Source organism: Facklamia sp. P12932 (assembly GCF_050409545.1).
GTDB lineage: Bacteria > Bacillota > Bacilli > Lactobacillales > Aerococcaceae > Facklamia.
In genome coordinates this window covers 1-115343 of sequence record NZ_JBNUPG010000004.1, presented here as the reverse complement: position 1 = coordinate 115343, position 115343 = coordinate 1, and the positions used below count along the sequence as shown (strand labels likewise).

The 115343-nt window shown below is 35.1% G+C and carries 122 protein-coding genes and 4 pseudogenes (1 of these 126 running past the window's edge); 36 read left to right on the top strand and 90 right to left on the bottom strand.

Annotated elements, in window-relative coordinates; all coding sequences use genetic code 11:
* From ACQV2P_RS03065 to ACQV2P_RS03025, 9 genes are all read right to left on the bottom strand, one after another.
* Positions 1-459 carry the 5' portion of a nucleoside hydrolase gene (locus ACQV2P_RS03065; RefSeq protein ID WP_428874879.1) on the bottom strand. The gene continues 444 nt to the left of window position 1, outside the view, so only the first 459 of its 903 coding nucleotides appear in the window; it begins with the start codon at positions 457-459; the stop codon falls past the left edge of the window.
* A gap of 6 nt (positions 460-465) precedes the next feature.
* Entirely contained in the window at positions 466-1161 is a 696-nt protein-coding gene (locus ACQV2P_RS03060; RefSeq protein ID WP_428881681.1) for a TVP38/TMEM64 family protein, read from the bottom strand.
* Positions 1130-1819, bottom strand: a complete 690-nt coding sequence (locus ACQV2P_RS03055; protein WP_428894619.1) for a TVP38/TMEM64 family protein — start codon at positions 1817-1819, stop codon at positions 1130-1132. The genes ACQV2P_RS03060 and ACQV2P_RS03055 overlap by 32 nt, the downstream gene beginning before the upstream one ends.
* A gap of 48 nt (positions 1820-1867) precedes the next feature.
* Complete coding sequence (locus ACQV2P_RS03050; protein ID WP_428891653.1) at positions 1868-2545, bottom strand: TlpA family protein disulfide reductase; 678 nt, start codon at positions 2543-2545, stop codon at positions 1868-1870.
* A gap of 10 nt (positions 2546-2555) precedes the next feature.
* Positions 2556-3209 (bottom strand): cytochrome c biogenesis CcdA family protein, encoded by a 654-nt coding sequence (locus ACQV2P_RS03045; protein WP_428874882.1) that lies wholly within the window; start codon positions 3207-3209, stop codon positions 2556-2558.
* A 127-nt stretch (positions 3210-3336) separates the two neighbouring features.
* On the bottom strand, positions 3337-4059 hold the full coding sequence (locus ACQV2P_RS03040) for a glycine/sarcosine/betaine reductase selenoprotein B family protein (protein ID WP_428872790.1): 723 nt from the start codon (positions 4057-4059) through the stop codon (positions 3337-3339).
* A gap of 12 nt (positions 4060-4071) precedes the next feature.
* Entirely contained in the window at positions 4072-4752 is a 681-nt protein-coding gene (locus ACQV2P_RS03035) for a TIGR04283 family arsenosugar biosynthesis glycosyltransferase (RefSeq protein ID WP_428872789.1), read from the bottom strand.
* Positions 4749-6266 (bottom strand): TIGR04282 family arsenosugar biosynthesis glycosyltransferase, encoded by a 1518-nt coding sequence (locus ACQV2P_RS03030; protein ID WP_428894618.1) that lies wholly within the window; start codon positions 6264-6266, stop codon positions 4749-4751. Before ACQV2P_RS03030 ends, ACQV2P_RS03035 begins: the two co-directional genes overlap by 4 nt.
* A complete protein-coding gene (locus ACQV2P_RS03025; RefSeq protein ID WP_428874884.1) occupies positions 6266-6724 on the bottom strand; it encodes a hypothetical protein in 459 nt (152 codons plus the stop codon). Before ACQV2P_RS03025 ends, ACQV2P_RS03030 begins: the two co-directional genes overlap by 1 nt.
* Before the next feature lie 168 nt (positions 6725-6892).
* On the opposite strand from ACQV2P_RS03025, the gene ACQV2P_RS03020 reads away from it, so the two are divergent.
* The gene (locus ACQV2P_RS03020; RefSeq protein ID WP_428894617.1) at positions 6893-7609 is read left to right on the top strand and encodes a rhodanese-like domain-containing protein; all 717 of its coding nucleotides are present in this window, start codon (positions 6893-6895) and stop codon (positions 7607-7609) included.
* Between the two features lie 54 nt (positions 7610-7663).
* Here the strand turns inward: ACQV2P_RS03020 and ACQV2P_RS03015 are convergent, their stop codons facing one another.
* The 5 genes from ACQV2P_RS03015 to ACQV2P_RS02995 all read right to left on the bottom strand — a co-directional run bounded on the left by ACQV2P_RS03015 (position 7664) and on the right by ACQV2P_RS02995 (position 12789).
* The gene (locus ACQV2P_RS03015) at positions 7664-8704 is read right to left on the bottom strand and encodes an ABC transporter ATP-binding protein (protein WP_428894616.1); all 1041 of its coding nucleotides are present in this window, start codon (positions 8702-8704) and stop codon (positions 7664-7666) included.
* Between the two features lie 10 nt (positions 8705-8714).
* Positions 8715-9509 (bottom strand): ABC transporter permease, encoded by a 795-nt coding sequence (locus ACQV2P_RS03010; protein WP_428874886.1) that lies wholly within the window; start codon positions 9507-9509, stop codon positions 8715-8717.
* Complete coding sequence (locus ACQV2P_RS03005) at positions 9499-10407, bottom strand: ABC transporter permease (protein WP_428894615.1); 909 nt, start codon at positions 10405-10407, stop codon at positions 9499-9501. Before ACQV2P_RS03005 ends, ACQV2P_RS03010 begins: the two co-directional genes overlap by 11 nt.
* Before the next feature lies 1 nt (position 10408).
* Complete coding sequence (locus tag ACQV2P_RS03000; protein WP_428894614.1) at positions 10409-11635, bottom strand: ABC transporter substrate-binding protein; 1227 nt, start codon at positions 11633-11635, stop codon at positions 10409-10411.
* Positions 11636-11709: 74 nt separating this feature from the next.
* The gene (locus tag ACQV2P_RS02995) at positions 11710-12789 is read right to left on the bottom strand and encodes a sulfurtransferase (protein WP_428892576.1); all 1080 of its coding nucleotides are present in this window, start codon (positions 12787-12789) and stop codon (positions 11710-11712) included.
* Between the two features lie 200 nt (positions 12790-12989).
* Here ACQV2P_RS02995 and ACQV2P_RS02990 point away from each other — a divergent pair, with 200 nt between their 5' ends.
* The 3 genes from ACQV2P_RS02990 to ACQV2P_RS02980 all read left to right on the top strand — a co-directional run bounded on the left by ACQV2P_RS02990 (position 12990) and on the right by ACQV2P_RS02980 (position 15861).
* Positions 12990-14138, top strand: coding sequence for an aminotransferase class V-fold PLP-dependent enzyme (locus tag ACQV2P_RS02990; protein ID WP_428875766.1), 1149 nt, complete (start codon positions 12990-12992; stop codon positions 14136-14138).
* A gap of 104 nt (positions 14139-14242) precedes the next feature.
* The gene (locus ACQV2P_RS02985) at positions 14243-15169 is read left to right on the top strand and encodes a selenium metabolism-associated LysR family transcriptional regulator (RefSeq protein WP_428872777.1); all 927 of its coding nucleotides are present in this window, start codon (positions 14243-14245) and stop codon (positions 15167-15169) included.
* Between the two features lie 89 nt (positions 15170-15258).
* Positions 15259-15861, top strand: a complete 603-nt coding sequence (locus ACQV2P_RS02980; RefSeq protein ID WP_428872776.1) for a TVP38/TMEM64 family protein — start codon at positions 15259-15261, stop codon at positions 15859-15861.
* A gap of 43 nt (positions 15862-15904) precedes the next feature.
* Here ACQV2P_RS02980 and ACQV2P_RS02975 read toward each other — a convergent pair whose 3' ends face one another.
* The 5 genes from ACQV2P_RS02975 to ntdP all read right to left on the bottom strand — a co-directional run bounded on the left by ACQV2P_RS02975 (position 15905) and on the right by ntdP (position 22066).
* Positions 15905-16273, bottom strand: coding sequence for a Spx/MgsR family RNA polymerase-binding regulatory protein (locus tag ACQV2P_RS02975; RefSeq protein WP_428874892.1), 369 nt, complete (start codon positions 16271-16273; stop codon positions 15905-15907).
* 122 nt (positions 16274-16395) lie between these two features.
* Positions 16396-17301 (bottom strand): YitT family protein, encoded by a 906-nt coding sequence (locus ACQV2P_RS02970; RefSeq protein WP_428872773.1) that lies wholly within the window; start codon positions 17299-17301, stop codon positions 16396-16398.
* Positions 17302-17434: 133 nt separating this feature from the next.
* On the bottom strand, positions 17435-19225 hold the full coding sequence (glmS, locus tag ACQV2P_RS02965) for a glutamine--fructose-6-phosphate transaminase (isomerizing) (RefSeq protein ID WP_428894613.1): 1791 nt from the start codon (positions 19223-19225) through the stop codon (positions 17435-17437).
* A gap of 300 nt (positions 19226-19525) precedes the next feature.
* The gene (pulA, locus tag ACQV2P_RS02960) at positions 19526-21412 is read right to left on the bottom strand and encodes a type I pullulanase (protein WP_428872769.1); all 1887 of its coding nucleotides are present in this window, start codon (positions 21410-21412) and stop codon (positions 19526-19528) included.
* Between the two features lie 108 nt (positions 21413-21520).
* The gene (gene ntdP, locus ACQV2P_RS02955) at positions 21521-22066 is read right to left on the bottom strand and encodes a nucleoside tri-diphosphate phosphatase (protein WP_090289229.1); all 546 of its coding nucleotides are present in this window, start codon (positions 22064-22066) and stop codon (positions 21521-21523) included.
* 204 nt (positions 22067-22270) lie between these two features.
* Here ntdP and ACQV2P_RS02950 point away from each other — a divergent pair, with 204 nt between their 5' ends.
* On the top strand, positions 22271-23410 hold the full coding sequence (locus tag ACQV2P_RS02950; RefSeq protein WP_428874894.1) for an LLM class flavin-dependent oxidoreductase: 1140 nt from the start codon (positions 22271-22273) through the stop codon (positions 23408-23410).
* A complete protein-coding gene (locus tag ACQV2P_RS02945; protein ID WP_428872767.1) occupies positions 23410-23976 on the top strand; it encodes an NADPH-dependent FMN reductase in 567 nt (188 codons plus the stop codon). The genes ACQV2P_RS02950 and ACQV2P_RS02945 overlap by 1 nt, the downstream gene beginning before the upstream one ends.
* Before the next feature lie 91 nt (positions 23977-24067).
* On the opposite strand, the gene mutY is transcribed toward ACQV2P_RS02945, so the two are convergent.
* Both mutY and ACQV2P_RS02935 read right to left on the bottom strand, forming a co-directional pair.
* Positions 24068-25267 (bottom strand): A/G-specific adenine glycosylase, encoded by a 1200-nt coding sequence (gene mutY / locus ACQV2P_RS02940; RefSeq protein WP_428894612.1) that lies wholly within the window; start codon positions 25265-25267, stop codon positions 24068-24070.
* Between the two features lie 4 nt (positions 25268-25271).
* Positions 25272-26222: a RecX family transcriptional regulator gene (locus tag ACQV2P_RS02935; RefSeq protein ID WP_428894611.1), complete on the bottom strand. Its 951-nt coding sequence runs from the start codon at positions 26220-26222 to the stop codon at positions 25272-25274.
* A gap of 113 nt (positions 26223-26335) precedes the next feature.
* Here ACQV2P_RS02935 and ACQV2P_RS02930 point away from each other — a divergent pair, with 113 nt between their 5' ends.
* From ACQV2P_RS02930 to sdaAA, 4 genes are all read left to right on the top strand, one after another.
* Positions 26336-27127, top strand: a complete 792-nt coding sequence (locus ACQV2P_RS02930) for a threonine/serine ThrE exporter family protein (RefSeq protein ID WP_428872764.1) — start codon at positions 26336-26338, stop codon at positions 27125-27127.
* Positions 27118-27573 (top strand): threonine/serine exporter family protein, encoded by a 456-nt coding sequence (locus tag ACQV2P_RS02925; RefSeq protein ID WP_428872763.1) that lies wholly within the window; start codon positions 27118-27120, stop codon positions 27571-27573. The genes ACQV2P_RS02930 and ACQV2P_RS02925 overlap by 10 nt, the downstream gene beginning before the upstream one ends.
* Positions 27574-27656: 83 nt before the next feature.
* Positions 27657-28613 (top strand): DUF697 domain-containing protein, encoded by a 957-nt coding sequence (locus ACQV2P_RS02920; RefSeq protein WP_428872762.1) that lies wholly within the window; start codon positions 27657-27659, stop codon positions 28611-28613.
* A gap of 113 nt (positions 28614-28726) precedes the next feature.
* Positions 28727-30343, top strand: coding sequence for an L-serine ammonia-lyase, iron-sulfur-dependent, subunit alpha (sdaAA, locus tag ACQV2P_RS02915; RefSeq protein ID WP_428885234.1), 1617 nt, complete (start codon positions 28727-28729; stop codon positions 30341-30343).
* Between the two features lie 48 nt (positions 30344-30391).
* Here sdaAA and ACQV2P_RS02910 read toward each other — a convergent pair whose 3' ends face one another.
* From ACQV2P_RS02910 to ACQV2P_RS02875, 8 genes are all read right to left on the bottom strand, one after another.
* Entirely contained in the window at positions 30392-30808 is a 417-nt protein-coding gene (locus ACQV2P_RS02910) for a hypothetical protein (RefSeq protein ID WP_428872761.1), read from the bottom strand.
* Positions 30809-30843: 35 nt separating this feature from the next.
* On the bottom strand, positions 30844-31365 hold the full coding sequence (locus ACQV2P_RS02905) for a hypothetical protein (protein ID WP_428872760.1): 522 nt from the start codon (positions 31363-31365) through the stop codon (positions 30844-30846).
* Positions 31349-32194, bottom strand: a complete 846-nt coding sequence (locus ACQV2P_RS02900; RefSeq protein ID WP_428891659.1) for an NAD(P)H-hydrate dehydratase — start codon at positions 32192-32194, stop codon at positions 31349-31351. The genes ACQV2P_RS02905 and ACQV2P_RS02900 overlap by 17 nt, the downstream gene beginning before the upstream one ends.
* Before the next feature lie 126 nt (positions 32195-32320).
* Positions 32321-33172 (bottom strand): DegV family protein, encoded by an 852-nt coding sequence (locus tag ACQV2P_RS02895; RefSeq protein ID WP_428872757.1) that lies wholly within the window; start codon positions 33170-33172, stop codon positions 32321-32323.
* The gene (locus tag ACQV2P_RS02890) at positions 33165-33698 is read right to left on the bottom strand and encodes a DUF1836 domain-containing protein (RefSeq protein ID WP_428885238.1); all 534 of its coding nucleotides are present in this window, start codon (positions 33696-33698) and stop codon (positions 33165-33167) included. Before ACQV2P_RS02890 ends, ACQV2P_RS02895 begins: the two co-directional genes overlap by 8 nt.
* A gap of 106 nt (positions 33699-33804) precedes the next feature.
* The gene (locus ACQV2P_RS02885) at positions 33805-34536 is read right to left on the bottom strand and encodes a YebC/PmpR family DNA-binding transcriptional regulator (RefSeq protein ID WP_428872755.1); all 732 of its coding nucleotides are present in this window, start codon (positions 34534-34536) and stop codon (positions 33805-33807) included.
* Between the two features lie 21 nt (positions 34537-34557).
* On the bottom strand, positions 34558-35385 hold the full coding sequence (locus tag ACQV2P_RS02880; protein WP_428872754.1) for an exodeoxyribonuclease III: 828 nt from the start codon (positions 35383-35385) through the stop codon (positions 34558-34560).
* A 65-nt stretch (positions 35386-35450) separates the two neighbouring features.
* On the bottom strand, positions 35451-35780 hold the full coding sequence (locus ACQV2P_RS02875) for a hypothetical protein (protein WP_428872753.1): 330 nt from the start codon (positions 35778-35780) through the stop codon (positions 35451-35453).
* Positions 35781-35971: 191 nt separating this feature from the next.
* Between ACQV2P_RS02875 and ACQV2P_RS02870 the strand changes: the two genes are divergently transcribed.
* Positions 35972-37438 carry an NCS2 family permease gene (locus ACQV2P_RS02870; RefSeq protein ID WP_428872752.1) on the top strand — a complete coding sequence of 489 codons (1467 nt, stop codon included), beginning with the start codon at positions 35972-35974 and terminating at the stop codon, positions 37436-37438.
* Positions 37439-37490: 52 nt separating this feature from the next.
* Here the strand turns inward: ACQV2P_RS02870 and ACQV2P_RS02865 are convergent, their stop codons facing one another.
* From ACQV2P_RS02865 to ACQV2P_RS02835, 7 genes are all read right to left on the bottom strand, one after another.
* A complete protein-coding gene (locus ACQV2P_RS02865; RefSeq protein WP_428894610.1) occupies positions 37491-39476 on the bottom strand; it encodes an FtsX-like permease family protein in 1986 nt (661 codons plus the stop codon).
* On the bottom strand, positions 39470-40228 hold the full coding sequence (locus ACQV2P_RS02860; protein ID WP_428872750.1) for an ABC transporter ATP-binding protein: 759 nt from the start codon (positions 40226-40228) through the stop codon (positions 39470-39472). Before ACQV2P_RS02860 ends, ACQV2P_RS02865 begins: the two co-directional genes overlap by 7 nt.
* 105 nt (positions 40229-40333) lie before the next feature.
* Positions 40334-41230: a sensor histidine kinase gene (locus tag ACQV2P_RS02855; protein WP_428872749.1), complete on the bottom strand. Its 897-nt coding sequence runs from the start codon at positions 41228-41230 to the stop codon at positions 40334-40336.
* Positions 41214-41915: a response regulator transcription factor gene (locus tag ACQV2P_RS02850; RefSeq protein ID WP_428872748.1), complete on the bottom strand. Its 702-nt coding sequence runs from the start codon at positions 41913-41915 to the stop codon at positions 41214-41216. Before ACQV2P_RS02850 ends, ACQV2P_RS02855 begins: the two co-directional genes overlap by 17 nt.
* Before the next feature lie 14 nt (positions 41916-41929).
* The gene (gene gloB / locus ACQV2P_RS02845; protein ID WP_428892569.1) at positions 41930-42634 is read right to left on the bottom strand and encodes a hydroxyacylglutathione hydrolase; all 705 of its coding nucleotides are present in this window, start codon (positions 42632-42634) and stop codon (positions 41930-41932) included.
* A 14-nt stretch (positions 42635-42648) separates the two neighbouring features.
* The gene (locus tag ACQV2P_RS02840; protein ID WP_428894609.1) at positions 42649-43146 is read right to left on the bottom strand and encodes a methylated-DNA--[protein]-cysteine S-methyltransferase; all 498 of its coding nucleotides are present in this window, start codon (positions 43144-43146) and stop codon (positions 42649-42651) included.
* Between the two features lie 109 nt (positions 43147-43255).
* Complete coding sequence (locus ACQV2P_RS02835) at positions 43256-43774, bottom strand: GNAT family N-acetyltransferase (protein WP_428872745.1); 519 nt, start codon at positions 43772-43774, stop codon at positions 43256-43258.
* A 92-nt stretch (positions 43775-43866) separates the two neighbouring features.
* Between ACQV2P_RS02835 and ACQV2P_RS02830 the strand changes: the two genes are divergently transcribed.
* Positions 43867-44349 carry a hypothetical protein gene (locus ACQV2P_RS02830; protein WP_428872744.1) on the top strand — a complete coding sequence of 161 codons (483 nt, stop codon included), beginning with the start codon at positions 43867-43869 and terminating at the stop codon, positions 44347-44349.
* Positions 44350-44391: 42 nt separating this feature from the next.
* On the opposite strand, the gene ACQV2P_RS02825 is transcribed toward ACQV2P_RS02830, so the two are convergent.
* The gene (locus ACQV2P_RS02825; RefSeq protein ID WP_428874900.1) at positions 44392-45291 is read right to left on the bottom strand and encodes a magnesium transporter CorA family protein; all 900 of its coding nucleotides are present in this window, start codon (positions 45289-45291) and stop codon (positions 44392-44394) included.
* 222 nt (positions 45292-45513) lie between these two features.
* Here ACQV2P_RS02825 and ACQV2P_RS02820 point away from each other — a divergent pair, with 222 nt between their 5' ends.
* Positions 45514-46821, top strand: coding sequence for a ClC family H(+)/Cl(-) exchange transporter (locus tag ACQV2P_RS02820; protein WP_428894608.1), 1308 nt, complete (start codon positions 45514-45516; stop codon positions 46819-46821).
* An 89-nt stretch (positions 46822-46910) separates the two neighbouring features.
* Here ACQV2P_RS02820 and ACQV2P_RS02815 read toward each other — a convergent pair whose 3' ends face one another.
* Positions 46911-47237: a hypothetical protein gene (locus tag ACQV2P_RS02815; RefSeq protein WP_428872741.1), complete on the bottom strand. Its 327-nt coding sequence runs from the start codon at positions 47235-47237 to the stop codon at positions 46911-46913.
* Positions 47238-47430: 193 nt separating this feature from the next.
* Between ACQV2P_RS02815 and ACQV2P_RS02810 the strand changes: the two genes are divergently transcribed.
* Positions 47431-47838 carry a helix-turn-helix domain-containing protein gene (locus ACQV2P_RS02810; protein WP_428891664.1) on the top strand — a complete coding sequence of 136 codons (408 nt, stop codon included), beginning with the start codon at positions 47431-47433 and terminating at the stop codon, positions 47836-47838.
* A 54-nt stretch (positions 47839-47892) separates the two neighbouring features.
* Here ACQV2P_RS02810 and ACQV2P_RS02805 read toward each other — a convergent pair whose 3' ends face one another.
* The 11 genes from ACQV2P_RS02805 to ACQV2P_RS02755 form a co-directional block, all read right to left on the bottom strand.
* Positions 47893-48516, bottom strand: coding sequence for an ABC-2 transporter permease (locus ACQV2P_RS02805; RefSeq protein WP_428872739.1), 624 nt, complete (start codon positions 48514-48516; stop codon positions 47893-47895).
* 1 nt (position 48517) lies between these two features.
* Positions 48518-49381 (bottom strand): ABC transporter ATP-binding protein, encoded by an 864-nt coding sequence (locus tag ACQV2P_RS02800; RefSeq protein ID WP_428872738.1) that lies wholly within the window; start codon positions 49379-49381, stop codon positions 48518-48520.
* Positions 49381-49758, bottom strand: a complete 378-nt coding sequence (locus ACQV2P_RS02795) for a GntR family transcriptional regulator (protein WP_428872737.1) — start codon at positions 49756-49758, stop codon at positions 49381-49383. Before ACQV2P_RS02795 ends, ACQV2P_RS02800 begins: the two co-directional genes overlap by 1 nt.
* A gap of 121 nt (positions 49759-49879) precedes the next feature.
* Positions 49880-50287 (bottom strand): GNAT family N-acetyltransferase, encoded by a 408-nt coding sequence (locus ACQV2P_RS02790; RefSeq protein ID WP_428872736.1) that lies wholly within the window; start codon positions 50285-50287, stop codon positions 49880-49882.
* A 38-nt stretch (positions 50288-50325) separates the two neighbouring features.
* On the bottom strand, positions 50326-50562 hold the full coding sequence (locus ACQV2P_RS02785) for a hypothetical protein (protein ID WP_428872734.1): 237 nt from the start codon (positions 50560-50562) through the stop codon (positions 50326-50328).
* Positions 50563-50943: 381 nt separating this feature from the next.
* Positions 50944-52071, bottom strand: coding sequence for a radical SAM family heme chaperone HemW (hemW, locus tag ACQV2P_RS02780; protein ID WP_428894607.1), 1128 nt, complete (start codon positions 52069-52071; stop codon positions 50944-50946).
* A 104-nt stretch (positions 52072-52175) separates the two neighbouring features.
* Positions 52176-52439 carry a barstar family protein gene (locus ACQV2P_RS02775; protein ID WP_428872727.1) on the bottom strand — a complete coding sequence of 88 codons (264 nt, stop codon included), beginning with the start codon at positions 52437-52439 and terminating at the stop codon, positions 52176-52178.
* Between the two features lie 13 nt (positions 52440-52452).
* The gene (locus tag ACQV2P_RS02770; RefSeq protein WP_428894606.1) at positions 52453-52995 is read right to left on the bottom strand and encodes a ribonuclease domain-containing protein; all 543 of its coding nucleotides are present in this window, start codon (positions 52993-52995) and stop codon (positions 52453-52455) included.
* 362 nt (positions 52996-53357) lie between these two features.
* Positions 53358-54290, bottom strand: coding sequence for a metal ABC transporter solute-binding protein, Zn/Mn family (locus ACQV2P_RS02765; protein WP_428874906.1), 933 nt, complete (start codon positions 54288-54290; stop codon positions 53358-53360).
* The gene (locus ACQV2P_RS02760; protein ID WP_428874907.1) at positions 54287-55126 is read right to left on the bottom strand and encodes an iron chelate uptake ABC transporter family permease subunit; all 840 of its coding nucleotides are present in this window, start codon (positions 55124-55126) and stop codon (positions 54287-54289) included. The genes ACQV2P_RS02765 and ACQV2P_RS02760 overlap by 4 nt, the downstream gene beginning before the upstream one ends.
* 1 nt (position 55127) lies before the next feature.
* Positions 55128-55859 carry a metal ABC transporter ATP-binding protein gene (locus tag ACQV2P_RS02755; RefSeq protein ID WP_428874908.1) on the bottom strand — a complete coding sequence of 244 codons (732 nt, stop codon included), beginning with the start codon at positions 55857-55859 and terminating at the stop codon, positions 55128-55130.
* 229 nt (positions 55860-56088) lie between these two features.
* Here ACQV2P_RS02755 and ACQV2P_RS02750 point away from each other — a divergent pair, with 229 nt between their 5' ends.
* Positions 56089-56742 (top strand): metal-dependent transcriptional regulator, encoded by a 654-nt coding sequence (locus tag ACQV2P_RS02750; RefSeq protein ID WP_428872723.1) that lies wholly within the window; start codon positions 56089-56091, stop codon positions 56740-56742.
* 102 nt (positions 56743-56844) lie between these two features.
* Here the strand turns inward: ACQV2P_RS02750 and ACQV2P_RS02745 are convergent, their stop codons facing one another.
* From ACQV2P_RS02745 to ACQV2P_RS02725, 5 genes and pseudogenes are all read right to left on the bottom strand, one after another.
* Positions 56845-57783, bottom strand: a complete 939-nt coding sequence (locus tag ACQV2P_RS02745) for a linear amide C-N hydrolase (protein ID WP_428872722.1) — start codon at positions 57781-57783, stop codon at positions 56845-56847.
* 1862 nt (positions 57784-59645) lie between these two features.
* A pseudogene (locus ACQV2P_RS02740) lies at positions 59646-59876 on the bottom strand (hypothetical protein); the annotation flags it as partial.
* A 302-nt stretch (positions 59877-60178) separates the two neighbouring features.
* Positions 60179-61045 (bottom strand): D-alanyl-D-alanine carboxypeptidase family protein, encoded by an 867-nt coding sequence (locus tag ACQV2P_RS02735; RefSeq protein ID WP_428892556.1) that lies wholly within the window; start codon positions 61043-61045, stop codon positions 60179-60181.
* Between the two features lie 468 nt (positions 61046-61513).
* Positions 61514-61846, bottom strand: a pseudogene (locus ACQV2P_RS02730) (FeoB small GTPase domain-containing protein).
* A 37-nt stretch (positions 61847-61883) separates the two neighbouring features.
* Positions 61884-62024, bottom strand: a pseudogene (locus tag ACQV2P_RS02725) (FeoA family protein); the annotation flags it as partial.
* Between the two features lie 335 nt (positions 62025-62359).
* On the opposite strand from ACQV2P_RS02725, the gene ACQV2P_RS02720 reads away from it, so the two are divergent.
* Genes ACQV2P_RS02720 through ACQV2P_RS02705 form a run of 4 tightly spaced genes read left to right on the top strand, consistent with a single transcriptional unit; the run spans position 62360 to position 65465 of the window.
* The gene (locus tag ACQV2P_RS02720) at positions 62360-63319 is read left to right on the top strand and encodes a VOC family protein (RefSeq protein ID WP_428872715.1); all 960 of its coding nucleotides are present in this window, start codon (positions 62360-62362) and stop codon (positions 63317-63319) included.
* 3 nt (positions 63320-63322) lie between these two features.
* A complete protein-coding gene (locus tag ACQV2P_RS02715; RefSeq protein ID WP_428872714.1) occupies positions 63323-64222 on the top strand; it encodes a VOC family protein in 900 nt (299 codons plus the stop codon).
* Positions 64223-64235: 13 nt separating this feature from the next.
* Positions 64236-64847 (top strand): flavin reductase family protein, encoded by a 612-nt coding sequence (locus ACQV2P_RS02710; RefSeq protein ID WP_428894605.1) that lies wholly within the window; start codon positions 64236-64238, stop codon positions 64845-64847.
* Positions 64848-64856: 9 nt separating this feature from the next.
* Positions 64857-65465, top strand: a complete 609-nt coding sequence (locus ACQV2P_RS02705; RefSeq protein ID WP_428872712.1) for an alpha/beta hydrolase — start codon at positions 64857-64859, stop codon at positions 65463-65465.
* Between the two features lie 26 nt (positions 65466-65491).
* Here ACQV2P_RS02705 and ACQV2P_RS02700 read toward each other — a convergent pair whose 3' ends face one another.
* Complete coding sequence (locus ACQV2P_RS02700) at positions 65492-66844, bottom strand: MATE family efflux transporter (protein WP_428872711.1); 1353 nt, start codon at positions 66842-66844, stop codon at positions 65492-65494.
* Between the two features lie 179 nt (positions 66845-67023).
* Positions 67024-67842, bottom strand: a complete 819-nt coding sequence (locus tag ACQV2P_RS02695) for a class I SAM-dependent methyltransferase (protein WP_428875789.1) — start codon at positions 67840-67842, stop codon at positions 67024-67026.
* Between the two features lie 242 nt (positions 67843-68084).
* Here ACQV2P_RS02695 and ACQV2P_RS02690 point away from each other — a divergent pair, with 242 nt between their 5' ends.
* The 3 genes from ACQV2P_RS02690 to ACQV2P_RS02680 all read left to right on the top strand — a co-directional run bounded on the left by ACQV2P_RS02690 (position 68085) and on the right by ACQV2P_RS02680 (position 70027).
* A complete protein-coding gene (locus tag ACQV2P_RS02690) occupies positions 68085-68492 on the top strand; it encodes a helix-turn-helix domain-containing protein (protein WP_428872707.1) in 408 nt (135 codons plus the stop codon).
* An 11-nt stretch (positions 68493-68503) separates the two neighbouring features.
* A complete protein-coding gene (locus ACQV2P_RS02685; RefSeq protein ID WP_428894604.1) occupies positions 68504-68845 on the top strand; it encodes a hypothetical protein in 342 nt (113 codons plus the stop codon).
* 105 nt (positions 68846-68950) lie between these two features.
* A complete protein-coding gene (locus ACQV2P_RS02680) occupies positions 68951-70027 on the top strand; it encodes a YeiH family protein (protein ID WP_428894603.1) in 1077 nt (358 codons plus the stop codon).
* A 61-nt stretch (positions 70028-70088) separates the two neighbouring features.
* Here ACQV2P_RS02680 and ACQV2P_RS02675 read toward each other — a convergent pair whose 3' ends face one another.
* From ACQV2P_RS02675 to ACQV2P_RS02635, 9 genes are all read right to left on the bottom strand, one after another.
* The gene (locus ACQV2P_RS02675) at positions 70089-70532 is read right to left on the bottom strand and encodes a hypothetical protein (protein WP_428875791.1); all 444 of its coding nucleotides are present in this window, start codon (positions 70530-70532) and stop codon (positions 70089-70091) included.
* 168 nt (positions 70533-70700) lie between these two features.
* Positions 70701-71237: a GNAT family N-acetyltransferase gene (locus ACQV2P_RS02670; RefSeq protein ID WP_428874914.1), complete on the bottom strand. Its 537-nt coding sequence runs from the start codon at positions 71235-71237 to the stop codon at positions 70701-70703.
* A 27-nt stretch (positions 71238-71264) separates the two neighbouring features.
* Positions 71265-72065, bottom strand: coding sequence for a TatD family hydrolase (locus tag ACQV2P_RS02665; protein WP_428881654.1), 801 nt, complete (start codon positions 72063-72065; stop codon positions 71265-71267).
* A 27-nt stretch (positions 72066-72092) separates the two neighbouring features.
* Positions 72093-72833 (bottom strand): tRNA threonylcarbamoyladenosine dehydratase, encoded by a 741-nt coding sequence (locus tag ACQV2P_RS02660; RefSeq protein WP_428872701.1) that lies wholly within the window; start codon positions 72831-72833, stop codon positions 72093-72095.
* Positions 72834-72952: 119 nt separating this feature from the next.
* Entirely contained in the window at positions 72953-73705 is a 753-nt protein-coding gene (locus ACQV2P_RS02655; RefSeq protein ID WP_428874917.1) for an amino acid ABC transporter ATP-binding protein, read from the bottom strand.
* On the bottom strand, positions 73698-75353 hold the full coding sequence (locus tag ACQV2P_RS02650; RefSeq protein WP_428874918.1) for an ABC transporter substrate-binding protein/permease: 1656 nt from the start codon (positions 75351-75353) through the stop codon (positions 73698-73700). The genes ACQV2P_RS02655 and ACQV2P_RS02650 overlap by 8 nt, the downstream gene beginning before the upstream one ends.
* A gap of 323 nt (positions 75354-75676) precedes the next feature.
* A complete protein-coding gene (locus ACQV2P_RS02645) occupies positions 75677-77014 on the bottom strand; it encodes an aminopeptidase C (protein WP_428894602.1) in 1338 nt (445 codons plus the stop codon).
* A 567-nt stretch (positions 77015-77581) separates the two neighbouring features.
* On the bottom strand, positions 77582-77860 hold the full coding sequence (locus tag ACQV2P_RS02640) for a hypothetical protein (protein ID WP_428885250.1): 279 nt from the start codon (positions 77858-77860) through the stop codon (positions 77582-77584).
* Between the two features lie 485 nt (positions 77861-78345).
* The gene (locus ACQV2P_RS02635; protein WP_428885251.1) at positions 78346-78996 is read right to left on the bottom strand and encodes an alpha/beta hydrolase; all 651 of its coding nucleotides are present in this window, start codon (positions 78994-78996) and stop codon (positions 78346-78348) included.
* A 457-nt stretch (positions 78997-79453) separates the two neighbouring features.
* Between ACQV2P_RS02635 and ACQV2P_RS02630 the strand changes: the two genes are divergently transcribed.
* The 4 genes from ACQV2P_RS02630 to ACQV2P_RS02615 all read left to right on the top strand — a co-directional run bounded on the left by ACQV2P_RS02630 (position 79454) and on the right by ACQV2P_RS02615 (position 83619).
* Positions 79454-81316, top strand: a complete 1863-nt coding sequence (locus ACQV2P_RS02630) for an alkaline phosphatase (RefSeq protein WP_428894601.1) — start codon at positions 79454-79456, stop codon at positions 81314-81316.
* A 67-nt stretch (positions 81317-81383) separates the two neighbouring features.
* Positions 81384-82088, top strand: coding sequence for a hypothetical protein (locus ACQV2P_RS02625; protein ID WP_428892544.1), 705 nt, complete (start codon positions 81384-81386; stop codon positions 82086-82088).
* A gap of 20 nt (positions 82089-82108) precedes the next feature.
* Positions 82109-83164, top strand: a complete 1056-nt coding sequence (locus ACQV2P_RS02620) for a hypothetical protein (RefSeq protein ID WP_428874068.1) — start codon at positions 82109-82111, stop codon at positions 83162-83164.
* 155 nt (positions 83165-83319) lie between these two features.
* On the top strand, positions 83320-83619 hold the full coding sequence (locus ACQV2P_RS02615) for an antibiotic biosynthesis monooxygenase family protein (protein ID WP_428874925.1): 300 nt from the start codon (positions 83320-83322) through the stop codon (positions 83617-83619).
* A gap of 87 nt (positions 83620-83706) precedes the next feature.
* Here the strand turns inward: ACQV2P_RS02615 and ACQV2P_RS02610 are convergent, their stop codons facing one another.
* From ACQV2P_RS02610 to ACQV2P_RS02585, 6 genes are all read right to left on the bottom strand, one after another.
* Positions 83707-84168 carry a peroxiredoxin family protein gene (locus tag ACQV2P_RS02610; RefSeq protein ID WP_428894600.1) on the bottom strand — a complete coding sequence of 154 codons (462 nt, stop codon included), beginning with the start codon at positions 84166-84168 and terminating at the stop codon, positions 83707-83709.
* A 288-nt stretch (positions 84169-84456) separates the two neighbouring features.
* Complete coding sequence (locus tag ACQV2P_RS02605) at positions 84457-85071, bottom strand: glutathione S-transferase family protein (RefSeq protein ID WP_428874066.1); 615 nt, start codon at positions 85069-85071, stop codon at positions 84457-84459.
* A 121-nt stretch (positions 85072-85192) separates the two neighbouring features.
* On the bottom strand, positions 85193-85930 hold the full coding sequence (locus tag ACQV2P_RS02600; RefSeq protein ID WP_428874065.1) for an SDR family NAD(P)-dependent oxidoreductase: 738 nt from the start codon (positions 85928-85930) through the stop codon (positions 85193-85195).
* A gap of 11 nt (positions 85931-85941) precedes the next feature.
* Positions 85942-86697, bottom strand: a complete 756-nt coding sequence (locus ACQV2P_RS02595; protein ID WP_428874064.1) for an SDR family NAD(P)-dependent oxidoreductase — start codon at positions 86695-86697, stop codon at positions 85942-85944.
* A gap of 145 nt (positions 86698-86842) precedes the next feature.
* Positions 86843-87073 (bottom strand): hypothetical protein, encoded by a 231-nt coding sequence (locus ACQV2P_RS02590; RefSeq protein ID WP_428874063.1) that lies wholly within the window; start codon positions 87071-87073, stop codon positions 86843-86845.
* 110 nt (positions 87074-87183) lie between these two features.
* Positions 87184-88731, bottom strand: a complete 1548-nt coding sequence (locus ACQV2P_RS02585; RefSeq protein ID WP_428894599.1) for a BCCT family transporter — start codon at positions 88729-88731, stop codon at positions 87184-87186.
* A 156-nt stretch (positions 88732-88887) separates the two neighbouring features.
* On the opposite strand from ACQV2P_RS02585, the gene ACQV2P_RS02580 reads away from it, so the two are divergent.
* Entirely contained in the window at positions 88888-89517 is a 630-nt protein-coding gene (locus tag ACQV2P_RS02580) for a phosphatase PAP2 family protein (RefSeq protein WP_428892540.1), read from the top strand.
* A gap of 88 nt (positions 89518-89605) precedes the next feature.
* On the opposite strand, the gene ACQV2P_RS02575 is transcribed toward ACQV2P_RS02580, so the two are convergent.
* The 6 genes and pseudogenes from ACQV2P_RS02575 to ACQV2P_RS02550 all read right to left on the bottom strand — a co-directional run bounded on the left by ACQV2P_RS02575 (position 89606) and on the right by ACQV2P_RS02550 (position 94848).
* Positions 89606-90385 (bottom strand): dimethylarginine dimethylaminohydrolase family protein, encoded by a 780-nt coding sequence (locus ACQV2P_RS02575; protein WP_428876349.1) that lies wholly within the window; start codon positions 90383-90385, stop codon positions 89606-89608.
* Positions 90386-90451: 66 nt separating this feature from the next.
* A complete protein-coding gene (locus tag ACQV2P_RS02570; RefSeq protein ID WP_428894598.1) occupies positions 90452-90997 on the bottom strand; it encodes a hypothetical protein in 546 nt (181 codons plus the stop codon).
* A gap of 586 nt (positions 90998-91583) precedes the next feature.
* The gene (locus ACQV2P_RS02565) at positions 91584-91727 is read right to left on the bottom strand and encodes a hypothetical protein (protein ID WP_428874058.1); all 144 of its coding nucleotides are present in this window, start codon (positions 91725-91727) and stop codon (positions 91584-91586) included.
* Between the two features lie 515 nt (positions 91728-92242).
* A pseudogene (locus tag ACQV2P_RS02560) lies at positions 92243-92425 on the bottom strand (YdbC family protein).
* A 481-nt stretch (positions 92426-92906) separates the two neighbouring features.
* The gene (locus ACQV2P_RS02555; RefSeq protein ID WP_428874930.1) at positions 92907-94256 is read right to left on the bottom strand and encodes an MATE family efflux transporter; all 1350 of its coding nucleotides are present in this window, start codon (positions 94254-94256) and stop codon (positions 92907-92909) included.
* Positions 94219-94848 (bottom strand): TetR/AcrR family transcriptional regulator, encoded by a 630-nt coding sequence (locus tag ACQV2P_RS02550; RefSeq protein ID WP_428874056.1) that lies wholly within the window; start codon positions 94846-94848, stop codon positions 94219-94221. Before ACQV2P_RS02550 ends, ACQV2P_RS02555 begins: the two co-directional genes overlap by 38 nt.
* Positions 94849-95314: 466 nt before the next feature.
* Between ACQV2P_RS02550 and ACQV2P_RS02545 the strand changes: the two genes are divergently transcribed.
* Genes ACQV2P_RS02545 through rbsB form a run of 6 tightly spaced genes read left to right on the top strand, consistent with a single transcriptional unit; the run spans position 95315 to position 100970 of the window.
* A complete protein-coding gene (locus ACQV2P_RS02545; RefSeq protein ID WP_428894597.1) occupies positions 95315-96295 on the top strand; it encodes a LacI family DNA-binding transcriptional regulator in 981 nt (326 codons plus the stop codon).
* The gene (gene rbsK / locus ACQV2P_RS02540; RefSeq protein WP_428874054.1) at positions 96295-97203 is read left to right on the top strand and encodes a ribokinase; all 909 of its coding nucleotides are present in this window, start codon (positions 96295-96297) and stop codon (positions 97201-97203) included. Before ACQV2P_RS02545 ends, rbsK begins: the two co-directional genes overlap by 1 nt.
* Positions 97178-97576, top strand: coding sequence for a D-ribose pyranase (rbsD, locus tag ACQV2P_RS02535; protein ID WP_428894596.1), 399 nt, complete (start codon positions 97178-97180; stop codon positions 97574-97576). Before rbsK ends, rbsD begins: the two co-directional genes overlap by 26 nt.
* Before the next feature lie 11 nt (positions 97577-97587).
* Positions 97588-99069 (top strand): sugar ABC transporter ATP-binding protein, encoded by a 1482-nt coding sequence (locus ACQV2P_RS02530; protein ID WP_428874933.1) that lies wholly within the window; start codon positions 97588-97590, stop codon positions 99067-99069.
* On the top strand, positions 99069-100022 hold the full coding sequence (locus tag ACQV2P_RS02525; protein WP_428874051.1) for an ABC transporter permease: 954 nt from the start codon (positions 99069-99071) through the stop codon (positions 100020-100022). Before ACQV2P_RS02530 ends, ACQV2P_RS02525 begins: the two co-directional genes overlap by 1 nt.
* A 21-nt stretch (positions 100023-100043) precedes the next feature.
* Positions 100044-100970, top strand: coding sequence for a ribose ABC transporter substrate-binding protein RbsB (rbsB, locus tag ACQV2P_RS02520; RefSeq protein ID WP_428885257.1), 927 nt, complete (start codon positions 100044-100046; stop codon positions 100968-100970).
* Between the two features lie 69 nt (positions 100971-101039).
* Here rbsB and ACQV2P_RS02515 read toward each other — a convergent pair whose 3' ends face one another.
* From ACQV2P_RS02515 to ACQV2P_RS02505, 3 genes are all read right to left on the bottom strand, one after another.
* Positions 101040-101585, bottom strand: coding sequence for a GNAT family N-acetyltransferase (locus tag ACQV2P_RS02515; RefSeq protein ID WP_428894595.1), 546 nt, complete (start codon positions 101583-101585; stop codon positions 101040-101042).
* A gap of 133 nt (positions 101586-101718) precedes the next feature.
* A complete protein-coding gene (locus ACQV2P_RS02510; protein ID WP_428894594.1) occupies positions 101719-103782 on the bottom strand; it encodes a heavy metal translocating P-type ATPase in 2064 nt (687 codons plus the stop codon).
* A complete protein-coding gene (locus tag ACQV2P_RS02505; RefSeq protein ID WP_428894593.1) occupies positions 103772-104068 on the bottom strand; it encodes a DUF6110 family protein in 297 nt (98 codons plus the stop codon). The genes ACQV2P_RS02510 and ACQV2P_RS02505 overlap by 11 nt, the downstream gene beginning before the upstream one ends.
* 704 nt (positions 104069-104772) lie before the next feature.
* On the opposite strand from ACQV2P_RS02505, the gene ACQV2P_RS02500 reads away from it, so the two are divergent.
* Entirely contained in the window at positions 104773-106167 is a 1395-nt protein-coding gene (locus tag ACQV2P_RS02500) for an alanine/glycine:cation symporter family protein (protein WP_428874938.1), read from the top strand.
* A gap of 324 nt (positions 106168-106491) precedes the next feature.
* Here the strand turns inward: ACQV2P_RS02500 and dhaM are convergent, their stop codons facing one another.
* From dhaM to ACQV2P_RS02480, 4 genes are read right to left on the bottom strand one after another with little or no spacing between them, the layout of a single operon-like run.
* Positions 106492-106866: a dihydroxyacetone kinase phosphoryl donor subunit DhaM gene (gene dhaM, locus ACQV2P_RS02495; protein ID WP_428874045.1), complete on the bottom strand. Its 375-nt coding sequence runs from the start codon at positions 106864-106866 to the stop codon at positions 106492-106494.
* Positions 106866-107444, bottom strand: coding sequence for a dihydroxyacetone kinase subunit DhaL (gene dhaL, locus ACQV2P_RS02490; protein WP_428874044.1), 579 nt, complete (start codon positions 107442-107444; stop codon positions 106866-106868). Before dhaL ends, dhaM begins: the two co-directional genes overlap by 1 nt.
* Before the next feature lie 35 nt (positions 107445-107479).
* Entirely contained in the window at positions 107480-108469 is a 990-nt protein-coding gene (gene dhaK / locus ACQV2P_RS02485; RefSeq protein ID WP_428874078.1) for a dihydroxyacetone kinase subunit DhaK, read from the bottom strand.
* A gap of 26 nt (positions 108470-108495) precedes the next feature.
* Positions 108496-109635, bottom strand: coding sequence for a glycerol dehydrogenase (locus ACQV2P_RS02480; protein ID WP_428894592.1), 1140 nt, complete (start codon positions 109633-109635; stop codon positions 108496-108498).
* A 177-nt stretch (positions 109636-109812) separates the two neighbouring features.
* Between ACQV2P_RS02480 and dhaS the strand changes: the two genes are divergently transcribed.
* Together dhaS and glpK are read left to right on the top strand one after the other, a co-directional pair.
* Positions 109813-110403, top strand: a complete 591-nt coding sequence (gene dhaS, locus ACQV2P_RS02475) for a dihydroxyacetone kinase transcriptional activator DhaS (RefSeq protein WP_428874041.1) — start codon at positions 109813-109815, stop codon at positions 110401-110403.
* The gene (gene glpK / locus ACQV2P_RS02470) at positions 110403-111914 is read left to right on the top strand and encodes a glycerol kinase GlpK (RefSeq protein WP_428874040.1); all 1512 of its coding nucleotides are present in this window, start codon (positions 110403-110405) and stop codon (positions 111912-111914) included. The genes dhaS and glpK overlap by 1 nt, the downstream gene beginning before the upstream one ends.
* A gap of 326 nt (positions 111915-112240) precedes the next feature.
* On the opposite strand, the gene ACQV2P_RS02465 is transcribed toward glpK, so the two are convergent.
* From ACQV2P_RS02465 to ACQV2P_RS02440, 6 genes are all read right to left on the bottom strand, one after another.
* Positions 112241-112435 carry a helix-turn-helix transcriptional regulator gene (locus ACQV2P_RS02465; protein WP_428874039.1) on the bottom strand — a complete coding sequence of 65 codons (195 nt, stop codon included), beginning with the start codon at positions 112433-112435 and terminating at the stop codon, positions 112241-112243.
* Between the two features lie 3 nt (positions 112436-112438).
* Positions 112439-112750, bottom strand: coding sequence for a hypothetical protein (locus ACQV2P_RS02460; protein ID WP_428874038.1), 312 nt, complete (start codon positions 112748-112750; stop codon positions 112439-112441).
* 162 nt (positions 112751-112912) lie between these two features.
* The gene (locus tag ACQV2P_RS02455) at positions 112913-113122 is read right to left on the bottom strand and encodes a cysteine peptidase family C39 domain-containing protein (RefSeq protein WP_428894591.1); all 210 of its coding nucleotides are present in this window, start codon (positions 113120-113122) and stop codon (positions 112913-112915) included.
* A gap of 512 nt (positions 113123-113634) precedes the next feature.
* Positions 113635-113829 (bottom strand): hypothetical protein, encoded by a 195-nt coding sequence (locus ACQV2P_RS02450; RefSeq protein WP_428894590.1) that lies wholly within the window; start codon positions 113827-113829, stop codon positions 113635-113637.
* A gap of 258 nt (positions 113830-114087) precedes the next feature.
* Complete coding sequence (locus ACQV2P_RS02445; protein ID WP_428894589.1) at positions 114088-114258, bottom strand: class IIb bacteriocin, lactobin A/cerein 7B family; 171 nt, start codon at positions 114256-114258, stop codon at positions 114088-114090.
* Positions 114259-114602: 344 nt separating this feature from the next.
* Positions 114603-115112 (bottom strand): single-stranded DNA-binding protein, encoded by a 510-nt coding sequence (locus tag ACQV2P_RS02440; RefSeq protein ID WP_428894588.1) that lies wholly within the window; start codon positions 115110-115112, stop codon positions 114603-114605.
* Between the last annotated feature and the right edge of the window lie 231 nt (positions 115113-115343).

The following is a 115343-nucleotide window of genomic DNA, read 5'->3' as shown; positions in this document are numbered from 1 at the left end:
AGCCTGCGGATCAATGGAAAAGTTCATTTCTCGCATTTCTTGCTTGTCAAAGATCAACGGCTGAGTAATCCCACCCATTAAGACAAGTTGTTTAACTTTTTTGAAGAAATTACTGTCTCTTAGATAGGCCCCTTGCAAGTTGGTCATTGAACCGACTGCAATAATGATTAACTCATCTTTATATTTATTAGCCAAATCTACCAATAGCTGGCTTGCTGGTGTTAAATAATCAGCTGTTTCACTTGCACCTTTTGCATAAGGAATTGAATGAAGGCCAAGTTTGCTTATTAATTGACGGGTCGATTGGTCTACTTGCTCAATGGTCGAATTCCCAAATGTCGAAGTGATACCCACTATAGCGACTTCTGGACTCCCTAATAAATACATCAGCGCCAAACCATCATCAATGTCGCGATTGGGTGTGAAAAAAGTATTATCAAAATCAATTAAAACTTTCATTATCCCTTATTCCTCCTCATCTACTTCAAGCTTTTGGGCTACTTCTGGATTTTTCTTCTTAATAAATTTCCCTAAAAAGGCTGTGCCGAATACTAGTAAAGCCACTAATATTATTGATAGTGAAAAAGAGGCATCACTAGGTTCTAAAGCCTTATCGCCAACATTTACAAAAATAAATGTCCCCGGCAAAATGCATATGAGAGAAATCCAAAGATAGTCCCAGAATGAGATATCCGTTAAGCCAAAAGCATAGTTTTCAACATTATAGGGAATTACAGGCATAATTCGAGCCAATGCAAGAACTAACTTTAAATGTTGGTTATCGGTGGTCAATATCCCTTTGGAACTAGGATATCTTTTAAATAAAAATTTTTGTGCCGGTTGCCTAAATAAATAGCGCGAAATTAAAAACATGAAAGTTAGATTCAAAGCCGCACCTATAAAAGTCAAGATGGAGCCTAACCATAATCCAAATCCCATACCTCCAGCAAAAGCTAGGAAAGGAACAGGAAAAAACCCCATCGGTAAGAAAACCCAAAGTAATACATAAATCCATTTTGCAGAAGACCCTGATTGTAAGATTATTTCTCGTACACGCTCGGTTGAAAAATTTAAGGTCAGCCAGATAGTTAAAGCTACTAAAGCAATCACTAAGCAAACCTTAAACCATTTACTTAGCTGCTTTTTTTGCATGGCGTTCATTATAAATCGATTTAACAATATAAATGACAATTGTTACAGCAAATAGTGACATTAATCCAATAAATAATTGTTTACCGCCACCACCGAAGTTTTGTCCAATATAAGAATAAACAAGAGTAGCCGGTAATTGACCGATTCCGGTTGCTAAAAAGAATGGCCAGAATTTCATAGAAGTTAAACCAGCTGCATAAGAGACTAGGTCAAAACTAACAAATGGTAATAAACGGCAAACTACAATGGTGTACTTTCCATATTTTTCAAAAAACACATCTAAAGATTTTAAGGCTGTTTTACTGGTAATCTTGGCAACTGCGTCGCGTCCCAAAATTTTAGCAATGTAAAAGCATAAGGTCGCTCCAGCCATTGAAGATGTCCAAGACAATACCGCTCCCCAAAACCATCCAAAAATGGCAGCATTAGATAGAGTGATTAAGAAAGCAGGAATGGGTGAAAGAATCGATTGCAAAATCATCAAGAAAAAGGAAACACCAGCAGCAACATTTCCGTAAGAACGAATATAAACAATTGTCTCTTCTAAATTAACTGCTTTCATGGCTGAAATAGACTCGTTAATAAATGACTGCACCGAGGGAATAAAGAGATAAGATAAAAGTGATAATACAAGTACAACAATCACTGCCAATTTGTTTTTTTTCATAAGAACCTCCTAAATATTAAACTCCACCACCATCAAAATTTTACATTTTTATAACAATTCCTCGATTTGCTCTAGTAATTGCTTTTCATTGATTAGGCCAATATGATGGTATACTACCTCTCCTTCTTCATTTATAAAAATAGTAGCGGGCAAAAAGGTAGCTTGTAGGGACATCATGGTTGAAAAGTTAACATCATAGAATACAGGAAGAGTCAAATTAAGGTCTTCTAAATATTCAATCACTGCTTCTTTAGTTTCGCCAGGTTGCGAATTAGTGGCATTGATCATATAAAAATCAATATCCTCTTGGTAATCTTCCCAAGCCGTTTGAAAATAAGGCATTTCTTTTTTGCATGGTGGACACCAAGTTGCCCAAACATTAACAACCATAGGTCGACCAAAATTTTCAGATAAAGTCATTGATTTATCTACTTGATCTTTAATCCTTACACTATCTACATTAAGATGACCATATCGATCTTGTTTTTCTTCATTTGTGCTATTAAGCTGACTACTTTCTTCCCTTGAAGTTTGAAGAGATACTTCTTTTCCTTCAATAGCCCCTTCGCTTGTTTTGTTAAATGTTAAATCGATCTCATTGACAGTTTCCTGAATTGTTTCTTTTTTATCGATAGATAAACTTTGATCTTGAACTTTGTTATAAATAAAGCCCCCCAGACCTATAATAGCGATTAAAAGCAAACCATACGTTAATAACTTTTTCATTGTATTCCTCCTAGACTAGTTGTAGTAAAAGCGTTTCTAAGATGCCTGATATTGTTAATAAACCGAAAAGGATTAAAAACCAGCCTGAAGATAGATTGACTAAGTGATAATGTTCCTTGATAAATGTAAGGACTTTTTTACTTTCATCTACCAATAATGCAGACAGAATGAAAGGAATACCTAAACCTAAACAATAGCTAATTATAAGCAAAAATGAAGTCCAGCTAGTAGCGACACTGGCTATATAAGTTAATGCAGAAGCCAAAAATGTTCCAACACATGGCGACCAAGAAATGGCAAAGACTAGACCAAATAAATAAGGATTGGCCACATAGGAACCTCGCGAATGAGGCCTTAACTTAGTCATTAGCTTTTGACCATTAAGATAATCGACACCCATAATAATCATAATGCTTCCTGCGATAAAGTTAACGACTTGTCGGTGCATCATAAAAAAGGATCCTACAGTGGACACAAAAAGACTTAATAAGATAAATATCGTAGAAAATCCTAACATAAATAAAATTGCTTTAATGAGGGTTTGTTTAGTAGAGCTCTCCCCTTCACTGCCTGCAAAGAATGCAATATAAAGTGGAAGCATTGGCAGTAAGCAAGGAGAGACAAAAGTCATTAATCCCTCGATAAATAATAATAGATAGTCCATATTTTTAAGCTCCTTTCTCACAAAGATTATCATGCCATTGGAGTCATTCAACTAAAAGTAATCACGCTAGTATAAATAAATTAATTATTTGAAAGTAAGCCGCTATTCGCATTATGTGATTGAATAATTAAGCTTTTTTAAAAGGTCTTATCTCCTCTGCCCCACCTGATACAGCAAAATCTAAGAATTGATCCATAACTTGCCAATGCTTAATAGAATCATTCGCCTCTCCAAAAGTTAAACCTAAAGGAAAATCAATGGTAAACATTCTAGGTGGTCTCGATTTGGCTGCCACTTTAGGTAAGTGCATAATTGAAGCGGTACGGATCCCTTGCTTTTCTACTTCTCTTTGGATTAGCCCAACGGACTGATGGCAAATATATCAGCCAGGAGAAAGGAGTACCAAATCTACTTGATCTTCAACTAACTGACGGGCAATCGCAGGTGCTGTTTCATCAATTAGTAAATTTACTTTTGGTATATAACCCATTAGGCCATAATGGCGCGGTGCAACAGAGCCGATTTTGCCCTTTGTTGCCATCTCTTGAAGCATCTGTATGGGAAAGACACAGTTTAAATCTTCATCTGCCGGTCCATGATCATAATGATCATGAGTAATCATAATATTTTCCACCCGACTATCCCCAGGAATCATTCGGAAAGTATGATCTCCCTTAATATTAAAAGGGGCATCGCTTTTCAAATGGGTTCCTGCTGTTGTGATAAATGCTACCCTACACTCTGAAAGAGGCTTAGTTAATTCAACATTAGAGGGGGCTTCATCGATGGTAACCACCATTCTTTTGGCTATGGCTGCAATGATATTTTCTTTAATACTTCTCTTTTTCATTCGAATCCCCTTCTACGAATAATAGACTTGAGTGATTGCTTTCATTGAGTAACCCTTACGAAATAGATACTGGCAATATTGCATCTTAAGAAGTGTTCTAAAGACACCTTTTTCTTTAAAACGACGGTCCGAGGTATAAATGAACTGATCTGCTACAACTAATTCTTCACCCTTAGCCTTGTTTCGTAAAAATAAATCATAGTCTTCCATTAAAGATAAAGCATGAAAACCTCCTAGTTCCCAATAGTAATCTTTTGTCATAAAAATCCCTTGATCACCGAAAGCTATCTGTCGATGTTTAAGTCGCCAATTTGATCCATAAGCAATCGCTCTTAGCCATAAATTATCTGTTTGAAAGTCTAATGGAAAAGCTCCAATCTTTCCTTTCAGCAGACTACTCAGGATGACCTTTTTAGGAGAACGTTTAAAGTAGCTATCTGCATGTAAGAATAAAAGATAGTCTCCTTTGGCCTTTTTAGCCCCTACAGCTAATTGACTACCACGACCCTTTGGACCATTCAGGACTTTATATTGATTTTCGCTAATAAACTCTTGAGTTCCATCTTCACTACCACCATCTACAAACAGAATTTCAATTTCTTCGTCCTTTAAATGCTGTAGATGCTTTAAAGTTTGAGGTAATATTTTTCTTTCGTTATAAACTGGAATAATCACACTGATCAAATAATTCATAAGGTAATATCCTCCAACTTTTCAATATAAGCTTTAATTTCTTGTAAGAAAACAGGGCTAATAAAGCGGGAGATGGTTTCAAAAGAGTGGTCATTTGACTTAACTTTTTGTGCTTCTAAATATTGAACATAAGCCATCGAACACCAAGTGACTCCTCTTAAACAAGTAAAATGAAGATATTGTTTAAGCTTATCTTTATTAATTTTCACCTGGGAGGACTTATCATACTCTTTAATGAAAGCGGAGATTTGCTCATATGAAAGTAAGTGGTCTGTTTTCCATAATGTGGTTGTGGGAGCTATAAAATGAGCGATATCTTGTTCCCTCTCACCAACCAAAGGCTTCTCCCAGTCAATTAAATAGGAATCACCTTTAGAATTAATCAAAAAATTGTGTGAATTAAGTTCTGTATTAATAACACAAGGATTGCTTAATTTATTATTGAACGAATATTTTTTCAGACCTGCCATCAATGCATCGATTAGATCAATAACCTCAAGATCTCTGCCCTTCCATTTTTGATAATGACTATACATGTCAACAAATTCCTGATACATCAGTTGGAAGGGATTATTAGCCTTAATAAGATGAGGAATGGTCTGGCTATCTACACTATGGATTCTAGCCAAAATATTAGCAGCTTTGGATAAGTCCTTTTGATAGTCTAAGGGATGACCGGGGAGGTATTCTTCAATTAAATAACCCTTACCTAACAACTTAGTATGAGGCTGGCATTGATATACCTTCGGCACAACCCCTGAAGAAGCCAAACCCTTCAGTGCCAAGTATTCATATTCAATTTGATTGTCTAAATTCATTTGCGAACCTAAAGCAATCCTAAAAATCTTTCTGCCCTTATCAATTAGAAAGTTGGCATTATATTCCCCCTGATTAAAATAAACTGCATCTGGATCTCCTGATAGATAACGCACCACATCTTCCCGCGTGTCTAGGTCACGAATGGTTTCTGTCAACGCATAGGAAAGTTTTGCTGCAGAAACTTTATTGATCGTCCTTTGGCATACTTCATCGTGTGAATAATTCTCTAAATCAAAAAGAGACTTAGAGAACAAACGGCTGGCTATAATGCCATAACCTCCATCTAAGGTAGGAGCTAAAACAACATCTTCAGTGTCTAGCATGTCAATCATTTGCTCAACCAAAGATTGCTTGATGTCAACTAGATCACAGCCTAATAAAAGAACTTTATCATAGCCACGGTTAAAAATTTGCTGCATGGCTCGCGACATTCGTTCTCCTAAATGAGCTGTTTCAAGCTGGCCGAATATCTTATCACTATCAATAGCTAAGTATTTTTGAATGGCTAATTTTTGATCAGCAGGTGCTACAAAAAGAAAGATGTCTGCATCCACCTTACAAATTTCTTTGTAAGTTTGTTGTAAAAGGTGAATCGATAGATGGTGAATATCTTCCTTAGGTAAAAACCCTTGTAATCTAGTTTTGTTATATCCAATTAAAGGTAATTTGACAAAATAAATAATTGCAGTCGACATTATATGGCTCCTATCTTAATTTCGCATTCTTTAGTCTGAGGATGGAATAAAAAAATTAATAAACAACCTATCAAATTTCCAACTCCTAAAAGTGGTAATCCTACTAGGAAATACGGATACATAATTAAAAGACTTTTATCTGTAAAAAAGCTCATAATAATTAGTTCAGACAGAGAAACGATCAACAGTATCGCCCAATGTGTTTTCCAAGAAAATTGATAACAAAATTGAATCCAGCTTTTAGTTTTAAATAGAGCAATAATAGCAATTAAAATAATGAAAATAGCTACAACATACCAAATCCAATGATAGTTTTCAGCAAACCAAAACTGATTAAATTGAAATTCTCGATAATACACATGGCGATAGAGTCCTATCCGCTTACTAGCATATTCATTCACAAAAAAACCACCTGTGACTATTAATATTTCAATCGCCCAATATATTTTACTTAACATTTTGGACCTCCTCTTATAACCTTGCTCATTATAGCATACAGCTACTTTTTTTGAATGAATGTTTTATTGATATTACTAATAAATAGCCCGTATTTATTTAATAAGTCTATTTGTGATTAGATGACCATTTTAATAAAATAAAGACATCAAAATAAAGGAGTGGGTATAATGCAAAAAACACTTTTAAAATCTTTAAAACTTATTGTCTCTTTTGTAGCAGTTTTTGCTTTGGGTCTTTCGAACGTTTACGCCCAAGCTGAGATAATGACAGGCGAAGAACTTGAAAAAATCCAACTAGATAAAAAGAAAAAGGAAAAATATTTGGTAATTGATGTCCGACCTGAAGAAGACTATGCAGAAGGACATCTTTCACATGCCATTAATATCCCTTTAGATCAATTAGAAGAACAATTAGAACGATTAGAAGACTACCAAAAGATGCCAATTATTGTTTATTGCAACACAGGTAATAAGTCTGCAGAAGCTGCTAATCTTTTAATCGATAATGGCTTTGAAGATGTTAAAGATGCTGTAGGGGTTAAAGACTTTGAATATACTTTAGTGACTTATGAATCTATCTTGCCAGATACCTTCATTGAAGCAGCCGAAGCAGGCGAAACCATTTTCATTGATGCACGTGATCTTAAAGACTTTGAAAAAGCAAGTGTAGAAGGAGCCATTCATGCTTCAGTTGATAAGCCAGAAACTGTTTTAGAACAATTACCTGAAGACAAAGAAGTTGAAATTATTACTTTCTGTTATTCTGGTAATAAATCCGCTCAAATAGCTAACTTCTTAACCGAAAAGGGCTATACTAATGTCAAGAATTCTCTAGATGGTACAAAAGAAAATAAAAAAATTCCAATTATGGAAAAAGCTTCATAAACGATTGTAAGCAAAAAGCCCAACTTATAATTGGGCTTTTTCTATTTAAATCTATCATTCAAAACTAATAATATCTGCATGATTAACATAAAGCCAATATTTTTCGCCTACTTTATAATCTTTTAATGACTGGTGCAAGACATTGACACTCCATTGTTCACTTGAATTGATTAATTGAAATTTTAAATCTACATACTCTGGGTATTCAAAAAAATGGGTTAGTTTAGCAGGGAAAATGAGACTGGAAGAGGAAAATAAACGTTCTGTCTTAACTTCCACACGAATTGGTCTGACAAAAATTTCTTTGCCAATATAGTCTTTTAATTTAACATTAAAATCCATCTCTAACCAGTCTTTTCTACTTTCTTCAATAACTTTTAAACGGTTCAACACTCCAAAGAAATTACCCACATATTCATTTTTAGGATGATCAAAGACATTTTTAGGATAATCCACTTGCACTAAATTACCCTCATGCAGAAAAGCGATACGATCAGCAAATTGTACCGCTTCTCGCTTGTCATGTGTCACTAAGATGGTTACCAGCCCTTTTTTAACATGTAAGTTATGTACTAACTGGCCCATCTCCCTTCTAAGAGGCTCATCGAGTCCGGAAAAAGGCTCATCCAACAAAAGAACCTGAGGTTCATTGGCTAAGGCTCTTGCGAGTGCTACCCTTTGTTGTTGACCACCTGATAGTTTATGGATGGAAGAAGCTTGTAAACCAGGTAAATGCACATCATTCAATAAAGATGCTACCCGCTCATCGATCTCTTTAGCTTTCATTTTCTTTAACCTCATAGGAAAAACAATATTTTCTTTAACGTTATAATGCGGAAAAAGTCTTAAATCTTGAAAAACCACCGAAACTGGACGGGAATGACTTGGTTCTTTCATAATAGAAGTTTGATTAAGTAAAATATCTCCCTCAGCATTTTCAATTAGTCCAGCTAGTGTTTTCAAAAAAGTAGTTTTTCCAGATCCAGAAGGCCCAAGTAAAGCTAAATACTCTCCTTTTTTAACTTCAAGATTAAGATCTTTTAAGACTTTGTTATGACCCAAACTCACTGATATATTTCTAATGATTAAAGACACAGTTCACCTCCTAATAATAGTCGAATTTTTCATATTTACTTTGATATAAATTGGAAAGCCAAGAGAGTAGTCCCATAACTAAAAAGCTAATAATTAAAAAGAACAAAGCGTATATGCTAGCAATTGTACGATCGTTTCTTTGTAAATAAGGAAAAATAATTACTGATAGGGTTTGAATCTTCCCCCCACCTATCATTAAAGTCAGGAAATACTGACTAAAAGAAACAATGAATGACGTAGCCAAACTGGTCGCAAGAACAGGGAGCAGCAGTGGAAAAGTTATTTTCCAGAATGCTTTCAACTTATTTGCTCCTAATACCCATGCTTGCTCTTCTAAATGAAGGCCAACCGCATGGTAGGCATCAATCACTAAGTATGAAGCATAGGGTAAGGAATAAATCAAATGGGCTAATATCACGCCCCAAAGCTTATTAGCCCAGCCCCATTCAAACATTTTTTGATGAATACCTGTAGCAAAAACAATCACAGGAATTAGAAAAGGTAGGGCGATAGTCAACTGAATAAAATTCTTAAAGAAGCCTTTAGCCATTACCGTCGCTCTAGCAGTCATTAAGGCAATCAAAGATGACAGCATGGCTACACATGACGAAATAAATACTGAAGATAGTATAAGTGTTAGTAATTGATTAGGTTGCCGTACCAGATTTTCAAACCCTCTTAGGGACAAATTGTGCGGGATCAAATGAGGCCATGGCCAGCGAGCAGTAAATGCCCAGATTAATAAAATACTAATTGGCAAAAAAATAACTATAAATATTAAGAAATGAATAGTCTTACGATACATCTCGACCCACCTTTTCTTCACTGAATAGTTGTTTCTTTAGTTGTGGATAAAATGCTATCAGATAAATTACTACAACGGCTATCAAACTAATGAGTATTAAAATTCCATTATATGCCATTGCCAAAGGTTGTTGGCTTAAATCAGGATGCATATATGCTTGATAAGCTGCAATTGGTAATGCCTTAGGTAAAGTTGGTCCTAATAAAGCTGCTAGCTCGTAGGAACCAAAAGCGTACATAAATATAATGAAAAAGGCAGCTAAGATTGTGTTTTTTGATAAGGGTAGCACAATCTTAATAAAACTTTGTAAGCGACTGGCTCCAAGCGTCTGTGCAGCTTCGCCAAGTTTATTATTGATTGAACTTATTATAGGATAACAATAAAATAAAACAAAAGGAATTTCTTTCCACATAAAAGAAAAAATAATGCCCCAACCATTTGGTTGAAACATTAATGCATCAAACCAAGCTTGGGCATTTGAAATTCCCATTGCAAATAAAATTCGTGCAAATATTCCGGTTCGTCCAAACAGTTGTAAAGTAAACAGTGCGACCACTAAATGAGGAACAATTATAGGAATTTTTACTAGCGTCTGTTGCCATCTACTTAACTTTTCTTGAACAAGCCAAAAGTAAGCCCAAGCTAGACCCATAATCGTTGAAAGGAAAGCTGAATAAAAAGCAATTTTCAATGAAAAAAACACTGATTGCTTAAATTGTTTGTCATTTAATAAATCTTGATAGTAAGTCAGACTGAACTCATTTAAATTTAAAGAAGGAATGTATCCAAAAGACTGCACTATTCCAATCATTACACCTAACAGTAAAAACAAACTTAAAATGAACTGAGGCATAAATAAGAGAACTGCATAAAAACGCTTCTTCTTCGTAAGCTCCATTTTATTTTCCTGCCACTTCATCTAGCCAAATTTCTTCGATCAAAGGCACTAATTGTGCGGGCATTTCTGGCAGTCGCTTAGATAAAAGTTGTTCTTGTGGTATTATCCCCTCGCCAATTTCTACTTCCTCAAAGTCTGCTTTTAATTGATCATTTAATTTATCATTATCGATTACCGGAATTAGACCGAGGTGTTCGTATTTTGATAATTGCATTTCTGGCGATAGCATTTCATTTATTGCTACCATAGCGGCTGCTTTGTGTGATGCATTTTTACCAATTGCTATAAAGTTAGTATTACCTATTGTGCCCTTTTCAAAAACAAATGATTGGGCAGTCGATGGATACATTCCCTGTTCAATTGATCGAGCAATTTCATAAGCGTTATAGTTGATATGAAAAGCAACTTCTCCATCCATAAATAAATTGTTTAAGGCAGGACCATCGCTTGGATAAGTTTTCCCCTCACTCCATAAATAAGGAGCCAATTCATTTAAGTAATCCAAAGCCGGTTGAATGAGAACTTTCAGCTCTTCTTTATCTGTTTCCATCTTTTGAAATTCTTGATAATCAACAAATTCATAGATAATATTCCGAACAAAAGCGGAACCGGTAAAATCTGGCAATGCCGGATAAGTAAAGCTTCCAGGATTTTCTTTTACATATGCTAACAAGGAATCAGCATCTGTAGGAGTTTCTTTAGTTACTTCTGAATCTTTAATTAAAACAAGCTGAGATTTTGAGTAAGGAGCTTCAAAACCTTCAATTGGATAGCCAAAATCCTGATTGTTTTCTATATCTTCTATATCTAGAAATTCTTGATAATTTGGTAAAATTTCTGTGAATGGACCATATAAGAGTTCATTTTCTCGAGCAGATTTAAAATTCTCGCCATTGATCCAAATCATATCCATTTCACTTTCGCTAGTTTGAGCTTGCTTCTCACTCACTAATTGACTCAAAATTTGATCGATATCCATCGGAATACGGTTTAACGTAATATCATATTTTTCTTTAAGTCTTGGTCCATATACTTCATCTAACCACTGGTTAAGCTTTTCATCGCCGCCCCATCCATAAAAATTAACTTCACTTCCTTTTGCTTGCTCTACTATTTCTTCAAAAGATAAGTTGTTTAATGGGCCTCCCTCATTGGCAAAAACATATGTAGTATTGACTATTAAACTGGTTATAACAGCTAAACTTAATAATTTTAGAATTTTTTTCATTAATATTCTCCTTAATAAAAAGCATGCTCGTCGTCAATGGCGAGCACGCTTCCTTGTATTTTTGAAGATGCTTTCTAATTGGTTTCTTTTCCTTCTTCTAAATCTCCAACTGTTTTATATTTTACCGAATCTGATTGAGGATCACCAATTTGAACTTCCAAATCATCATTCATTTGCCATTCATTCCATCCACCATCAAACATGGTAACATCTAAACCCCGCTCATACATCAACAAGAATGGAAGGCTAGATCTCCAACCAGTTCCACAATAAAAGGTTAAATCATTTTCAACATCAAAACCTTCTTCTTGCCAAAAAGCCAAAATCTCATCGAAGCTTTTATTTGTACCGTCTTCATTTTTAAAATCTTCCATTCCTGAACTATTAGCTTCTCCAGAGCCCCTCAATAATGGACGTCCCCAAACTGCTCCTTTAGGTTCTCCCGCTTTAGGAATATAAGAGTATCCTGATTCTATACCTAACCATTCATTTTCAGAACGTAGAGAGACTAAGCGAAAGTTGTCATTATTAGTTAAAGCATCCACAGTATCATCTAAAGATATAAGATATTCAGAATGAGCAGGCACTTCGACTCCAAATTCTTTAACAGCTGCAGGGACCACTTCACCTTCTTCTATTTCGTAACCTGCTGCTTCCCAAATAGCTAAGCCGCCATCTAGAATTTTAACGGATTCAACTCCTGTGTACAATGCAGCATAAGCTACACGGTCTACACCTGTATCAGGTCCATATAAAATCAACGTCGTATCTTTATCAATCCCATATTTTAATAAAGATTCTTCAATTTCTTCGGCAGATCGCAAATTCCATACAGGACCCTCTTCAACCGAATCCGTATTAATATGAATCGCTCCAGGCAAGTGTTTTCTCAAATAATCTGGACTTGCATCGGCTTCGCCCCAAGTGACTTCCGCCAATACATATTTTTCAATGTCTGAATTACCATCTAAGACATTTTTAATCCATTCTGCATCAACATAAACTTGTTTGTCCGGATCGACAGGGTATTGCTCCTCACTTGAAGCTTCGGTAGTGTTTTCTTCAACTTCATCTTCAGCATTAATTCTAGCAAATGGTTGCATAAGCCCAACAAATAATACAGTCAACATCAACCATGAAAACATTTTTTTCATAAGACACCTCCTTATATATATTTTTTTTACTGGCTAATCATATCACTTCAAATATGCACCGACAAGCTTTGTTAGAACAGCCTTGAGCATTTATCAGAATAACTGATGAAAGCGATATCAATTCAAATTAACCATGAAGGCCCTTATCTATTAAGATATAATGGGAATGATAATATAAATTTTAAAGAGGAGAAGATCTTATGATTTATTTAGATAATGCAGCCACTTCCCTAAATAAACCTCAAGTAGTCATTGATGCGGTCATTGACGCCATTCAGCATTCTGGCAATGCTGGCAGAGGTTCTTCGGATTCAGCCATGCAAGCTTCTCGAAGCATTTTTCAAGCCCGTCAATCTTTGAATCAATTGATTAACGGCAAAGACCCTCGGCAAATAATTTTCACTCATAACGCTACAGATAGTTTAAATACAGTTATTAAAGGATTATTTAAGAAAGGTGACCATGTTATTACGACTGTCATGGAACATAATTCCGTTCTAAGACCTCTCTATGAACTAGAAGAAAATGGTCTTGAACTGACTATTTTAGGCATCAATTCGAAAGGAATTATTGATCCGGCAACAGTAAATAATACCATTCAAAGCAACACTAAAGGAATGGTCATCACTCATGCTTCCAATGTTACTGGTGACATTAATCCGATCAAGGAAATCACTCAAATTCTACACCAACACAATCTTTTAGGTATTGTAGATGCCTCACAGACAATTGGCTGTATACCTATCGACGTAGAAGCTTTGGACATAGATGTTCTTTGTTTTACAGGACATAAAAGTCTTTTAGGTCCGCAAGGAACTGGTGGTATATATGTTCACCCAGATGTAGAGATTCATCCACTAAAATCAGGTGGAACAGGCATTGATACCTTTAGTCATCATCAACCTCTTGATTACCCCTCACGCTTAGAAGCCGGAACTTTAAATAGTCATGGAATTGCTGGTCTTGCAGCAGGTGTAAATTATTTAATTGATTATGGAGTGAATAAAGTAAGAGATTATGAAAGGAATCTCTTAAACATCTTTTATAAGGAACTTCAATCCATTCCCCAAATAAAATTTTATGGTCATTTTAATCCTACTGTAGACCGCTGTGGAATTCTTTCAATTAATCTAGGCGATTTTGACTCGGCCATCGTAGTTGAAGAACTGATTGACCGAGCTGAAATTATAACACGAGGTGGTGGTCACTGTGCTCCTTTAATGCATGAAGCATTAGGAACCAAGGAACAAGGAGTTGTGCGATTCTCACTATCGCATTATACGAAAAAAGAAGACCTCATGGTCGCCGTTGAATGTCTTAAAGACATTCAAAAAGATCTATCTGAGTAATTTTAAACGATTCGACAATTATTTATTATTTTTTCTAATAAATACCTCTCTCACCTTAAAATCAAAAATCAATATTAAATCGATATCAGAAAGTAGTGACTTTTGTGGAATTAAAACAAATCCAAACCTTTATAACAATAGTAGAATGGGGTAGTTTTTCAGAAGCTGCTAACCAACTCTACCTCTCTCAACCAACTGTCTCTTTGCACATTAAACAATTGGAAAATGAATTAGGCATCGAATTAATTTCACGCACAACTAAAAGCCATGAATTAACTACCCAAGGACAGGAATTTTATAAGTACGCACAATCCTTATTAAAAATGTCACGTAACATTGAAACCACCTTTTCTCAAAGAAACAACCATGAAATCACAATCGGTGCCTCATCCATTGCTGCTTCTTATCTTCTTCCGTTAGCTCTTTCGGAATTTGCCAAAGATAATAAAGAGATGCGGGTCTCCCTTCACCAAAGTGATACCATTGATATTATTAATGATATTGCCCTAGGGTCTTTAAATATTGGTATTGTTGGCTCTCAATCGATGAATAGTAACTTGACTTTTGAGAAGCTCTTTTCGGATAAATTAGTCATTGTTACCCCTTATAATCAAGAATTCATACAATATAAAGAAACAGCTTATCCAATTAAGAAGATCTTAGAAAAACCTTTCATTACTCGCGAGGAAGGTTCAGGAACACTTAAAGAATCAGCATTGATACTGAGAGAGTTGGATATCGATCCACTCAAACTGAATAAAGTTTTTGAAGTAAATAATAATGAAACGATAAAACAATTTATTAAGTTGGGGGTTGGGATTTCCATTCTATCAGAGCTAGCTGTTCAGCCTGATGTGAAACATAAAGAAGTTTTAACCTTCGATATTGAAGGAGTGAATTCTATACGAAACTTTTACTTGGTTTATCGTAAAAATACACACCTTCCTGAATCCGTTAAAAACTTTATCAATTATATTCGTAACTATCAATTATCGGTTGAACCTTTTCAGTCCGATCAATCAATTAATTAAGACTTAAGTCTGTCTGATTTTGGTTAATTTTCATCTATGATTGTCATATCATCAACATATGTTAAAATGTTTTTGAGGAGTGTGACCCGATGGATGAAAAAAGACAAATTTTAACCCGAAAATGGATGCATTTCCTCAATATTTTGGGACTCATAGTTACTTTCATATTAGTTATGTGGGGAATTCAAGCAGGTGTTTTTACCGACGAGAGAAAAATGCTAGTAATGATTAAAGGTTTTGGCTTTTGGGCGCCCTTGATTTTTATTATCATTCAGATAGCCCAAACCATTATTCCAGTTATGCCGGGAGCGATTACTATTCCCATCGGAATCTTAGCTTTTGGTCCCTTTTGGGGTTTCGTCCTCAATTTGTTACCCATCTATCTCGGATCTTGGGTCAACTTTTGGATTGGTAGAAGATATGGAAAACCTACTGTCCGAGCCATACTCGGCGATAAGTCTTATGGTAAAATGATCAGACTTTACGAAAGAAAAAACATGGGAAATTGGCTTTTTACTTTTTTAATGTTTTTTCCCTTCTCGCCAGCTGATATTCTCTGTTATGGAGCTGGAATCACTACTATGACTCGCAAGTACTTCATTTTATCCTTGCTATTTGGCAAACCTGTTTCCTTAGCTTGTTATGGTTTTGGAACAACTTATATTTTACATTGGTTAACATCATTCTTTTAAAAAAGAGGCTATCACTATATAGTTGATAACCTCTTTTTATGTTTTAAGCTTTGTTAATTTCCCACACTCGGTTAATTATTTTTAAATTAGAACCACTACTTGCCTTTTCTTTTTCAATTAAAAATGGTCTTTTAATTAGCATACCGTTTTTACTCATTAGCTTTAAAACTTCTTCAGAAGACATACTATCTAAACGGTCTTTTAATTTCATATCTCGGTAGACCTGTCCAGAAGTATTTAGCATTTTGCGAATATTGCCATCTGTCGATTGATAAGCCACTTTTAATTCCGAAAGAGAGGGGGGATTGTCGCGAATATCTTCTATCTCAGTCAATTCCAAACCATTTTCCTGCAAATACTTCATAATCTTGCGACAAGTTGAACATTGCTTTAAACCATATACTTTAATCATCATTTTCCCTCCGTCATTCATTAAAGAATACATAGCATAATTAGCTCACAGTATTATAAAATTGACTCTAATTTTTATCTCGTCCAAAAATCGCCTTCCAATTTTGAAGACGAGTTCTTTTATTATTCATCGTAAAAACGGCGATTTTTATTATTAGGATTATAAAAAGTAAATCCTTGTCCAATAACTTCTTGAACATCACTAACTGTAACAAAAGCATTTGGATCAATTGAAGCAATATGTCGCTCTATTTTCACCACTTGCTGTTTAGATACAACAATATATAACACTTCTTTTTCCTTATGGGTGTAATAACCATAAGCTCTGAAAACAGTGATCCCTCTTGCAATTTCTTCGGTAATCATCTGACAAACTTGTTCTGGTTCTTTAGTAATAATTAACATTGCCTTCCGACGACTAAAGCCATCCGTAACAAATTCTAAGGCAGCTGAGGTTAAAAATTTCATAAAAATAGTAACAATAGTGTTTTCAGCACCTATAACAAACCCAGAAGCTAAGACAATTGACATGTTTAATAAAAAGGTAGCTGTGGCAAAATTAATCCCAAGGTATTTCTTTAAAATCATGGCGATAATATCTGTTCCAGCCGAAGAACCATGTCCTTTAAGAATTAATCCTAAACCAATACCCATTACAACTCCGCCTGCCATTGCCGAAATTAGCCGGTTTTCTGAAATAAAAACAGGTGGAAAGACAGTGTTTAAAGCCCAGGAGGTTACAATCATGGCATAAATTGTAAAAATTAATGTACGTTTTTCAAGAAATCGATAACCAATCAATAGAATAAAAGAATTTATAATGAGGTTTGTGGTCCCAGTAGGAATATCCTTGATATATTTTAAGATAATCGCGATACCTGCCACTCCACCATTACCAAAATGATTGGGGATTACAAAACTGTTTACCCCAGCAGCATAGACGAGACAGCCTAAAGTAACCATAAAGATGGAATAGGCAAGTGCCCATGGTTTCACCTGTAGCTGAAGTTTTGAAATTGACGGTTTCATTTATTCGCTCCTAATTTTATATTTCATTATCTATTATAGCGTTTATTCGATTTAAAAAACAGAACCTTCAGATGACTTTTTAATTAAATTTCTGTGGATAAAACCTCAGTCATTTCTCATCTTTTTTTATAAATTACTCCACCGTTACCGATTTAGCTAAATTACGTGGTTTATCTACATCAAGCCCCCGTTCAACTGTTGCTAAATAGGCAATCATTTGGCAGGCAACCACACTCACAATTGGAGTTAAGAGCGGATGCACAGATGGAAGAACAAAGTCTCCTTCACTTGCGTATGGTTCACTTGCTATTACAAACGTTTTGGCTCCGCGCGCTTTCACTTCTTCTAAACTAGACCGCGTAATGGAAGCTGTTACTGGGTCAGTTATTAATGCAGTAACAGGCGTTCCCTCTTCTATTAAAGCAATTGTTCCATGTTTTAATTCTCCTGAAGCAAAAGCTTCAGTGTGAATGTATGAGATTTCTTTTAGTTTAAGAGCTGCTTCCATGGCTACTAAATAATCCATATGACGCCCTAAATAGAAAGCATGCACTTTATCTGCAAGTCCATTTTTTACCCAAGAATTTAAAGCATCTTTTTGAGTAAGGACCCTTTCAATGGCTTGAGAAACTAATGATAACTCATGTTTCATTGAGAAATCCTTTTGGCTTGCAAGAACATCTGCTAAAATCGCTAAGACTGTTAATTGAGCTGTATAAGCCTTTGTAGAAGCCACAGCAATTTCCGGTCCTGCATTCAATAAAAGTGTATAATCCGATTCTCTCGAGAGAGTAGATCCCTTGACATTAGTTATAGTTAAAGATGGATAGTTTAATTCATTGACTTTCACTAAAGCTTGTCGACTATCAGCTGTTTCGCCTGATTGAGAAATAAATATAAAGAAAGGTCTTTGACTTAATAGCGGCAAGTGATAAGAAAACTCTGATGAAAGATGAACTTCCACTGGTATTTTCGCCAAGTCTTCAATCATCACTTTACCTACTAAACCTGCATGATAAGAAGTCCCACAAGCTAAAATATAAAGACGATCCGCTTGCTTAATTTCAGATAAAAGGTCAGCTTCAATAGTAAATTCACTATCTTGATTCTGATAATAAAGAATATTTTTACGAACTACAGCAGCTTGCTCATCCATTTCTTTAAGCATATAGTGCGGATAAGTTCCTTTATCAAGATCACTAGCATCTAAGTCTGCAATATAAGAAGAACGGTCAATGACTTGACCCGATAAGTCCTCAATTAAAATGCCATCCGATTGAATCATCAATAATTCACCGTCGTGAATTTCAATATATTCACTGGTCAAATCAATCGTTGCCATTGCATCCGATGCAATTACATTGAAATCGTTTCCCATGCCCACTAATAATGGTGATTTTTTCTTAGCAGCATAAAGAGTTGTGGGGTCTTCTTTATCAATTAATCCAATAGCATAAGAGCCTTCTATCAATTGAAGCACCTTTTTTAATGCTTCTTTGGTAGATATTTCTTCTTGTGAGAAGTAAGCAATTAAAGCAACAATTACTTCTGTGTCTGTTTGTGACTTTAATGATACTTCACTTAAGTAAGTTTTCTTTAAGTCTAAATAGTTTTCAATCACACCATTATGGACTAAAGTAAAGCGATCAGAATTAGATTGATGGGGGTGAGCATTTTCTCTATTAGCAGGACCGTGGGTTGCCCACCGTGTGTGACCAATACCAATACTAGAGTTAAATTCTTGATTTACTGCCCTTTCAAGGTCGGCAATTCTACCTTTCTCTTTAAAAAGATGACCCCTACCTTCTTGATCTAAAAGATAAAGTCCGGCCGAATCATAGCCACGATATTCTAATTTTGCCAATCCATCAAGTATAATTCTTTGTACATTTCCTTCACCAATAAATCCAACAATTCCGCACATAAAATACGCCTCATTTCTTTCAATATTTTATGCTTTCGGTGCATAGAATAGACTCTGTTCAAGTTCTCGCGATCTTGTTTTAACTATTCTTAAAGACTGCACAGCCTTGAGTCATCCGCCGAAAATTCGATAAACTCATCCTCGTCACCTATTTCAATAGGTCTGGCGCTATCCAATTTTAGTCTCCTTTTATATTTTCTGAAAGCCTATTAAACTTACACTAAGCACGACTAAATGTCAAAAACTTCACACAAAAAAGCGTAAGGATTAAAAGGATCTTCACGCTCTTTTGAATTATATTTATTTTGTTCTCTTTTTTAAACGTTTAATAACCGTCGTTGAATATGGAAGCAAATTAATCGATTTAATTTGATTAAGATATTCATTTTCTTCAAGATCAACAACATCATCGTAAACTAACATCGTATAATTGCCTAAAGGAACATTAAAGTGCGCATATTCTTCACCACCATTAAACATTAACAAGAGATCATAGCTTTTACCGGCATAACGAACCGCCATGATTTGGTCTGAAGCTTGAATTACTTCTGTCGAACAGCGTAAGCTCTCATAGCTAGTTTGGCGTAGAAGAGGCTCTTCTTTTCTTAATTGAATTAAACCCTTTACGAATTCCACCGTTTTACAATGTTGAGTCATTAGAGACCAATCGATTTGATTAATAGCATCTGGTCGGTTATAAGAATCTCTGACTCCTTGCTTGCTTCTTAAAAATTCTTGACCAGCATGAATAAATGGAATCCCTTGGGCTAGCAAGACTAAAGCCAATCCTAATTGCTGTTTTTTTATAATAATTTCCGGTAGATGATAAGGGTCAGCCATCATTAACCGATCATAGAGTGTATAATTATCGTGTGCTTCACAATATTGAATCACTTGCATGGGATTATTAAATTTTTCAGAATCATAGCGAGCTAGAAAATTATTAACTAGTGGTTCTTCCATGTACCAAGCACCATTAATAAACCCCCTTGCCTCAGGATTAAAATCATTCCCTTTTATAGCCTCTCGGATCCCATCATTAAATTGAGCTATTCTAGGCATTTTATAAGCATTATTTAAATTAGCTTTTTGATCTGGTGGAATGGGACTAGCCATATCCCAACCCTCACCTAAAATAATTATACTAGGGTCAATTGCATCAAGAGCTTCTCGAACAGCTTTTAAACTCTCAATATCATGCAAACCCATTAAATCAAAGCGAAATCCATCGATATGAAATTCACTTGCCCAGTATTGAACAGAGTCTACGATGAACTTTTGCATCATCACACGTTCAGATGCTGTATCATTTCCCACGCCACTGCCATTAGTTAACTGTCCAGATTGGTCATAGCGAAAATAATAGTGCGGGACTGTTAAGTGGAGAGGATGGTTTTCAACTTGGTAGACATGATTATAAACAACATCCATAATGACACGCATCCCTTTTTGATGAATAGCATGAATCATTTGTTTTAATTCTTTAATTCTAACAATAGGATCATAAGGATCTGTTGCGTAAGAGCCTTCTGGAATATTGTAGTTATAAGGATCGTAACCCCAATTATATTCATTTGGTTGCTCAAAGGTTTCATCGATAGAGTCAAAATCGAAAAGAGGTAAAAATTCTAAATGGGTCACTCCCAACTCACTTAGATAGTCTAACCCTGTGGAATCCCCTTCAGGATTTCGTGTGTCGGTTTGAGTCAATCCTAGATACTTTCCTCTATCAGTAATGCCAGATTCGCCTTGAATCGTTAAGTCGCGTACATTCACTTCATAAATAACCATAGCTTCGTCTCGAGGAAAAGACGGCATCCTTTTCGACCAGCCTGCTGGATTGGTTTTTTTCAAATCAACTACGACTGATCTCCTACCATTAACTGTACATGCTCGAGCGTATGGATCGATTGTTTCCTTTTGGCTCCCGTCTTTGAAATCAATACGAAAGCGGTAGGTTGTTTGATGATGGTCCCCTGCTAATTCTATTTGGAATACAGGGCCTTGCTTAACCATGAGGTGTTCATCTTTAACTTGACCATAATAACCTTCAAAAACAATTAATTGGATGGAGCGAGCAGTTGGTGCCCATACTTTAAATACTGTTTTATCAGGTGAATAGATAGCTCCTAATGCACCTAAATATGCCATTTGATCTAATTCTTTAATCCTCTCTTTTGTATACATACCTTCACTCTCTCATCCTTTATTTTAAAAAAAAGCAATAGAATAACGATTTACTATCGCTTCTATTGCGTTTTACACAAAATCTCTCTCAGTGAATTCTACTATTAACTATTTATAACGTTTGCGATGTGACAATTGACAATAACGTTCATACCAAATATCGATAAAGGCCGGATTAAAAGGACCTTTTTTTTCCTCAATCCAACGGACCAGCTCTTGAATGTTATATTTCAAAATGCGATCAATTTCGACTGGATAATTATAACGTCGACTATGTACTTCATACTCATCTAAATCCAACAATCGCTTCTCACCATCTGGAAACATTTTAATATCAAGATCATAATCAATATATTTTAACGCTTCCTTGTCCATAACATATGGAGAGGCAAGATTACAATAATAAGTGACACCTCTTTTACGAATCATCGCTACAATATTAAACCAAAAATGTTGATGGTAATATACAATTGCTGCTTCTCGTGTCACCCATCGACGACCATCTGATTCGATCACTAAAGTATGATCATTGCACCCAATAATAGACTGCTCACTGGTCTTTAAAACCATCGTATCGCGCCATGTTCGATGCAAAGAACCATCGTGTTTATAACTTTTAACAGTAATGAATTCACCTTCTCTGGGCTGCTTCATCACTGAACCTACTTTCTATTGTGTAAATAATTAGCCATTCGGCTATCAACTTTTCCTTGAATATTATATCATACTCGCTTGTCTTTATGGGAGCAAATTTCATTTTATAAGAGAAAGCTTATTCTCTCCTTAAAATAAATTATTTCCTAAAATTCGAGATTTATGCTATAATTTGTTCAATAAAAAAAAGAAAGGAAGCTTATTATGAATTCAAGCACTTCCCCCAAAAAACCACTAGAAATTGGTATATATACTTTAGGTGATCATGTACCTCATCCAATTACTGGCGACCGTATTTCACAAGAACAAAGAGTCAATGAAATTATTCGTTATGGTATTGAAGCAGAAGCGGCTGGCTTAGATCTTTTTAGTGTCGGTGAAAGTCACCAACCTTATTTTACTAGCCAAGCGCATACAGTTATCTTAGCAGCTATTGCTCAAGCAACTTCTAAAATTAAACTTTCTTCTGCTGCAACCATCGTTTCAACTTCAGATCCCGTTCGCATCTTTGAAGATTTTGCTACCCTGGATCTTATTTCAAAAGGAAGAATGGAGATCATTGCAGGACGCGCTTCACGTGTAGGTCTTTTTGATTTATTAGGCTATAATATGCGCGATTATGAAGCCTTATTCGAAGAAAAATTTGAACTTTTACGTCAGATTAATGAAGATTTAATTATAAATTGGGAGGGAGAATTTAGAGCACCTTTGAAGAATGCTTCCATTCTACCTCGACCTTATCAAAATCGTAAACTGACAATTTGGCGCGCAGTTGGTGGCCATCGCACATCTGCTATTCAAGCCGGACGTCAAGGAGCCCCTATCTTCTTAGCACATTTAACTGGACCAGTCGATATTCATTTAGCTAATATTCAGTCTTATCGGGAAGCCTTAGAAGAAAGTGGCTATCAAAGCCAAGATTTCCCTGTGGCAACTGCTGGAATGCTATACGTAGCTGAAACTTCACAAAAAGCCAGACAAGAAGCCTATACTTTCATTTCTAAAGGCTTTACCTTCTCAAATGGTCAAGAATTTCCTAAGCGAGCTTTTGCCCAATCAGAAAACCTTAATGATATTCTTAACGTTGGAAGTCCGCAAGAAATCGTTGAGAAAATTCTCTATCAATATGAAACTTTCGGTATCAGCCGTTATGTGGCTCAAATTGATTTTGGTGGAATTCCTTTCGAACATCTAATGAAGAACTTAGAACTTTTAGAGGCTAAAGTTTTACCCGCTGTTCGCCGCTATACTGGTCAAAAAGCTGCCGATCAAGCTGAGCCAACCGATCACGCTAAATTTAGAGAGACGGTCCAAGAATTGACCAAGGAAAAGGAAGTGGAATAATGAGATTAATTTTACTTTCTGGTTCGAAGATGGGTAGTAAAACTCGCATTGCTATGAACCTCACTAAAGAGATTATTCAAACAAACTATTCAGACTTTGATGTGGAGTTGATTGATCTAGCTGAAAAAGATATTGAATTCGCGGATGGTCATCACTATGTTGAACTTACTGGCGATAGTGCTTATGTTACAAAAGCAATCATGGAAGCTGATGCTATCATAATTGGTAGTCCAATCTTCCAAGCCTCCATCCCAGCCACACTTAAAAATATTTTCGATCTTTTACCACAAAACGCTTTAAGAGACAAAACAGTTGGAATGGTGATTACAGCAGGTAGTCCTAAACACTACTTAATTGCCGAATATCAATTGAAGCCTATACTTTCATATATGAAAGCTATGGTTATTCCTTCTTATGTCTTTATTGAAGAAGCTGACTATCATCAAGGTGAAATAATTAATCAAAACATCCATTACCGTTTAGATGGTTTAATTAAAGATACTTTATTATTTAGCCAAGCTATGGAATTAAAACGCCAAAAAGAAGAAGAAGCCTATGACTTTTAATAATTAAAATATATCGTTTGTAATCAAAAGACCTCTAGCTCTTTTTGCTAGGGGTCTAAATTTTTTAAAACTTATTTGTTTGATACATCATTTAAAAAAGTCGTAAGTCATCATTAGAAGATGTTTTATTACTATCTAATAATTTTATCTGCAGTGAGGACAAGGCCAATTGACTTATATCACTCTCTGCTACCCATCGAAAGCTATTATCATTTAGATGAAGCTGATCAAGTAATTGCTGTCCACTACTTTCAAAATTGACCGCTAAAATGCCAACTTGCCAAATTCGATGGCTAAAAACATGTTTTATTGCTGGAGTAAGCTTTTCTATCTTGACTTTAAAGTATTGCTGAATTTCTTCTACAACAGATTCCATTACCATTTCATCTGGCTTGAGATAAGTATAAAAGAATGCCTCTTTAACTTCATTTGCATCTTTTAAAGCTAGCAAATCGACTTCTACTAAAGGATAGTGCCATAAGCCGAACAATAATTCTCCGGTTTGATGCTGACGCATTAAAACTTTCCCTTCTTTATTTATAATTTTATAAGCAAGCCATTCTTGTCTTATCTGCTTAGTCTTCTTATGTTTAACTGGATAAAGATGACTCGTTCCATTTTGATAAGATTGATCAAATTCTTCTAAGATATGGTTTTCAGGCCGGTAATTGCTTGGTGTCATAACGGTAGCTCCAATATCCATCAAAGCTTGATTAAAGTCACCCGGTCGTTTGGGGTCAATCAGAGGGTCTAATATGGCTTTAAAAACTTTACGGTTTTTTGCTTGACCAATATCTTCCTCTACTTCAAATAAGCGAGCGATAATACGCATTAAATTGCCATCAATGGCAGGCTCAACTAAACCAAAGGCAATCGATCCGATAGCTGCTGCTGTATAAGGTCCAATACCTTTTAAACTTAATAGCTCCTTCATGGTTTTTGGCATGATGCCATCATAATCATTCATAATTTGTTTAGCAGCAAATTGCATATTTCTTACCCTTGAATAATAGCCTAAGCCTTGCCATAGCTGATGCAGTTGTTCTTCAGAACTTTGAGCTAAAGCTTGAATAGTTGGTAACTCGTCTATAAAACGCTCATAGTAAGGGATAACCGTATTCACTTGCGTTTGTTGCAGCATAATCTCACTGACCCAAATTTGATAGGGATCTTTGCTGTGGCGCCATGGTAAGTCTCGCCCTTCTTCATCGTACCAAGTTAATACTGTTTTGCGAAACTTCTGAATTTTTTGAGGAGACCAATCAAGATAACTACTTATAAATTTACTCATTTAACTACTCATTCTCCCCTTTCATATTCATCACACTTTCATTATCCTCTAGCCAATTTTGAATGTCTTGATATTCAAATCCCTTTTGTCGCAAGTCGACAATTAGACGCTGCTTAAGTTCGTAGCCTTCATGTTTTTTGGATCTTTTGCGGAAAATTTTTTGCCCCTCTTTATCCAGCAGATCCTCCTGAAGTTCAGGATCGCCTTCCATTTTATAATTATCTAGAAAGGTTTGAATGATTGTTCGATCATAGCCCTTTTGGTTAAGGTGTTGGTATAACTTTGTTTTTTGCATGGCTAAAGACAATCGTTTTTTACTTTTAATAAACTTATCCGCTAACATTTTTAAGTTTTCTCGTTGCAAATTTTCTGGATACTCCATTAAAGCTTCTTCAATTAATAGATCATTTAAACCTTTCATTTTCAGCTCATAAGAAATGTTTCTTGGTCCTTTACGGTTGATATTGGCTTGAGTGCGTACATAGGCTTGGCCATAAATAAGATCATTAATTAACTTTTGTTCTTTTAGTTTGTCAATAATTTGATCAATCAAACTTTCTGAAATGTCAAAAGATGCATAGTCAACATTCCTTTGTTGTTTACTGGGATTAACTAGTGGCGTTTTGCAGTTACTAGATTCCATTTCCTTAGAAAAATCCTGCCTTTCTTCCATCTTCTCACTTTGTGACTCTTTTATCATTTTATCAAGATAATCACGTACTTCTTGTTCAGATTTCAAACCATAAGACAGATAGTTTAGCGTTTTTTGATAAAAACGATAATGAAATTCAGCTTCTAAAATTTTTCTAATTAACTCTTGATCGACTGCTAAACCTTTTCTGATAACAAACTTAATTAAAATTGCCTCATCAATTCCAAAAGCAAACTGATTATCTATAAAAATAGAATAGCGTTGCTTATTCTTTTTTTGAACCTGAATTTTTGATATTTTCAAATCATCACCTCTATTTATTATTGTAACACGATTTATCCAACTTCTCTGATTCAGACTTCTATTCTGTTATCGAGAATATGCTATAATAGACAAAAAACTAAAGGGGCTTGCTCATGGATAAAAGAGAACAGTCAATTCTTCAACTAGCCACTCTTGCTGGGACCCTCTTGATTCAATCAGAAGCTGAAGGTTATCGAGTTGAGCGAACAGTTAACCAAATTCTCTCATTAAGTAACTTTGACCAACCCGCTGTCTTTTCATCTGCTTCTGGCTTATTTTTAGCTTTACAAAATAGTCAGTTTAAAGAAGAAAGCCCGGTGGGAAGCACAATTATTGTAAGGGTGAAAAACCGCAAAAATCACATGCGCATCATCCATCAAGTCAATGAAATCATTGGTCAATTATTAGACAAAAGTATTAGTCCACAAGAAGCCTATTTGAAACTAAACAGCATTCAAGACCAGGAATATACCACCCATAACCAATTTGTTTGGACAATTCTTTTGATCATGTCCTATGTTATCTTATTAGAAGGTGGTTTAGGCGATTTGGTGATTGCTCTAATTCCAACCATCATGATTCTATTTTTTAAACTATCAGAAGATAACTTTGGTCTCAACCGTTTTGCTGTCAATGTCTTAATGACAAGTTCACTAGCCTTTGTTTTACCCATTATCCATTGGTATGTAACCACCCGCTTTAACCTAAATATTGTTATTGGTGCCACTTTAATGCCACTTTATCCCGGAACGGCTTTTACCAATGGAATCCGTGATTTGCTTCACGGGGATTACTCTACTGGTATAACTCGTTTAATAGATGCTTTTAAGGAAGGTTTGAGCCTTGCTTTGGGTGTCGGAATTGGCTTAGCTATCTCATATGGAGTGATTAACTTATGGAATTAAATCATTTAATATTAAGACTCGTTGCTAGTTATCTAGCAACTGTAGCAGCAGCTATCAATGTCAATGCTCCACGTAAATTCATTTATTGGTCAGGTATACCGGGAATCATTTCATATGCTGTTTATTTATTTGTTCTAAGTCACACCAATACCTTTATCGCTACTTTTATTGGTAGTCTTATTGTAAGTATTATGGGCCAGTGGATGTCACGTAAGTTTAAAACCGTCGTTAATGTTTTTTACATTCCTGCTTTCTTTCTTTATGTACCGGGAATTGCCATTTACGAGACTGCAGAATACTTTATGCAAAACAATTTGATTGCAGCTAGTCAGTCCTTTTATCAAGCCTTGGTGACTGCTCTTGCCATTGGTTTAGCGGTCTTTGTCGTGGATTCAGCTATGGATACTTATAAATATCACCTTAATAAAAGGTCACAAGCCGATTAAATTTTATGCTCAATCGGTCAGTCTATGGTCGGAGTAATCTTTCTATTTAAAATGTTAAACTTATAAAATCGAGGGGTGATTTTTTGAATAATTGGCGCCAATGGCTGAAAGTAGTAGCCTCAACTTTTTTAATTATAACCATTATTTTTATTTTCAATCAATTTATGCAATTATACCGTAATTTAGCTTATATCCATCCTCTCTTAGCACTCACAGTCATTTTTATTCTAGCTGTTATGTTAATTTATTTTACATTCCTAACTGTGAGAGAACTAATGAAGTTGCCTAAAGAAATAGATTTAGCAGATGGAGCAGGTCCAGAAGAATACGATCAGTATGTAAAAGATAGTTTAGTCAAACTAATTAAGAACCCTACTTTAAAAGAGCTGAATTACGATTGGCTTGCTCACGAAAACTTATCCGCAGAAGAACAAATTCACTTGGCCCATCATTCTTTAAGAGAACATGGCTTAATTGAAATCAAAAAACAAGCTCAAATGGTTTTCTTAACAACTGCTATCTCACAAAATGGTTCCTTAGATGCCCTTACAGTTCTAGTTGTTTTAATGAAAATGGTTTGGCATTTGATCAAAGTGTATGATACGCGTCCGAGTTTCGGAAAAGTTCTTTCCATATACACTAATGTTGCAACCACAATTTTAATGGCTAGAGGGATTGAAGACTTAGATCTTATTGAAGCTCAAATGGAACCTTTCATCTCTTCCATCCTTGGAGGCAGTCTATTATCCATGATTCCAGGCTCTGTTTCGATTACTAATTTAATAGCCAACTCGATTTTAGAAGGATCCATTAATGCCCTACTAACCTTAAGAGTGGGAATTGTTACTATGGATTATTTGGGCAGCTTGAAAGATGCTGATAATCAAGTTATCAAACGGTCTGCAACCATTGAAAGCACTAAATTGCTCGGTCAAATTATTAAAGATGGCAGTTTAAAAGTTATCCAAACCATCGTTAAATCTGTTAAAAAAACAGGTATCGAAAATAGTAAGAAATGGAATCCGTTTACAAAGATATAATAGCAATGCTAGCGATTTACGCTAGCATATTTTTCTGAAAAAGGTTAAATTACAAGTAAGGCTGTGCTATAATGCACTAAGTAAAAATAAGTATCTGGATTGGGGTTGATTTTATGTCATTTACAAGTTTAAAAGGTTTAATTGATGAAGCTAATGAAAGAGAACTAACCATTTCTCAAGTAATGATTCAAAATGAAATGGAATTACGAGGAATTACTGAGGAAGAAATGTTAGTTGCTATGGAAGAACAGTTTGATGTCATGGTCAATTCAGTAAGAAAAGGTACTTTGGAGTCTGTTATGAGTCATACAGGTGTGACTGGTGGAGATGGTCATCGTGTCTTTGAATATACCCAAAAGGATGACTCTTTAATCGATTCCTTCACATTAAGAGTTGTCGCAAATGCGATGGCAGTCAATGAAGTGAATGCTTCAATGGGAAGAATTGTTGCGACCCCTACGGCAGGTTCTGCCGGTATTTTACCTGCTTGTTTAGTTCATATGCTTGATACTGGAAATTTTGAAAAGGAACAATTAGTCCGTGCGATGTTTACCGCTTCTGCTTTAGGCTTAGTTATTGCTAACCGTGCTTCTATTTCCGGCGCCCAAGGAGGTTGCCAAGCCGAAGTGGGTTCTGCCACTTCTATGGCAGCTGGGGCCCTAGTTGAATTGAAAGGTGGAACACCTGAGCAAGTTGGTAATGCAGTGGGATTAGCACTTAAAAACTCACTCGGACTTGTTTGCGATCCTGTTGCAGGTTTAGTAGAAATCCCTTGTATCATTCGGAATGGACTTCATGCACTGACTGCAATGGCTGCTGCTGATATGGCATTAGCTGATGTGGTATCCATTATTCCTTCGGATGAAGTTATTGACGCTATGGATGCTATTGGTAATGAACTCCCTGAATCATTAAGAGAAACAGGCATTGGTGGTGTAGCGGGTACTCCTACTGCCCGTCGTATCAAAGAACAGGTCTTTGGTAATTCAGATGAATTAGTAGCTGATGTTGAGGTTGAGTTATCTGGAACAGGTGAAAAGATTTTAGAGGATGGAGTTAGCGCGTCTTACCAATCTGGTTTCGAAATTATTGGTCCAGTAATGGTCGGTCCTTCATCTTCTCATACTGCCGGTGCCGTTCGCCTCGGTAATGTTGCTCGTCAACTTCTAGGAGAAGAACCTGAGGAAGTCGTATTCACCCTAATGGATTCTTTTGCTAAAACTTATCAAGGTCATGGCACTGACCTAGCATTAATAGCCGGCGTTTTAGGCTATACGACTCGTGATTCAGAAATAGCTGATATACGTGATATTGCTGAAGAACGTGGATTAAAGATTAATTTCCTCGAGCGTAATCTAGGAAACTATCACCCTAATACTGCTCGTATTCATATCTTCGGTCCAAATAACCACGTCACCATCATTGGCTCATCAGTAGGTGGTGGAAAAATCGAAATCAACAAATATGATGAATATGATGTTCGCTTTTCTGGCGAACGCCCTACTTTAATTATCCGTCATAAAGATAAAATTGGAACAATCGGTCGCCTTTCAACCTTCCTACAAGATCATGATATAAACATCTCATACATGACACACCAAAGAGCTAAAATTAATGGCCCCGCTATTACTATCTTTGAAATGGACCAAGAGCTTAACCAAGAAGATACAGATGAGCTTCTTCTTCGCTTTAGCTTTATTGATGATTTAAAGGCTATCTATGTAAAATAAATTAAAACCTATTCCCAGTCATGGGGATAGGCTTTTCTCATAGTATTTTTACTCCTCGTCATTTCGTAATAAATGGCCATCTTCGTTCTTGACCAAAAAGTGAACAGTAGCAAAGACAATAAAGATAGCTATGGATCCTAATACCAAATCTTCCATTGTTTGTGCATAAATCAGCATTTTTCTAGCAATTACAAATAAGATCAGTTCTAAAACTGCTTTAGGAGAGTGAAAAAGCAACATAAAAATTAACTCAATTCCCACTAAAAGCAACAAAGCATAACCTAAAAAATTTTGAAAAACAGAATAGGTTTCTATAACATCTGCTTGTAAAACTAAATAACCGTATTTAAATAAGTCAATCATTCCTACAGCGACACTTAAAGTAATAGCTATAACTATTACCATTTCAAGTAAACGAGAATATTCTTCGAGAGTCTGTTTTAATCTATCAATATTAAATTTCATTTTTTCGCTCCCTATATAATCTTTAATCTGAACGCTTAGCCATCAATACCACGTTCAATTGCTTTTTTATATGAATCGACAATCTTCTCTTCTTGTTTAATTAACTGTCCTAAAGTTAAAGTTAATTGTTGAGAGTTCTCTAAACTATCTAATTGATCCTTCTGATAATCAATGTCTCGCCAGACTAATTCATGTTCCAACTTTTTCCCTATTACGTTTAACTTCTCAATAATTTGATGCTTGAGCCGTTTTTTCCGTCTACTCTCTTGTGATTCTATTTGAGGTAGGAGTTGATAAATTGTCTCGAGTGGAATTTTTCTTTGCATATGTCCGTGCTTGACGATACAATATTCTTTACTAAAAGGACTGATTCCAGGATAGATTCCATGAATTTGATAAATACCATCGTATAAATGATAAGTTCCCTTTTTAAACTCAGGAAGAAATACTCTTTTCAGTCGATAGACTGGATCTTCTCCCACAATCTCAGCTATCCACATTTTTTCATCACTATTTGGGCTTAAAGTTAGTTTTTGGGCTTTAAATTCTTCGTTCAAATCGATTACCTTTCAATTCAAATAAATCTTTCATAAATTCAGGAATTTGCTTTATTAATCTGGATGGTAACACAATAAATTCTTTTTGATTAATTTGATTAGCAATCGCTGTGTGCATATAAGCAGCTATCAATACAGCACCCAAAGGGGATGAAGACTGTCCCATCAATCCAGATATCATACCAGCTAAGGTATCGCCCATTCCCCCTATTGCCATGCCTGCATTGCCCGGGATATTGCTATAAGATAAGCCGGAAGGCTGATAAATCTCAGTTTGATGCGATTTTAATACGAGGATAGCTTGATATGAATCTGAAAATTCCTGAGGATCATTGATATTGTTCGCTTCTTGCATTTTTAGCCATTCACCCAAGTGAGGGGTAAAGATTAATTGGCCTTTACAAGAAAATGGACCTTCTTTCGCCCACAGGCTAATGGCATCTCCATCAAGAATTAACACTTGATTAGGTTGGATACTTGATAGCGTTTCACTTAATATCTCAATACTTTCTTGACTCCTACCAAGGCCCGGGCCAATTAACACGTGATTTGCTTTAGAAATCCACTGTTTCCTCAAATTTTGATCTGCCCAATTCCCAACCATCATCTCTGGAGTATGCAAATGACAAACATTTATATTAGTCTTTGCAGTTAGCAAACTCGTTAAGCCCGAACCAACATGAACACAGGCGCTAGCAGCTAATATTGCAGCCCCCGCCATCTGTTCATTACCTGCTATAATCAAACTATGTCCGTAGTTCCCTTTGTAACTATCAGATGGACGAGGATCTATAAGTGATCTTATTTTAGTCAAGCTTAATTCAATCATCGTTTTCCTCATTTCCTTGAATATAGTATTATATTAAGCTGAAATCTAATAACAAGCAAGTCAAAATAATACGCTTACAAAGTAAAAACGATGAGGCTAGGAATTTCTCATCATTTTTTATTTTTTTTAATCAATAACAAGAATTGAAATACCTACTGACTGAGGTCCGGCATGTACTCCTAAAACGGGAGTTAATTCAGTCACAATGGATGTTTCAGCATTAGCAATTTCTTCAGCCAAATCTTTTTGTAATTGAGAGATTTCTTCGTTATTATTGCCGGCAAAAAGAGCGATTTTGTAGCGTTTAGCTCCTTGCAATTTTTCTTTAGCTGCTGCTAAAAGGGTTGCATAAGATCTTTTCTTCCCTCTTGCCTTATTAATGATTTCAATTTCACCGTTATGAATAGTTAATAATGGATTAATATTAAAGAAAGTACCAATCATACCAGCATACTTATTAAACCTCCCACCCTTAATAACATATTTCAACGTTCTAAACAGAGCGTAAATACCAGCTTTATTTTCCACTCTTTCTAATTCAGCTAAAATTTCCTCAGCTGACTTACCATCTTCTCTGAGTTCAGCAGCATAGATTGAAAGTAAACCAGTGATTGAAGCAATATAATTGGATTCATAAATGAAGATTTCTAAGTTTTTATACTGTTCTTTAACTACTTCATATAATTGACGCATACCGGTTAATTTTAAAGATGCTGTAATTACTACTGCTTGAGTATAACCCTTCTCTACTAAACGATCCAAAAGATCTATAATTTCTTGGATAGGCGGAATACCAGTCGATAAGACGTCATGATGTTGCATCTGTTCGTAGAATTCCCTAGAATCAATATCAATCAAGTCACGATAGTGTTTATCTCCCATTTGCAACATATAGTGAATGATTTCAATACCGTAATGTTCAGCAAGATCTGCCTTTAAGTCTTGTGAAGTATCTGCAATAATAGCTAATTTATTCATTATAATCTCCTATCTGGTCATAACCACCTGATTCAATAATCAATTCGGCTAGTAATTTAGTAGCAAATGCATGTGATACTGCATTAATACCTTCGGTTTTTTTACTTATTTCAATTCCTTCAACAACAAAGGGACGATTTTGACCTACCGTTTTAAAAACACGTTGAACAGCATTGTTAATTGACTCTGAAAACAAATCAAACCCTTCTTCGATCGTTACCCTCCTCGTTTGGAGTTCAATGCCCCTTCGAACGGTTTCAATAGGCAAAATACGTTTATAGATAGCAATAATTAAAAGAAAGGCTATCTGTTGACGTCCATACTTCCTACCCTTGATTTTAGGGATGACACCCCATTTAGAATAATTTTGAATCATCGTGGAAGTCATTGCTACTTCGTCATTCATGATTGGGCCCAAACAATCTTGAATATATTCAACCACTTCTTGGTTGAACATGGACTGTTTAGGTAATTCATCCCATGAAGGACAATGGAAAGCTAATATCTTCTCAATTTTTATCGTCACTTAGCACCCCTTTTATCTAGTTATCACCACTATATGTTACCATCTAAATACATTCTGTCAAGCAAAAAAACATATTAAAAAAACTCGAGAAAATATCTCGAGTTTTTTATTCATCAAGTTGACCATTATGAAACACTTCAGACACATCGTCATCATCTTCTAGAGCATCAACAATGGTTGTCAGTACCTCATAATCTTTTTTTGATAGATTGACAAAAGTTTTGGGTATTAAGGTTAATTCAGCTGTATAAATCACTAGCCCTTCTTGCAACAATTTATCTCTTACCTTGGCTAATTCACTGGGATCCGTATAAATCTCAAAAACTTCTTCAGAACTTTCTAAGTCTTCGCCGCCCACTTCTAGAACAAGCATCAACATTTCATCTTCATCTAGATTGTTCTTTTCTCTTTCTAAAACAATATAGCCTTTGCGATCAAACAGGTAATTAACCGTTCCGGATTCTCCAATATTACCACCATTTTTATTATAAGCAATCCTGACATTGGTCATAGTTCGGTTACGATTATCAGTCAATGCTTCGGTCAAAATAGCTACCCCTTGAGGGCCAAAGCCCTCATATATCACTTCATCATAATTCTCTCCTTCAGAGGAGGTCGTCGCCTTTTTAATGGCTCGATCGACATTATCATTTGGCATGTTATTGGCTTTAGCCTTGTCCATAGCTAAACGCAAAGCGGGATTAGTGTCCGGATCCCCTCCGCTCTGTTTAGCTGCCATATAAATTTCCCGTGATAATTTTTGGAAGAGTTTCCCTCTTTTAGCATCCTGGGCACCCTTACGATTTTTTATATTATTCCACTTAGAATGTCCTGCCAATGTTATCGACTCCTTTCACTTTTATAAATCTATTTCTAATAAGATGGGGGTATGATCTTGACGCTCGCCTGAATCGATCATTTCAGATCTTTGAACTTTATCAGCGATTCGATCACTCACTAAGAAATAATCAATTCTCCAGCCTGAATTATTCTGTTTACTTGTTCGAACCCTTTGGGCCCACCAAGTATAAACGCCTTCTACTGGACCATGTAAATGACGAAAAGTATCCGTGAAACCTTTGTTTAAAAGATTAGTAAATCCTTGACGCTCTTCATCTGTAAAGCCTGCAGAAAAGTGATTTCTGTCTGGATGAGCCAAGTCAATTTCTTTATGAGCTACATTAAAATCACCTGTCGCAATCACAGGCTTTACTTGGTCTAAACATACTAAATAATCAGCATACTTTTCATCCCAAATCTGACGATCCTCTAGTCTCTTTAACTCGCTTCCAGCATTTGGAGTATATACATTAGTAAGGTAAAAATCAGCAAATTCCAATGTCATTATTCTACCTTCATAATCCATTGGATGAGGACAAGAAATTTCTGGATAAGAAACTTCAGCTTTTAAGTCTTTCTTATACATAAACATCGTTCCAGCATATCCCTTACGAGCTGGTTCTTGAGAAGAACGCCAAGCTATTTGATAATTAGGGAATAGTTCCTCTATAACCTTTTTATGTTTTTTGGTTGGTCCCTTAGCAGATAACTTAGTCTCTTGAATAGCTATTACATCTGCTTGCAAAGCGTTGAGTTTAATCAAAACTTCTCGAGACAGGATGGCTCGATTAGAATCACTGGTCAATGCAGCGTTTAGTGAATCAATATTCCAAGATATAATTTTCATTTCATTCTCCTTTTTAAATATTAGCCTCTTTATTTTATCATATTTAGCCTTGCTTCTCGAATGGTCTATAAATCTCTCAACTGTTTCAACTCATAGTGTTTACGATAGAATGCTAGTATTAAAATAATTAATGAACCTAACCAAGCCATCGGATTAGATAAGACCGTTCCAGAAAATCCAATCATAGGAGTTAATACAAAAGCGGCAATAACCCTCATGACTAATTCCGCAATACCAGCTAATCCAACTCCTGCTAAAGCATTTAAACCAATACTTCGCCCCACTATAAAAGTGTCTACCATATTGTAAAATAATTGGAATAAATTCCCCATTATTAAAGGAATCGAAAAACGAATAATCTTTTTAATGGAGGATCCGGTTGTCATATCATTCAATGGCCTACCTCCTAAGTTTAAATACCTACTCAGTATAGGAAAAACTAAAGATTGCTTCAATGAAATGAAAACACATTCTTTAGTAAAAAAAGCCGAACATTTAAATTTAACAAAAGATTATATATTTTTATGCTCTTCCGAAAGACAACTATCTTTGTTACAATCATTTCATCAATTTGAGGAGGAATTCAATGGAAGCCATTCGCAATTATTTTAAGTTTTCTGAGAACAATACGGACCTAGGAACAGAGATACAAGCAGGAATCACTACCTTTCTTGCTATGTCTTATATCATGTTCGTCAATCCAGCCATTTTGTCACAAGCAGGTATGCCGGCACAAGGAGTATTTCTAGCTACTATTTTTGCTGCTGCTATTTCAACTTTATTCATTGGAATATTTGCTAATGTTCCTTACGCCTTAGCTCCCGGGATGGGATTAAATGCATTCTTTACCTATACGGTTGTTTTTGCCTTAGGATTCACTTGGCAAGAGGCACTATCCATGGTATTCATTTGTGGAATCTTGAACGTTTTAATCACTATCACTAAAATTCGTAAATTATTAATCGTTTCAATTCCTGCATTTTTACAACATGCTATTTCTGCTGGTATCGGCATTTTCATCGGCTATATCGGTTTAAAAAATGCTGGTCTTTTACAATTCACCTCAGGTGCCGGGAATATTATCTCTGTCAATAATGGAGATCCTATGGCGGAAACAATCTCTGGTGGAGTATTCAGCGTTGTAACTGATGGTGGTATTGTCCCAGAATTGGTTAATTTCACCCAACCAGGTGCCTTAATTGCAGTTGTTGGTATAATTGTCACCATTATCCTAATGATGAGAAAGTCTAAAGGAGCCATTTTAATTGGTATCGCTGTTACAACTGTATTAGCTTTCCTAACCAATGTGGTTGACTTAGGACAAGTTTCATTCGCCGATAATTCTCTCTCTTCTGCTTTTGCTGACCTTGGGCAAATTTTTGGCGTAATTTTCACCAGTGCAGGAATCCCTTCTCTATTTGGCGATCTTACTCGCTTACCAATTGTTTTAATGACAATCTTTGCTTTTTCACTTTCTGATGTTTTTGATACAATTGGTACCTTTATTGGTACTGGTTTACGCTCAGGTATCTTTTCAAAAGCCGATCAATTAGCTTTAGAATCCGGTTCAGGATTCACTTCTAAGATGGATAAAGCCTTGTTCGGCGACTCAGTAGGGACAATTTTTGGAGCAATTCTAGGTACTTCCAATACTACAACCTTTGTCGAGTCATCTGCTGGGATTGGAGCTGGAGGTCGTACAGGCTTTACTTCAGTGGTAACAGCGCTTTGCTTTGTTCTTTCTGCTTTCTTATCGCCAATCATCTCTTTAATTCCTGCACAAGCAACAGCACCAGCCTTGATTATTGTCGGGATTTTGATGGTTAGCTCTCTATCCGATATTGACTGGTCGAATTTTGAAGATGCTGTGCCGGCATTCTTCGCATCTGTTTTTATGGGTTTAACCTACTCCATTTCCAACGGAATTGCAGCAGGATTCATTCTCTATGGAATCATTAAAACAGCTAAAGGACAAACTAAAGAAGTTCATCCAATTATTTGGGTATCGATTGTTCTCTTTATCATCAACTTCATCGTGCTAGCTATTATTTAAGAATAATACTTAAAACACCTGCTTTCTTTTTAAAAAAAGCAGGTGTTTTTATTTAATCTTCTTGATTGATAATGCGGTAGTATGACCGAGAAGTTAGATGGTAGAAAATCAGATAGAATAGAATAAATCCCGATAGGACCATACTGAAGCTAAACAAATAATCATTAAAATTATTAACACCTAATAAACCTAACAGTTTGAATATAATTTGACTCGCAAACAGATTATGAACAACTGCAATGATTAAAGGTAAGAAGAAAAACCAAAGTACTTGAGAGCGGATGGTTTTCTTAATTAATTGTAAAGGTAAGCCCACTTGTTTCATAATTTGATAATTCTTTTTATCTGCATAACCTTCTGATATTTGCTTGAAGTAAAGCATCAAGATCATTCCTATTATCAGTACACTTGAAACGATAAGACCGATAAATAATAAGCCACCATTAAGCTGATAGAGCAACTCCTTTTTATAGTCCTTACTCTCCATGAAAAAGCCTTGCTCATCAACCAATTTTTGAACTGTTTTTTCAAACTGAGGCTCTTTCAAATCAAAATATAAAGAGCTTACAGTGGATAATTCTATATCGGACTTATCTAATAAATACCTTTGCATCGCTTGTAACTCTGCTAAAGAATTGACACCAAAATACAGTGCATCAACACCAATGGTATAAGGAATAATTTCACCTTTACCAATATAGACCGCGCGTTCTAATCCATCTTTCCAATAAATTTTTTCCCAATGTGATACATCCTTTAAATTAGAAGCAAGAACCCACTGATCTTCTGGAACAGATTCATCGGGATATCTAGCTAGATAATCTGCCTTTAACCCGAGAATAACAAAGCTATGCTCTCCTTCTTCCACTTTTTGCTTTTGACCAGGCTCTAACAAAGGATAAATATGATCTTCTTTAATCAAGACAGCCTCCATCGCATTTGTCTCAATTAAATTGTTCGAAATCAAATCAGTTGATTGAAGTTCTGCTTGAAATTTTCGTAACAATTCTAATTGTTCCTCTGTTGTTTTTTCATAAGCTTGAGAAGGAGCAAAAGTTATTTCATACTCTCTTGGCATGGAACCTTCAGCAGCTGCTTCCATATTGCGATAGGTGGTTAAGGTCATTGCCAAGACCATCATAATACCAGTGGCTAAAATGGTTATCGAGGCTAATGATGTGGCATTTTTACTTATTCTCTGCAACATGCCTGAAGTACTTAAGAAATGAGTGGGTTGATAATAATAGCGCTTATTTTTTTGCATCAATTTCAACACAAACACCATAAAAGCCATGAAAAAAGAATATGTTCCGATCATCACTAAGAAAATAGCGATAAAAATCATAGACAGTGAATCTAAAACACCTTGAGTAGTAAGAGCAATATAATAGCCAGCCGCTAAGGTGATTAAACATATCGCCAAAATAATCCAGCGGTTCTTAACTCGCCCTTGTCCCTTACGGCTATCCTTCATCAAATCCAGCGACTGTAAACGATGAATTTTTAAGATGGATAAGAGATAGATAATAGCGTAAGTTCCCACCATCAATACTAAGGTTTCTAGGGCCGCTTTAGGATCAAAAGGATAATCCATAAATCCGGCTCCGGTATCCTTCATTAAACGATTAAATAAGACAAACAAAAAATTACCACTTAAATAACCTATTAAAACACTAAATAAAGCATTAACTAAAAGGACAATCGTAAATTGAATGAACGAAATATGACCTACATGCTTTTTGGCTAATCCTAGAATGGAATAGAGACCAAATTCTTGCGTTAACTTTTTTCGTATAAAGCTAGAAGCGTACAAAACAATAATAATATTCAAAAGAGTCGCAAAGAAAACACCAATCATCAATATAGAATTTAAACTGGCTGACCGTTCGATAATATATTGATTGCCAGTGAGCGATAAAATAATATATTCTAAAGCAAACAGAATAATGGAAGCAAGACTGAAAGGTAAAAAAAGTTCTTTGTTCGACTTCATTGATTTTATAGCTGACTTACGGATAACAGTCGACATACTTAGCATTTTGCTTCCCTCCGTCCATTCAACATCGCTAAGGCGTCAGCAATCGCATCTTGAAAATCAAGTGATGATTGTTGGCCTCGATATATTTCATGATAAATGACGCCATCTTTGATAAACAAAACTCGGTTAGCAGAAGACGCTGCCTTTATCGAGTGAGTGACCATCAAAATCGTATTACTTGCTTGATTTAATTTTACAAAAATTTGCATAATCTGTTCAGAAGTCTTTGAATCTAAGGCCCCAGTGGGTTCATCAGCTAGAATAATATCCGGTTGATTGATTAGAGCACGAGAAATTGCAATCCGTTGCGCTTGGCCTCCTGATATTTCATAGGGATATTTATCTAATAGTGCCTCTACCCCCACCAAACTAGCTACCCTTTTAAGTTGTTCTTCCATTTCAACCACTGATTTCTGTGATAAAACCATTGGTAAGAGGATATTGTCCCGGTTGGTAAATCCATCTAATAAATTAAAATCTTGAAAAACAAACCCTAGCTTCTCACGGCGAAAACTGGCAATTTGCTCTTCTTTAAGCCCCGACAAATCAAAATCATTTATCAAGACACGACCGGCAGTCGGTTGATCAAAAGTCGCTAAAATATTCAGTAAAGTTGATTTCCCCGACCCTGACTCTCCCATAATAGCTACATATTCCCCTTCATTAATAGCAAAATTAACATCTCTTAAGGCGATAGTCTTATTGCCTCTCCCACTGTATATTTTTTCAACATGTTCTACACTTAATAACATAAACTAGTCCCCCCTCTATTTCTTAAATCAAGTCTATAGGAATATTTAATTATCAGCCTTTATCAAAACTTACAAATTGTAAAAGAACCTTACATTTTTGTAAGGTTAACTCATCTCTTGATTAAATTGTATGATAAAACGGCTTCCTTCACCCTTTTTTGACTGAACACTTACGGCTTGGTTGAGACGCTTACTAATTAACTGCACCATGTATAAACCAATACCAGAAGATTGCTCGTTCAGTAAACCATTATGGCCCGAATAACCCTTATCAAAAATCTTAGGTAAGTCTTGAGAATGAATACCTCTTCCATCATCTTCAATGACCAAGTCATAACTAGCTTGTCTCCATTTAATCCATATATTCCCTTTGGGGCTGTATTTTAAAGCATTGGATAAGATTTGTTCGATCATAATCTGACACAGATTAGCCTCCGTTAAAATTGCTTGATCGATCGGTTGATAGTGTAAAGTAATCTCCTGATTGATGAACTGATGGCGGTAACGTTTTAAGAGCGGTTGGATAATCTCATTCAATTGAACCCGGCTAAAGACCATGTCTCTTTTAGGGTTAGTTACTTTAAGATAATTTAAAGCTAAATTAGAATAAGATTCAATTTTGACTAACTCTTGATTAAGTAGCCCTTTCGACGGATCATCGCTTTCTTCTAAGAGCATTTTACTTGCCGCAATCGGTGTTTTAATTTGATGGACCCATAATAAGAAATAGTCTTCCAAATCTTTCTCCCTATTTAATTGAATATTCTTCTCAACAAGTGAACTCTCCAATAAAGTTTGAAATTTTACTTGGTAACTTACTTCCATTTGAAAATAAAACCATTGCCTCCCTAAATATAAGACTAAAATAAGCACAATCAGTAAAGAAGGGATGAGGTAATGCATCCAGTTTAGATGAAATAAGTAAAAAACAAGAGCAAAAAGAGCTAAGATAAAGAGAACAAATAATATCAGACCGCGATATTCATTAATGAAAGCTTTCATTTTTTGCCTCTTTCTTTAAAAGACAATAACCGACTCCTTTTTTAGTACCAATTACCGGCCCACGATTAAATGCTATCAATTTTTTTCTTAAGCGTGAAATATTGACCGCTAATGTATTATCATCAATAAATTGGTTTTCTTGCCAGCAGGCATCAAGTATTTCATCCCTTCTTGCATAATTCCCCTTTTTCTTAAATAAGACTGCTAATATTTGGTATTCAGTGGCGGTTAAGTCAATAATTTCTTCTTGGTATCCAAGGCTTAAAGCTTGTGTATTTAAAGTCATCCCATCAAAACTAAGATTAAGACTGTTATCTGGTTGATAGTTATAACTTCTTCTTAAAAGAGCCTGGATTTTTGCAACAGTCAGCTGACGATCAATTGGCTTGACTAGATAATCATCTCCCCCCATCTGTAAGGCTACTAGCTGGTCCATACTTTCAGATAAAGAAGAAATAAAAATAATTGGAATTTGTGATTGAGCCCGCAACTGACTACACCAATAATAGCCATTTTGATAAGGTAAATTAATATCTAAGAGGACCAGATGGGCTTGCCAAGAGAGGCATTCTTCGACAACATTTTCAAAGTCTAGACACTTTCTAACTTCAAACCGATGCTTAATTAGTGTATTCGCTAAACCCTCAGCAATAATCGGGTCATCTTCAACGATAAATACTCGCATACCCTTCTTCCTTTCTAAAATTGATCACGCGCTTTTCTTAATTGGATGAAATCTTTCAAGCTTTCAGCTTGTAGGAACAGATTAATTTCCTTTTCAACAGCTAAACTAGTCGGGAGGCTCGGTAAGCCTTTGGACCTTAAAACTTTGACAGCTTGTTGCTGGTTCATTAAGTTTTGGTTGTCAGGTTCGATGGTTAAAGCAAAGGCCAAGTTAGTTAAAGTGTATTCGTGTCCAGCATAAAGTTGCGTTTCATCAGGCAAGTCTTTTATTTTTTGAAGACTGTCATATTGCGCTTGATAATCATTAGTAAATACACGCCCACAACCTGCTGAGAATAAAACATCACCACAGAAAAGATGCTTCCCCAGTAAATATGACACATGCTCAGCACTGTGCCCTGGTGTTTTAAGCACCTCAAACTCTAAACCACTTATCTCCAACCGGTCACTCCCTTTGACCACTTGATTAACTCTTTCTTCAACTTCAATCGGTCCGTAAACGGTCACCACATGCTTTTGACTGGCTAACAATTCGCTCAATCCACCGACGTGGTCCTCATGAAAATGCGTTAAGAGAATCGCTTTGACTTTTAAGCCTAGTGTTTTTAAGTAATTTATTAAAGGTTCACTTTCTCCTGGGTCCACGACAATAACTTCATCTTCTTTTTCAATTACCCAAATATAATTATCTTCTAAAGCAGGAATTGCTTTTATTTGCATCAGTCTCATCCTTTCTAAACTTTTTCGTGATTTAATAACCAAATCTTCCTATCAGTCCCTGCACTATAAGCAGTCAAAGCATTTGTTGCTGAGATCACTCGATGACAAAAAATGAGCAACAAAATAGGATTGGCTCCCACTGCCCCACCTACTGCTTGAGCAGATACCTTTTGCTTAGTTTCGGCTTCAATAGTTTTCGCTATCTCTTTATAAGTCATTGTCTTTCCGTAAGAAATTTTCTTTAATATTCGCCAAACGTTTTGCCAAAAACAGTCTGGTTCATTGGATTGAAAGGAAAAAATAATGGCAGGGTTAGTTTGTCCGCGGAAATAGCTTTCTAACCAATTGATATAGGGTTTAAATTCAGGTCTCGACCTTGAAATAAAGTGCACATTGTCCGGTAAATTTTCTTCCACCTTTCCTTTGTTCTTGAACCATCGGCTAATGAGCGCTTCTTGGTCTACTAAAAGTTGTAATCGTCCAATCGGACTATCATAAATCGTAGGGATCAACAAAATTCCCCCTGATCTTTCATTCAATTTATCCTAACAAATTAGCATCTACAAATGAATAAAAACCGAATCTTAATTGAAGATACTGACATCTTTTAAACCTTCTAAGTTAACTCGGTAAGTCAATCCAATAACGATTTACCCTTACACCCTTTTCTATTCTTTGGTCTTCCAATACACCCTTCCACTTTTTAATGGTCGCTTGAGAGGCTTTATTACTGGCTCTACAAGTAATTAGAATGCGTTCATTTCCTAGTTCATGGGCTTTCTTCAAGGCCTCACCTAGCATCCAACTTGCTACACCTTTAAACCGATAGTCTGGATGAACCACATAACCAATCTGACCCCCAGAATGAAGTAAATAGTCATTCAGATGAGGACGTAAATTAATGGCACCGATCATTGTTCCTTTTTCATCAAGACATAGCCATTGAATCACGGGTACTCTACCGACAGGTAGTTCCTTCCCTTGAGACCAATTCTTCATTAAATTAATCCACTGGTCTAATTTTCCATGATATCGGTGAAGACTAGAAGTCCCAGCAATCCATTGATCAGATTCAGGATAACTGTCTAAAAATGCTTCAATTCTATCTATATCTTTTAAATCAGGTTGTTTTAAAAACATATGATTATCGTTCCTTTTCTTATAAATGTTAATAGCTTATTGCTTTCAAGAATGGTATAGTTATTTTAAGGCAAAATTTAAGGAGTGATCTTTTGAAAGACATCGTATCCATACTCTTGACTATCGCTTTAATCGCTGGTAGTAGTTATCATTTTTATAAAAGAAGTCGCAATCTTTTTGTAGAAGTAACTCAAAGCTACTGGATTTGGACTCAATTAATAACCATCGGTTTGTTAGTTTGGATTGGTTTTCAATTTGCAACTAGTAGGTGGCATTATTTATTGATTGCTTCAGCCATTCTTTATTTTATCTCGGGCCCATTAGCTAGAGGTATCTCAAAAAATGATTTTTCTATTTTCAGAGGAACTTTATCCGTAATGATTCCAATTTCTTTTGCAAAGGTCGATCGTGTTGTTTTAACTAGAGATCTTAAAAAAAACCGTATCAATCTATTAGGAAAAGCCAATAAGCAGTATTTTGCCCAATCTTTTCCTTTAAATGATGAAGGCAAACTAATCGCCCATTTAAAAGAAGCAAATATTGAAGTAGATGTTCAAGATGTTACACGTCCTTAAAGTAAAGTCAGACAATCATTGTCTGGCTTTTTGGAAGCTTAATTATAAATAATCTTTAGATTTTAACCAAAACACAACAACGATACTGATTATTAAGCTTAATAGAATTGTCATAAAAAATCCCGCTTCGCTATTTGCAAACGGAAGTGGTACATTCATTCCCCACAGTCCTCCAATAATTGTCGGAATCGTAAGAATAATCGTAATCGAGGTTAAAACTTTCATTACATTATTCAAATTATTGGAAATTACATTCGAGAATAGATCACTTAATTGACCGGTGATTCGCATCCCTTCATTAACCATTGATTCGGCCTGATACGACTCAATCAAGACATCATGCATTAAAGACTTCAAAGCAGGCACAGACTGAAATCTTTCATCCTGACTAATTTTTTCCAGAATTATTCGATTATTATGCACGGCTGTTTTTATATATGCCAAGCTTTTATCAAGTCTCATAAGACGGTAAAGTTCTTTATTTTGAGAAGAATACTCAATATCTTTTTGCATGTCTTCAATTTCTTCATGCACCCAAGCTAAAACTTTAATGGTTTCGTTTTGAATTTTCCAAAAAACTTTCATTATCATCTCTTCATAGCTTAATTGAATATTTCGATCAAATTGTTTAAAAAGATCTGAAAAATACTGAGGATCTTCATTGAGACTCACAAACAGCTGGTCTTCCACTTTTACTAGCGAAATAGCTCGTGTCTTGTATTCACATTCTTCCAAATTATTAGATTGTGGTAGTAGGTATTGTAAAACGACTAGGTAAGTCGAATGCCCTTTGATATTAACCCCATCTTCTATACGCGCTATTTCAAAAGGATCGTTGACGCTTGTAAGGTAGTCGTTAGGAATTTTTAACTTTCCACAGATATTCTCCAACTCTTGCTCGGCTAACCCTTGAAATAATTGCCAATGAACATCTTTCACCATCTATTCAGTCTCCTTTAAATTGTTTAGAAATTTCATTTACTTGGTTTAAATTGCTCAAGAATGCTCTTTTTTATATTCAAACTATTTAATCGTTGACCCCACTTTATTATAAGTGAATTTTTACTTCAAATACTATTATATCACTCGCTAAATGTATAACCTTCAATTAACAAGCACTTGTCAAAAAAATAAGATGCCCTAGAATAAAAAAGGAGGTTTTTTATGAAAAACACTTATACTTCAATCAAAACGCTCTTGCTCTGCGCCCTTACCGGATTAATAACTGGCTGTGTAATAGCAGCTTTTAATCTTCTTATCAATCATCTTGCAAATTTTTCATACTCCTTATTATCACTCTCGCATCAAAATATAACAAATCTTATTATTTATGCTTTGTTTATGCTAGGTCTGGGATTTTTTACCGCCTTTAACTTAAAAATGGAACCAGCTATCGGAGGGTCAGGTGTCCCACGAATAAATGGCCTTCTTCACAAGCATTTAAATCAAAATGGGCTCACCGTTTTAATTTACAAATTTTTTGGTGGAATTGCTGCTATTGGCTCCGGCTTAACTCTAGGAAGAGGAGGCCCATCTATTCAAATCGGCTCTACTATCGGGCAAGTTGTGAGTAAGTTTTTTCATAGCGATTCTTCTATCAGTCGTTACCTAATAGCTGGTGCAGCAGGAGGAGGAATGGCGGCTACTTTCAATGCACCTTTATCAGGGCTATCTTTTATCTTAGAAGGTTTATTCTATAAAACAAGTAGGCAATTATTTATTTATGCCGGTATAATCGTGCTGCTTGCTAATCAAACAGCTAATAGTATTTTAGGAAATCAACCTTCTATTATTCTGCTTAGACAAGCAGAACTTCCAGATAATTTATTGATAACTTGTCTTGGTTTAGGGCTTATTACGGGTCTTTCTGGTGTATTGTTTAATTGGATAATAATCCAGGGAAAAGGTCTTTCACAGGTTTTAGCAATTCCTCAATGGCTAAAATCAATCCTACCTTTTATATTAACCGCTATTATACTCTATTTTGACCGTAATTTATTTGGTTCTGGAGCTAATTTAATAAGTTTCCCAATCGGCGCGAACCCTAATCCTAACTACCTATCTTATTTATATTCAATGAAGATATTATTATTAGCATTCGCTTTTTGTTCAGGCATGCCCGGTGGTATCTTTTTTCCATTATTATCTATTGGAGCTATATTAGGTAATCTCTATGGCAGTTTATTATACAATTTAGGATTGATTCCCTCTGACCTTATCATCTATCTTTCTTTATTTGCAATGAGTGGACATTTTGCTGCAATTGTCAGAGCACCCCTTTCTGGTATTTTTTTAATTCTTGAAATGACAGGTGTTTCTCTCCCATGGTTATTTCCTATCACCTTGGTTACTTATCTTAGCTACTTAGTCGCTGAGTTACTAGCAAGTCCTCCCATTTGTGAAAGCCTACTTGATCTGATATTACTTAATCAAACTCACTTCAATCATACAAAAAAGTCTGTTCCTCAATAAAGAGAAAACAGACTTTTTATATTACATGGTACATTTAAGGGGACCCCACTATGTTTGCTCAGTTTAAACGAACTATTCGTTTTAATGGATTAGTGATACTCTTTCCACAATAAATAAACTAAGGCAACAAAGAAGAGTAAGCCTGATACCTGCCATATAACATAGTTCATAATTGAAGCAATAACTAATTTACCAAAATCTTTACCTAGAGGGTAAAATCCTAAAAATTGGGTATCTGCGGTTGACCTCAAACGTTCTTTTAAAATATAAATAATTAACATAATAGCTAGTGGAAATAGAATGAAATTACTTAAAGCATCAAAGCCATTAATAGCAAAATAAATAAAAGAAGCAACAAAATTATAAATCCAAAAATTCTTTTCAACACTTTGCACATATATATTTAGTGGGATCATTTTCATCTTCCTTTCTATGGTTTAATTATACTATTTTAAGTTTTCAAGCTAATCAGACTTAGGACCTAAAAGAAAAAGAAGCCATTATTTTTTTAATTCAACCACTCCTTGCGACTTTGCCAACTATAGTTGCTAGATAAGCAGCTAAGTCTTTTGATAAAATTAAGGAAAGTTTAAATAGGAGGAATTTATTATGACTATTGGTGAGCGTATTCAAACTTTAAGGAAGAAGCAAGGCTTGTCTCAAGAAGAACTGGCAAATAAAATTGATGTCTCGCGACAAGCTGTTTCTAAATGGGAAAGTAATCAAAGTAATCCAGATCTCAAAAACATTGTAGCTTTGAGTGAAGTTTTTAAAACTTCAACAGACTCCATCCTAAAAGATAGTCTAGGCGATTTTCAAGCTTTTCAAAGTAACAATCCACTCTTTATTCTAGCCTTTGCCTTAACTTTTTTCATTTTAGTTGGCGTTTGGGCTTATTCAGCGAACCGTTTTCGTGAGGATGAGATCTTTTGGATGGCTTTCTTGTCTGCTATAGCTGGGGGAAGTTTAGGGTATATTGTACAAGTCATTTTACACAAGAATCGTAAAAATCAATAGAAAGACAACATTTAAGAAAAATCTTTAATGTTATCTTTCTTAATGAAACTCGCTTTAAAAATCTTTTTTGCTATAAGATCGAGCAGCTAATATGTAAGAAAGACTGAGTGATAGAATGATATAAACAGACAATGGCATGAGTAGTTCTTGAAAAGAAAATTGATTGGAAAAATTGGTAAATGGAGCAAATAATGGTTCATTTAGAGTTCCTTCACTTTTAGCTAAAAAAAAGAAAAAATAGAAAGACATTAAACTACATATTTGGTAAAAAAATTTACCAATAACATAATATGCAAAGTATGAAAATGAGATCGAACCTATTGAATAAGTAAAGGCAATTAAAACTTCATTAGGAGAGTAGGCCTTGAATTCGGGTAAAAGATAATTTGGTAAAATAAAACTAATAAAAAATAGCGTCCCCATCAAAATAGTGTAAACATATTTAGCTAAGACGATTTTTTCAGCCTCAATAGGTAAACTATTTAAAAGCACTCCCGATTTCTTAAAATTTTCCTTTTCATTCATAATTAGTGGGTACCAAACTGTCAAAACAACGGGACAAATGATTGGAATTTGAAATGAATCGGATAGAACACATCCCACAAAAAATATAGCCATAAAAATCAGTAAATTTTTTTTAGAATTTAAAATAAATTCTTTATGGATTAAAGCCTTCATACTATCTCCTTTCATCAAATAAATTAACCATTATCTCTTCAAGATTAGCCGGATCGATAATCACTTGTTCTCCAAATAATTCTTTAAATAGCTCATAGTTTGACGAAAGGCCCTCAAATCCGACTGATGTTTCTCGGCAATTAATTAATTGGCTCCTGAGCTCGTCGTCTAAAATTTCTTTAGGTCCCTTCACTAACCTGTATTGGTTGAGGAGATAATCTTTTTCTTTATTAATAATCAGTTCTCCATAATGAATCATTGCAATATGATCAGCTATTTTTTCTATATCTGTCATAATATGACTTGAGAAAAAAACAGACTTTTCAGAGTCTTGGATATAGTCAAACAAAATATCTAAAACTCTATTTCTTACGATAGGATCCAGCCCAGAAGTTGGCTCATCAAGAATAATCAACATAGGATCATGTGATAAGGCAATGGCTAAAGAAAGCGCTACTTTCATACCCGTTGAGAGTTCTTCTATTTTTTTAGCTTTTGATAATCCAAATGATTGGGTGTAAGACCAGTAGGTTTCCCAATCCCATTTTTTATAAAAAGGGGCGATCATTTTTCCCGTTTCTTCGACTGTTAAGTGATCATAGAAATAATTTTCCGCATAAACAAAGCCTATCTCTTCCTTAATGGCTACCACATGCTTTTTAAGATCCTTACCAAAAACTTTAATCGATCCACTTTCTGCTTTCATAAGTCCCATAATTAATTTTATGATCGTGGTTTTTCCAGATCCATTCGGTCCCACAAAACCAGTCACATAACCTTTACGAATCTTTAAATCTAAGTTGTTAATTGAGAAATCAGTAAATGTTTTTGATACTTGATTCATTTCAATCACAAATTCTCCCATTATTTACCCTCCTTATAGATCCTTTCCACCAATACTTTTATTTCTTCCAAACTGAGGTCAATCATCGCACTTTCTTCAATCAGATTTTTAATTAATGCTTCCATTCTTTTTAAGTATTTCCTTCTAATGAAATCATGGTCTTGCTCAGCTATATAGGTACCTTTCCCGACCACTGAAGTTACATAACCTTCTCTTTCAAGGTCTTCATAAGCTCTTTTGGTCGTTATTACACTGACTTTTAAGTCTTTTGCTAAGCCCCTTACCGAAGGAAGTAAGTCTCCTTCTTCCACATCCCCATTTAAAATGGCTTGGATAATCTGTTCTTTTATCTGTTCATAAATAGGCTTGGGATTTAACTTGGATATTAAAATGTTCATTGATTCACCTCACCTTAGTTGTTGTGTATATATACAGTATATACACAACGGTTGTTTTTGACAAGTTTTTTCCATAAAAAAAGCCTCCATTCTTATAATAAAGAATTGGAGACTTAGACTTTTATTTCATATAGGTTACTAACTGATACTCGTCTGTTCTAAATAAACCATTTTTCTTATAAAAACTTTGTGTTTTATCAGTATCGTCAGTCATCAATATAATTTGCCGCACCGCTTGGTATTCTTTTAATATCTTCTGCAATAACTGACTACCAATACCTTGTCCTTGATAATCTTCAAGTACTAAAATATCTTGAATATAGATAATGGTTAGCCCATCCCCTACTACACGTGCTAGGCCAATTAGTTGATCACCCTCCCAAGCTGTCCAAACTTTTAAGCTGTTTTGGATAGCTTTTTCTAAAAGCTCTGGTTCTTTAGTATAGGCTGTCCAACGAACATTTTCATAAAGAGCTAAAATTTGCTCAAATGGAAGCAGTCCATCTTCTCTAATTTCAATATCGTTCATTAAAATCCTTCCTTACTTTATAAACTTAAAAAATCGGCTTAGTTTAACGACGAAAAATAATCATCACAAAACTGATTCCATTGGACTTGATATTCATCATGTGTCAAAACTTTTAAGTCATAAGGTGATAATATGTCACGAGCTATTGCCTCTTTGACAAAATATTCCAAACCCTCATCAGCAGCTGTTTCATAAACTTGAATCGTTTTAAAGCCATTTTCTACAGCATAAGCCAAACGGCTATGCCCGTCTAAAGAGACCCATCTCTTGTTCATTTTTGTAACTGGTATGATGATATCTGTCTGTTTTCTGATAAAAGATGAAATAGCCTGCAATTTGTCCTTATCTACATAGAACTGCGAAGGCTGAATGTGATCCAGTTCCAAATAAAAAAGTTTAACCGGTTGAAATTGTTTAATTATTTGATTGTTTTTATCGAGAAAAGTATCTATATGTTCAGCATAAAAACGAAAAGCTTCAATTAAGGCTGAAAAGTTATTATCATCTTTTCCTGTAAATCGAGCAGTATGACGATTAATAATCTGAACACTATATGGTTGATTATCGATTAAAAAGGCACCCTGCTGCTTTAAGATTTCTTCTTAAAGCGATTATCTTGATAATGATTTAACCGTCTTATTTCCATTGCACCCCTCCTATAAAATATCTAAATAAAATTGATTCCCAATATCCAAGCCTTTCTCAGTAAACCAGATACCCTGGTTATCGTAATCTATCAAGCCTAACTTTTTATGTTTAGACAGGACTGCTTGGTACTTGGTTAAAAAATCAATACCAAAGCGCTGATTAATTTCACTAAATTCAAACCCTTTTAATAAACGTAGGTTCAACATAATATATTCCTTTTCGCGATCTTCTAAAGAAAGTTCTTCACTCATTTGGATAGGATATTTTCCTTGATCAATCATGCCGTAGTAATCATCAAAACGTCGATGATTAACAAAACGCACGAAATCAATATTAGAAGAAGCTCCTAAACCAATTCCTAAATAATTCTTCAACTGCCAGTATTTTTTATTATGGCGACTTTCAACATCACCTTTGGCAAAGTTGGAAATTTCATATTGGTGGAAACCATGTTTTGTCAGTTCTGATTGGATATAATGGTACATTTCTCTTTCAATTTCATCGTCTAAAACGCGCATCTGTCCAGTTAACACCCAACGCTGAAAAGGTGTGTTCTCTTTAATCATTAGGGAGTAATAAGAAATATGATTAAGCGGTAATTCCATAGCTAATTCTATGTCCCTTTTTAAAACATCCATGTCCTGTTTAGGGTTAGCAAACATCAAATCAATTCCCAATTTCTTAACACCTAAGTCTTTTAATAAAGCAATCTTTTGATAGACTGTTTCACGATCATGTAAACGCCCCATCATTCTTAAGGTTGCATCATCAAAGGACTGGACTCCCATAGAAAAGCGATTGAACCCATATTTTAAATAGGTTTTTACTTTTTCTTCCGTGACAGATTCGGGATTCATTTCAATCGAAATCTCACAATCTGAAAGAATCACAAAATGACTCTGGATGCCTTCCATAATCTTAACCATCTGTTCAGCTTCTAAATAAGAAGGTGTTCCGCCACCAAAATAAATTGTGTCTAATTGATAGTTTCCACTATAAAGAGCCATTTCTTTAATTAAGTAGGTAACGTATTCATCCATTCTCTCTTCCATATCCACAAAGGTTAAAAAGTCGCAATAATGGCATTTCTTTTGACAGAAAGGGATATGTATATAGAGTCCAATTGTTTCTTGCATAGCTTCTCCCACCTTTAATTCTCTCATTCTACTATAACGAGTTTGATTTAAATTTAATAGTACTTATTCTTAAAAAAGAGAAGACGATTGCCTTCCCAAATACTCTACCAATGAAGAGTCACTTGATGCTCCATTTCAATTGAAGCATCCCCAAACAAATCGAGCAACCAACGGCCATAATCATTGAGTTGGTCCAAAATTAAACGCGCACGGTATATTTCAATCTCTAAAGGACGGCTATCTCCTAGGACATCCCATAAAGCATCTAAATTATGACCCGTGTAGTGGGGCAAATTTAATCGATCAATCAAATAGCAATAAGTCGTCTCCTTGTCTGTAAAGGCTTGGCCATCTAATATAATTTTCATACTCTTCATCCTTTCAATAAAGCTGCTTAAAACTATCATAATGATCGTCAGTGTAATAAATCAGCCCATCATTAGAATACACGATTCGTTCAGATCCACGATGGTGACTGTACCCTGCTTGAATATCAGCTTCATAGTATTGCCTTCCTTTTTTCTTAGGTAATTTACCCTCTCGATTGCCAAATCGATTGCCAGCAATCACATAAATTGGATCAGCAGTTGACCAGTTTTGCTTAGTTGCCTCTTCCTTAGTTATATAATTAGCTGGCAATCGATTATATTGATGAATATAGGCAGCGACTTGTTCTAGATTATAATAAAACGCTTCTTCTTGAACGACCTCGCTCGTATTTTCTTGGTTAAGCCATGGATCTGTTTCAATTTTTAATTCTGTAAAACCCTCTCGGCTTGTTTTACTGGAATCACTTGCTAACTGTTCACTGACTGGTTCTTCAGTGAATTCTTGCAAAAACTCTTCAACTTGTAAGCAGCCACTTAAAGAGATGGCTAGAAAAAGTATTAATAAGCTTAATAAATAGTTACATTTCGTTTTCATGCATTCCTCCAAAAAATATTTCAGCAACATATAGATACTAGCATACTTTTCGCATATTTATTCTTTTTATTTAAGAGTTAAAGTTTTTTAATTATCGGTAGATTCTGGATTACTTTCAGCAAACACCACCACATAGATCTTGATTTTTGCAAGACAGGATATATTTGCTACTCATATCCAATTACCATATAAAAAACGGTCGAGTATAAATACTCAACCGCATTTTATTCTCCCTATAATATAATCTACCGAACACCTCATGCATCCGATGAACATGTATAAGTAGAATGTTTCTTAATTTCTAATATATCCTAAGCTCTCCCTAAGATAAATGTAGTTAGTTCTTTTAGCAAATCTTATAATTATTCCGTTTCAAGAATACCACTCACAATATGGTCAACATTCCATTTGATCATTGTGATGTATGTATCTCCTTCTTCGCCTTCATTTGCTAATGAATCTGTAAAGATTTTCGATTTAACAGGAATTCCTGTTTCTTGAGAAACTGTCTCCATTGTTTTAGGATTGATTGATGTTTCAACAAATAAGGCTTTCACATCACGCTCATTAATAATATCTAAGATACGCTTCATTTGGTCAGGTGTTCCTTGATTATCTGTATTGATTTCCCAAATATAAGCTGCTTCAAAGCCATAGGCCTTAGAAAAGTATTTAAAAGCTCCTTCTGAAGTAACCAAGATTCGTTGATCTTCTGGAATTTTAGCAATTTCATCTTTTGCATATTGGTCTAGATCTTCTAATTCTTTGGTATAAGCTTCTTTATTTTTTAGATACTCTTCTTTATGCTCTGGATCAGCTTCAATTATTTTTTCAGCAATAAGATCAACATATTTAATGCCATTTTGTACGTCTAGCCAAGCATGAGGATCTTGCTCATTTTCTTTACCTTCAGCTGTTAAATGCATAGGTTCTACTTCTTCAGTCACCGCAAAAGCTACATCTTTTTTATCAGTTACATCAAGTAAATCATCAAACCAACCTTTTCCTGTTTCGAGGTTAAATCCGTTATAAAAAACGAGATCAGCTTCAGATACTTCTTGAGCATCTCCTGGTAACGGCTCATAGCTATGAGGGTCTGTTCCAATTGGCACTAAACTATAGACTTCTCCATGTTCTCCAACGATATTCTTAACCATATCAGCGATGATTGAATAACTTGCTACGATTTTTAGGCTTTTATCTTCAGCGGCTTGGGCTTTTACCCCCCCTCCAATTCCTGATAAGATAGTAGATAATAATAGAGTCAATGCAATAAATTTTTTAAATATTTTCATGATACTTTTTCCTTTCTAAAAAAATTGTTTTTTGGTGAAGCAAAAAATGAAATTAAGAAAACTAGTGAACCCAACAAGACAATTGCTGAACTCGTAGGCAGATTATTTTGGAAACTTATATATGTTCCGATTAGTCCCATTGAAGCTCCAATTATTGAGGCTAATAGAATCATATGGATTAGTTTATTTGTCCATAAATAGGAAGTCGCAGCTGGTATAACTAACATAGCAATAACCAACACAATTCCTACTTGGGAGAGTGAGGAGACAGTTACAACGGACAACATAAGCATTAATAAATAATGATAGAAATCCGTATTGAGTCCATATGCTTTCGAAACAACAGGATCGAAGGATGAAATTAATAACTCTTTATAAAAAAGACTTACAATAATAATCACAGCAACGAGTACCCAAAAAGATTGTTCTAACTCAGAATTCGGAACCGCTAAAATATTACCGAACAAGACGTGATTTAAATCGATTCCACTTCGTGCTTGACTAATTAAGATAATTCCTAAAGCAAAAAATGAACTTAAAATGATGCCAATCGCAGTATCACTTTTAATGTTAGATTTTTTTGAAATATATTGAATTAGAACAGCAGCAAAAATCCCAAAAAGCGATGCTCCAAACAACATATTAATACCAAACATATAGGAAAGAGCTACCCCAGGTAATACCGCATGCGATAATGCGTCTCCCATCAAGGCCATCTTTCTTAAAACAATAAAGCTACCTATAATTCCAGACACTACCCCTAAAAAAATTGCGGATAAACCTGCATTAATAACATAGGAAGGTAGGTCAAAGAGTTGAGAAAACACTTCTGTCATTTTAATCACCTAACCCTTTTATTTGAACATTTCCTAATGAGCCTCCGTAGGCTGCTTGAATATTCGCATTAGTAAACACTTCTTTAACTGCTCCCTCAGCGATGACTGATTTATTTAAAATTAAAAGTCGATCAAAGTATGACTGCACCTCATGAAGATCGTGATGGACCACTAATACCGATTTTCCATCACTGCGCAATTGCCTCAAAATGTCCACAATAATATTCTCACTTTTGAGATCAATCCCAACAAAAGGCTCATCTAAAAAGAAAACTTCTGCTTGTTGAGCCAGTGCTCGAGCAATAAACACCCTTTGTAGCTGACCACCAGATAGATTACTAATTTGTTTTTTTCGAATATCCTCAATCACTACTTGCTCCAAACAGTAATCCACAATTTCTCTTTCCTTCTTACCTGGTCTTTTAAATAATGGTAAATTAGGGTAAGTTCCTGTTAAAACAGTATCTTCAACTGTAATGGGAAAAGTTAAGTCTAAGTCACTTTTTTGAGGAACATAGGCAATTTTTCTTAATTTATTTTTAATGTCCTCGCCATTATAAGTCACTTTTCCACTGCTAGGAATAATTCCTAACATTGCTTTCATTAAGGTTGATTTTCCAGCGCCATTCGGCCCTATAATACCCTCACTGTATCCAAATGGGATATCAAGGTTCACATCGACTAGTGCTTTGTGCCCAAAATAATCAACATTCAAATGTTTAATTTGAATCATATATATATACTCCTTTCTTCACTAGTAAGAGTGTACACTATTTTTTAACTTTAAGCAATAAATTATTTAGGAGGGTCTAATGTTTTTGTTTTGTGATTGCTATATCATAATTTTGTTTGGTGAAAAACTATTTTAGTCTAGTTAATTGTAGTTGTGTTATACTAAATTTACTAAGAAAATTCACTAAGAAAGACTAAGGTATTAAAAGCTTATGAAAGAGGGAGAGATAATGAAACGATCCAATGTCAAAGAAAACTATCTTAAAGCGATTTTCAGTTTGAACGGTAGTGAAGAATATGTTTCAAATAAATTAATTGCGGACAGCTTAAATATTTCAGCTCCGTCTGTAACCGATATGATTAGCCGATTAGTTGAAGACAATCTTGTTGAATCTATCGCCTATAAAGGAGTGCGTTTAACCAGACAAGGATTAGAAAGTGCGATTAAGGTTGTGCGTAAACATCGCATTGCCGAACTTTTTTTAATGAAAATCTTAAAATATGACATCACGCAAGTTCACAACGATGCTGAAACCATTGAACATTTAGAAAGTGACTATTTTTTTGAGAAATTAGAAAAACTGCTAGATTATCCAAAATTTTGTCCTCATGGAAGTATTATTCCCACAATTGATAATTATCAAGAAGTTTATCGGACACCTCTATCATCATTTAGTGAAGGTGACCACCTAGTGTTTCGTCGCTGTATCGATAAACATGAACTACTAGAATACTTACAACAAATTAATCTTGAATTAAATCAAAGAATTCACCTAGATAAGATTGATGACACAAATCGTATTTTTATTTTTTCATATAACGATGATCAAACAGCCTATTTTAGTTTCGATATGGCAGAATTGATTTTCTGCGAAAAAATTTAATTTCTAAGACTATTAAAGATGAGTCTATTGGCAAATAAAATATACCCACTTTCGCATCCTATCACCATAAAAAAACGCTGGATAACTTCCAGCGTTTTTAATTTATTTAAGTGTTTGATAAGTAAATCCAGCCGGCAAGAATATAGCCTGTCTTCGATTTAAATCTTCGATGTCATCAAAAACTATTGAATAAACCATTTGATTTTGAGCGGATTGAATGGTCAACCTTCTTGATGGACTATCATAAGCAGATAAATAAACAGTATGTGTGTAAGAATGATATTTTTTGTTAGGGATAAAGCCTTTAGGTAAAGCAACAGAAGATAAGACGCGGTAAAGATTGCCAAAGGCAGACTGACTGTCATGATTATCAAGTGTTTGTTGTGCTAGATAATAAGCTTTTAAAAAACGTGATTTTGGATCATATCCACCAGGTAGGTCTTTAGCAGCATTAAATTGGTTCAAATTTTCTTGATTAAAAGTAGTTTGCAAGAGTTTTTGATGAGAAGGAAATTTTGGTGCATTGGTCATGACACCATAAGGATTTTGGTAGACTTTTAGTTTTTTCTTTTCAGGCTCAACCACAATGCAGTTTTGCTGACTGTCTGAAAACATAAAGTGGAAAATTGGTGTGATGACTTTATTTCCATTCATATCATGACTTGAGATGTGAACGGTCGGTAAAATCGCTAAGACTTCATCAACATTGCGACAATTACCTAAGATATAATTCATAAAATAAAAAGCAGAAACATTGTTCTTCTTTTTATCTACTTGATTATCATATAAGCCAAATCCTCCAAAATCATTGGTGATTCCAATCAGACCATGCTCATTGACCCCGTCCTTTAAAGGGTCCATATTTCGAAAACCAACTCCAAGCATCTTATATTGAGAATGGTGAAAGCCGCCTAGCAAATTTTCAGCTACCGGATACCCCTTAGGCAAGTAAAGTATATTGTAGTCAACGGGTGCTTCCAGATCCATTGTTCGTCCTGCAACATGTCCGCCGGGGTAATTAATTTTAATTCCTGTACACATAGATATTTCCTTTCTATCTTTAGTATCAACCGACTAAATGATCAGCTCGAATTCTCAGTATAGCATTATTAGATCCGATAAGCGTTAAAAGTGCTTTTAAAAGATTGTTACTTTAAAAATTAAATAACAGAAGGCTTAGCTATGACGATTAGAAACTTCATATTTTATAATCCATCACATTTCTCATTTAATTAGGACACATTATTGTCCAGTCAATTCCCAATAATAGCAGAGTATTAATCATTTTTGGCTGAGAAACTGTCTAAAAGTTGCTAGCTTCGATAAAATAGTAATCATTCTGAGGCAAAGTCACTGGAGTGAAGTCTATGAGATTGTGTGCAATCTCATATTATGAAAAACTTCTGAAAACAGTAGATAAAATAAAATCTGAAAGCTTGAACTTTATTTTAACCACAGGAGGGGGCAGTCATTGGTGGGAGTAATTTATGACTGCTGCTTTTAATGGTAATCCTATCGATACCTTCTCAATCATCATTAGTAAAGTTTTAACGGTTAAAAAAGATCAGACGAGAAGAAAAAACAGCTATTGAAACCACACGCAATTTCTTCCAGCCAATTGGATTGCCTGCTAGCTTACAGAAATTGATCTTAAAGCATAATATATCAACTATCTAGTCAATTAACTTGAGGCCAATAAATTTACTAAAATTGGTGAACACAAAAATCACACGTTGAAAGTATCCAGAGCAATCTATAAAAAAGCTTTAAACTAGATAAAAACAGCCACATCAAAGTGGCTATAAGGTGATTCCAAAAAGTTAGAGTTAAAAACTAACTTTTAATGAATTCTTTTTTTCTAATTTTAAAATATTTTAGTGTTAGCTTCTATATTATTAGGTATTTTTGTCTTTCTTTGGTATAAGGAAAGTGATGAATGAAAAAAGAAGTTTTATAAAATAGCTGGTATTCTTACGGCTGTTATAAGTTTACTCACTTATTTACCTTTATTTGGTGGCTGTCCTCAGAGTATTCAAGCTAGTTAGCTGTCTTAAGTTGTAAAGTTAATATTTGTTTAAAGTAGTTTTCAGCTTTTGAGAGCTACTTTTATTTTTTGATATTAAGCAAATAATTATCTATCACATAGTTCTTGTTTTTTTGCTTCTTCCTCCTTGGCTTTAGTTATCTTATATTCTAGTGTTTCTTTGTACTTGCTATCTATCAAAGCTTCCTCGTATCTTTCTTTTACTATTTTTTGTACGTCTTCTATCGATTTAGCAGACTTTCTCTTTACATCGTAAAAATCTTTATTATTTGCTGGTTTAAAAGCTGGTATATCTTCTTTTTTAGGTTTAACCTTCTTCTTAACTTTTTTGTTGTTTGTGTAGGTTCTTCTTTGAACAGATCGCTATAATCTTTGTTTCCGTCGTTTTCTACCACTTGTACGTTTATTAGAGACGTTTGTGTGATTGGTGAGCGTTTTATTGCTGACGATTTCTTTTGTGCAGTTTTCTTTCCTGCGGGCTTTGGTTGACCTTGCGTATTTCATTCAATAGCTAAGTGAAGTTTTTCTTTAGCATAAAGAGTTCCCAATTTATCAGCTCTTATTTTTTGCTCTATAAAATCTTCATCTATAAATTAATAGGATAAATTACCATGCTTTCGTTCCCTCGCATCTACTTTATAATTTAATAATATATCCTCTTTAAACTTCTTCATGGTCACAACTTCAGAATTGGCTAGGGATTCTAGGATTCTCTCTTAAATCGTCTTTCCAAACACATTTACCCTTGTCAGCAGTTTTAATTTCGCTAATCGTTCTACAATTAATCGCTTTATCTTTTGATAAGTAATTACATTCGCACCAAATTCTCCTAGTATTTCGTCGTGCTTAGGCTGTATATTTACCCAACGATTATTAGATCTTGATAGTTTGATACACCAATTGGATTCGGGTTGTTTATAACAATGTGATTATATAGGAATGCATTTTCGTTGTCTGCTTGTGTAACTACTAAAACTTGTCGACCAGGGAACAGCCTTTGCCCCGTTTCTAAGTCTAGCTCATGAACTTTCTTTATGTCTTCGGGATTATCTACTATAAATTCACCTCTTGAAAACGATGGAATAGCGTTATAAGTTTGAACATTTTACCCTCATTAACATTGAAGCTATCCCACACTTTAGAAAAGACTCTAAAGCAGTTTCTGATAAACAATTAATTCCTGAAGCTTGCAAAACTCAATCCATATCTTCACGATGGCTCTTTTCTTCCATCGCTTGTCACCCTTTTCCTTTTCTATTACTACCTTTAATCGCCAGTCAAAATTATCTTTAGATATACATATGACCTCCTAATTCCGTATCCGGATTTAGGAGGTCAGTACATTTTGAGAGTCCTTTTTAATATTATTTATAAGTTTTCTTCCGTTTTTTACTATAGTTCTGAAAGAATTTTAAGTGTATCCAGCACTTGTCCTTCTACTCGGTTATTAAGATCATTTAATTCTGAACCCATGACAACCACTATATATTCTTTACCATCTTTTTCAGCTAAAGTGGCCCAGCATAAACCGGCTCCATAGGTAGTACCAGATTTGCCACCAGTAATCTCAAAACCGTCTTGATAAAATTCCCGCAATTTTTTGAAAACAGTACTTTCCATATAAACACCTGAGGGATGGGCATTAGTTGCCGTCGATAAATAGTCTTTACGTTTAAAGATTGCTTCAAAATGACCATTTTTTAAAGCTTCTTTCAATAACATAGCGATTTCCTTAGCAGTAGTTACTTGACCTACTTGATCCATGCCATCCACGCTTTTAAACTTAGTTTTTTTTAATTTTAATTCTTCAGCTTTTTCATTCATCCACTTAATAAAAGTCTTTTTGGATCCGGCTACATTAAGTGCTAATGAATTTGCACTTTCAGCTCCTGAAGGAAGCATGGTGCCATAGAGCAAATCACGAAAAGTGGTTGACTCATAAGGATAATAACCCGCCATAGCTGCGCCTTCTTCTATGGCCTGATAGTAACTGGCTTCATCCACTGGAGCATAGGCTGATAGATTATCGATATGTTCTAGTGCAACAAGTGTTGTCATAATTTTTACTAAGGAAGCAGGTTTACGAGAGACGTTGGCTTTTAAAGACAACTCGGTTTTGTCTTCTGTTAAATTATAAACATAAATACTTTTAGAATAGTAAGTCTCCAAAGCCAGGACTTGATATGGATACAAAAGATTTACAAGACTGATCAGTGTAAGTATTATTATCGATTTTTTAAAAAAAGATAAATCTCGCATCCAAAACGCCCTCTCTATTTTATTATTTCTTTTTTAGAGTCTCATACTTTTCAAAGTCGGTCAAGTCAAGAACGGAAATTTCTATTTTAATTCAAAAACAGCCTAAACCAATATAAAGAGTAGAGCTGTTAGTTATTAATTTTTTTGAAATTTAACTTTGGCCTGAGCAATTTCTCTTTGAATAACTAGTCGCTCTTCATCAGATACTTTATCACAGGAACATCCTACTATATTGGTGGGTGTTTTAACATTCAATCCGGCCAAAGGACAATCCGTTACAGTACAAGATGTCCACTTGTTCTTTCCGGCTTTAAAAGATTACCATTCTTTTTTAGGAGATAAATTAAACCTCCTACAATTATGAAAAGAATCATAAGGGTTTTAAAATTCATTAACAGAAATGAAAAGAACAACTTAATGAAAGAATTCTGATAAAACTATTGAATCTAATCCAATGCTTTTTTTAACTTATGCTGCCCTATTCACTACAATAACCAGTGGGATTTCTAACTCTAATAATTGGATAGTTAAATAAAAACTTCTTTCAAATCTATTCCCATCTACTACATTTAAATCATATCAGCCTGCTCATCTAATAGATAGTCGTGTGACAAAGTTTCTTTTATATAGGAAGGTAAAAAATGCCTGGTAAATCAACAATGACCGTGGTAGGATTCGTTTAAAATTAGCCCTCTTTTTATCAATCGTCACGCTCGGCCAATTTCCGACCTTTTGATTAGATCCGGTGAGCAGATTAAAAAGTGTGGTCTTCCCACAGTTAAGATTAGCTAATAAGGTAATTTTACGCAGGCTTCGCTCCTCCCGATAAAAGAGTTGTTTAAATTAATTCAGCTTCACTCTTACGAATCGAAAGTTGATAACCTCTCACTCGAATTTCGAGTGGATCTCCTAAAGGTGCCAATTTAACAAGCTCAATGATTGCATTTTTTGCAATTCCCATATCCCTAATGCACTTTCTAAATTAAGTTTCACTTTCTACTTTTATAAGCTTCGCTCTCGATTTGACTTTCAGCTGACTAAAAGCTACAAAATCTTCATTATCATAAGATAACATTTCGATCGTCACACTTTTAGCAAATTACAGACTGACTGCAAGACACATTCCTTATCAACATCACACTCTTAATTTATACTAAAACCATTCAATAAATAATAAAACAATGCGAAATGTAAAATTCGAGACAAAATGCTTGCATTTTCTGTTCATTCATGTTAAATTTAATTCGAATTCGAGATAACAAAATCGAATCTTATTAAATGCTTTGACTCTCTAAATTTAAAGGAGGAAATTTTATGAACAACTTATTAGGAATCCACCACGTGACAGCTATGACAAATAGCGCAGAAAGAAACTATGACTTTATGACAAAAACTTTAGGCTTACGTTTGGTTAAGAAAACAGTTAACCAAGATGATATCCATACTTATCACACTTTTTTTGCTGATGACCGTGGAAATGCTGGTACGGATGTAACTTTCTTTGATTTTCCTAACTTACCAGAAGGCGTTAAAGGAACAAACTCAATTTCCCGTATTGGTTTGCGTGTAAAATCTGATGAGGCTTTAGAATATTACTTAAAACGTTTTGAAGAAAAAAATGTTAAACATGAAGGTATTAAAGAATTATTCGGTAGCAAAGTATTAGCTTTTGAAGAAGAAGATGGCCAAGCCTATCAAATCTTCTCAGATGAAAATAATGAGGGTATCCCTGGAGGAATTCCTTGGAAAAACGGTCCTATTCCTGAAGAATTTGCTATTTACGGCCTTGGGCCTATTGAAATTACTGTCGGTTACTTTGAAGAATTCAAAGCTGCCTTAACAACTATCTATGAAATGCGTATTGTCGAAGAACATGACGATGTTGCACTCTTAGAAGTTGGTGAAGGCGGACACGGTGGTCAAGTTATTCTACGCAAAGACGTTGAAACTCCACAAGTGCAGCAAGGTTATGGACTTGTTCACCACGTATCCTTCCGAGTAGCCGATGACGAAGCGATTCAAGCTTGGGCAGATCGTTACCAAAAATTAGAAATTGGAAATTCTGGTTTGGTTGATCGCTATTACTTTAAGGCTTTATACGCTCGCATCGGTCACATTTTAATTGAAATCTCTACTGATGGACCTGGCTTTATGGGAGACGAATCTTATGAGAATCTGGGTGAAATCTTATCTTTACCACCATTCTTAGAAGGTCAAAGAGAATCAATCGAAAGTCAAGTTCGCCCATTTGATACTGTTTGGAAAGGGGAATAAATCATGGTTGATAAAATTCAAAGTATTCATCATATTAGTGCCATAGTGGGTAATGTGCAAGAAAACTACGATTTTTATACAAAAGTCCTCGGTTTAAAACTTGTTAAGCAAACTGTCAATTTTGATGACCCTTCTGTTTATCATACCTATTTTGCGAATTCGAAGGTTGATAATGGAACAATTATGACCTTCTTCCCATGGGATAATGACCATAAAGGGACAAAAGGCGGGGGGCAAGTCGGAAGAATTGCTTTTTCTATCCCTAAGGGCAGCCTCACAGCTTGGCAAAATCAATTAGAAAAACATGAGATTACTTATCATAAGAGTAATATGTTCTCTGCAGCCACTTTAGAATTTTCAGATCCTCATGATCTAGATATTGCTTTAGTCGAAGCTGAGACAAGCTCAGACAATAATGAAATTATCGGTTTCTATGGCTTGGTACTCCTATCTACCAACCCTCAAGGGACTCTTGACTTGTTAACACGTGAAATGGGGGCCAAATTGGTTGAAGAAGCTGACGAATACCTACACATCGAATTAAGTGGACCTGAAAAACACCGTGTGTTACTTTTAAAAAAGGCACAACCACTAGGACGTTTTGGCATAAGCACTGTTCATCATGTAGCCTGGTCAGTTGATCGATTGACTGACCTTCAAGCTTGGCATGACCATTTAAAAGAAGCGAATTATCATCTGACTCCTGTCAAAGATCGTAAATACTTTAAATCGATTTATTTAAGAGAAAAAGGTGGCATCATTTTCGAATTTGCTACTAAAGAACCTGGCTTCCAAGTAGATGAAGATTTCGATCATTTAGGTAGTCAATTAAAACTACCTGAACAGTTTGAGTCTAAGCGTTCAGAAATCGAGTCATCTTTGCCTAAATTTATAGTGGATTAGGCGAGTAGATAATATGTTATCTTATAAAGTTACAGACTTATCACCTAAAGATCAGTATAAGGTTTTAATTGGTTCAGTCATCCCTAGACCTGTTACAATGATAGCCACACAAAATGACGATCAAAGCTTAAATTTAGCACCCTTTTCCTACTTTAATATGGTAGCTTACAATCCACCCATCCTCATGGTGTCCATTCAAAGAAAAGGTAAGATGAAGGATACCGCTCGAAATATCCTAGCTAATAAAGAAGCCGTTTTCCACATCGTAGACCAAGAAAATTTACAAGAAGTCAATTTGACAGCTGGCAATTTGCCAAAAAATAAGAGTGAATTGGATTTAACCCAATTCACTCTTGCTAGCAGTCAAACAATTCAAACGCCTGGTATAGCTGAGATGAAAGTAAGGTATGAAACAGTATTACACCAACACATCGAGATCCCATCATCAAATGGTAAAGAAGTTTCAGCTGACTTATTCTTGATGCGAGTAGTACATTTCCATCTTTCTGAGGAAGTTTACCAGAATTCTTATGTGCTTGCTGATCAGTTAAAACCGATCAGTCGTTTAGCGGGTAATGATTATGCAACTTTAGGACAGACCATTCAACTTGAAAGACCAAAGTAGGAGGTAATTATGGAATATATCTATCACGCAGCTGATAATGCTGAGTACACTTTTGTCCTGTTACACGGTACAGGAGGAGACGAAACTAACCTTATTCCTTTAGCCAAAGAAATCTCATCTTCAGCTAATATTCTCTCTATAAGAGGAACTGTTAACGAAAATGGAGCCCTCCGTTATTTTAAACGGAAGGCCGAAGGTCTCTATGATTTAGAAGATCTAGCGGAAAGAAGTGATGAGCTTGTTGAATTCATCAAAAAGATGAGTAGTGAAAAAGGATTTGATTTAAGTAAAGTAATATTCATTGGCTTCTCAAACGGATCTAATATTGCTTTAAATATCTTAATTCACTATCCAGAAAGCTTTAATAAAGGAATTTTATTTGCCCCACTCTACCCTATGGCCATTGATCAGCAGAAAGATTTATCAAATCATCAACTCTTCTTATCCATGGGTGAGGCAGATCCAATCTGTAGTATGCAAGCAAACAATGACTTAATTAAAAAATTAACAAACGTTCAAGCAGACCTATCCATTGAATGGGTACATACCCATCAAATTACGCCTCAAATTGTGCAAGATGCTAAAGATTGGGTGTCAAATTTAAAAGAGAATAATTAATTAATTTAAGCTCTACTTTCTTATGTCTAATTAGCATGAGACAGGTAGAGCTTTTTCCAATTCTTACGGGCTAATAAGTAAATAATTATTCCTTTTAAAGCAGTGGAAAGAGACATAGCAATCCAAACTCCAACCACACCATAATTAGGCATAAACAGCCAAGCAAATGGGATTCTCAACAAATTACAAACAGTATTCACAGTGGCAGGGGCTTGAGTATTTCCTAAACCGTTAAGGAAGCCACTTCCACCAATTTCAAAACTCATAAATAATTGGCTTAAACCAAAGACAAGTAAATAAACAGCTCCTAAAGCGATAGCTTGCTGGTCATCTGGTATAAATAGCTTGAAGAACTGCATTCTAAATACGATAAGAACTAAGGTCGCAAATGAACCAATGGCTAATAAGGAGCGAATGGTCGTTTGATAAATCCCTTCTACTCGTTCATAAAGTTTAGCTCCATAATTCTGCCCTACCATAGCCGTAATCGCTACTGCAAAACCTTCAGTGGTCATCCATGAAATGGATTCAATGTTTGACCCCACACTGGTAACAGCTAAAGGCATAGCACCATAGGAAGCAACATAACGATTTAGTAACACACTGACTAAAGCGTGTGCATTCGACTGAATAGAAGGTGGTAGTCCTACTTTAATGATTTGCCCTAGATTCTTACTGTTAAATGACCACAAGTGGATGCGACTGCGGTAAAGTAAATCTCCTTGGCGATAAATAGCATAAAGATACAAAATAAATACCATAAACTGAGCAAAAATAGTTGCCATAGCAGCCCCTTTAATCCCTAGGGCTGGAAGAGGCCCTAAGCCAAAAATTAAGATGGGATCTAAGATAATATTAATAACCAGTCCGAGAGTATTGACGGCAAAAGGTGTTTTACTATTACCTAAACTATTATAGGCTCCAGATATAACAGGGTTAATAAAAAATAAAAAAACACCCGAAGCAATCACAATCAAATATTCTTCAGTCAGTTGATTGACGTCATCTTCTAATTGGAAGAAATTAATAAAGGGATCTTTAAATAAAATTAAGAGGCCTCCAAAAGCAAGTCCCATTATAAGGGCTAACCAAAAACCATTGTTAATATAAGAGCGTGCTGTCTTTTCATCTCGTGCCCCATAGGCTTGTGCCGTCAGGACACTCATTCCAATTCGAGGGATCAACATCAAACTCGAAGCAATCCACAAAGCAAAGCCAACTTGTCCTGCTGCAGCTACAGCCTCAGTAGAGAGTCTTCCAATCCAGGCAATATCGGTTAAAGTGTAAGTCATTTGAATAAAAGCAGTTAACATTAAAGGCGTCGATAATTTCAACATTGTTTTGAATATCTTACCGTTTAATAAATCTAAATTTCTCATTGCTACTCCTCCATATCTCAATAAATAGTAACAAGTTGAAGCACTAATTACAATCACCAAAAACTTAGTGAAAGAAAAAAGATCTTTCAATAAGTTTTAATGGCTTCATTTTATTCCTCTAAGGACGTTGGTAGTAGAAATCTTCGTATCCCACTGTTTTGGCCCTTTTGATAAAGCACCTATCTTTTATCATACTTTTGATTGGTCTTTGCAATCATTTGTTCAATGTCTTTTTGTAATTCTTTTAAAAGGGGATTCTTGAATAATCTGTTCAATATTTCAAGATCACCGAGACGGTCGCTCTCAATCATCGCATGAGCCAAGCGATCACTTACTTGTGGATTATCCGGGGTCAAATGAGTCGTAACATAGGACATTGAGACGTCTTGGAAACCAAACTTTTCCATTGTTTGAGGCAATTCTTGCTCGTTTAATTTATACTTACCTAGTTGAAAAGTTTGGATACTATCATCTTGGCCGTTTGTTAAGACTTCAATCTGCCGCCAAAAGGTATTTTTATCTTCATTAAAAGAAAGCAAAGCCGGTGCTTGGTGAATGACCCCTTGAGCTTGACTGAGACAAAGACAGACTCCTCCGGATTTTAATAAATGATACTGTGTTTTAAAGAAAGTGTTTGTTTCAATGTGCTCAACCACTGTATTCGAAAGAATAACATCAAAACTATTTTCCTCAAAAGGAAGCTTATAAATATCACCCTCTAAAAATTCAACTTCAGGAATGTTTTCTTTAGCAAATTCTATGAAGTTGTGATCGCGGTCTAATCCAATTACATTGGCATTCGGGTACCAATCTTTTAATACCTGACATAAAGCACCCGGCCCACAACCTATTTCTAAAATTCTAAGAGGAAGTTTTTGATCGATATTAAAAATGGTTTGATAAGCATTGGCATTTTCCTTACTAAAACGTAGTTTACGACTAGAATAGAGCGTTTGAATTCCCTGTACTTGGTTAGACCAAAAATTTAACCTGTTCATTGTATCACCCTCTTTTCGTTCCAACCTAACTTCAAACATGATATTTTGTGTTTTCAGATTTTTTAACAGAGCCTATTATATCATTTATTAGTAATTTTTGATTAAATTTGCCCATCAAGGTCTTAAAATGGATGATAGGGTCATGTAAAACATCTTTTCCACTATTATTTTACGAATGTAAAAGACTTTCACTAGACATATCAAGTGAAAATGCTAAATTTAAAACAGAAGGAGGCGACATTATGAGTCTTGGCCAACAACTCAAAACAGCACGCTTGCATGCAAATTTAACTCAAGAAGAAGTTGCAGAAAAAATTGGGGTTACTCGTCAATCCGTTTCAAATTGGGAAAACGAGAAAAATTACCCTGATATTCGGAGTGTCATAGACCTTAGCAATCTTTATCAAATCAGTCTGGATCAATTGATGAAAGGAGACGAAAAATTGATTAATCATTATCAAGAAAGTTCAAATGTAGTTCGTAGTAACAAACATTTATTTAAGATTATTTTAATTAGTTTAACTATCATCTTAGCACTATTCATACTCCATCACCTGATGCCTAACCATGTCGAATGGCTACTTGCTATTTTTATTATAATGGCCATAACGGCAGGAATCATTATTCATGAAATCATTCAAAGAATATAGGAGGCGTAAAAATGAATGAAACTATCAAAATATTTATAATTGTAATTGTCGCTACCATTGCGCTAGCTTCTGGCAACTTATTAGCTTACTTCATCTATAAAATGACTATTATTGATGCTAAGGCGCGAGGGTTAAAACATCCCAAATTTTGGGGTATTTTTAATATCGCTGGAAACAACTCTTCAAATATCATACTCTATCTTATCGGCAGAAGGAAATTTCCTAAAGATAAACTCACTTCCTATGATCAACTCTTAATGAAGCAATATAAAAGAGAAGCTAGTATATCTCTTATTTGCCACCTTTGTGGGACGATTATCCTACTTATCTGCATTGTTTATTTCTATGCCTAACTAGTTCGCCTATCTTTATTAGAAAAAGTAGGGTTTTTGTTATTTTATTAATTAATAAAGTTTGGTAGGATAGATGTGATATAAAATTAAAGGAGATCTCTTTACATGAACTCAGTAAAAAATAAACTTCCAGGACTTCTTTTATGTTTCTTGATTGCTATTTTTGCTAGCCTTTTAGCCAGTGTATCGATTGGAAACTTTTCACTGGCGATTATTGGAGCACCCGTCTTTGCTATCTTAATAGGCATGATCATCAGTCTCATTCAGCCCCAATTAGCTAATCATGCCATTTTTCATCTCGGTGTTCGCTTTTCAGCGAAAAATATCCTACAATGGGCAGTTGTTTTATTAGGTTTCTCCTTGAACCTCTCAATGATTATTAAAGTTGGCAGCAAAAGCTTACCTGTAATAGTTGCTACTATCTCGATTGCGCTACTGGTTGCTTGGTTCTTTCATAAGCAATTTAAGATGGAAACGAAATTAGCGACTTTAATTGGGGTCGGATCAGCTATTTGTGGAGGTTCTGCAATTGCAGCCACTGCTCCAGTTATTGAAGCAGATGATAAGCAAGTTGCTCAGGCTATTTCAATTATTTTTATTTTTAATGTACTGGCTGCTTTGATTTTCCCTACTTTAGGTTATAACTTAGGATTAGGAACAGAAGGTTTTGCTATCTTCGCAGGTTCTGCAGTTAATGACACTTCTTCAGTGACTGCCGCAGCAGCGACAGCAGAAAGCTTCTATCAAGTGGAAGGCATCCTATCTGCTGCAGTAACGGTCAAATTAACACGAACACTAGCCATTATTCCCATTACGATAGGTCTATCTTTGATGAAAGCTCGTAAGGAAAATGAACACGCAAAAGCCACTATTTTTCACTTACTTCCTACATTTATTCTCTATTTTATTTTAGCTGCCTTAGTCACTTCCATAGTGGACCTTCTTCCAACAAATGCATTTACCTATAGTTACGTCGAAAAGTTTATTCCCCTGATAAAAACTCTCGCTAAATTTTTTATCAGTATGGCTATGGCGGCTATCGGGTTAAACTCTCAATTAAGTGAACTAATTAGAGAAGGAAAGAAACCCATTTTACTTGGCCTCTCTTGTTGGATAGCTATCAGTCTCGTTTCACTAACCGTTCAAGCTCTAACCGCTACTTTTTATAGTAATCTTCCTTAATCAAAAACGGTTAACTAGTAGAATTATCTAGTTAACCGTTCTTTTCTATTTAATTAACTGCTTAATTTGAAAAGAACCATTTTTGATAGCCCTTATCAATCAATAGGCTCACGAGCATTTGAATAATCATAGAGATAAAAACTGTTAAGGGAAGCCCCTTTAAAACACCCAAAAAAGCTTGGCCGTTTATGCCCGCTTCCATCCATACTCCAAGAAAGCCCATGACAAAAGAAAAGATCAAGGCGGGTGGGAATTGTCCCACTACGAATTTTAACCATTCTGGATGCTGGATACCTAGTAATTCATTGAATTGCTCAGACATTTTTGGTATATCAAGAAGATAAGCCCCAAGAATTACTGAAACGGGTAAAAGAACAGATAGTTTAACTAACATTTCAGGGAATACGACTTGCCCCTGCATGGCAGTCATAATTAAGGGCATGATAATTCCAAGATGAACGGGAAAAGCAAAGCGTTTAAATGTTTCAAAGTTTATCGAATGCAAAATAATGTCACCTTTCTAATTGTGTTTTTAACTTTTTTACTCTAACAAATACCTTAAGCCCTTTGCAAGTTGTTTTTAACGATTCACCACATACTTTGTCTTTAACTCATCATTTTCTAGTTAAGTATGCTCAAAAAATAGAACAATTTTTGAAAAGATAATACTTCATTATTCATCCCTTAGCTCTATCCAATACCTTTGATCGACAGTGCCATCAGGATAAACTACTTCATTTTCTAAAACGCCACCATTTTTTTGAATGGATTTCGCGGACCCAATATTTTCTTTATTACAAATCATTAAAACCCTTTTTATACCGATTCGTTTACACTCTTTTAGTGCTAAACCTATCATTGCTGTGGCATAACCTTTGCGTCGCTCACTCGGTCGAATACCGTCTCCTATATGTCCACCCTTTAGTAAAAGGCCATCATTTAAATAATGGCGAATATTCACTGCCCCTACCAAAACATTCCGATTGCGGTCGAGACAAAAAAAGGTCGAATCCGGTACACGGTCTGAGTGTACAGCTTCTTTATCTTCTATACTCTTAATATATCCTCCAAAATCATGTGGATCATGACGAAAGATGGCCGATGGCGAACCATCTGTTTGATTTTTTTCTATATCTTCTTTCCATTCTTCGATCATCTCAATTAATAGTAGCTGATGTTTTTTCTCTAACTTAACAAGTTCGATATTCATATTAGGCTTATCCCTTTCAGAGTGATTTTATACTTTATAAATTTTGGCTTGCGTCCTAGCGATAACTGGTCCCATCTCTTCTTGTCGGATGGCTGATAAATCTATGACGGTTTGCCTAAGAAGTTCTTTTAAAGATTTAGCCATATGCTGAACTTCTTTTCTATCACAAATAATCTTATCCTCCGTTGGCCAATCACTCTCAAGTAAAATGTGATCTCCAGCTATTTGTTGAACATAGGCGCGTCCTTTTTTTGTATTTAACATCGTCGGATGAACAGATAGATAACCTCCTTGATCTCGATGTCTGGTTAATTGATCACTGGTTCCATTAAAGCGGTGTAAAATTGCCGTAATATTCTTAGCAGAATGACTTTCTATTAAGTCCAATACTTTTGAAGCTGATTGTACTGCGTGGATTGATAATACATAATGATTATTTAAACGCTCAGCTAATAGTGATAGAATGTTTGAGAAAACATAAATCTGTAAGTCCTCATCCGCTTTTTCCAATCCATTGGTCGAAAAATCTAAACCGACTTCTCCTATTAAAAGAGATTGGTCTAATTCTCCTTGAAAGATAGCTAACTCCTTATTCGCTTGTTCCTTAGACTTAATCCACCAAGGATGAAAACCTAAAGATAAATAAGGCAGAAACTTTTGATCACAATCCATTTTTTTGAGGCTATCCTTTAACTCAATAAAACCTGAGGGTGTGACAGTTTGAGCCACAATTTTAAGCTTTTCTTTAGCAATTGTTTCTAAAAATAACTGACGAGCCTGTTGATCTTTTATAAAATCAAAGTGATAGTGACTATCTAATAAATTCATAGTCTCTCCTCTCCTTCTTACTTCGATTTACCAAACTTTATATTCTTCCTTCCCTGCCAAACGTCGGATCACTTTTCCTGCTAGCATCATTCCCATAATTGGTGGCATATAGCTCATCGAACCTAAGGTTTGTGATTTTGTATTGCCAGTAGGATTTTCAACTTTGAAGGGTTGTTCATTAGAATAAAGAACCTCTAAATTTTTAATGCCTCTTCTACGGCACTCTAGACGTATAATCTTTGAAAGGGGACAATAAGAGGTCTTTTCTATTTTACTAAAGTTTAAGTAAGTCGGATCTAATTTATTCGCTGCCCCCATAGATGAAATTAAGGGCAATTTTTCTTTTTGACAAAAGGCTGCAATTTCTAATTTTTGAGAGATAGTATCAATACAATCAATTATATAATCCACTCCTACTAGATCAGTTAAAATTTCCTCAATATTTTCTTTGGTTAGAAATATTTGACGGGCATCCACTTGGCAGTCCGGATTGATTTCAGCGATCATCGCTTTCATAACATCTGCTTTAACCTTACCCACGGTTGATGAAAAGGCTAAAGCTTGACGATTAATATTGCTTTCTTCAATAATATCTCCATCAATTATCGTTAAATAGCCTACTCCTCCTCGAGCTAACGCCTCAGCACAAGCAGAACCTACTCCGCCTAGCCCCAATACTACCACTCTTGATTGAGCTAACCGACTTAGGCCCTCTTCTTTTAAGAGCAGGCTCACCCTTGAGAGTCTTGTTGGTATTTTTGCTTCCATAACATCATCCTTAATCTTTTAAGTTTATTAGCTGCTTTTTTATTATAACACCATCGCTCTAATTAGATCTTATTAAAAGAGGTGGTCATAAAGATCACCTCTTTTAGGTCTATTAATTTTTACATTTGCTCTTTATGAAAACGACTTAGGAACAATTTAGTTCGCTCATGCTGAGGCTCATTAATCACTTGCTGGGCTAAGCCATCTTCCACAATTACACCTTTGTCCATAAAAACAACCCGACTAGAAACATCACGGGCAAAAGCCATTTCATGAGTCACTACTATCATTGTCAGACCCTCTCTTGCTAATTGGGTCATGGTATCTAATACCTCTCCTACCATTTCTGGGTCAAGCGCTGAAGTCGGCTCATCAAACAGTAATAATTCTGGATCCATTGATAAAGCCCGAGCAATAGCAACTCTTTGCTGTTGTCCACCTGACAATTGTTTAGGACGCGCATTGACATAAGGAGCCATGCCCACCTTAGTCAAGTTGGCCATAGCAATTTGCTCTGCTTCTTCTTTTGTCCGTCCCAAGATTTTAACTTGTCCAATGGCACAATTTTTCAAAACATTCATATTATTAAAAAGGTTAAACTGTTGGAAAACCATTCCCACTTCTGCTCGATAGTGATTCAAAGGGTAATGATTGGTCATCACTGACTTGCCTTTATAAAGAATATCCCCTCCGCTCGGTTGCTCTAGAAGATTGAGACATCTCAGAAGGGTTGATTTTCCTGAACCTGAAGAGCCAATAATAGAGATGACCTCTCCTTGTTTCACGCTAAAATCAATGTCTTTTAAGACTAAGTTGTCCCCAAATTTTTTAGATAAGTGAGCAATCTCTAAGATTTTATTTTCATTAGTCATGTGTTTTCACCCCCTTGACCGCTTCTGTGGATGAAGACTGAACAACTGTATAAGAATGAGAACCTGACACCTTTCTCTCAATTAAATTTAAAATACGAGTGGTCGTAAACGTTAAAACAAAATAAATCACTGAGGTAATCAAGAAGGTCTGGAAAGTCTGATAGGTCGATCCTGCGACAGACTTGGAAACAAAGAACAATTCTGTCACTGCTATAACATTTAAAACGGAAGTATCTTTGATATTAATCACAAACTCATTTCCTAAAGTTGGTAGAATCGATAAGACAGCTTGCGGTAATACCACATGTCGCATGGTTTGACCGTGGGTCATACCAATTGCTTTTGCCCCTTCATATTGTCCCTTATCCACCCCTTGAATACCTCCACGCATGACTTCAGATAGATAGGCACCTGTATTAATTGAAACAATAAATAAAGCTGCTGTCATTGAAGAAAGATCAATATCAAAGAATAGTTTTAGACCATAAAAAATTAACATGGCTTGAACCATCATCGGTGTTCCTCTAAAAATTTCGATGTAGGTAACTAAAAGAAAATCAACTACTTTAAACAAATAATAAGAAGGGCGACCTTTTTGGAACAAGTCCTTCATTGAACGGATCACTGCAATCAAGAGTCCAATCACGGACCCCACAATGGTTGCAAACAGCGCAATGAATAGAGTGTTCAAGGCACCACGAATAAATTGATTACCGTAACTAGCCCACAAAGCCTGAACATCTTGCCAAAAGCTAAGGTTTTCTTGACCTTGATTGAGTTCTACCATTTCTTTCATCAATGCTATCCGTTCCTCTTCATCAATCTGACTTAAAGCTTGATTAATTGGTTCCACCAAAGGACTTCCTTTACGTAAACCAATCGCGATTCCTGTATCTACCTGACTCAGATCAAAGCCATTCTCTTTAGTAAATTTTACATAAGTTAAGTCGGTGTTAGCAGCTACAGCAGCCATGGCTCCTGGTTCTTCCGATAAATAAGCATCAATTTTACCTGATAGGACGGAAGAAATCATGGTTGGAAAAGAATCCAAAGCTGTCCCTTTCTGGACATTAGGTATTTGATCGATTAAGCCATAATGGAAGGTATTTAGCTGAGCGGTTACTTTAGCATTTGAAAAATCTTCGATGGATTGAGCATCGACAAAATCAGAATCTTTGCGAACTACCAGGACCATCTGACTTTCATAATAATTATCAGAAAAGTCAATTTCCTTCTTACGCTCTGGTGTGACCGACATGCCAGCAATGATAGCATCTACCTTACCAGAATTTAAAGCTGGAGGTAAACCATCCCACTCTAATTTTACAATTTCTAATTCCAAACCTAACTGTTGCGCTAACTCTTGTGCGATATGGACATCATAGCCATTGCCAAACTCTCCTTTAGAGTTAGAAATAGGGAGCGCTCCATTTACTAGAGAAGGTTGCGACCAGTTAAAAGGTGAATAATTAGCTTCCATTCCTACTTTTAAAACACCAGGATCTTCAAGTCCTTCTTGGATCTGTTCACTATTAATAGTTGATAACTTCTTGTCTTCAGCACCTACAATCATTTTAACAGGCAAAAGCAATATAAACATTAAGATTAAGACACTGAGCTTTTTAAACAGTCCTTGATTCTGTTCCATTCTGATCCTCCTCGTAATTTTTACTATAAAAAATAAATATACCTTTTATAGTAAATTTGGTCAAGTTTTGAATGTATAGACTATTATTAAAAAATGTTGAATGTATAGACTATTATTAAAGCTTCTTAATGAGACAGATCGAAATGTTAATATTTTTTGTAATAGTATTTCTATTTTTTCTAAAAAAACAGATCAAAAAACTCCTTTGATTCATAATTACACATGTATAATGCTCTCTGCAAATTATACTGTCTTCATGATCTAAGGAGTTATTTGTTTATATTTAATTATTAAATTTAGGGGTTATTTTAAACTGGATCATCTTAGTTCCAATCAGCTAAAGATCCCATTGGATCCCATGGTTCTAATTCAATGACTGGTTGATTAAGAGCATCTAACCATTTTTGATCAAGGTATTTCTTATCAACAGTCACTTGATAGTTATACTCGTCAAACCATTGATCACTCATTGAGAAGATACCTTTATCGCCAGATTTTTCACCCCAACTGTTCTCAACCTTCCAATTGACTGGTTTACCATCAGCATCTAGGTCCACACCTACTAAAAGCATGGCGTGAGTTAATAAACTCTCCCCATAATCTAAGCGCTCAGCCTTATTTAATTGAGGCGCTTCAGCTAAGATAGCCTCATATTCGTATAAGTGTTTATCCATAATACCCAATTCACGATCACTCATCTTACCAACATCACAACCAAACCAAACTGGCTTGCCATCTTTGATTGAAGCAATTGCAGCTTCTTTAAGCACTTCAATTGGTGCATTAATATAAGTAATCGGGTGGCCTTCGGCTACAGAGGCTAAATATTTAACAGTGAACGCCCGTCCGAAAGGCTTATCTTCAGTCGGTGCGTTGATTACACTGACTTTACCTTCTAAATCCCAACCCACATACTTATTAAAGAAATCTTGTGGTGTGATGTCTTCAATACGGTGATATTTTCCATCCTTGTCGCGGTAACTGTAAGAGAACTTCTCTGGAACCTGTCCCAAGGCTTTAACTAAGATGTTGTATATAACATACAGCATATCCTCTTTCATTGCTTTCAAATCTTCTTTTGAAGCCTTATTTTGATAAGCCGTTCTTAATTCTTTAGCAAAAGCTCTTAAACGTTTAGTAATGATTGCTACCATTTCATAAGTATTAGAAGAATGGTAAGTTTCTGGCATTACCGATTTAGGAACTGAACCATACTTTTGTAGTAAGGCTGTGAACATATCCCATTGTCCACCATCTTCGACCGGCGCTTGCAATAAATGTTGTACCACACGTGAATTTAAAGGTTCCTCTACCGTTTCAATGATAGAATCCAAGAAGAAGTTTGATTTTTCTAGCTTATCCCAGAAGAGGGTATAATTTTGCGAAAATTCAAAAGTTTCTAAATTTAACTCTTCCATTGTATTTACACGCGCACCGTTTAAGGCAGCAAACATCCAGCAACGACCGCTTTTCTTCTGATCGGTAATCTTGCCTCTTTTTGTTTCATCGGAGAAAACGAAGGTATGGTCTCTCACGGCCTCATTATTAAATGAAGATTGATTGAACCCAACTTTAGCTACCGCATTTTCTACTGCATGATTGATCGTTTCTGCTTGATATTTTGTTTTGAATGATTGTATTAATTCTTGATTGATTGTCATAGTCATTTCCTTTCTTTAAATAAGATTTTTTAGAGTCCATTCTAATAATAGAGAACTTCTTCATTTATTCTGGCTAGTCTTTAAATATTTTTCTAAAGAATAGCTTAAAAAATAATCACTACTATTCACACCACTTCCTTTAATAACTAATCATTTTAACTAATTAATAAGATATAGGACTGGCCTTCAAAGCTTAAATCCCTTAAGAATTTATATAGAATTAGCGATTAACTAGACTTCTAAACTTACTATATAAAAACTCAGTGCCACCATTAAACTTAATTAATTATATAAAGCTACAGCCATTCCCTAATAATATTTTATAACAAAATTAGAGTACTTGCAATAAATTTTTAGGTTAACCTAAAATATCCTTCAGTCTATACCTTGCTAAGTCACAACATACTTTATGATCAGTCATCGAATATAGCTACAATTTAAAAATTCCAGCCACAACCCCCCCACTTGATTGAAATGAACCTTAGATCAGATATATTGTACAAAAAGTGCTCCTGGATATCCACAATCGGGTCTTACTTGACATCTTACCCTATCACCAAAGAAAATTTAATTCTCAGTGGTCATTTTTCTGATATCATTATCAAAATCTTTATTGATAGTCGTTAAGTGAAGATTGCACCATTCTAACCATCCATTAGTCTTTTGATGAAAATAATTCAAATTTCCTGCTAAGACTTGCTCAAAATACATTGCAATTCCTTCGGTAAAGAGTAACCATAAAAAATAGTTTTCACCTTGCTCAAATTGGTCAAAATTACCATATTGTTGATGATAGATATGCCCTAATTCTTGAAAAATAAGTCCATGCATACGGTCTTTACTCATCCAATCTCATTCGATCATTTTTTCAATTCCCACTAGAATATAAGTTCTTCTGTCCAGTTCTACCACCCAACCTGCCCCATTACATAAACCTAAATAAAGCATAATTGTAAAATCTAGCTCTTTGCCAAATGCTTGAATAACTTTTTTATTTAACCCCCCAGTTACTTGCCTAAATGAGTCTACTACTTTGAACCGCTTTTTGCTTTCTGAAAAAGTCCTTTTTTTAATGGGGAAATAATCGTTTAAAAGCTAAACTTCCCACCAACAAACACTCTTTTGGCGTCATCAGACAGTAAATCCTGATAGTTGGCTAACCATCTATCCATATATTCTTTCATAAACTGATTTGAAACTGCCCATTTACAAATAATGGATCAACTTCAGCAGTCACATTAATGATTTCCATACCAAGTCTCCTCTTATTACCTATGTCAGCATATCCTATAGATCGGATCATTGCCAAACAAAGACCAGGATAATTTAAGCTATTTACAATTAGTCATATTCAGCCAACTAGCAATTTCTTCAGCTATTTTTTCAGGTTGGTCTTGATAGATAGCATGACTCGCGTTTTCGATAATTTTCATGCTTATATTATCATTTAAATTTTTAGATCTTTTTAGCTTGGTCGGTAAAACCTCTTGAAGATCACTAATCAGAAGCAATGTAGGTGTTTTATATGCTTTACTAGTAATCGATAACTGAATCGAATGATTAAGACTCAAAAGATTCAAAGCGCTCTCCTCGTTCATATATTTATAATTACCGCTAGATAGGATCTGTTTTGCATTGATCAGTTCATCTTCCAGTGATACTCCAAAATCTTCACTTGAGATAATCCCTCCATCAAGTAAAATGACTTTAGTAATATTACTTAAATGTGCAGCTAGAAAAGCAGCTATTTCACCCCCGATAGAATGCCCTATTATAACAGATGGTTTCTCCCCGATAGTATCCTTATAAAAGTTAATCAGGTCTTCTTTAGCTACTACATTGTCATTAAAGGCCTCTTCATGTCCGGGTAAATAGAGATAATTTACTCCTAAGCCTTTTTTAGACAATAATTTCAAAAAAATTTCACTCTCTTCCTTCATGCCACCAAAACCATTAATAAAATAGATACATTCTTCTAACATATTGCTCTCCTTAATCTTATCAAAGACAGATTGTTAAAGTGGTTAAATACATAAATTAATTATACAGCGATACTAAGACAACTTTCAAAGTGTTTTGAATGTTCCACAAACTTGCTCAATGGATAAAAATCATACATTTATGGGGACTTTAACTCAACTTATAAGCAAATAATAATAATTACATTTTAACATAGTAATAGTTGCTGTGTTTAGCTTGTTTATACCGTAGCTATTATCATTTATGTTGGTCTAGTAGCCTATTGATATACCAGTTATTCATCTTTGTACTCTTGTCGCAACAATCTTATTCTCTTTTGTACAATTTGGAGTCATTTCTTAATAAATTGTTGAAAATTTACCTTACTTTTACTTAGAATTTACTAAAAATTTACAATGCTCTGCTAACTTATATCTAGATGAATAAATCATCAATAAATTATAAAGAAGGATTGAGTCAATGAAAAAAACAGTAATTCTATCATTATGTGCTTCTGTATTAATGTCAGTATGTGCCCCTACAATGATTTTTGCTAAACAAGAAGAAGGTCAATGGTCGGAACTTCCAGTAGCAACCTTGGAAGAAGGCCGTGCGTTAACTGAAGATTTATCTCTTATTTCTAAAAACCGAGCAAAATATGTCTTCTTATTTATCGGAGATGGCATGGGAAATATCCCTGTTTCTGCGGCTGAATATTACTTAGGTCCAGATAATGGTGACGAAGGTAACGGTCAAGCAGTCGCTCAACCGTTAAATTTTGCTAAATTTCCTGTTGTTGGTCTGCAAAACCCAACCGATGCTGACCATTATGTTCCGGACTCTGCTGGTACTGCTACCGCATTTGGAAATGGCGTAAAGATTGATTCAAACGTCATTGGTCTAACACCTGGCTATACCGAACAAACAGAATCAATTGCTGAAAAAGCTCAAGCTCAGGGAAAAGCCGTTGGTATCCTATCGACAGTAACTTTAAATCATGCGACTCCTGCTGCCTTCTATTCAAACGTTGAACACCGTAGAAATTATTACGAAATTGGTGAACAAATGTCTGCTTCAAACTTTGAATATTTTGCAGGGGGTTCTCTTGGTAAGCGAACAGGTGCTGAAGATGATCAAAAAGACTTATACGAGGTATTAGAAGAAAAAGGATATATGGTAGCAGATACTCAAGAAGAATTCGATACTATTACTGCTGACACTGAGAAAGTTTATGCACCTGCATCTGTTCTTTCTGAATCAGATGGTTCTTCTATGAAATATGCGATTGATCGACAAGAAGGTGAACCTACATTAGCAGATATGGTCGCTAAAGGAATTGAAGTCCTAAGCGCTAACGAAGAAGGTTTCTTCATGATGACAGAATCTGGTAAGATTGACTGGGCAGAGCACGCTAATGATGCCGCAACAACTATTAAAGAAGTGATTGACTTTCAAGACTCGATCCAAGAAGCAATTGATTTCTACTATGAACATCCTGAAGAAACTTTAATCGTTGTAACTGCTGATCATCCTACCGGCGGTTTCACCATCGGAAACTCGGAAACAGGTTATAACTCTTACTTCCATTTACTAGACAATCAAAAAGTTTCTCAAGAACAATTTGATGTAATCTTTGCTAAGGCCAAAGAAGAAAATCCAGAAATGACTTTTGAAGATGCTGTTCCATTACTAGAAGAAAACTTCGGATTTATCTTTGACCTGGAAGCAGAAGAAGTTGTAAAGACTGCTGGCGAAGTCGAGAAAGCGGCTGAAGAAGGTGAAGAAGAAGCCAAAGACTTAATGTTAGTAACACCTTATGAATTAGCAGAATTACGTTATGCTTTCGAACAAACAATGAAACCATATGAAGAACGTAATCTGGGTCAAGCAGATATTATCAAAGGCTACCATGCATATGAACCATTATCAATCGCTGCTACACGTCTATTAGCACGTAAAGCTGGTTTAGCATTCACAACTGTTGACCACTCACCTGAGAAAGTTCCAGTTTTTGCAATCGGTGCTGGCGCTGCAATGTTTGAAGGTAATTTTGAAAATACAGATATTGCCTATAAGATTTTAGCAGCCATGGGATTATATGAAGGTGGCGATACTAAAATGGCTCCTTTAGAAGTAACAAAGAAGTTTTCTGGATCTATTGAGGAAAACGATAAAGAAGAAGCTTCTGAAGAAACAGTTGAAGTAGAAGAAGTTTCTGAAGAAAGTGTTGAAGAAAGTTCAGATTCTGAAACAAGTGAGGAAAGTTCTGAAGATTCATCGGCTGAAGAAAGCAGTAACTCTGAAGAAGAACCTGAAGAAGTAACTGAAAGCTCTGCTGAATAATTAATACATTAGTCACAAAAAGCACAGCTAAGATAAGGCTGTGCTTTTATTCTTTAAGGAGAATCTTATGCAACTTAAATCTATTTTAGCAAGTTTCCTTTTGTTTATTTCCCTACTCTCACCTTGTTCTCTTGTTAAAGCTGAAAGCTCAAGCATGAAAGAATTACCTTTCAGCGGATACTATCTAGCCCCTGAAGCAAGTAGTATTGAAGGATTGCTTTTTCAAGAAAACCAATTAATCATCTATATTAAAGATGAATCAGGGTATGCTCACCCTGTTTATGGACACGACCATGAAGATAACTATGATAATGAACAGCAAGATGTGGAAAAAGATATTAAATCAAACAAAGACCATCACGATGACACCATTGATCAAGAATTTATAGAATGGTTATTCGAATTTAATGCTTACCCTTATCCAGACCTTAAGAATTATTCTATATCTGTTCAAGAGAGATATAAGAAAGAAAATAATCTTCCAATTAACTTAAAAGAAGTTTATCTAGCCATTGTAGATCAGATAACACCTGAAATGACACAAAGAAATATCTTAGACTTGATTAATCAAACGATTCCTGACATTTCATATACACAAAAAAATGATTATAATTATTTCACTATTTCCTGCCCAACTATCACTGTAAATAACGATCATTGGACCGTCCAATTATTCGGTGAAGAAATTTTTTCTTTTGTGCAACAGTCTGGACAATTAATAGATAATCATGGAAATACTTATGAATACATTGACGGAATTAAACCCAACTAATTGCTGAAAGGTGTGAACTAATGAAAAGAATATTTATTACTTTATTAATTTTAACTGCCTTAACCCTTAATCTACTTTTTCCACACGCCACTTTCGCACAAGCAGAAGCTGATGTTAAAGAAACAAACCATATGAAAGTAGACGGTCATCACCAAGGACATCACATTAAGGCTAATTTTATCCCTGATAAAATTCTTAATCCTGACGATAGTCTATATGAAGCACCAGAAAAAATTGAAAAGTACGTTGGTATATATCAAGCACAAGCAACAGTTCCTAAATTGAATCTTAACTTAGATATCATTGTCTCAATCGAAGAAAGTGGCTTATTTAATATGGCCTACTATTTTACACAACGAGAAAAAGGAGAAAGTATACGTTTCTACGTAGATGAGAATGAAACAATTGAATCTATACCCGCTCCATATCAAGACCTCGTTATCTTGACAGGAGGTCTCAAAGAGTTTGAAGGTGGCTTAGGCTCAGGCTTAATTCGTAAAACGGTGTCACCGGTAGTACTATTAAATAATCAAGGCAAACCCGAAAGCTTATATCCTTATCAATCAATGGCATATGATCTGCGAGAAAATTATCAAAATGCTAGGGTTTATCAAGACCTTGGTCTTTATATAGTAAATGATGAAATTGTGATCGATGTAAACCATTTGATTGGTCTAGATGATGAACAAGAAAATAGAATCGCATTAAAAGCTACAAGTTTTAAAAATGAAGATGCTTTCCTAGTTGAAAAGAAAACATATGAAATTCTTCAAAAAGCTTTTGATCACTATCTTGATGATTATAATGATTTTAAGCTTCAATTTAAAAATAGTAATGACTTTGTTCAAGTCATTCAAGCAATGCATTTGAAGACCAACGCCAGTTTTCCTGCCGATACTAAATTTGAACTGATCGATCCTAGTCAAGTCAATAAAGATTCTGAAAGTGCCCATACATTTGCTTTGCTCATTAATGACCAAATCTTATATTTTTATGATGGACACAAATTATTTGTTGCAAATGAAATTGAAAATAATAATAGATGCTATTCTGCAAATGAATGGCAAACGAATTAATAGTTGAAGTCACCGAAAATTAAATTCTAAAATTTTCCATCCAGCCAAACCCTATTAAATAATCAACAACTACAAATAATCCCTTGTTAGATTGAGCAAATCGATTGAAGATAAATACCATCTTTGCTAATGTTTAAATAAAGGAGATGGTATGAATGTTTTTAGTTATGCAACATATAAAACCTAAAGTAGGCAAAACAGAAAGCATCATCAATAAATTATCGAATCGTGAAATCATAAATGATCAACCAGGTTTCATTAATTTATCAATCAGTAGAGGCATTGAAGAGGATTTAATTGTGGTTTTAGGCTCATGGAAATCACAAGAAGATTGGAAAAATTGGGAAAATTCAGAAGATCGAAAAAAATTAGACGATCCAGATGACAGTGAAATTGAATCGATGGAGTCACATAAATTAGAAATTCTAAAGGACGAAAAAATGCCTAAAAAATAATCCAAGTTATCTTAAATAATTCGATAGGATTAGGAAACAAAAGAGCAAGCAGCATGTGTGCTGTTTGCTCTTTATTTAGTTAATTGATTATAAACTATCTATCAAATCTAACATCTCACTATTTTCAGGGATAACTTTCATGGAATGACCGTAGTGAATATATCTCAACTCACCCTTTTTATCTACCAACATTTGAGCTGGCATCCGTCCCATCTTAAAAAGATTTACTTCTTGACCATACAATTTTAATACCGAATGGTTTGGATCAGGTAGACCATAAAATTCTAAGTCATTTTCATGCCAGTAGTCTGCGAATTTTTTATCGTTTTCAGGACCAATGACGACAATAGCGGTGTCTCTTTTTTCAAACTGATTATAATCTTTATGCAACTGCATCATGTGCTTGCGGCAGAAAGGTCATATAAAGCCTCTGTTTAATACAAGCATTACATTTTTACTTCCTCTGAAAGCTGAAAGCTTAACTGTCTTTCCTTCGAAATCTTCTAATTCAAAGTCTGGTGCCTTTTTATTGACTTCAATACTTGCCATAAAATTCATCTCTTTCCTTTCACTGATTAAACAATATACTATTTAAAAATCACTATCTTTCAGCTTTATTAAATCAATAAAGTGGTTTAATGATTAATCTTAAAGGATTAACTTTTTATATCCACTTTAATAAAACACTTTAAATAGTTGATACATACAACTTACCACTCATTGCTTAGTCATTTTAAATATTTACAAAGCTTATTGTTATAATGTTTTTGTTTAAAAATAAGAGACATGAATTTAATTTCATGTCTCTTATTTTTAATTTATATCAACACTTTTGACCTACTCATTAGCTTCAGTAAGAACTTTTTGAACAGCTGGATCTTCCTTAAGATGTTCTACCATACGCTTAACGTTTGGATAGTCTTTATACGTTTTTTCTAAATTCTTAGTCCAAGTTGCAAAAATGAATGCTAATGGATCAAGCACAGTACGTTTATTTTGGTAGAGGTGATTAGAATCACCAATAATATCATCAAGATGTTTGAAGTTCGCATCAATACGAGCAGGTGCTGCCGCACGAGCCATTTCAATTACATCTATGTCTTCAGATGTTGTATAACGCTGTGGGTTAAAGAACGGCCAGAATGATGGATGAATATCTGCAGAAAGGAATAGAGATGTTTCATCAAACTCAAAAACATTTTCTAACCCTTCATTAGGTCCTAAATCTTTTTCTGGAACGGAATTAGCAATGTATTGTAAAATTGCTCCTGCTTGAGTCATCGGACGATCGGCTCCAATTTCAAGAGCAGGAACCATTCCTAAAGGATTAATTTTACGATACTCAGGATCATTGTAATCCACACGAATGGTTTCATACTCAAGACCAGACCATTCTAAAGCGATCCAGCAAGCCAAGGAACAAGTACCAGGTGCATAGTATAATTTCAACATTTTATCAAACCTTTCTTTTTTTTATTGATTATATTATAGCATTAAAAAGTGTCATAGGAAATAATTGAGTGAATTCGATAGCATGCTTTTAAAATAAGAGTAAGCTAGTAACTAACTAATTTTAAACAGCAGCTGTAACTCCTCCATCAATGACAAACTCAGATCCAGTTGAATATCTTGCTTCATCGGAAGCTAAGAATACAACTAAATTAGAAACTTCTTTAGGCTGAGCCACTCGGCGCATAGGAATAGTTTCTTTAAATTTATCAACCGCTTCCTTAACACCCGGTTGTTCTAACATTGGTGTGTGTACTACACCAGGATGGACAGAATTAACGGTTATATTATATGGAGATAACTCTCTCGCTGCTGATTTCGTCATTCCTCTAACCGCAAACTTAGTGTCTGTATATCCGATCGCCCCACCTACTAAACCATTCATAGAAGAAATGTTAATTATAGAACCATACTTTTGTTGCTTCATAATAGGTGTTACGGCTTTAATACCTAAAAAGACGGAAACTTGGTTGATATTCACAATTTTCATGTAATCGTCTAATGAAACATCTTCAATTTTCATATTATAAGTGATACCTGCATTATTAACGAGCGAGTCTATCCTGCCCCATTTATCCATTGTCGCATCAATTACCTTTTTCCAGTCACTTTCCTTGGTCACATCTTGTTTAACAAATAGAACATTTTGACCAAGTTCTTTAGCAACTTCATTCCCTTTTTCTTCATTAATATCAGTAATGACAACCTTAGCTCCTTCAGCTAAAGCGACCTCTGCATGCACTTTCCCCATCCCTTGAGCGCCGCCAGTAATAATTAAAACTTTACCTTCTAATCTTTCCATTTTGTTTCCTCCTAATATAATTTAATACTTCCTCCATCGACCATAAATGTTTGACCTGTGATGTAACGTGATTCATCACTTGCTAGAAAAACTGCGACTGGTGCGATATCTTTGTCAATATCACCAAATTTTTGGAGTGGAATACCTTGAACGACTTTTTCATAATATTCAGGGTTTTCAGCACGCCAAGCATCGACACCTTCAGAATAGGCTATAGGTGAAATGACATTCACATTGATACCATCTTTACCAAACTCATTCGCCATCACACGCGAAATCCCACGAATCGCTTCTTTGGCTGCTACATAAGCCCCTTGATGGTTATCACCCTTAATGGCTGCTCCTGAACCAAAATTAATGATATTTCCTTTAGTCTTTTTAAGATATGGAATAGCTAGTTGGCTCAAGAAAAAGGTAGCATAGAAACCAGACTCCATTGATAGAGCTAAATCTTCTTCTGTAATATCTAAGAAGCTCTTCATCCTTGAAGCATGAGCATTATTGACCAACACATCGATTTGATGATAGCGGTCAACAACCCCTTGAATGCACGTTTCTAAGGCTGATTTTTTAGTCAAATCAGTCTTGATAAAGAAGGTATTATATCCCTCCTCATTTAGAGAACGGCTTAAAGCCTCGCCTTTTTCTTGATTAAGATCGACGATTGCTACTTTTGCCCCTTCTCTAGCATAGGCGCGGACAATGGCTGAACCAATTCCACCAGCCCCGCCTGTTACTATTGCCACTTTATCTTTTAAGCGCTCCATTCTATTTCCCCCTTATAATTTATTTTTGAATCTGTAACATCTGCATATTTTAATCATACGCCACTTTAAGAAAATTGGCTAATAAAGCGACTCGTAAAAACGTCCTTAGGGTTGCTATAAATACATTTGTTAAAATTTTAAACAGTTAGGATAAAAATAATTTTAATCCTTTATATTTAAATTCCGTATAGGGCGGATCATTCAGTTGAAGCATATCTTCTTGAAGCATTTCCTGTAATAAAGTGTTGATATATAAGTCACCGATCTCTGTAAGTTCTATAAAAGCTTGCAATTCTTTTTTAAAAGCATCTTGATAGCTATTCGGATCTTTTAAATAACTAATTACAAAATCTTTTTCTTCACGACTATATTCCATTTAACCCCCTCCTTCTCTATTAAAAGCATCCTCTTATCCATATTCGGTGGCAAACCAGACGGCTTAAAAAAACCTCCTGCTGATACAGGAAGTTTAAATAAGTCGCCCACTTAATCTTCATAAGATTTAAAGGGATTGTTTGAATTAGGTAATCGGTCTGGTGTAATGGTTAAGCCCATTTCTCTTTGTTCATGATTCAATTCTTTGATGAGGGATAAAATAACTAAAATAAGAATGAAAACAAAGGGTAAGGAAACGATTATTAAGACATTTTGAATAGCTAGTAAACCGCCAGACAATAGTAAGACAACCGCAATAATTGAAAGTGTAAATCCCCAAGTAATCTTAGTTCTATTATTAGGCTTGATATTACCTTCTTCCGACAACATGGCCAAAACAAAAGTCGCTGAGTCCGCTGACGTAATAAAAAATGAGACAACAAGAATAATCGCCACTAAAGAAAGAAGGCCGCTTAAAGGATAATAGTTAAAGGTTGCAAATAGCAACTGTTCGGGTTCAAAAGCTGTTAAGTCGGCTATATTCATTTGAACATTGGCTGCTAAAGTTCCAAAAGTAGAGAACCAAATAAAACTTAATAGCGTAGGAAGTAGAAGTACCACCGTTAAAAACTCACGTATGGTGCGTCCGCGCGAAATACGGGCTATAAAAATCCCCACGAAGGGCGACCATGAAGTCCACCATGCCCAATAAAACAAAGTCCAAGTATTAATCCACTCCCTCTTATCCCTATCAAAAGCGGCTGATCGAAAACTCATTTCAATAAAATTTTGTAAATAATTACCCAATGATTCTGTAAATGTGTTTAAAACACCGACAGTCGGGCCTACAATAGCGACAATGGCTAATAGACAGCCCGCTAAAAGCAGGTTTAAATTGGAAAGAATTTTAACCCCTTTTCCTAAACCTGAAATAGCAGAAAGTATAAATAAGATCGTTGTGATAATTATAATAATAATTTGGACACTATTAGAAATAGAGATATTAAACAAATAATTTAACCCTCCATTAATTTGGGCTGCGCCAAAACCAATAGTAGTTGCGACCCCAATAACAGTGGCAACAATCGTTATTGTATCCACTACTGTTCCGATCCAGCCCGTTGCTTTATTTCCTAGTAAAGGTTTTAAAGTATGAGATAATAGGTAGTTTTCTTGCTTACGAAAACCAAAGTAAGCTAGGGCAAGTGCTACCACACCATAGATCGCCCAACCATGTATCCCCCAATGGAAAAAAGTAAAGCGAAAGGCATCCGCTAACGCTTCTTGACTTCCTGCTGGAGCAATCGGAGTCGAAATAGCAAAGTGTGACAAAGGTTCTGCCGCTCCGTAAAAAACAAGCCCAATTCCCATACCAGCGGAAAACATCATAGCTACCCAAGAAGTGGTCGAATATTCAGGTTTTGAGTCGGGTTCTCCTAAACGAATCTGGCCTAAGGGACTAAGTATGAAATAAATACAAACTAATAATATTAGTGGAATGAGTAGAAGATAAAGCCAACCAAAATTGTTTGCCACCTGATCTTTTAAAATTTGTGTTCCAACACTTAATTCATTAGGAATAAAAATACCTAAAATAACTAATAAAAATGACGTTATAAGCGATGCATGATATACTGAAATTTCTTTTAACTTTTTCAAATCATTCCTCCTAAATTCATTTTAAAACAGGGCTTTTATACTATCAAAATTGACTTTGTTTGTAAAATTTACCCATTTTTCATCTTAAGACTTGTTGTTTTTGACAAGATTTTATATAGTTAATATTTATAAGTATTCAATAGAAAGGATGCCCTTATGACCAAAAAAATTATTGGTAAAATTACTAGTGCTTATTTTATCTTCACCATACTGACCACACTTTTTGTCCATTTAGGTTTAGAAATTAAAAAAAATGAATTGGTAACTTTCGATACTCCCATTCAAAGCTGGGTACGCGACCTTCAAAATCCCTTGATGGACAAAATCATGCTCTTTATTACCCACTCTTCAAGTGCCATACCAGTCTTAATTTTTTTCGCCATCATCCTTTTAATGCTTTTTAAAAAAAGAGCCTTTAATAAAATGCACTTCCTATTGATAGCTATTCCGGGAACTTTGGTTATTAATACAATTCTAAAGTTGATTTTCCAAAGAGACCGACCAGATTTGCTCAATCTTTTAATCGAAGAAAACTTTTATTCTTTCCCATCTGGTCATGCTATGATTAGTTCTACCGCTGTCTTTGCCATAATGGTCTTATGTTGGCGTAGCAAGCACTTTTATAAAATTTTAACTTTAGGTTTAATTTATACTTTTCTAGTTGGTTATTCCCGCGTTTATCTAGGAGTACATTTCCCTTCGGATATTATAGGCGGCTGGATGATTAGTTTCGCTTGGGTGGTCTTAGCTCAAAAATTAATTTTAAACAAGAATGTGATTGAATAAAAAAGCCAGCTCAATTGTACTGACCCCTTAAACCCGAACAAGGTTTTAGGGGGTCGGTACATTGAGCAGGACTCTTTTTTTAATTAGCTTAAAATCTTAAAGATAAACACGTTAAGCTACCGTCAATTTTCTTAAATTCATCAGTATTTACTACTTTTACAGGATAACCTAAACTTTCAATATGTGCTTGTGTTTTAGGGTGACCTTCAGGAACCAGCACCGTCCCATTGATATAAAGACTGTTGATGGCATAGAGTTCTTCCGCTTCAACCACATATCGCTTATATTTTTGGAAATCCTCGACCTTATTCATCACCGGACTAACTAACATATTGTTATTTTCTAAATAAATAACAAAGTCTTTTAAGTGCAGTCCTTCTGTGACCGACACCGTTGAAGAAGTATAGCCAAACTGGCGCACAATTTGGTCAAATTGTTTAGCCCCTTCTTGATTAGTTCGATCGGATAAGCCCACATAAAAATGCTTATCTACTAGCATCACATCTCCACCCTCCATAGTTCCGGGTGCCTCAATGTAAAAGATTTGATCTTCTTTATAGAAATCCTTAAGTACTTTTTTCATTTCATATTTTTCTCCATTACGCGATTCTTTGGGTGAATTAGTCACAATCGCAAACTCTGCCATAACCACAGCTGGATCTTCAACAAAACAAGAATCAGGGTATTCTTCTAAAGGCTCTAAAGCAGTGACTTTTACTCCTAATTCTTCCAATGCTTTGACATAGTTAGCGTGTTGCACCAAGGCATCTTCATAAACTGGTTGCTCTTTAGAGAACATTCCAGTCGTAATACCTTCTAACATTGATTGACTAGGTGTTCTAACGATGGCATGCGAAAATTTTAACATGTAATTCCTCCTGTTTTTTTAGTTATTGATGTGTTGGCACTATTGTATTTATTCAAGGACTTGTATTTATTTTATTTGTTCAATTAATTTGTTATCAATACTTAACAAATCAATTAGGACAATGTCTTCATATTTGATTTCGTATAACTGATTTTCAGTCAAATCATCGATTGTTGAAGAAGAAAGAACAAATGATTCCTTGGTTTTTTCTATAATCCTACCTTGAAGTATAAAATCATTCTCGGTAGTTATAATAGATACTTGTTTATTCACTAAGATAGGCTCATTGATTGGGTCTTTTCCTTGAAATTGTTGTTCATAATCTTTGGTCAGTGAATATGGGTCGTAAAGATTAATTGATTTATTATAATCAATTATTTTTTTAAAATTTTTAAGATAGCAAGTTGAAGAAACGATATTGGATATAAATGCATTTTTCCTATATTGAAAACTCTCAATCATTCCATATTCATTAATTGAAATTAGAGTTGAGAAGTCGTCTTCAATTGCAATTAAGTATCCAAGTGAAAAATATTCTTCATTTTTGTTACTAAATTCAGAATAAATTTCTACTAATTGATTTGTTTTTAAAGTTAATTCTAATTCATTCATATAAATCAGCTCCTTAATTAGATTGCTAAATTCTCATGAAATTCACTCCCTTTTTTTAGTGGTTATAGGTGGGGTTAGTGAATGGCCGTTTGTAATCTTTCTATTATTTAGGCTTTTTAGTAAAACTTTGTAACCTATTGTCCTCCTATAAAATGAAAAAGTTCCAGCATAGGCTTTGGTTCTAGTAGGATACACTATTCCTCCAAAAACAAAGTGATGGTTTTCTAACAATGCATTATAATTCATAGCTTATCTCTTCAAATAAATCAGCTTGTTCCACTCCTGCTTTTGTCTTTTCATGCTCCTTTCTTTCAATAGATAATCTTTCAACTTTTTTCTCTAGACTCTTCCATTAATAAGTTGAACTGTCTTACACTTTCCTCTCGGAATATAGGAAGGACAGATTGTTTATCGATATATTTTACATTTCCACTGAAACTTTGCTTTAATCGAAAGGCTTCTCCTAAACGTTCACTATAGTCGAAAATGCTAATAGGTGTGTGTCTAATCGCATGCTTGATAGATAGTCTCCCAATTTTTATTTGTTCAATTTAAAGCTTTATTAAGCATCGGTATATTTAATTAGTTAAAAAGCTAGTGTCTTAAAACTATCCACCTGCAAGATGTTTGTATTTTCTTTTAATCGTTTAAGTATTGATTTATTGCCGATACCATTTAGCTCTTTGAACGATAAAATCAGCTTTGCAATCGCTCGATTCATTTTTTCCAATATTTTCACTCCAATTGATTTGTCTCATTAATTTTATCAAAAAAACGCTTTAAAGTCTTAGCTATTCATAGTTAATATTTAGAGAATCTAACTTCGGAATGACCGATATAAAAGACGCTCCTGCTGCTTAAACTCTATTTTTTTGACTTACAAGCTATGAGGAGTAAAACGAAGCCATAGATAGACAACCGTCTATATAAGAGAATGTAAATGAATTGAGAAGAACTTAGTTTATTACTAAAAGCAATCGCCGATCCTAATCGTCTCAAGATCTTAGAACTTATTTCATGTCAGGGAAAGAGAGCTAGTGAACAAGCCACGACCTATTGCTGGCATTGAGAATTTAAAAGTAGCTAATTTCAGTTCTGAAATTTCCCCTTCAAAGGTAAATTGATTAGGATTAGAAACGAAGCCTCCTAACTGTTGACTCCATTAAACATTACGCCTAAAAAAGAGTGCCCTTCACTGATTAAAAATACCCTTTAACCGGTTAAGATTCCATTGTTTTTAATAACTCATAATTGCTTGACTTCCTCATCCGTTAAAGTAACTCCTTTGCCCATCTTATCATGATCAGGTAAACAATCTCCAAGGCCCTATTTAGCAGGACACTTATTCCATGAAAGAAGATTGAATTCTTTAGACCATCCTTTATTAGCGGAAAGACTCCCAATGGTTTCAATATTTTTGTAAGTAATAGCTGCCCTTTTAAAGTAGTCTTATTTTTAAACGAATAGCCGCCCTCTGTTTCTATCCATCTTATAGTCTTCATTACCGTCATTATTATCACTAATCCTTCCAGTTTAATTTACCATAAGCCTCGATGACTAAAAACTATTATAATCAAAAGCACTTATCTCTAAGAGACAAGTGCTTGATCGTATTACGGATATTCTTTTGCTTTTAAATTTCTTTCTAAATGGGTTTCTTTCACAAGAATTATTCATCTATAGTGAGTAGTGAAACCTGAGCTAAAATTTCTTTCTAAGTACTGCTTGCCATAATCCGTCATATATAACAAAAAAATTATGCAAAGATTGGCTTTTAATGATTATTTCCATTTTAGCAGTAACATTTAGCTTTTTAGTAGAGACGTAACCATTCTTGTAATATAGATAAACTCTTAAAGAAATGAGTTGCCTTCTCCTTCCTCCGCTATTGGTTGATAGGCACTAAAAATTAAATGAATTCCGCTTGCTTAAAAGCTTTTATTTCTTGGACCATCATGGCTAAAGCAATAAGAATTACAATCAAATCAACTAGTGCTTCTGCCCACCAAACAGCCCCACTTCCAAATATTCCAGGTAAGATAAGCAAAGCTGGTACGAATAAAATAAGTTGTCTTAACAGAACAATAATCCCAGCTTTTTTACCATTGCCAATCGATTGGAAAAATGTGATTGCCATATTCATAGCTGCATAAAGTATATATACTGAGAAAAACAGTCTAAAATGCCCCACTCCACGTTGGATAATTTCTTCGCTCACGTTAAATAAACCAAATATTCTTGCAGGGAAAAATTGTGCCGGTAGGTAGAACACTAAAGATAATATAGTACCTGATAGGATAAAAATCTTCATCGTTTCTTTAACTCTTGCATACTGCTTCGCTCCAAAATTAGCCCCTATAATAGGTTGAAGGGCTTGACTCATACCCCAAAGTGGAATAAATGAGAAGCCATAAAACCTCAAGGTCGCAGCCATTAGTGTTGCCCACTCATCACTTCCATATTGAAAGGCTTGTCGATATAACAAGCTTTGTTGAACCATAAATAAAATCTGCATGAGCATAGCTGAAATACCTACCCCCACCATTTCTTTAGAAAGTTCATTAGCCTTTTTGATTTTTCCTATCTTTACAACATCACTCTTATAACGGAAATAATACAAGGTAAACCCTGCTTGAACAGATTGAGCCAAGATTGTAGCTAAGGCTGCTCCTTCTATTCCATATTCTCCCATCGCAATCATGAAAATAGGGTCAAGAATTATATTGAGAATTGCTCCAAGCCCCATTATCAGCATAGCCTTTTTTACTTGGCCTTCGCCTCGCATGACCATATTAGATGATTGAACATAATTGATAAAAAATGACCCTGCGAAAATAATTCTCACGTATCGAAGACCTAGCTCTTTGATTGCTCCACTTGCTCCTAATAAATCTAGAAAATAAGGAGATAAAAAGATTCCAAATACTGTAATCAAAAGTGATAATACAATTACCCAATAAACTAAGTTCCCCATTATCTTATCGATTTTCTCCTGATCACCTTCTCCTAAGGCTCTTGATAAAATAGAAGCACTCCCTATTCCAATCAATGTCGATACGCCATTATTTACAAAAGTAATCGGCGCAGAAACAGAGCAAGCCGTCATGGCAGCTTCTCCTAAAATATTTCCAGCAAAAATTCCATCCATCAAAGGAAACAGTCCGATAACGAGCATACCGAGTACAGCTGGAACAGCCTGATGAAACATAAGTCGAACAAGATTATCCGTTAAAAGTCTTTCTTTCATTGTTTTTTCCATTTTGTTTTCTCCCTTCTTTGAAAAGTGCTACAAACATTTTTTCTATAATTTCTTTATTTTTTTTAAAATTATCTCTAGCTTCTAAAATATCTGCCCCTAAAATCATTGAATTAATAAAATCTGTCACAAAATCATAGAGTGCATCATTCAATAAAAATTCTGGAACATTCCTTTGAAGCTGACTAAATTCTTCCCTACTTTGTGCTTTTAACTGGTTAAAGATACTATTGAGCTTTTTGCTTCTCTTTTTTTCAATTAAAAATTGGACATAAATTTCCATATATAAATTATCATCCAGTATTTTTTCGACGAGTTGTTTTGCTATAAACTCTATTTCATACCCTTGCTTGAACTCACTTAAGTTGGATTTGATTACTTCATTTCTATAATGTATCCCATCAACCATTAGGTCATGAAGAATATCAATGGTGCTTTTATAATAATGATAGAAGCCTCCTTTAGACATGGTCGTTTCGTTAATAATATCTTCCATCGTAGTATTAGCGAACCCTTTACTAACAAATACTTTTCTGGCTGCTTCTTTAATTTCATTTTTTCTTTCTTCTGGCTTTAATCGCCTAGCCGAGCACATGCAACCCCCCCTTTTTTATATACCGACGGTATCGTCGATAACAGTTTATTATTCTTACTTTAGAGAGTCAAGAGTTTTTATAAAAAAGAATGCTCTAAATTTTACCCCCCGTGCAAATCTCGTTCCATACAACGAAGTAAGAAAATATTAAATAGTTTACGTCTAAATTTTTTAACGGCTTCTGAGACACTTATTAGTCGTGTCCCTTAGAGTGCGTCCTTTAATTCATTCATTGAAACAATATGGGTTGTTAAAATAGGTTGAAATACAGCTTCCTTCGTTTTTAATCGGTAGGATTATAACGCTTGAGTAAGTTTGAGACGTTTCACTTTTTTAAGCTCCTAATTGAATTGCGAATTAGGGGCTTTAGATAATGTAAAAACTCATTAAACCTTTCTTCTTGACAAACTAAAAAAAATTAATATAATAATGTGTGTAAACGGTTACACATGGAGGTGTGAAGTTTTTGGTAACAATTCGTGATGTGGCAAATGAAGCAGGCGTTTCAGTCGCAACTGTTTCGCGCCTGATGAATAACAGTGGTTATGTGAGCGAACAATCCAAACAAAAGATTCTTTCGGCGATTAAAAAATTAGATTATATCCCTAATGAAATTGCTAGATCTTTAAATAAACAGTCGATGAAAATTCTTGGTTTATTGGTTCCGGATATTACTAACCCTTATTTTCCTTCTTTAATCAAGGGAGTCGAACAATGTGCCTTGCAACACGACTATATGCTTTTATTAGGCAATACCGAAGGCCAAGAAACGATTGGTGAGAACTATCTTAATTTTTTTAAACAATATAAAGTCGCTGGATTAATCAAAATTGATGGGACTCATCTAAACACACCTGAGGACGTTCCAACCGTCTCATTAGACCGGATGAATGATCAAGATCGGTTTGCAGTAATCTCTGATGATTTTTATGGCGGAGAACTCATTGGACAAACTATTCTTGAAACTAATCATGGCTCTATTTTGATTATGACGGGTCCAATGGATATTCAAGTGTCTAAAATGCGTTTACAAGGAATACAGTCTGTATTTGATCAATATAAAATCGACTATCAGATATATTCTACTCCGTCCTTCCAGACAGAATTTGCAGATCAAATTGCCAAGGAGATTATTCGTGACTATCCCAATATTGATACGGTGATTGCTCCTAATGATATCTATGCTTTAGCCCTTATCCAAGCTTGGAATCAATTAGGTTCTATTATCCCAGAAGATGTCCAAATCATTGGGTATGATGGAATTGTCTTTGGAGCCTATGCCCATCCGAGTTTAACTACCATTGAACAACCGGCTTATAAAATAGGTTATCAGGGAACAGAATTGTTACTAGCTATTATTAACCAACAAATAGATCCTGAAATATCTAAAATCATCCAAGTCAAACCGCGATTATTAAAAAGAAATTCTTTAAGGGAGGTAAAATAATGGTAAAAATTGCAGTCATTGGAAGTATATCTACTGATTTTGTGGTGACTTCTAAACGAAGACCCCAAGCTGGAGAGACTATTTTTGGGGAATACTTTGAAACTTATTTTGGTGGCAAAGGAGCTAATCAAGCCGTTGCAACCAGCCGACTGGGTGCAGAAACTTATATGTTAGGAGCAGTGGGAGCTGATAAATTTGGTGAAAGTTTAATAGCCAATTTGCAAAATAACCGGATTGAAGTTTCACACATTAAAACAAAGAAGCAGCTCCCTTCAGGTTCTGCCATTATTAATGTTGTTGAAGGCGAAAATACGATCATTTATGTAGCGGGAGCTAATGATGCTTATTCAAGCGAACAAGTTCTAAAAGAGCAAGCATTTCTCACTACCTGTGATTTAATTCTAATCCAAAATGAAAGTCCCATCGAAACGGTTGAAACCCTTATACAACAAATGGCTGATGCCTCTTGTCAAATAATATATAACCCTGCGCCCGCTCGCTCATTTAATCCACAATTGATGGCAGCTATCGATTACATCACACCTAATGAACATGAATTTCGCTTAATGTTCCCAGATCAAGAAATGGCAGAAGTTCTGGCTCAATATCCGAACAAAATGATTGTAACCTTAGGAGCTCAAGGGGCCGTCTTTCATAATGGACATGAACTTATTGAAGTCCCTTCCTATAAAGTTGATCAAATTGTAGATACTACTGGGGCTGGTGATACATTCAATGGTGCGCTCGCCTTTGCTATTGGCAACCAGTTCGAACTCGAAGAAGCAATTCGTTTTGCCAACTTAGCCGCCGCCCTATCAATCGGAAAAGAAGGGGCTCAAAAAGGAATGCCTACTATCAAACAAATGAAGGAGAGTGTATATTTTGAAAAAACATGGGATATTAAATAGTCATATCTCCAAAGTTTTATCCGATATGGGCCATACTGATCAACTAACAATTGCAGATTGTGGTCTTCCTATCACAACGCATGTAGAAAAAATTGATTTAGCTATTCGCTTAGGTGAGCCTGATTTTATCAGTGTTTTAAAAACAGTAATGAGTGATATGAAAATTGAACGGATTGTTCTCGCCGAAGAAATCAAACAATATAATCCGAATTTGCTAGCTGAAATCCAGCAATTAGTAAATCCACTTATTGAGATTCAATTTATAGATCATAACTCATTCAAGAAGCAGACCCATAAAAGTAAAGCGATCATAAGAACAGGTGAGGCGACTCCTTATGCAAATATTATTTTGCAATCAGGCGTCATTTTCTAGGGGGGAGTATTATGGAAATTCAAATGACTAATATCCATAAACAGTTTGCAGCCAACCAAGTCTTAAGAGGAGTAAACTTCGACTTAAGAAGTGGAGAAGTCCATTCACTAATGGGTGAAAATGGAGCTGGAAAATCAACTTTAATGAACATTTTAACCGGTCTATTATCAGCTGACCAAGGAAAGATTACCATTAATGGAAAAGAATCATTGTTTGATAATCCTAAAGATGCTGAAAATAATGGCGTTAGCTTTATTCATCAAGAATTGATAACTTGGCCAAAGATGACCGTCTTAGAAAACATGTTTATGGGGAAAGAACTTACCAAATATGGCCTTTTCTGTGACCAAGCTACCATGAAATTAAAAGCTAAAACTATTTTGCAAGAATTAGGTATTCAGATTGATCTTGATGCCTTGATGGGAACACTCAGTATCGGTCAACAACAACTAATTGAAATTGCCAAAACACTGATGAACGATGCTTCTGTCATTATCATGGATGAACCAACAGCTGCTTTGTCAGACCATGAAATTGATACACTCTTTTCTATAATCCAAAAACTTAAGCAACAAGGAGTCGCAATTGTATACATCTCGCACCGCTTGAAGGAAATATTTCAAATAAGCGACCGTATCACTGTCATGCGCGATGGCATTTCGATTATGACTAAAGATGTTACCAACACGGATGAGAAAGAAATTGTTCGTGCAATGGTGGGTCGAGACATTGGGGATTACTATCCGAGTAAACGTTCAGAAGTTGGCCGTACACTTTTAGAAGTTAACAAGCTAACGGTGAGTGAAAAATTTGAGGATATCTCTTTCACTTTGAAACAAGGGGAAATACTCGGTGTGTCTGGACTGATGGGAGCAGGACGTACAGAAATTATGTCGGCTATCTTCGGCTTGCTTCCGATTGAGCGCGGAACTATTAAAATTAATAATCAGCCTGTGCTTCTCTCTTCACCACTTCATGCTATTAAACAAGGAATTGGTTACTTAACTGAAAACCGTAAAGAGGAAGGCCTTATTTTAGACTTTTCGATTAAAGAAAATATTGGAATCACTGCCTTTAAAGAATTTTCTAAAAACGGTTTAATTCACACCAAGGAAGAAGAAGATTTTGTGCAGTTACTCATCGAACGTTTGGCTATAAAGACAATGGATATGCATCTACCAGTGACTTCCCTATCTGGTGGGAATCAGCAAAAAGTGGTCTTAGCCAAATGGATTGCTGCTGGAACTCAAATTTTAATTTTGGATGAACCTACCCGTGGAGTGGATATCGGTGCTAAACGAGAAATATACTTGTTGATGCGTGAATTAACCGATCGAGGTGTTGGTATCATAATGGTATCAAGTGATTTACCTGAAATAATTGGAGTCAGTGACCGTGTACTTGTTATTCATGAAGGAAAACTGAATGGCTGTCTGTCCCATGAAGAATTATCGGAAGAACGCATCATGACTTTAGCTACAGGAGGAAAATAATGGATAAAGTTGAAAAGAAATCATCGAAAAAGCAATTTGATTTAAGAAGATTAGGTCCAGTATTGGCCTTAATTGTTTTGTTTGTTCTCGTTACCCTCTTAAATCCAAATTTTATTAAAATAAATAATTTACTTAATTTGCTTAGACAAGTCTCAATTAATGCCTTTATAGCATTCGGTATGACCTTTGTCATTATCACTGGGGGTATTGACTTGTCGGTCGGCTCTGTCTTAGCTTTGTCAAGCGCGATAGTCGCATACTTAATGATGTATGGTATGAGCCCTATACTTGCTGTTTTAATTGGGGTCTTACTTGGGGGACTTTTAGGAGCAATTAATGGATTAATTATAACTAAGGGGAAGGTTGTTCCATTTATTGCTACCCTTTCAACTATGACTATCTATCGCGGATTAACTTTGGTACTAACGGGAGGAAATCCTCTCACTAAATTTGAAGGGGGGCAATTTTTTGAATCCATTGGAAGGGGGTATTTATGGAAAATTCCAGTGCCGGTTCTTCTAATGTTGGTTGTTTTTGGCATTCTCTACATGCTTTTGCATCGCACAACATTTGGACGGAAAACTTTTTCCGTTGGAGGAAATGAAAAGGCGGCTTATATTGCTGGAATTAATAGTCATCGAGTTAAACTTATTGTCTACACTATCTCCGGGGCTTTGGCTGCCACTGCAGGTTTAATCTTAACTTCACGATTAAACTCAGCGCAACCAACTGCTGGAGTCGCTTATGAAATGGATGCCATCGCTGCTGTTGTCATTGGTGGTACAAGTATGGCTGGAGGTCATGGTCGCATCATTGGAACCTTAGTCGGCGCTTTAATCATTGGTACGTTGAATAATGGTTTAAACTTACTTGGAGTATCTAGTTTTTATCAACAAATTGTTCAAGGTATCGTTATATTAATCGCTGTTCTATTAGATCGGAAAGAAAAATAACTATATAAAAGGAGCATTCAAATGAAATCTATAAAAAAAATTACTATCGCCTTGTTCGCTATTTTACCACTTGTTCTATTAAGTCTAACTGCTAAGCTACAGGTTAAGGCAGAAGAAGAATATACAATAGGTCTAGCAATTTCCACTACCAATAATCCCTTCTTCGTCGATTTACAAGAAGGTGTTGAAGAGGCTGCAAAAGAAATGGGAGCCACTGTTAAAATTGTTGACGCACAAGATGATGCAACAACACAGCTTAATGGATTGGATGACTTAATCACTCAAGGAGTAGATATTTTACTCATTAATCCCGTTGATTCCGATGCTATAGTCCCTGCTATTAAAAATGCTAATGAAGCAAAAATTCCTGTTATTACCATTGACAGAAACGCTGCAGAGGGTGAAGTTGTTTCATTAGTAGCCTCTAATAACTTAGATGGCGGTAAGATGGCTGCTGAATTCATTATTGAAAAGGTTGGAAAAGGTGCGAAAGTTATTCAATTAGAAGGTGTTCCAGGCGCTTCTGCAACAAACGAAAGAGGGGAAGGTTTTGAAGAAGGAGCCAAAGATCAATTAGAGCTTATCGCTAGTCAATCTGCTAACTTTAACCGTTCAGAAGGATTAACTGTTATGGAAAATCTTCTTCAAGCACACCCTGATGTTCAAGCTGTCTTTGCTCAAAATGATGAAATGGCTTTAGGGGCTATTGAAGCTATTAAAGCTGCTGGTTTAGAAGAAGAAATTCTCGTGATAGGATTTGATGGCAATGACGATGGTTTGGAAGCGGTCAAAGAAGGTGAATTGGCTGCAACAATCGCTCAACAACCTAAAGAAATGGGACATTTAGCGGTTGAAGCTGCCATCAATCATTTAAAAGGAGAAAAAGTTGAAGAATCCATTGCTTCTCCGTTAGAATTAGTAATTAAAGACACACTAGAAGAAAAATAATTCACTTTTCATTTAATAGTTTTAAGACCTCACGACACTTATTTAGTGCCCTGAGGTCTTCATTATTTTTTACCCACCTATATTAGTATCTGTAGCATAATCCCTAAAATCATTTTCCACTAACTCATAGTCAACACTGGATTGGCTACAACCAAGTTGGTCGACCCATGAGTCATCGTTAATCCGCAACTTTTTAAACCCTAGTAGCTCATATACATGTTGGGCCCTAGTATTTTGAAGATTAACATCTAAAATAATTTTTTGATAGCCTTGATTAAATAATTCTTTAATCAGTAAGCTCAGAATAATTCGACCCAGGCCTTTATTGCGATAAATTGCTTCACAAATCTTTATATGTATTTCTGCGACTTGATTCCCCAAGTTATCATAAAACATTTCACCAATTGATTGACCTTGATACTCAATGAGTAGGAGCCGACCTTTTTCATCGGTATAACTTTCAATCTTATCTTCGATTTCTTCGACTGATTTGCCTAATCCATTGGGAAAACCCAAATATTTCATTAGTTCCCCATCATTCCACCATTGACAGAGTTTGGCAGCATCTGCTATTTCTGCATCACGTATCCATAAATTTTTATACCTTACTTTCATAGAAATCCCCCATTTTAATACAGGGCTGCTTTATATTAAACAGGCATTACAATTGATATTCAGGTTTAACTAGGATAAGGCAAAGTAAATCTACCAGCCTTTTTAAGAGAAAGCGAATACTGGATTATTCCTTTTATCTTTTAAAACCTGACATACTTCTTAAAATTATGCCAGTCGTTGTCAAATTATGTAGGATTGATAGGGAACTTGGTGATAATAAATCAAAAACACCTAATAAAATGAGCCCACTATTAATCGCAATGGTTTGTTTAACATTTTTCTTTATTCTTTTATCTAATAAATGGCTAATTTCAGCCAATTCCATTAGACTTTCTAATTGATTATTTGATAAAACAAGATCACTTGTTTGTTTGCAAATATCAGCAGCATCATTCATAACTGCCCCTATGTCTGCAAGCGATAGTGCAGCAGAATCATTGAGCCCATCTCCAAGCATCATGACTTTTTTACCTGAACGTTTTTGTTCTTCAATGAACTGATATTTATCATTTGGTGACACTTCTGTTTGTAAATATTGAACGGATATATTATTCATAAGATTTTGAGTTCGCTCTTTGGTATCACCAGTAAGAAGCGCAACTTCTTTGCCCTTACTTTGTAACCATTGAATGACTTTGGCCGCTTGCGGACGAAGCGGGGTATCAATTAGAAAAAGACCAATTAATCTTCCGTTGTAACCAAGATAGAGTAGGTTGTATTGCTGTTCATAGTTATTAATAACGGCTTTTTGTTCTTCAGAAATAGCAATTTTTTTATCCGTCATTAAAAGATAACTACCAATGACTACTTCTTTTCCATCAATGGTTGATAAGATCCCGCGCGACGCAATATGATGGAGCTTTCCATGCATTTCATCATGGACAATAGCTTTTTCTTGGGCTTCGTTCACTACGGCTTTAGCCAATGGATGATGAATGTGTTCTTCTAAGCAAGCGCCCATTCGTAAAACATCTTCGGTTTCATAATCATCAAAAGAGACGGTTTTATAAACCTTAGGATCGGATACAGTTAAAGTCCCGGTTTTATCAAAGACAAACAGATCGATGTCATTATACTTTTCCACGACATCCATACTTTTAATTAATATTTCCTTCTCAACCGCTTCTTTAATTGCCGTTAAGTAAGAAATAGGAACCGAAAGCTTCAAAGCACAAGAGAAATCAACTAATAGAAACGATAGGGCTCTTCGCAAAGATCCAGTGAATAAATAGGTAAGAATGACACCTAAAAAATTGTACTTAACCAGATTGTCAGCTAGAGCAATATATTTAGTTTGTTGAGTGCCTTTTTGATTTTCTGATTGACGCATTAGAGACATCAATTCGTGGATACGGTAATTTAACGTGGTATTTGTAACGCGAATAGATAATTCTCCCGATTCGATCACTGTATTTGAAAAGACTTGATCTTCTTCTTGCTTAAGGATAGGGAAAAATTCTCCGGTAAGCGAACTTTCATTGACCATGGCTGAGCCAGTATCCACTACCCCGTCAAATAAAATTTCCTTTCCTTCAGACACGATTATAATGTCATTCAACTGAACTTCTTTAGCATTACGCTCAAGCTTATTCCCTTGACTGTCTATCAACCATACCGTTTTAGTATGATCTTTCATACTGCTTTCCAAATCTGCAATTGACTTTTTATTGGTCCAGTCATTTAATTGATCACCCAATCCCATGATAAACATAATGGAACTAGCGGTTTTAGGCTGTCCAATCAATATGGCAGTTAAAATAGCAGCGCCATCTAAAACTTCCATATTTATATCCTGCGATACTAACGATTGAAACGCTTTTTCTATATATTTAGTGGATAAATAAAGGGTATAGAGATACTGAATAGGTTGAGGTAGAAATAGACGTCTCAGCACAAACAGGCTAAGTTCCTTCGAAACAATCGCATAAGGCGTCTTTTCTTTGCGATAGGGCTCTTGTAAACATCTAATGATTTGATCTTCATTCAAACCATTTAAAAACTTGAGTGCATGTACAATCAAATAATCTTTATGAACAAAGACAGCCATTGTCCTTTCATCATGATAGAAAACTATTTTTTGAATAGCTGGTTGGAGTTGAGCCTCCTCCTTAATCATTTCTCTAACGGATAACGTTAGTAAAAAAGAACACTTAACTCTTACTCGACTTTTGTTTTGATGACAAATTTTAAACTTCATTAGCGCCTGCTATATCCTCAATGCTATCGGCTTGCTCTTGCTGTTTTTGGGCAAGATAAATTTCTTGAGCATCTGCCAAAACATCATCAGTATGTTGTTTAATTGTTGATACATTCGCATCAAGCTCATCTTTTAATTGGTAAGATTTTGCGATTACATGAGCATAAGTTTCTTTAGCTTTTTTACTCGTTAAAACTTTTAACCCTAGTGTTCCAAATAGAGCTCCTCCGAGGAATAAACCAGATGATTTGCTGATTTTTGTGGCCTTTTTTAAATTCTTTAACATTTTAAATCCTTCTTTCTATTTATATTTAAATAATTATAGCACTGATAAAAGTAAGTTTCAATTAATGGGTCCAAGGCTCAATTCTTATGCGTGTCCACAAGTGATAATGTTTGCTTTTCGTTTTGACAAAACTCGTTCCCATAAGCTCTAAAATTAGACGTAAATAATTGTTAAATCAAACAGATGCGCAATCATTTTATAGTAAATCAGCTTAGATTCAAATTGAGAAGTTAAAAATAGAATGACTTATCGAAAGAAACAGCCATTAATAGGAGCGTTATGATGACCTTGGGGCTTTTGATTCGATCTTTTAAATTATGGCCACTGCAATGGATGGGTGTGTTTTTCCTTAGATTAGGTAGTGACTTGTCCCTTAGTGGATTATTATTTTGTGGAGTAGTTTTAGCAAAACAGACCCATTCTTTGTTTAAATTCAAATAGATATACAGTTTAATTGTTAAGTACTGTTTCTTTCCTATTTTATTCACTTTTTATTTCGTTACGCTACCCTAAAATTGCAATTAGGCTTGCTGAAGTAAGCTTTGTCAATTGATCAATCTTTCACAAAAACACTTTTATTTCATTTGAATTTTTGCTAATTTTTTTTAATTCGAAAAAAATGGTTTCGTTTTCATAAAAATCATTGACTTGCTATACCCTTTTATCATACAATTTAGTTAAATAAAAATTTAGGAGGGGAAGAGATGAATTCTTTAGTCAGTTATTTTGTGAAAAATATCACTCATTTGAGTGATTTAATGTGGTCCAGTGTTCTTTTGTATATTCTTATAGCGGTCGGTATTTTTTATACTTTTTATCTTGGCTTTCCGCAATTTCGTTATTTTGGAACAGCGTTTAAAGAGACTTTTGGCGGCGTTTTTGGTAAAAAGGAAAAAGAAGAAGCCGGTACCATGTCCTCATTCCAAGCCCTAGCAACAGCCATTGCTGCTCAAGTCGGAACAGGTAATGTTGCTGGGATTGCTACAGCTATTATGGCAGGAGGACCTGGTGCTATTTTCTGGATGTGGATGTCTGCTTTTGCTGGCATGGCTACAATTTTTGGCGAGGCCGTTTTAGCTCAGAAATATCGTGAAGTGCGTGATGATAACTTTGTGGGAGGGCCTGCCTTTTATATCAGTAAAGGGATAAAACAAAAAACCTTAGGCAAATTCTTAGCCGGCTTCTTCTCAGTAGCAATTATTATTGGCTTAGGATTTATTGGGAACTTAGTGCAATCAAACTCGATATCTGCCGCTGTCAATGAGGCTACCGGTATTAACCCAATTATCGTTGGTGTTTTGATAGCAATTGCAGCTGCTTTAGTTTTTATGGGTGGTATGAAACGGATTGCTAACTTTGCCGAATTAGTTGTGCCATTCATGGCTGCTTTATATATTATCGGCGTCATCGTCGTAATGGTTCTCTATAAAGATCAAGTCGGTCCTGCTTTTAAATCGATTTTTGTGGAAGCTTTTAAACCTACATCTATGATGGGTGGAGCGATTGGTGTCACCGTTAAACAAGCCATTCGATACGGGGTCGCAAGGGGTCTCTTCTCAAACGAAGCAGGTATGGGTTCTACACCACATGCCCACGCAGTGGCCAACGTAAAACATCCTGCTGAACAAGGTTTAGTAGCGATTGTTGGTGTTGTCATTGATACGCTCGTTGTTGGAACCGCTACTGCAATGGTAATTCTCGTTACCGGCGCTCATGAAAAAGGGTTAGAGGGGGCTTTAGTCACGCAAGAAGCTTTTTCTTCCGCTTTTGGTACGTTAGGTACATCCTTTCTAGCTCTTTGTTTAACCTTTTTTGCCTTTACCACTATTGTAGGTTGGTACTATTTTGGAGAAACCAATATTCGTTACTTATTTGGTAAAAAAGGGCTTTTACCTTATCGTATTATCGTCATTTTCTTTATCGTTTTAGGATCATCACTCACTAAGAAAATCGACTTTGTTTGGACCATGTCAGACTTCTTTAACGGGCTGATGGTCTTTCCAAACATGATTGCTCTCCTTTTATTAGCGCCTCAAGCTAAACGGATTCTAGATAGCTATAAAGCGCATCAGCTCTATAACCGGGAGGATTTAAGTTAGTTTTATTAAAGCATAAAAAGGCCTCTGAAGTTGAATTCAAATCAACTTTAGGGGTCTTTAAATATAATCCAAATATCAATTCTTGTAATATTCGCAAACTATGTGTAATAAAAATCCCACTAATTTAAAAAATAGATAGGACCAGTTCTTTAAAAAATAATTGAAAAACTCTAGCTCTCCTACTCTTTAGGATGCGGCTAGAGTTTTTAGCGCGGTGCTGCCATTAAAGTTAAACCCTCACTATTTTCTCCAAGTATTTAGCAATCTAGGGAAAACATTTTAAGCTACTGATGATTTTCTTTACTAATAAATAAACTTTATCCGTTATTTTACCATATGCATTTCTTCTAGTTGTGCCTCGATATTTTCTTGATCGACACCGGCTTGTAATAAAGTTGCAGCGGTATATGCTCCTTCTACGACTGGAACATCATATATTTTGATTGTTTTATCACTCATTTCCATAGCCATTTCTAGATTCATTTTTGCACTACCTAGATCATAAAATGCCAATAAATTTTCAGCTGAGTTTTTATTGATGGCTGCTAAAGCGGTATCAAAGTTCGTCCCTATTTCGTTTTGATCAATACCACCTACTACTTGCACATCAACATCTGCTGCTGCTTGTTGAATCAAACGATGAATTCCTTCCGCAATCTCATGAACATGTGAAACAATCACAATTCCAGTTTTTTTCATTATTCTGCCTCCGCTTCTAGCATTGCGTGAAATAATAAGCCTGAGGAGTAAGCTCCTGGATCAATATGGCCAATAGATCGATCTCCCACATAAGAGGCTCGTCCTTTTTTAGCTTTTAATGGTTGCGTTGCTTCCACTGCTTCATCAATTAATTCGTGGGTTAATTGATGAGTCTCAACTGCTTCTACAACAGCTATCCATAAATCTACCATTGTTTTGTCGCCTTGTTCTGCTTTTCCACGCTTTTGAATCGTTTCTAACCCAGCTTTTAAAACACTTGCCCAGTCTTCAGCTGCTGATTCAGCTTTCATCATGCCCATAAAGGCTGACCCATATAGTGGCCCAGAGGCTCCACCGACTTTACTTAGCATATTTTTCATCATTAATTGAAGCAATTCATTCAACGTTTTTGGGTTTTCGTCTTCAATCGCTTTAATTACATGGGTCATGCCACGAGACATATTATTTCCATGGTCACTATCGCCAATAGGTGTGTCTAATTGTGTTAAATAGTCTTTTTCGTTTTGAATTTTTTCATTGAATAATTCCATCCAACGAATTCCAGTCTCTAGATTCATTTAAAAGATTCACCCTTTCATTTTATAAAATAATCTTACCAATTAATGGTATCAACTGGTGCTTCAATAGCTTTCAAATAGAATGCTTCATCTAAGCGAAGCAAAGTTAAGGATAAACCTTGCATATCTAACGAAGTCATTAAATTGCCTACTTTCGAAAACGCAATCGTCAGATTCTTTTCTTTCATTATCCTTTGCACATCATTTGCAAATACATATTGTTCCATTAATGGCGTTCCACCTAAACCATTCACGATTATTGCAAAGCGATCATTGGCTTTGGCATCAAACTCTTTTAGTAATTTTGTAAGTAATTCTTGGGATAAATCCTGTGAACTCTGCAATTTTTCTCGTCGATATCCCGGTTCGCCATGAATACCTACGCCATACTCGATTTCATCATCCGCTAAGGTAAAACTTGCTTCATCGCTCCCAGGCGTAGTGACCCCTGTTAATGCGACTCCAATCGTTTTTATATTTGGGATAAGATTTTCCGCTAATTTTTTAATCTCTTCAATGGTTTGCCCTTGTTCAGCAGCATGCCCTAATATTTTGTGAACAAAGACCGTTCCTGCAACGCCACGTTTTCCCTGGGTGTAGAGACTATCTTCGACAGCAATGTCATCATCAACTACGACACTCTCTACTTTTATTCCTTCCATCTCAGCTAATTCCTGAGCCATCTCAAAGTTCATAATATCCCCTGAATAGTTCTTTATAACGAGAAAGACACCTGCCCCCTCATCCGCTTCTTTAATTGCTTGTAAAATTTGATCGGGCGTTGGAGAAGTAAAGACTGCCCCACAAACAGCTGCTGATAACATTCCTCTTCCAACAAATCCAGCATGTGCAGGTTCATGTCCGCTTCCTCCACCAGAAATAATAGCCACTTTCCCTGTTTTTTCTAAAGTTCGTTGAATAATTCCTGTTTCAGGAATTCTTTTAAGCAATTTTGAATGACTTTGTACCATTCCATTAATCATCTCATCCACAATATTTTCTGGTTTATTTATTATTTTTTTAATCACGCTAGATTCCTACCTTTTTAAATTTATTTTGCTTGTTTTCTTGCTTTATAATCGCGACCCATCGCATCCGCTGCAATAATTGCATTTGCAACGGCTTCTTCTGTGATTTCAAAAGGCATTGAATGAATGGATTCTTCTGGGATACATGCTTTTTTAGCTACTTTTAGAATTTCTTGGTAATTAACTTCTTCGACATCTAAGTCCGCTAGAGATACTGGTAACCCAACAGAAATATTAAAGTCTAATAATTCTTCGACTTCTGATTTTGGTGCGTCTTCGAGCACTAATTGAACAAAGGTTGTAAAAGCAACTTGTTCCCCATGGTAATAATTTCCTGGTCCTTCTAAAACAGTTAAGCCATTATATATTGCATGAGCAGCTGCTAATCCTCCCGATTCAAAGCCTAAGCCAGATAATAAGGTGTTTGCTTCTACGATATCTTCTAAAGCTTGTGTAACAACGTTCTGATCAGCCGCAATTTTTGCATCGTATCCTTTTTCTAGAACCACTTTTAAACTTTTTTCAGCTAGAGTCATGGCTGCAATTGTTCCTTTAGCAGGTCCTGTAGCCCCAGTACGATAACCATTTGGCAAACCAGCATTCACATTTGAATTGGATTGACGAGTCGCTCGAGCTTCATAATAAGTTGCCAAAGTATCGCCCATACCAGCTACTAGGAATCGACTCGGTGCCTGTGCAATAACGGTAGTATCCATCAAAACAACATCTGGGTTTTTGCTAAAGTAAGCATAATCATCAAATTGATGATCGACCGTATATAAGACAGCAGAGTGACTCGTGGGCGCATCTTGAGCTGCAATCGTCGGGCAAATAATAATATTCTGTCCTTCCGCTACAACTTTGGACGTATCGATTGCTTTTCCTCCCCCCAATCCTACAATAACATCAGTGCCTTTTTCTTTTGCTAATTTTTTCAATCGTTCGACTTCTTCGCGTGTGGCTTCGCCACCAAAATCTCCTCGATGTAATTGAACCTTATAGGTTTCAGCTGTTTGATCCAGCTTGGCTTGTACACGATCAATATCTGCTTTATTTCCTATAACGAGGGCAGATTCACCTAAAGACTGAATATAAAATCCTAAATTCAATAATTCATCTTCACCTTGTACATACTTACTTGGACTAATAAATGCTTTTCTCATTCTTATTCCTCCTGTATCTTTTAAGCTTCTTCTTCTCCACTAAATTAATGGTAACAAGTAAGCGCTATCAATTCAACAGACAAAAACCTTCGTCTGTCCGTTTGGTTTCAGATTTGCTCTGTCGTATACTGATACTATCAAATACTGTTTTATTTTTAATAAAAGGAGTTTGCCTGGATGAAAGAAAAAACAGATACACAAGAAATCATCGCTCAATCATTTCGAGAATTAACACTAAAAAAAGAAAGGGATAAAATTTCAATCACCGATATAATGAAACAAGCAGATTTTCGTCGTCAAACTTTCTATGATTATTTTGATGACAAATATGATTTAGTTACCTGGATTTTTTCGCATGAACTCTATCAATCCATTCAATCAATAATGGATTGGCAAAATTGGGAAGAAATCTTATGGCAACTATTAACTTATCTTGAATCAAACAATAAATATTATCGAAAAATCTTCCTCGATATAAAATTAGATTCTTTTAAAGAATATTTTATTTACTCCATTAAAAAAATAATCAAACAATTAGTAGATGATTATTTCAAAGAGCAGTTTCTTTCGTTAGAAAAAAAGCAAATGATTCAAACAGCTACAGATTTTTATAGCTATGGTCTCTCTGAAAGCCTCTATCATTGGGTCTTAGAAAATTGTGAACCAAATAGTAAACACTACCATGCGATGCTCGTAAAGCTTGTAAACTGTCGAAGCAAATCGAATGAACACACTACTATTTTATCAGGGAAAGGAAAGGATAAGTAATGGCAGAATATATATTATCAATTGATCAAGGAACAACGACGACACGTGCTTTTATTATTGATCGCAAAGGAAATTATATTGGAACTGCGAGTCGAAAATTCCAACAAATTATCCCACAAACTGGATGGGTAGAACACGATCCGAATGTTATTTGGGAAACTGTATGTCATGTTATTGAAGAAGTTATCCAAAAATCTGGGGTTAATTACTCTCAAATCAAAGCACTTGGACTAACGAATCAACGTGAAACAACTGTTGTTTGGAACAAGATAACAGGTGAGCCGATATATAATGCCATTGTTTGGAGTTCTAACCAATCATTAGCTACAATTAATCAATTGAGATCCAGTAAAAATGAAGAATATATTCATAAAACCACCGGACTGGTTATGAGTCCCTATTTCTCAGCCAGTAAGATTCGTTGGATTTTAGATTATCATACTGGAGCGCAGGTTGATGCTGAAAAAGGAGCATTACTTTTTGGGACCATCGATAGTTGGATTGTTTGGAAATTAACTAAAGGAAAGTTACATATCACTGACCATACGAATGCTTCAAGAACCATGCTCTTTAATATTCATCGTTTAGAATGGGATAATGAATTGCTTAAGCTTTTTAATATTCCAAAAGCAATGTTACCCAATGTTTATCCTAGCTCTCATTACTATGGCGAAACAAGTTCTGATCTTTTCCATGGAGTAAAAATACCCATTACAGGGGTAGCTGGAAATCAGCAGGCTTCTTTAGTTGGTCAACTTGCTTTTCAATCTGGACAAGTTAAAAGTACTTATGGTCAAGGGACATTTATTGTTATGAATACCGGGACTGAAGCCAAATTATCAAACAATCATTTACTGACAACCATTGCCTATTCGATCGATGGTCAAATTAATTATGCTTTAGAAGGGGCTGCTTTAATTTCTGGAAGTGCCATTGAATGGTTAAAAGACGGTTTAGAATTATTTGAAACGATTGAAGATTCAGAAAAGCTGGCTCTCATGGCAAATCCAAAGTCTTCCGTCTATTTTCTTCCAACTTTTAAAGGAATTGAAGCTCCTTATTGGGAAACGAATGTCAGAGGGGCTATTTTAGGCATGGATGACTATACGACTAAAAGGGAACTTATCCTTGCTACTTTTGAATCATTAGCTTACCAAGTCTATGACATTATTGACTTAATGGAATCAGACACTGGAATTGCGCTGGATGTTTTACATGTTGATGGTGGCCTTGCTCAAAATAACTTACTCATCCAATTTCAAGCCGATATTCTTAATAAAACAGTTGAACGCGTTGAACGTTTAGAAACAACCGGTTTAGGTGCTGCATATCTGGCTGGATTAGCTGTGGGTTACTGGAAGGATTTAGATGAATTGAGAGCTTTAGTATCCGAGAACGAAGTTTTCCAACCAAATATGAGTCAAACCGATCGCTTTAAAAAACTGAATGGATGGCACAATGCGCTTAAAGCTGTTCGATATTATTCTCAGTTAAGTCAAGATTTCTTTTAATAAAGAACACGAATGAATTTAAGTGGATTTCAAAAATAGCTAAGAAAAAGTTCTTAGCTATTTTTAGAAAGTTCTTAATCTTATCTAAAATACTTTATTATTATTTCTATCCTATCCGACTGATTGAACACCTCTAAAATTTATGGTGTCGATGGAGCCATTCGATTCATTGACACCATTTTTATTTTTTAATAAAAAGTCAATGAATCGCTACCATTAAGTTTCCACAAATAAAGCTAGGAGCATTCACAAAACTCATTCTTATATACGAATGATTATGGAATTAATGTAACAGTTATCTATATGCTGCATCAATTTCCAGAAATCTACTGATCACTAATAAAAAGTTCATCAACCATTGTATCTAAATGCTTTGCCATATTAAAAGCAAGTTGTAGACTCGGATCGTATTTGTTATTTTCAATTGCATTAATTGTTTGTCTGGTAACATTGCACTTATCCGCAAGTTGGGCTTGAGACCAACCCTTCTTAATTCTTAGTTCTTTGATTTTATTATTCATAGATTAACTGAACTTTCTAATTTTTAGTCTTAAATCTATTAAAAATATAATGCAGATTACTGCTAATTCAATTAACGGGTTAGAATGGTAATTGTTAAATCCAACATTATTTTGATAAATCATATACATTGATTCAAAAAACAATATCACAATCCCAATAATGAATGTCTCAGTCGATGCTTCATGTATAATTTTTTGCCTTCTTTCATCCCCTTGCTTAAACACTTCTAGCATCGTCCATATTATTGCTAAAATACACAGAATAAAAACAATTATAAATAACCATAAACCCCAAAAAGTATTTCCCATTTCCATTATTATCTCTCCTTATATGTAAAATTATTTTGACATATATAGCTTAATTCATTTATCCAAAAATGTCAAATTGTTTTTACATTTATAGTTCGTTTAATAACTACCCATAGAGCAATCATCAAGCTAACTATAGCTAATAGTACAATAAAAGCATTATTGCTCTTATTTTCTTCTACTTACTCCTTTAGCCGTAAATCCTAATTGTTCTGCTGCTTTTATAAGACCTAATGCATTAGTTCCTTGTTTATCTGTTCCTGCAACCTCCCTTATTTTTGTTATTCCAATTTTATATCCATTTTGTTTACTAATTGTTGCTAAACATGCTGCACCACAATCAGTAATATCATGTTGTTTTATACAATAATATTTCATATTCCTCCTAAAATACTATAAAGCAAAAAAAAGATACTAATAAAACACCCTCAAAAATTGGTCGAAAACAATTTGTTGAAGGCGTTTTAAAAGTATTAAGATTCTAAATGTTTTTTTATCTTATCGTTAGAACAGCAAAAGAGTTTCTATAGAAATTTATATTTATATATAGTTAGATTAACATATAATTATATCTGTATAGCTGTACTAAACCATGAATTTTGCTTTTGGCACTCTTACTATTTCATTATTTATTGATAAGATTTAACGAATTTGACATAACGCTTTAATAATAAATCTTTAGATTTCTCTAATTTTATTTTCCGCTATTACATATTTATATATAAATAAAATAGTCCTAGCAAAACTTCATTATATAGATAAATATCCTTAAAATCTATAATATTTTATTATTTAAAGCACATATAGCCACTACGATTACTATACATATTCAAATAATTATTACGATTTTATAGTTAACCATTAAATATTATATATGCCTAATCATACCGCTACTTAGCTTTTACATATTTACCAATTAACAACAAAAAAATTGTTGCAAATAACGGAGGCACCAAAAAACTTAGTTCTGTCATAATAACACTAAATCCTAAAAATGAAATAATTTTAAAAAATATAATATTAATCACAAATAAAGAAAAAAATAGCAATACAATTTTAAGTACCCTAAGTATTTCTGTTTTCATTAATTCTCCTTTGTAAATAAATTAATTTAAAATTTTATAAATAATTTTCTAATTAATTTTTGACCAAATCCAATCTCCAGCCTTTTTCACAGCCTTACCAGCAACATAAACTGTTGTAGCTGTTCCTGCTACAATCACACCAGCCTTTGTAATACCCCAAGCTAATGCTAAAGCTCCTGATATAGATCCACCTTCAATTTATAGTAATTCATAATTATTTAGATTTTGAAAATTTTTATTCATTCTTTACCTCTCTTATTAATTCGTTGCTAATGCAGCAAATCCTAATGCTACACCAGCTGATAAAGCATGTCCAACCAAAACTTTAGTTCCCCAAACTGTAAATAAAACTGGGCCAAAAAAGCCACCAGATACTTCCATTAAGATTTGATCATCTAATTCTTGAAACATCGCTATATTATTTTCCATAATTTCCTCACTTTCGTAATATCACTATAAATTATAACATATTGATAAATCTCTTTGTCGACCTAAAGATTTGTATAAATATACCTATTAATTCTGTTTCACATAATAAACTAATATGCCAACAAATTTAATGGGTACGCTTTCATTATACTTATATTATTTATTATTTAAAGCTTTTTATCCTTAAAAAAGGCTTTTTCCATCAATATATTAATAAATATTAATAATTGTTACTCGTTCCACCATGATTAGAAGTTAAAGCTAATAAATGTTTTTACTATTATTACATTTGATTTTGAAATTAATCTAAAAAACGGTGCAGTTCGAAGACCACACCGCCAATCTTATCTTTCTGTTTCTATTTTTTTATCTGCCTTTTCCGAGTCTTTGCCCTTATCCTCTGTCTTGCACTTCTTTATAACTCCAAGGATGGAATCTTTTTTAGGACTTTTCTCCTGGCCTTTCTCTTTTGCTTTTAAGAGCTTTGATGATAGAACCCTTATGTTTGTGTATTCTTTTCCATCAGCACCTAGTGTGTTCTTTGTTTGCCCAAACACTCTCATAAAATCTCCCTGTTTAAGGTTTTCCATTCCTTTTGCTTTGTCCCCATAGGCTGAACAAGAGTGGTAATTCTTTCCTCCCTCCTTGTCATTAGAAACCAAGATAAAATTAGCCACCTTAAGTTTCTCTCCTTGATTATCCTTTATCTCTAATGGTTCTGGATCTTTGATAAGATTTCCTACTATATTGATTAAGTCCTCTCTTTCTTCTTTTATCGTAGCTTCTTCCAGTAAACCTTCTTCTTTATATTCTATAATAAATAGGGTTGATGGAAGAAAAACTCTTCCTTCCATCCTATTTTTTGCTACATAAAAACACAAAAGTCCGATCTATTAAAAGTGGTAACTAAAATAGAAAGGACTCTGTGCTATAACTCATGATATACGAACATTACTCACTATAAAAGACCTTAACGTAAAATTATCTGATAATTGTGGGGAAACGATCAAAAATAAGCTTCACATAAAGTGTACACTGACCTATCCTGTTGATAGCTGTCTTTGTTGCCAAAAGGAAGGAGTTGT

Coding starts and splice junctions, on each gene's coding strand:
- ACQV2P_RS02640 (WP_428885250.1), bottom strand. CDS start 77,860: ATGAGTAAAGACCGTATGCATGGACTTATTTTTCAAGAATTAGGGCAT.
- dhaL (WP_428874044.1), bottom strand. CDS start 107,444: ATGAATCTAGAGACTGGAATTCGTTGGATGGAATTATTCAATGAAAAA.
- ACQV2P_RS02510 (WP_428894594.1), bottom strand. CDS start 103,782: ATGAAGTTTAAAATTTGTCATCAAAACAAAAGTCGAGTAAGAGTTAAG.
- ACQV2P_RS02810 (WP_428891664.1), top strand. CDS start 47,431: ATGACTATTGGTGAGCGTATTCAAACTTTAAGGAAGAAGCAAGGCTTG.
- ACQV2P_RS02605 (WP_428874066.1), bottom strand. CDS start 85,071: ATGTTGAAATTATACTATGCACCTGGTACTTGTTCCTTGGCTTGCTGG.
- ntdP (WP_090289229.1), bottom strand. CDS start 22,066: ATGAAGCAGCCCAGAGAAGGTGAATTCATTACTGTTAAAAGTTATAAA.
- ACQV2P_RS02595 (WP_428874064.1), bottom strand. CDS start 86,697: ATGGAGCGCTTAAAAGATAAAGTGGCAATAGTAACAGGCGGGGCTGGT.
- ACQV2P_RS03025 (WP_428874884.1), bottom strand. CDS start 6,724: ATGTTAAGTAAAATATATTGGGCGATTGAAATATTAATAGTCACAGGT.
- ACQV2P_RS02715 (WP_428872714.1), top strand. CDS start 63,323: ATGGTTGATAAAATTCAAAGTATTCATCATATTAGTGCCATAGTGGGT.
- ACQV2P_RS02515 (WP_428894595.1), bottom strand. CDS start 101,585: ATGAAAGTAAGGTATAAAAATTTATGGATACGTGATGCAGAAATAGCA.
- ACQV2P_RS02970 (WP_428872773.1), bottom strand. CDS start 17,301: ATGAAACCGTCAATTTCAAAACTTCAGCTACAGGTGAAACCATGGGCA.
- ACQV2P_RS02590 (WP_428874063.1), bottom strand. CDS start 87,073: ATGGAATATAGTCGTGAAGAAAAAGATTTTGTAATTAGTTATTTAAAA.
- ACQV2P_RS03035 (WP_428872789.1), bottom strand. CDS start 4,752: ATGAATTATTTGATCAGTGTGATTATTCCAGTTTATAACGAAAGAAAA.
- gloB (WP_428892569.1), bottom strand. CDS start 42,634: ATGCAAATAAAAGCAATTCCTGCTTTAGAAGATAATTATATTTGGGTA.
- dhaM (WP_428874045.1), bottom strand. CDS start 106,866: ATGAAAAAAACTGGAATTGTGATTGTTTCACATGTTCATGAGATTGCG.
- ACQV2P_RS02665 (WP_428881654.1), bottom strand. CDS start 72,065: ATGAATTTATTAGATAGTCACTATCACTTTGATTTTATAAAAGATCAA.
- ACQV2P_RS02895 (WP_428872757.1), bottom strand. CDS start 33,172: ATGAATAAATTAGCTATTATTGCAGATACTTCACAAGACTTAAAGGCA.
- ACQV2P_RS02750 (WP_428872723.1), top strand. CDS start 56,089: ATGAAACGATCCAATGTCAAAGAAAACTATCTTAAAGCGATTTTCAGT.
- ACQV2P_RS02630 (WP_428894601.1), top strand. CDS start 79,454: ATGAAAAAAACAGTAATTCTATCATTATGTGCTTCTGTATTAATGTCA.
- ACQV2P_RS02570 (WP_428894598.1), bottom strand. CDS start 90,997: ATGAATGAATTAGAATTAACTTTAAAAACAAATCAATTAGTAGAAATT.
- ACQV2P_RS02650 (WP_428874918.1), bottom strand. CDS start 75,353: ATGGAACAGAATCAAGGACTGTTTAAAAAGCTCAGTGTCTTAATCTTA.
- ACQV2P_RS02755 (WP_428874908.1), bottom strand. CDS start 55,859: ATGATTCAAATTAAACATTTGAATGTTGATTATTTTGGGCACAAAGCA.
- ACQV2P_RS02805 (WP_428872739.1), bottom strand. CDS start 48,516: ATGAAGGCTTTAATCCATAAAGAATTTATTTTAAATTCTAAAAAAAAT.
- ACQV2P_RS02995 (WP_428892576.1), bottom strand. CDS start 12,789: ATGAAAAAAATGTTTTCATGGTTGATGTTGACTGTATTATTTGTTGGG.
- ACQV2P_RS02530 (WP_428874933.1), top strand. CDS start 97,588: ATGGAAATTCAAATGACTAATATCCATAAACAGTTTGCAGCCAACCAA.
- ACQV2P_RS02880 (WP_428872754.1), bottom strand. CDS start 35,385: ATGAAAATTATATCTTGGAATATTGATTCACTAAACGCTGCATTGACC.
- ACQV2P_RS02765 (WP_428874906.1), bottom strand. CDS start 54,290: ATGAAAATATTTAAAAAATTTATTGCATTGACTCTATTATTATCTACT.
- rbsB (WP_428885257.1), top strand. CDS start 100,044: ATGAAATCTATAAAAAAAATTACTATCGCCTTGTTCGCTATTTTACCA.
- ACQV2P_RS02975 (WP_428874892.1), bottom strand. CDS start 16,273: ATGATTAAAGTATATGGTTTAAAGCAATGTTCAACTTGTCGCAAGATT.
- ACQV2P_RS02800 (WP_428872738.1), bottom strand. CDS start 49,381: ATGGGAGAATTTGTGATTGAAATGAATCAAGTATCAAAAACATTTACT.
- ACQV2P_RS02815 (WP_428872741.1), bottom strand. CDS start 47,237: ATGATCCCACTAAATATATATGTGCAAAGTGTTGAAAAGAATTTTTGG.
- ACQV2P_RS02720 (WP_428872715.1), top strand. CDS start 62,360: ATGAACAACTTATTAGGAATCCACCACGTGACAGCTATGACAAATAGC.
- ACQV2P_RS02685 (WP_428894604.1), top strand. CDS start 68,504: ATGAATGAAACTATCAAAATATTTATAATTGTAATTGTCGCTACCATT.
- ACQV2P_RS02835 (WP_428872745.1), bottom strand. CDS start 43,774: ATGTTTTTAAAACAACCTGATTTAAAAGATATAGATAGAATTGAAGCA.
- ACQV2P_RS02855 (WP_428872749.1), bottom strand. CDS start 41,230: ATGAAAGCTTTCATTAATGAATATCGCGGTCTGATATTATTTGTTCTC.
- ACQV2P_RS02695 (WP_428875789.1), bottom strand. CDS start 67,842: ATGAACAGGTTAAATTTTTGGTCTAACCAAGTACAGGGAATTCAAACG.
- ACQV2P_RS03005 (WP_428894615.1), bottom strand. CDS start 10,407: ATGGAGCTTACGAAGAAGAAGCGTTTTTATGCAGTTCTCTTATTTATG.
- ACQV2P_RS02705 (WP_428872712.1), top strand. CDS start 64,857: ATGGAATATATCTATCACGCAGCTGATAATGCTGAGTACACTTTTGTC.
- ACQV2P_RS02620 (WP_428874068.1), top strand. CDS start 82,109: ATGAAAAGAATATTTATTACTTTATTAATTTTAACTGCCTTAACCCTT.
- ACQV2P_RS03060 (WP_428881681.1), bottom strand. CDS start 1,161: ATGAACGCCATGCAAAAAAAGCAGCTAAGTAAATGGTTTAAGGTTTGC.
- ACQV2P_RS02860 (WP_428872750.1), bottom strand. CDS start 40,228: ATGTTATTAAGTGTAGAACATGTTGAAAAAATATACAGTGGGAGAGGC.
- ACQV2P_RS02770 (WP_428894606.1), bottom strand. CDS start 52,995: ATGAAAACGAAATGTAACTATTTATTAAGCTTATTAATACTTTTTCTA.
- rbsK (WP_428874054.1), top strand. CDS start 96,295: ATGGTAAAAATTGCAGTCATTGGAAGTATATCTACTGATTTTGTGGTG.
- ACQV2P_RS02760 (WP_428874907.1), bottom strand. CDS start 55,126: ATGACAGAAGTGTTTTCTCAACTCTTTGACCTACCTTCCTATGTTATT.
- ACQV2P_RS02735 (WP_428892556.1), bottom strand. CDS start 61,045: ATGCGAGATTTATCTTTTTTTAAAAAATCGATAATAATACTTACACTG.
- ACQV2P_RS02555 (WP_428874930.1), bottom strand. CDS start 94,256: ATGGAAAAAACAATGAAAGAAAGACTTTTAACGGATAATCTTGTTCGA.
- ACQV2P_RS02950 (WP_428874894.1), top strand. CDS start 22,271: ATGAATTCAAGCACTTCCCCCAAAAAACCACTAGAAATTGGTATATAT.
- ACQV2P_RS02680 (WP_428894603.1), top strand. CDS start 68,951: ATGAACTCAGTAAAAAATAAACTTCCAGGACTTCTTTTATGTTTCTTG.
- ACQV2P_RS02625 (WP_428892544.1), top strand. CDS start 81,384: ATGCAACTTAAATCTATTTTAGCAAGTTTCCTTTTGTTTATTTCCCTA.
- ACQV2P_RS02910 (WP_428872761.1), bottom strand. CDS start 30,808: ATGAAATTTAATATTGATAGATTAAAACAGACTCTCGAAGAATATTCT.
- mutY (WP_428894612.1), bottom strand. CDS start 25,267: ATGAGTAAATTTATAAGTAGTTATCTTGATTGGTCTCCTCAAAAAATT.
- ACQV2P_RS02690 (WP_428872707.1), top strand. CDS start 68,085: ATGAGTCTTGGCCAACAACTCAAAACAGCACGCTTGCATGCAAATTTA.
- ACQV2P_RS03050 (WP_428891653.1), bottom strand. CDS start 2,545: ATGAAAAAGTTATTAACGTATGGTTTGCTTTTAATCGCTATTATAGGT.
- ACQV2P_RS02775 (WP_428872727.1), bottom strand. CDS start 52,439: ATGAAAATTATATTAGATGGCCAAGCCTTTACAGACAAGGAGACGACT.
- ACQV2P_RS02980 (WP_428872776.1), top strand. CDS start 15,259: ATGGATGAAAAAAGACAAATTTTAACCCGAAAATGGATGCATTTCCTC.
- ACQV2P_RS02525 (WP_428874051.1), top strand. CDS start 99,069: ATGGATAAAGTTGAAAAGAAATCATCGAAAAAGCAATTTGATTTAAGA.
- sdaAA (WP_428885234.1), top strand. CDS start 28,727: ATGTCATTTACAAGTTTAAAAGGTTTAATTGATGAAGCTAATGAAAGA.
- ACQV2P_RS02670 (WP_428874914.1), bottom strand. CDS start 71,237: ATGAATATCGAACTTGTTAAGTTAGAGAAAAAACATCAGCTACTATTA.
- ACQV2P_RS02550 (WP_428874056.1), bottom strand. CDS start 94,848: ATGTGCTCGGCTAGGCGATTAAAGCCAGAAGAAAGAAAAAATGAAATT.
- ACQV2P_RS02795 (WP_428872737.1), bottom strand. CDS start 49,758: ATGAACATTTTAATATCCAAGTTAAATCCCAAGCCTATTTATGAACAG.
- ACQV2P_RS02850 (WP_428872748.1), bottom strand. CDS start 41,915: ATGCGAGTATTTATCGTTGAAGATGACCCGATTATTGCTGAGGGTTTA.
- ACQV2P_RS02820 (WP_428894608.1), top strand. CDS start 45,514: ATGAAAAACACTTATACTTCAATCAAAACGCTCTTGCTCTGCGCCCTT.
- ACQV2P_RS02870 (WP_428872752.1), top strand. CDS start 35,972: ATGGAAGCCATTCGCAATTATTTTAAGTTTTCTGAGAACAATACGGAC.
- ACQV2P_RS02505 (WP_428894593.1), bottom strand. CDS start 104,068: ATGTTAAAGAATTTAAAAAAGGCCACAAAAATCAGCAAATCATCTGGT.
- ACQV2P_RS02445 (WP_428894589.1), bottom strand. CDS start 114,258: ATGGAAAATAATATAGCGATGTTTCAAGAATTAGATGATCAAATCTTA.
- ACQV2P_RS02575 (WP_428876349.1), bottom strand. CDS start 90,385: ATGTTAAAATTTTCGCATGCCATCGTTAGAACACCTAGTCAATCAATG.
- pulA (WP_428872769.1), bottom strand. CDS start 21,412: ATGTATACAAAAGAGAGGATTAAAGAATTAGATCAAATGGCATATTTA.
- glmS (WP_428894613.1), bottom strand. CDS start 19,225: ATGTGCGGAATTGTTGGATTTATTGGTGAAGGAAATGTACAAAGAATT.
- ACQV2P_RS02655 (WP_428874917.1), bottom strand. CDS start 73,705: ATGACTAATGAAAATAAAATCTTAGAGATTGCTCACTTATCTAAAAAA.
- ACQV2P_RS02465 (WP_428874039.1), bottom strand. CDS start 112,435: ATGAATAATAAAATCAAAGAACTAAGAATTAAGAAGGGTTGGTCTCAA.
- ACQV2P_RS02660 (WP_428872701.1), bottom strand. CDS start 72,833: ATGGAAGCAAAAATACCAACAAGACTCTCAAGGGTGAGCCTGCTCTTA.
- ACQV2P_RS02710 (WP_428894605.1), top strand. CDS start 64,236: ATGTTATCTTATAAAGTTACAGACTTATCACCTAAAGATCAGTATAAG.
- ACQV2P_RS02700 (WP_428872711.1), bottom strand. CDS start 66,844: ATGAGAAATTTAGATTTATTAAACGGTAAGATATTCAAAACAATGTTG.
- ACQV2P_RS03020 (WP_428894617.1), top strand. CDS start 6,893: ATGCAAAAAACACTTTTAAAATCTTTAAAACTTATTGTCTCTTTTGTA.
- ACQV2P_RS03045 (WP_428874882.1), bottom strand. CDS start 3,209: ATGGACTATCTATTATTATTTATCGAGGGATTAATGACTTTTGTCTCT.
- ACQV2P_RS02900 (WP_428891659.1), bottom strand. CDS start 32,194: ATGATTGAATTAAGCTTGACTAAAATAAGATCACTTATAGATCCTCGT.
- ACQV2P_RS02580 (WP_428892540.1), top strand. CDS start 88,888: ATGACCAAAAAAATTATTGGTAAAATTACTAGTGCTTATTTTATCTTC.
- ACQV2P_RS02480 (WP_428894592.1), bottom strand. CDS start 109,635: ATGAGAAAAGCATTTATTAGTCCAAGTAAGTATGTACAAGGTGAAGAT.
- ACQV2P_RS02825 (WP_428874900.1), bottom strand. CDS start 45,291: ATGGTGAAAGATGTTCATTGGCAATTATTTCAAGGGTTAGCCGAGCAA.
- ACQV2P_RS02615 (WP_428874925.1), top strand. CDS start 83,320: ATGTTTTTAGTTATGCAACATATAAAACCTAAAGTAGGCAAAACAGAA.
- ACQV2P_RS02645 (WP_428894602.1), bottom strand. CDS start 77,014: ATGACAATCAATCAAGAATTAATACAATCATTCAAAACAAAATATCAA.
- ACQV2P_RS02945 (WP_428872767.1), top strand. CDS start 23,410: ATGAGATTAATTTTACTTTCTGGTTCGAAGATGGGTAGTAAAACTCGC.
- ACQV2P_RS02790 (WP_428872736.1), bottom strand. CDS start 50,287: ATGAACGATATTGAAATTAGAGAAGATGGACTGCTTCCATTTGAGCAA.
- ACQV2P_RS02600 (WP_428874065.1), bottom strand. CDS start 85,930: ATGGAAAGATTAGAAGGTAAAGTTTTAATTATTACTGGCGGCGCTCAA.
- ACQV2P_RS02865 (WP_428894610.1), bottom strand. CDS start 39,476: ATGCTAAGTATGTCGACTGTTATCCGTAAGTCAGCTATAAAATCAATG.
- ACQV2P_RS02500 (WP_428874938.1), top strand. CDS start 104,773: ATGAATTCTTTAGTCAGTTATTTTGTGAAAAATATCACTCATTTGAGT.
- ACQV2P_RS02930 (WP_428872764.1), top strand. CDS start 26,336: ATGGATAAAAGAGAACAGTCAATTCTTCAACTAGCCACTCTTGCTGGG.
- ACQV2P_RS02925 (WP_428872763.1), top strand. CDS start 27,118: ATGGAATTAAATCATTTAATATTAAGACTCGTTGCTAGTTATCTAGCA.
- dhaS (WP_428874041.1), top strand. CDS start 109,813: ATGAAAGAAAAAACAGATACACAAGAAATCATCGCTCAATCATTTCGA.
- hemW (WP_428894607.1), bottom strand. CDS start 52,071: ATGCAAGAAACAATTGGACTCTATATACATATCCCTTTCTGTCAAAAG.
- ACQV2P_RS03010 (WP_428874886.1), bottom strand. CDS start 9,509: ATGTATCGTAAGACTATTCATTTCTTAATATTTATAGTTATTTTTTTG.
- glpK (WP_428874040.1), top strand. CDS start 110,403: ATGGCAGAATATATATTATCAATTGATCAAGGAACAACGACGACACGT.
- ACQV2P_RS02450 (WP_428894590.1), bottom strand. CDS start 113,829: ATGAAAACAGAAATACTTAGGGTACTTAAAATTGTATTGCTATTTTTT.
- ACQV2P_RS02460 (WP_428874038.1), bottom strand. CDS start 112,750: ATGGAAATGGGAAATACTTTTTGGGGTTTATGGTTATTTATAATTGTT.
- ACQV2P_RS03000 (WP_428894614.1), bottom strand. CDS start 11,635: ATGAAAAAAATTCTAAAATTATTAAGTTTAGCTGTTATAACCAGTTTA.
- ACQV2P_RS02990 (WP_428875766.1), top strand. CDS start 12,990: ATGATTTATTTAGATAATGCAGCCACTTCCCTAAATAAACCTCAAGTA.
- ACQV2P_RS02785 (WP_428872734.1), bottom strand. CDS start 50,562: ATGAACAAGAGATGGGTCTCTTTAGACGGGCATAGCCGTTTGGCTTAT.
- ACQV2P_RS02440 (WP_428894588.1), bottom strand. CDS start 115,112: ATGGAAGGAAGAGTTTTTCTTCCATCAACCCTATTTATTATAGAATAT.
- ACQV2P_RS02745 (WP_428872722.1), bottom strand. CDS start 57,783: ATGTGTACAGGAATTAAAATTAATTACCCCGGCGGACATGTTGCAGGA.
- ACQV2P_RS02455 (WP_428894591.1), bottom strand. CDS start 113,122: ATGAAATATTATTGTATAAAACAACATGATATTACTGATTGTGGTGCA.
- ACQV2P_RS03055 (WP_428894619.1), bottom strand. CDS start 1,819: ATGAAAAAAAACAAATTGGCAGTGATTGTTGTACTTGTATTATCACTT.
- ACQV2P_RS02635 (WP_428885251.1), bottom strand. CDS start 78,996: ATGTTAGAAGAATGTATCTATTTTATTAATGGTTTTGGTGGCATGAAG.
- ACQV2P_RS03030 (WP_428894618.1), bottom strand. CDS start 6,266: ATGTCGACTGCAATTATTTATTTTGTCAAATTACCTTTAATTGGATAT.